Source organism: Ensifer adhaerens (genome assembly GCF_000697965.2).
In the GTDB taxonomy this organism is placed as follows: Bacteria; Pseudomonadota; Alphaproteobacteria; order Rhizobiales; family Rhizobiaceae; genus Ensifer; species Ensifer adhaerens.
Window position 1 is genome coordinate 56,308 of record NZ_CP015881.1, and the last position, 114,195, is coordinate 170,502.

The window sequence follows — 114,195 nt, forward strand, 5'->3', positions numbered from 1 at the left end:
TTTCGCTGAAGTTCCCTGGGGAACAGCGTCAGGGTTCAAAGCGAGTTTGCGAAACCCATTGGCGGTGACTGATGCCGAGCGGTTTCGTTCTTCGCGAGAAAAAGGCCTCGCAGCGGATCAGTGATCCGCTGCGAGGCCCGCTTGCCTGGATATCTTCGCGATCAGTCGGAAAGCGCTGTCGCCGCCTTCTCAATCAGTTCGGCGACGGCGGCCGGCTGGGACAGAAAGACCGCATGACTTACCTTGACCTCGACCGTATCGCTGCCGGCACGCTTGGCCATCGTCCGCATCAGGTCCGGATGAATGGCCCGGTCTTCGGTCGCAATCAGCGCCCAGCTCTTCTTGCCCTTCCAGGCCGGTGCCGTGATCTTCGTCTCGAAGGCAGATTTTGCCGGGAAGACCTGGGAATGAGCCATGAAACGGGCTTCTACCTCGGGAACGTCGGCGGCGAAGTCCGCGGCGAAGACTTCCGGATCGAGATAGAGATATCCGTCGTCCGTTGCCGCGATGCCCTTGGTTGCAGCCGGCTTCCTGGCTGCCAGGTCAAGCAGAGTTTCGCCAGCATCCGGCTGAAAGGCTGCGACATAGACGAGGCCGGCGACGTTTTCGGAAGTCCCGGCTTCGGTGACGATCATGCCGCCATAGCTGTGGCCAACGAGGACCGATGGGCCGTCCTGAAGGTCGAGGATGCGTTTGGTTGCCGCGACATCGTCGCCAAGCGAGGTCATCGGCGGTTGGACGACCGTGACGGTGAAGCCTTTGGTGGTCAAAAGGTCGAAGACCTTGCGCCAGCTCGAGCCGTCGGCGAGTGCGCCGTGCACGATGACGACATTCTTGACGGGTTCGGCCAGGGCATGCCCAAGCGGGGCCGCCGCCAAAGCCAGGAGTGTGGCAGCCAGGATTCTCATCTTTCGCATTCTTAGGTCCTTTCCTTGAGAGCGGAGTGATTGTTCCCCGACAAGCGGCGTCTTCTTCGGGTGACGCTTCTGGATTTTGGAAGGCGCACGCATGCTCTGGCCGCGGGGTCCGCGGCGCATGATGGTGCGTCTTCGATAGTTCGGACGGCGATTGCCGAACTATGGTAAGAGGAGAGCCGCTTGTCCGGCAGCGGTTCGCCGGCCTGCCGTCAGCGCCATTGCGGATGCCGCGAGCGCGTTGCGGTCGAGCCGGAAGTGGCGGTAGAGATCGCCGATCGTGCCGGTCTGGCCGAAATGTTCCACGCCGTGCGCGATGGTGCGGTGGCCGGCGACGGCACCGAGCCACGAGAGCGCTGCCGGATGGCCATCGAGCACGGTGACGATCGCGCAGTGGCCGGGCAGCGGATCGAGCAGCCGCTCGATATGGCTTTTCGCACGGGGGTTGCCACGGGCCCGTTCGCGCTGGGCGGCCGTCCAACCGGCATTGAGACGGTCAGCCGAGGTGACGGCGAGCACGCCAATGTCGCGGCGGACCTCGCCTATAAGTCCGGCAGCGGCAATCGCCTCGTCGGCCACCGCACCCTGGTAGGCAATGACGACATCGCAGTTTGGCCCTGGCTTGCGCAGCCAATAGGCGCCGTCGATTGAACCCTGGCCAAAATCATCGTCGACGCGCTTCAGCGGCTGTTCGAGCGGCTTGGTGGTGAGCCTCAGATAGACGGAGCCGCCGGTCTCGTCGCGCAGCCAGGTGCGCTCGTCCGGATCGTTGTCGCCATCGCGCTGCATGTAGTCGAAGGCCCATTCCATGATGACGGCGAGTTCGTCTGCAAAGGCTGGTTCGAACGCTGCCAGTCCGTCCTGGCTGATCCCAATCAGCGGCGTGCCGATCGACTGGTGCGCGCCCCCTTCGGGCGCCAGCGTCACGCCCGAGGGCGTGCCGACGATCATGAAGCGGGCGTCCTGGTAGCAGGCATAGTTGAGCGCATCGAGGCCGCGGCAGACGAAGGGGTCATAGACAGTGCCGATCGGGATCAGCCTTTTCCCGAAGAGCGAATGGCTGAGGCCGGCGGCGCCGAGCAATAGGAACAGATTCATCTCGGCGATGCCGAGTTCCACATGCTGGCCCTCCGGAGTGAACTCCCACTTTGCCGTCGATGGAATGCGGTGCTCGATGAAGGCGTCGGCGAGCGGCTGGCGGGCAAAGAGCTTGCGCCGGTTGACCCAAGCGCCAAGACTGGTGGTGCCGGTGACATCGGGCGACGTCGTGAGGATGCGTTCGGCCAGGTCCGACTTGCCCTTGGCGAGATCGTCGAGGATCTTGCCGAAGGCCATCTGCGTCGACACCTCGCGCTGGGTCTCAAACGCGATCGGCGGCACCTCGAGCCGGTGCTCGGCGTGGCGGCGTATGCCTTCGGCAAAGAAAGGGACCGCGGCGAGGAACGCCTGGAGCGCTTGACGATCCGCCACTCCGGCGAAAGGCTCCCATTCCTCGCCGCGCCCGACACCCATATGCGCCTGCCATTCGGCGAACTGGGTCGTCGTCATCAGGCCACCGTGATTGTCCTTGTGGCCGGCAATCGGCGTGCTCCAGCCCTTGATGGTATAGGCAAGGAAGCAGGTCGGCCGATCATGGTCGATCGCTGCGAAGGTTTCGGCCATCGTCTCGACGCAGTTGCCACCGAGGTTCTCCATCAGCGCTGAAAGCTCGGCATCGCTGCGCCGCTCGATGAGCGCCGAGACGTCACCCTGGTCGCCAAGATCGTCGGCAAGCCGCTTGCGCCAGACGGCACCGCCCATGAAAGTCAGCGCCGCATAGTCCTGATTGGAGCAACCGTCGATCCAGTCGCGCAGCTTCTCGCCGCCCGGTTCGGCAAAGGCCGCGCGCTGTAGCACGCCATATTTCACCCGCACCACGTCCCAGCCGAAGGCGTCGAAGATTTTCTCGACGCGCTCGAACAGGCCCTCGCGCACGATCCCGTCGAGCGACTGCCTGTTATAGTCGATGATCCACCAGCAGTTCCTGAGGTCGTTCTTCCAGCCCTCCTGCAGCGTCTCGTAGACGTTGCCTTCGTCAAGCTCGGCATCGCCGACGAGCGCGACCATGCGGCCGATCTTGCCCTCGCCCCATTGTTTGGCACGGACGAAATCCTGGACGATCGAGGCGAGCGCGGTGATGCCGACGCCGAGACCGACCGAGCCGGTCGAAAAATCGACATCGTCGACATCCTTGGTCCGGCTCGGATAGCTCTGCGCCCCGCCAAAGCCGCGGAAGTTCTCAAGTTTCTCGCGCGTCTGTCGGCCCATCAGATAGTGCATCGCGTGGAAGACCGGCGCCGCATGCGGCTTGACGGCAACACGATCCTCCGGCCTGAGCGCCGAGAAATAGAGCGCGGTCATGATCGAGACGACCGAGGCGCAACTGGCCTGATGCCCCCCAGTCTTGATGCCGTCGACCTTCGGCCGGATGTGGTTGGCGTGATGGATCATCCAGTGGGAGAGCCAGAGCAGGCGCTTTTCAATGGTCTTCAGATGGGTCGTGTCGGTCATCGCCAGGTTCCGATGGAGAAGGACGTAAGGTGACAGTCTAGGCCAAGGACTCAGCCGTCCTTGTAGTAGTAGCTGTAGCCGTTGAGCGCCGGTGCGCCGCCGAGGTGGGCGTAGAGAACGCGAGACCCCTCCGGGAAGAATCCCTTGCGGGTAAGGTCGATCATCCCCTGCATGGATTTGCCCTCATAGACAGGGTCGGTAATCATCGCTTCGGTGCGAGCCGCGAGCCGGATCGCCTCGTTGGTTTCCTCTGATGGTACGCCATAGGCGGGATAGGCGTAATCGGGATTGATCACGATCTCGTCTTCGCGGATCGCCCTGCCGAGGCGAACCAGTTCGGCCGTCGAGTCGACGATCTTTCGAACCTGGGAGCGGGTCTGCTCGAGCGTGCCCGATGCGTCGATGCCGATCACCCGATTGGCGCGGTCCTGTGCGGCAAAGCCGACGATCATGCCGCCCTGGGTGGAGCCGGTGACGACGCAGACGACGATGTAGTCGAAGGTGAAGCCGAGCTCCTTTTCCTGTGCCGCCACCTCTTCGGCAAAGCCGACGTAGCCGAGTGCGCCATACTTGTGCACCGAGGCGCCGGCCGGGATCGGGTAGGGCTTGCCGCCGGCATCCTTAACCGACTGGATCGCATCTTCCCAGCTCTTCCGAATACCGATGTCGAAACCGTCGTCGACGAGTCGACTGTCCGCCCCCATCAGCCGTGTCATCAGGATGTTGCCGACGCGGTCATAGACCGCATCATAGTGCGGCACCCATTTTTCCTGGATGACGACGCATTTCATGCCGATCTTGGCAGCAGTGGCGGCGACCATGCGGGTGTGGTTCGACTGCACGCCGCCGATCGAGACCAGCGTATCGGCGCCCGAAGCGATTGCGTCGGGCACGATATACTCAAGCTTCCGGAGCTTGTTGCCGCCCGTGGCGAGGCCGGAATTGCAGTCGTCGCGTTTGGCGTAAATCGCGACCTTTCCGCCGAGCGCCGCCGTCAGTCGCGGCAGATGCTCGATCGGCGTCGGGCCGAAGGTGAGGGGGTAGCGTTCGAACTTCTCAAGCAGTGACATGATCCAGGCCTCCGTGTGAAAATTGTAGGAGAAGGATAGGCGAATTCTCGTGAAAGGTGCTCTCTAAATTGCTGTCAAAATTTCGCTGGATAGAATACAATTCCGATCAAGTTTTGATTTTCTTCAATAAACGGGATAGATAATGAAAGATTCTTCCGATGATGATTTTGACCGGATCGATCTCAAGATCCTGCGTGCCCTGCAATCCGAAGGACGGCTGACCAACGCCGACCTTGCCGAGCGGGTAAACGTCAGTCCGGCGACCTGTCATCGGCGAACACAGAGGTTGTTCGAAGAGGGTCATATCACCGGTGTGAGGGCGGAGGTCGCGCCGGCAGCGGTCGGTCTCGGAGCGTTGGTGATGGTCGGCGTTGTGCTCGATCGTTCGACGCCCGAGAGCTTTGCGGCCTTCGAGGGCGCGGTGCTGGAGATGAAGGAAGTGCTCGACTGCAATCTCGTTGCTGGCGACTTCGACTATCTTTTGAAAATCCGGGTCCGAGACATGGCGGACTTCAACAAACTGCACGGTCAGAAGCTGATTGCGCTACCGGGGGTACGCCAGACGCGCACCTTCTTTGTGATGAAGGAAGTCAAGGAGAACGCCCGGCTGCCGTTCTGACGGTCGTCGAACGATTGGCCTTTCGCATCGAAGGGCACGCGAGACCCGGTACGTCTTCAGCGTGCCGGATGCGGCCCGATAGGTGCAACCCGGTCAGACCTGGACGAAGTGATCGTCTGCGACCTGCTGAAAGCGCCGCGTTTCCGGAACGTAGTTGGGCGCGCGCAAGGGGCTCTTCAGCTCGTCGCTCGCGACATTGCGGCGCGCATGGCGACGGGTCGGATCGGCGATTGGGACGGCGGCCATCAGCTTCTTCGTATAGGGATGCTGCGGATTCTCGAAAACCTGCGCACGCGAGCCGATTTCGACGATCTCGCCGAGATGCATCACGGCGACCCGGTGGCTGACGCGCTCGACGACGGCCATGTCGTGCGAGATGAAAAGATAGGCAAGGCCGAGGCTCGCCTGCAGGTCGAGCAAGAGGTTGATGACCTGTGCCTTGATCGAGACGTCGAGTGCCGAAACAGACTCGTCGGCGACGATCAGCTTCGGGTCGAGCGCCAAGGCGCGTGCGATGCAGACGCGCTGGCGCTGGCCGCCGGAGAACTCGTGCGGGTAGCGGGCGGCCATGTCGGCCTGCAGTCCGACGCGTTCGAGCAGGTCGGCGACCTTCTCACGCGCCTGCCGTGCCGTGCCGAGCTTGTGTTCGAGATAGGGTTCGGCGATCGCGGCGCCCACCGTCATGCGCGGATTGAGGCTCGCGAAAGGATCCTGAAAGATCATCTGCATGGTGCGGCGCATTTCGCGCAGCTGCCTGCGATCCATTTTGAGGACGTCCTGGCCGTCGAGCGCCACGGAGCCGCTTTCCGGCTCGATCAGCCGCATGATGGCCCGGCCGGTCGTCGACTTGCCGCAGCCGGATTCGCCGACGAGCGACAGCGTCTCGCCCGGCTGCAGACTGAAGGAGACGTTCTCGATGGCGTGGACGCGGCCTTTGAGCTTGCCGAGCAAGCCGGCGTGGATGTCGAAGCGCTTGACGAGGTTCTTGACCTCGAGGATCGGCTTGCGGCCGGCCTGGACCGTATCGGTGGCTTCCGCCGTCGCCGAAGGCAGCCCGGTCGCGGCGTCGATGACGGGAAAACGCATCGGCTGGCTTTCGCCCTTCATCGAGCCGAGCATCGGCACGGCCGAGAGCAGTGCGCGGGTATAGGGGTGTTTCGCCCGAAGGAAGATGTCCTCGGTGTTGCCGGTCTCGACCGCGTCACCGCGGAACATCACCACCGTGCGGTCGGCGATTTCGGCGACCACGCCCATGTCGTGGGTAATGAAGAGCACCGAGGTGCCTTCCTCCTCCTGCAACACCTTGATCAGGTCGAGGATCTGGCCCTGGATGGTGACGTCGAGCGCCGTCGTCGGCTCGTCGGCGATCAGGAGCTTCGGCCGGCTCGCGAGCGCCATGGCGATCATCACGCGCTGGCGCATGCCGCCGGAGAAGCGGTGCGGGTATTCGTCGAAGCGCGAGGCGGCGGAGGGAATGCGGACCTTTTCGAGCAATCGGATGGTTTCCGCCCGGGCGTCGGCCTTCGACATTGGCCTGTGGCAGAGAAGGGCCTCGGAGATCTGGTCACCGATGGTGAACAGCGGATTGAGGCTGGTCATCGGCTCCTGGAAGATCATCGCGACATCGTTGCCGCGCACGCGGCGCATCTCAGATTCCGGCAAGTCGAGGATGTTGCGCCCGCCCATCATCACCCGCCCTTCGACGCGGCTCGTCTCCTTCTGCAGGAGCCGCATGATCGAGAGCGAAGTGACGCTCTTGCCCGAGCCGGATTCGCCGACGATCGCCACGGTTTCGCCGGGCGCGACGGTAAACGATATGTCCCGGACGACAGGCTTCCAGGCGCCGTCGACCAGGAAAGAGGTCGTCAGGTTCTCGACGGAGAGAACGGGCGCCGTCGAACGGTCCGGCTGGGCTTTGGTCTCGGTCATCTCGTTTCCTCCGTCAGATGCTGCGCGTATCTTAGTTGGTCGTCGGGTCAGTCGGGCCAGCGCAGCAGGCCGGCGAAGCGGCGTGCGTTGCGTTCGGCGAGCGACGTGGCGATGATCTCGTTCGAGGCTCTCGCCTTGTCGAGCTCCTCGGCGAGGCGGCTGGCGACGATCTTCTCCTGGCCCGGATGCAGGTTACAGGGGTCGAGGTAGAAGTAATTGTGCTCGGCCTCGTGGTCTCGCACGATGATCGGCGGCGCGCCGCGGGCCAGCGCATCGGCGAGATCCCAGGCGGTGATATGGGCTTCCTGCGGGTCGATGTTGACGCGCAGCCGGTCGAGCGGGTTGTTGGTCGGGTCGGCCTCGATCACCGGCTTGATGCCGGGACGGCCGTCGAGCGTCTCGCGCCAGAGGTTCAGGTAACCGGTTTCGCGCTCGCGGATGCCGGCATGGTCGCGGGTTTCCCAGGCTTGAAGTGCCGCCATCACGCCGAGCATGCTTTCCTTGCCCACCTTCATGCCGCGGCCGATGCCGAGGTTCTGCAGGAAGGTGTTGCGCACCATTTCCTTTTTGCCGGCGACGATGCCGGAGGTCGGGCCGCCCAGAAACTTGTGGCCGGAATAGAGCACGATGTCGGCGCCCTCATCGAGGAAGATGCGCAGGTCGTATTCGGAAGCGGCGTCGACGATGACCGGCACACCCTTCGAATGGCAGACCTCGGCAAATTCCCTGAGGCCGACGAGACCGTATTGCACCACGTGATGCGAGACGACGTAGACGGCGCAAGCGGTGCGCTCGTTGATCGCGCCTTCGATATGGTAGCGATAGGCCGACGTCGCCTGGCCGACGATCACCGGCTTGGCGCCGGCAAGCCGGATCGCCTGGTCGACGGGCGCGCCGTAGCTGACCACATGGCCCATCTGCAGAATGACTTCATTCTTGAGGCCGGTCGTATCCGGCAGGCGCTCGATGGCGGCAAGGTCGCTTCCGGTCATGGTGCCGGCAATGGCGAGGCTGATGCCGGCGGAGCAGGACGCCGTGATGAAGCCGGCCTCGGCACCCGTCAGCCGAGCAATCACCGGGCTCACCTTGCGCTGCAGGTCGTTGATCTCGACGAACTGCGGCAGTATGCCTGTCATGGCCGCGATCGCTTCCGGGACCACGATCGATGCGCCGAGGCTGGTCATCGTGCCGGAGACGTTGATAACGGGACGAAGTCCGAGAGCTTCGCGAATGTCACGGTCAGGCATAGTGGTCTCCATATGATTTTCTGGCGGTCGAAGCGGGTAGACTATTCCGTCTTCGCGGAATATCTACCATAGTAATGAAGTATGAGTGAGGCTTTGCGCTATCTGACGCGGCCGCCATCGGCGGCGCGGCGGCAGCGGAAGCCGAGATTTTACCGGCAGCACGCCCTTCGAGCGGTGCAGGAGTGAAGCAGTGGACAAGACGATGACCGGCGTCGAGCCGACCGACGATATGGAAACGACCGGCAAGCCGCGCCGCTCGCGCGTGAGCGGCATGGATCGCGCCTTGCAGGTGCTCGATTTCCTTTATGAGACGGGTTCCCCGAGTGGCGTCTACGCGATTGCCAAGGCTGTCGGCGCGCCGCTGTCGACCGCTTATGTCATCGTCGACGACATGGTCGAAAAGAACCTGCTTAGCCGCGATGCCGATGGGCTCGTCTGGCTCGGCGACCGGCTCTATCACTATGGCCTTGCCTATGCCCGCTCGCTCGATTTCCTCGGCGTCGCCACCCGCGAGATGCACGACCTCGGCCGTGAAGTTGCCGAGACGATCCAGCTTTGCGGCCGCGACGGCGACTACATGCAGGTGCTCGCCATGGCCGATGGTCCCGGCCATTTCCAGGTGACCTCGCGCGTCGGTACCCGCGTGCCGCTCAACTGGACGGCGTCGGGCCGTCTTCTGGTGGGGCATCTGCCCGCCGACGAACGGCTGGAGCTGTTCCGCCGCTGCGCACGAACCTCGCCGACCGGCCGCGCCGATATCGATCCGGCCGCGCTCTCCGCCCAGGCTGAAAGCGCGCTTTCCGCAAGGCTGTCGATCCAGGCGGGCGAATCCGACTATGCCGTCGCCTGCGTCGCAGCCCCGATCCTCGACGATAAGGGCAATTGCGCTGCCACGATCTCGATCGTCCTGCCCGAGCAGAAAATCCTCGACGACCGGGCGTTCTACGCCGATCACGTCAGGGTTTCCGCCGAGCGGATCGAAAAAATGATGGGCTGGCGCAGCCACTGATCCGACCTCCCGTCGTCACTCGTGCAGAGCGACGATCGCCTCGATCTCGACGGTGATGTTGCCGGGTAACGACCCGAAACCCACCGCCGAGCGCGCATGGCTGCCGGCCGCTCCAAAAACGTCCATCATCAGGTCCGAGCAGCCGTTGATGACGCGCGGATGTTCGGCAAAATCCGGAACGGCATTGACCATGCCCAGGATCTTGACGATGCGCTTGACCTTTCCGAGGTCTCCGAGCGCATCATGCATGACCGCAAGCAGGTTGATGCCGGTTAACCGTGCGTGGTCATAGGCGCTGTCGATGTCGACATCGCCGCCGACCTTGCCGGCGTAGAGATGACCGTCGGGCTCGCGTGGGCCCTGGCCGGAGAGATACAGGATGTTGCCTTCGCGCACATGCGTCACGAAATTGGCGATCGGCGGTGGCGCAGGCGGCAGGTTGATGCCGAGGGCCTGAAGGCGTTCGTAGGGTGAGACAGCGACGGGGCTGTCGTTTTTCGGGTCCATACTGTTCACGCGTTGTCCTGTCATTTCTGTATTCTGTCGCCCTGGCTTAGCGGTAGCTGAAGCCGTGGCTGTGGTCCGGGCACTCGATATGCTGCGGCTGGTAACGATTGGCGGCAACCACGTGGGTGCCCATGACCGCGTAGCGCGGCTCGAAGAGGCGGTTGAGGTGCGCTTCGGCGCCGAGTGAATCGAAGACCCGAAGCTCGCTATCGACGAGGTCGAAGAGGGTGAATTCGGCGCGGGCGCCGACGGTAAGCAGATTGTCCATCGGCAGGCGGATGACCGAGGCGGGCGCTTGGGTCACGGCCTCGACCACCTTTTCGAAAGGCATGCCGACGCTCAAGAGCTTCGACATGGTGGTGCCCAGGTCCCAGACGGACTGGTTCATGCTGCGCAGGTGCACGTCGGTGGAGATCGAGAAGGGGAGCAGACCGCGGGCGATCGCCACTTCCGCCACGCGGAAGGAGAACGAGGCGCCGCCGTGGCCGATGTCGAGGCGGATGCCTTCGCCGGCGCAGCGTTCGGCAAGCTCAAACAGGTCCTCGTCCTCGATGATGCTGGAACCGGCCTTGCCGTTGAAGCAATGGGTGACGATGTCGCCGGGCCCGAGGATTTCCAGAACCTCGTCATAGAGCGCCGGCGGCTCGCCGACATGCACCATGACAGGGATCTTCAGGATTTTGGCGATCTTCTTGCCGAGCTTCACCGGCGTCACGCCCCAGGAACCGGTGATGACGTGGCTGGCGCGCACCTTCAGGCCGACGATGTGCTCGCGGTTTTCCTGGTAGCAGGCGATGATACGGTCGATGTCGATCGAGCGGATGTCGGAGAGTTCGCTGACGCGGTTGCAGGCGACAAGCCCGATCGAGCCGAGATTGAGGAACGCCTTGATGCGCTCGCGCGACGGCTCGATGATGTATTCGCGAAAGCCGTGGAAATTGGCTTCACCGGCCGAACCCGCGTCGACGATCGTGGTGACGCCGCGCTCCATGCCGCAAAGCTGCGGGCGCACAGAAATGTCGGTGCCGCCGTGCCAGACGTGGGCGTGCAGGTCGATCCAGCCGGGCGAGATCCAGGCGCCCTTGCCCTCTATGCGACGCACGTCGCCTGATGCCTCCAGGTTCGGGCCGAGGGCTGCGATGCGGCCTTCGTCGTCGACGAGGATGTCGGTGGTTTCAGCCGGCGCGGCCATGCCGAAGGCGACGGGCTTCACCTGCCGGATCAGCACCGGACCGGCGTTCGATGTTGCGGTCGTCATGACTTACAGGTCCTTTCTGAGGCGGGGATCGAGCATATCGCGCAGGCCGTCACCGACCATCTGCAGCGACAAGACCGAAAGCACGATGGCGATGCCGGGGAAGAGCGTTACCCAGTCGGCCTGGCCGATATATTGACGCCCCGAGGCGATCATCGTGCCCCAGGTCGGGATTTCCGGGCTGACGCCGACGCCGAGGAAGGAAAGCCCGGCTTCGGCAAGCATCGCATGGGCGAAGAGGAAGGTGCCCTGCACGAGGACGGGCGAAAGCAGATTGCGCAGCACGTGACGCGTCATGATGTGTGGCGTCGAGATCCCGAGCGCGCGGGCCGCCTCGACATAAGGAAGCTCGCGGATGACCAGTGTCGAGGCGCGCACCACGCGGGCGAGCCGCGGCGCATAGACGATGCTGAGCGCGATGATGACGGTCGTCAGCGAGGGGCCCAAGGCCGCGACCAGCGCGATCGCAAGCAGGATGTCCGGGAAGGCCATCATCGCGTCGATGACGCGGGCGATCGGCGTGTCGAGCTTCGGAAAGAAGCCGGCGAGCAGACCGAGCACGACGCCGATCACGGTTGCAAGCGTGACGACCGCCGCACCGACAAGCAGCGACAATCGGCCGGCATAGATGGTGCGGGAGAAGACATCGCGGCCGAACTCGTCGGTGCCGAAGAACCATTGCAGGCTCGGCGGCTGCAGCCGGTTGACGATCGACAGCTTGCCGGGCGCATAGGGTGCGATCAGCGGCGCGAAGACGGCAAGCAGCACGAAGACGGTGAGCACGATCAGGCCGAAGGCAACGGTTTTGCGCTTCAACAGCCGGCGGACGAACTTGCGGCCTTCGCTCTCGGTGGGGGCAGATACGGTGATAGACATCAGTAGCGCACCCTTGGATCAACGAGGAGATAGAGCATGTCGATCACGAAATTGATCAGCACGTAGAGCGCGGCAATGACGAGCAGCGCGCCCTGGATGACGGGATAGTCGCGGCGAAGCACGGCGGAGACGACGAGATTGCCGACGCCGGGCAGGCCAAAGACGGTTTCCGTGACAACCGCACCCGAGATCAGCACGGCGGCGGTGAGGCCAATGATCGTCAGGATCGGGATCAGCGCGTTTTTCAGTGCGTGCTTCATCACCACCTTGCGTTCGCCGAGGCCTTTGGCGCGGGCGGTGCGGATGAAATCGTCGCCGAGCACGTCGAGCATCGATGCACGGGTAAAGCGCAGGATCAGCGCCGAGGAGACGACGCCGAGCGCGATCGCCGGCAAGGTCAGGTGATACATGCGCTCGGTGAAGGAGGATCCGGGGCCGCCATAGCCGGAGACCGGGAACCAGCCGAAACGCACGGCAAAGACCTGGATCAGGATCAGGCCAAGCCAGAAACTCGGTATGCTGGCGGCGAGCATGGCAAGCGTTGTTGCCGCCTGGTCGACGAAGGAGCCGCGCCTGTAGGCGGCATAGATGCCGATCGGCAGCGCGATGGCGCAGGCGATGACGATTGAGAACAGGGTCAGGAAGAAGGTCGGCTCGGCACGCTCCGCCAGTGCTGACGTGACCGGCTGGTTGAGGAAGATCGACTGGCCGAGATCGCCCTGCAGCAGTTGTCCGATATAGTAAACATATTGCAGGCCGAGCGACTGGTCGAGGCCAAGCCGGCTGCGCAGCGCCGTAATGTCTTCCTGGGTTGCTTCCGGACCGAGCATGACGGCGGCGGGATCGCCGGGCGTCACGCGGACGATGACGAAGACGATCGTGACGACAATCGCCATGACGACGATCATGCCCATCAGCCGTTGGAAGATGTAGCGTAACATGGTGGCCTCGAACCTTTCCTGTGCGCTCCGCCGCAAGGGTGGAGTGACGCGCCCCTTCGAGCGGGCGCCAGGCGCATGGCCCGGCTGCCCGCCGAAGTCCCTTGGGAGGGGGAGCTTACTTCTTGATCGAAGCGTTCCAGAAGTACGGCCACGGGGCCGGCGAGACGCCGTCGAGCGACTTCGACTTCGCCGAAAGCGCGTTGAAGTCGCCGATCTTGATGAATGGCACTTCCTCGAAGATCACCTTCTGCACGTCTGCCCACAGCGCCACGCGCTTGGCCGAGTCGGATTCGGCGTTGAAGGCATCGACCGCCTTGGCGCGCGCCGGCGTATCCCAGTTGCCGGGCGCCTTGGTCGACATCATGCCGATGAGGGCCGGTTCCGGCAGGAAGGGGCTGTGGGTGATGTAGATGTCCCAGAGCGTCGGGTCGGCACGGCGCTGGGTCAGCGTCGCCCAGTCGACCACCTGCAGATCGACGGTAAAGCCGGCGAGCTTCAGATACTCGGCCGCGACCTGCGCCATCTTGTAATGGAACTCATACTGGCGGCTCGTCAGGATGCGCAGCGGCTCACCCTTGTAGCCGGCGGCCTTCAGGAGTTCGCCAGCCTTTTCCGCATCGGCGATGTTGTAGGCGCCTTCGGTGCCGGCATCGGTCCGCCAGGTAAACTGCGACGGGTAGAGAGCGGCGTCGAGCGCATAGAAGTCTGTGGTGCCGAAGGCTGCCGCCATCATGTCTTCCATGCTGAGCGAAGCGCGGATCGCCTTGCGCAGGTCGAGGTTCTTGGTCATGCCGTTGCCGGAGTTCAAGACGAAGACAGGCCAGCCGAAGGGCTGCAGCATGACGGGTTCGGAAGCGCTCGAACCCTTGACGCGTTCGAAGGATTCGACCGGCAGAGAATCGACATAGTCATACTGGCCGGAAACGGCCGCTTCGACGCGGGTGTTCGGGTCCGGAACCGGCACGAAGCGGATTTCGTCGGCATATTGGTGGCGGACGCCGCCATAGCCGTTGGCTTCGCCTTCCGGCGATTTGTAGGCATCGTAGCGGGTGAGCTGGATGTACTGGTCCGCCTTGCGTTCCTTCAGCTGGTAGGGGCCGGTGCCGACGAAATCAGTCATCGGCTCGGCCTGCTTTTCGGAAGGAAGCACGATCGCCGCGGAGTTGTTGAAGGCGAGCAGCGAAACGAGCGGCGCGTAAGGGGTGGTGAGCGAGATCTTCACCGTCAGCGGGTCGATCGCTTCGATGCCGGAAATCGTCGTTGCCGTCTGCTTGCCGCGCGAGGCGACCTTGGTCCAGCGCTCGAGCGAGGCGACGACGTCCTTCGAGTCGAGATCGGTGCCGTCGTGGAACTTGACGCCCGAGCGCAGCTTGATCGTGTAGGTCTTGCCGTCGGCGCTGATCTCCGGAAGTGCTGCCGCCAGAAGCGGGGTCGGCTTCCAGTCCTTGTCGAAGGTGTAGAGCGTCTCGAAGATGTGTTGCGAGACTATGCCGACGAGGTCGGCCGTCGATGCCATCGGGTCGAGGGTCGGCGGCTCACCGACCGTCGCGACGTTGATCACGCCGCCCTTTTCCTGCGCAAAGGCGAGAGTTGCCGATGCCACCAATGCGGTTCCAATAAGCAATGCGAGTTTAGTCGATTTCATATTTGCTCCTCCTCATATTCCATAGTTATGCTATGTCGTTCTTTATTTTGGAATATAAAAAGGCACGAAGCCGGAAATGTCAACCGGCTGTCGTCGTCTTGTCACAACCGCCGGCAGCGGCGGGCCGGAACCCTTGTCCTGGAGGGTGCATAAGTGGGCGGGAGCTATCGCGAAGGCGCGGGATTTGTTAGCCCGGAGTCCGGATTGAAAAGGGAGAAGAGAATGAAGGTCATCGGCCTGATCGGCGGCATGAGCTGGGAGAGCTCGGCGGAGTATTACCGCATCATCAACGAGACGGTTCGCGCGCGCCTCGGCGGCGTGCACTCGGCGAAATCGCTGATGTGGTCGATGGACTTCGGCGAGATCGAGCGCCTGCAGCATCACGGCGACTGGCCGGCCCTGACGGGAGAGATGATCGCCGCAGCGCGACGTCTCGAGGCAGGCGGCGCCGATTTCCTGATGATCTGCACCAACACCATGCACAAGATGGCGGCGGACGTTTCGGCAGCCGTCTCCATTCCGCTGCTGCATATCGCCGACCCGACGGCGGAGAAGATCAAGGCGGCGGGCCTTCGCAAAGTCGGCCTGCTCGGAACGGCCTTCACCATGGAACAGGACTTCTACAAAGGTCGCTTGGCGGAAAAATTCGGTCTCGATGTGCTGGTGCCGGAGGCGGAAGACCGGGCGAAGGTGCACGAGATCATCTACCGCGAACTCGTTGCCGGTATCGTCAAAGACAGCTCGCGCGACGCCTATCGCGCCATCATCGCGCGGCTTGTCGATGCGGGCGCGGAAGCGATCATCATGGGCTGCACCGAGATCATGCTTTTGATTTCACAGGCTGATAGCCCGGTCCCGGTGTTCGATACGACCGAGATCCACGCGCTTGCTGCGGTCGACCTCGCGCTCGGGGACGCCTGACCACGGCCGACTGGCCGTCGGCCGTGGTTGCAAGGGCTAGTGCAAGGTGAATTCCCGGGGTTCGCCCGGAAACAGGCTGAGAAGTGCTATGCCCTGCTGCAAAAGCAGTTCGGCGGCTGGCAAGTCGCCGACCACCAGGTCGTCCGCACAGCCGATGATGATGTTGGCGAGGCTGATCGAGTTCTCGGCGAACCGGTCGTCGCCGATCTCGTAGGCCTTCTCGGCCGTTGCCTCGAGCGCTTCCGCTACCAGCGCCATCATGTTCGAGCGTTCATCCAGCGTCATGGCATCCAGTGTCTTGGCGTCGGGAGTTTTGGCAGTTGTCTGCATGATTACCTTCCCTATTGTTCAAGCCGAAATGGCCGCGCCGGCCGAAGCCGGGGGAAAAGTCTACGACTGGGGTGAGTCCAGGAGGGGAGCCGGCGTCGAACGCGGCTTCTCCAATAAGATCGTGCGTTGCGGCGCGATATGCAAGGAATGGCTACTATGCGGCCAGCGCATGGGTCCGCGGAGGGCGGCCGCCGGGGTAGCACGTCAAGGGAGCCCGTTGACCGCCGGATGCGTTAGGCCGTGATATGGGGTGGCCTTGCCGGCCATGCCAGGCTTTCGTCGATCGCCAGGCGATCGGCGGCGCATTCCTGGGCAAGAAAGTCGATGAAGGTGCGAACGGAGGGCAGTAGCCCGCGCCGCGAAGGAAAGACGGCGTGCACGACGCCGGACGCCGGGCGCCATTGCGGCAGCACGGGCACCAGCGTGCCGGCTGCCAGGTCCTTCCAGATCATCATCGTCGGCAGTTGCACGATGCCGGCGCCGTCGAGCGCCGCTTCGCGTAGCGCCGCCATATCGTCGGTCAGGAAACGTGGCTCGTGGCGGATGACGGCCCGTTCTCCATCGGCGCTTTCCAGCCGCCATTCATAGGTGTGCGTGGCCGAAGTCCAGGCAAGACTCGGCAATCCCGTCAGTTGCGCGGGCTCGGCGATCGGCGCCTTCAGAAATCCGGGCCTGGCGACGAGATATTGCGAACTGTCGTCGAGCTTGCGCATCACCAGCTCGCTTTTTTCGAGCGGCGGGAACCGGACACGGATCGAAACGTCGAAACCTTCGGCGATCACATCCACGCGCCGGTTGGTGCTTTCCAGCTGCAGGCCGATCCGCGGATGGGCGGTCATGAACCGGGCAAAGAGCCGGCCGAACTGGAACGAGATCAATGCGGTCGGGCAGCTCACCCGGATGATGCCCTGCGGCTCTCCCTGATGCTGCGCGATGAAGGCATCGGCCGCTTCCGCCTCGATTAACACCGCGACGCAGCGCTGGTAATATTCGCGGCCGACATCGGTAACGAAGAACCGGCGCGGCGAACGCTGGATCAGCCGAACCCCGATCCGGTCTTCCAGCATCGCAATGCGCCGGCTCAGCCGGGATTTCTGCGTACCGGTTGCCCGTGCCGCAGCCGCAAAGCCGCCATGATCCACGACTTGGACAAAATAATAGAGGTCGTTCAGGTCCTGCATCGTTCTATTCATAGGACGCTGCGTCGAAATTCACAATCTTTTGGCGGCAACGGTCCTGCAGTAGCTTACGTTCAATCACAGCAGATCGGCAACGAAGGCCGCTGGCGGTGATGAAAACAAAACGAAGGAAAGGACTTCCGATGACCAAGCCCTACGTACGCCTCAACAAGGATGATGTTGCCGTCCTGCTCGTCGACCATCAGACCGGCCTGTTGTCGCTGGTGCGCGACTTCGACCCGGACAAGTTCAAGAACAATGTCCTGGCGCTCGGTGATCTCGCCAAGTACTTCAAGCTGCCGACGGTTCTCACAACCAGCTTCGAGGATGGCCCGAACGGCCCGCTGGTTCCGGAGCTGAAGGAACAGTTTCCCGATGCGCCCTTCATTCCCCGTCCGGGCCAGATCAACGCCTGGGACAATGAGGACTTCGTCAAGGCGGTGAAGGCCACCGGCAAGAAGCAGCTGCTGATCGCCGGCGTCGTGACCGAGGTCTGCGTGGCGTTTCCGGCGCTTTCGGCGATCGAGGAAGGCTTCGAGGTCTTCGTGGTGACGGATGCTTCCGGCACCTTCAACGAGGTGACCCGCGATTCCGCCTGGTCGCGCATGACCGCCGCCGGCGTTCAGCTGATGACCTGGTTCGGCGTTGCCTGTGAGCTGCATCGCGACTGGCGCAACGACATCGAGGGTCTCGGCACGCTATTTTCGAACCACATCCCGGACTACCGCAACCTCATCACCAGCTACAACACCATGGCGGCGCGCAAGTAAGACACGCCAGACGATGAACGACGAAAGCCCCGGCCTGGGATGGCCGGGGCTTTTCGTGTTGTCTGTTGCCGTGGCCTTTATGCGCGGCTGGCGGCCTGCTGGGCGTCGTCTTGCACGTCCAGACGGGCCGCGGGCTTGAGCCGGCCGGTCAAGAGCAGGCTGACGGCGAGGAAGGGCACGAGCACGCCAAGACCGAAGCGCATGCCGCTGTATTCGGCGATCAGGCCGATCAGCGGCGGCCCGAGCAGGAAGCCGAGCAGCGCGATGAAGGACAGAATGGCGACACTCGCGGCCGCCGGCCGGTCCTTCTGGTCGGCAGCGGCGGTGACGGCGAAGGGAAAGCCGACGGATACGCCGAAGCCCATGGCAGAAAAGCCGAGAAGCGCTGCCCAGGCGGCGGGGCTTACCACCACGAGAATGAGCCCGCTAATGCTGGCGATACCGCAGGCACGTGCCACCGCAACCGGGCCGTAGCTCGCCTTCAGCCGGTCGCCGGCAAAGCGCCCGGCAGCCACCATGAAGGCGAAGATCGAGTAGCCGAAACCGGCGCTGGCGCTGGAAAGCCCGAAGATGTCGCGCAGGAAGACCGCCGACCAGTCGGCGACGGCGCCTTCGGTCATGGTGATGCCAAAGACGAAGAAGCAGACGCCAAGCAATGCCCAGCCCGGCAGCTTGCGTCTGGAGGGCGCCGCTTCGGCAGCCGCGGCCTCGCCGGTCTTCAGGAGCGGCAGCTTCCGGGCGAAGTAGACGCTGATCGGCAACATGCCTGCCGCCGTCAGCGGCACCGCCCATTCCGGTGCCACGTGCAGCGCCGCGAAGCCGACGCCAACCAGGCTGCCGGTCATGATGCCGAGGCTCCAGAAGCCGTGGCAGGTGCTCATGATCAGCTGCCCGGAGTGCTTCTCGATCGCGTCGGCCTCGACATTGAGGCCGAGTTCGAGCGTCGTCAACGCTGCGCCGACGATGGCGAGCGCCACGAAGAGCACCTCGATGTTCGGGGCCCATGTCGGTAGCCAGACGAGCGCCAGAAAGACGACGAAGCCGTAGAGGATGGTCGCACGGCCGCCGATCCAGGCGACAAAACGGCCGGCAAACGGCAGGGTCAGCAGAATGCCGACGGGCATGCCGAGCAGCGCGATCGCCAGTTCCGCCGGGCCGAGGCCGAGCCTTTGCTGCACGTCGGGAATACGCGGCAGCCAGGCGCCGAAGGCGATCGGTTGCAGGAAGAAGATCAGCATGATGAGCCGTTGGTTGGTCATGCGCATTGTTCCCCGGATAGCGTGTCGCGCGATGCACCCTCGGCAGCGGGCGGGAGCCGTCGAGCCGATGCGGTATGTGAAGGAATTCTGATATTCTGAAAATTGTTTTCAGAGCTTGTCGCGCAGGGTGGGTCCCGTCAAGGCGAGAAGAGGCCGTCAAGTCGGAAAGCGCTGCCTTTCCGAGCGAATGGCTGTTGGTGTTGCGAATGTGTCGCCACCAATCCTGACATTGGTCTGGTTGCGGTGAAAAAAATGTACACGCCGGAAGCGGCGGGCCCCGACCCGCTGTGCCGTTGCGCGTGTTTTTGCCCTATCGCAGCAATTTCAGCGATCCCGTCAGCGATCTGACCCACTTCAGGTCGCCGGCAAGACCGACGCCGTCAATCGTCTCCTGCGCGAGATCCCGTTCCGGAAATTGCGTCTCGTAGTCCGCATAGCTGTGCAGCGAACGCGCGAAGGCTGGAAACGGCACGACGACACGATCGTCTTCTTTCGGCAGTGCCTTCAGGAGCAGTGCACGGATCGTTGCGCCATCGGCCTGGAGGATCGGCACGGGCCGGTTGGAGCTGATGTCGATGGTGTTCTGCCTGCTGTCCGTCAGCCGCTGGTTACCGAGACCGGGCATCGCCGAGCCGATGCCGATGCAGATCGCTGCGATCGTGTTGGCGAGATGACCGGGTGTCAGTTCGGGATTGACGATGATGGCGAGGCGGGTGTCCTGAAGCACGTGGTCTGTTTCCTCTCTGTTTCTCAAAGGCTGCTGTCGGCCGGGAGAATAGACCGTGTGGCGAGGCAGTATCTTTCTGATGTTGCGAGAAATTGCCAAGATGGGGTAGATTCATCCCGATAGAGCCGAAAATAAGATAGAAGATGCCCGCCACCCTGACACCCGCCGATGTAAAGATCCTGACCGCGCTGCAAAGTGACGGGCGCCTGAGCAACCAGGCGCTTTCGGAGGAGGTTGGCATGTCGACCTCGCCCTGCTGGCGGCGGGTACGGCAACTGGAGGACGACGGTGTCATCCAGGGCTACATGGCGGTACTCAATCGCCGGGAAATCGGCCTTGGGGTGCTCGCCTTCATCCGGGTAAAGATCGACAGCCATACGGAGGCGGAGGCGGACGCCTTCGCCGAGGAGGTGATGAAACTCGACAGCGTCGTTGCCTGCTACAGCATTGCCGGCGATGCGGATTTTCTCCTCCAGGTCGTCTCTGCCGATCTCGATTCCTATTCGGATTTTGCCATGAAGGTCGTGCGGCGCCTGCCGTGCATCAAGGAGATGCAGACGACCTTCGTGCTGAAGGAGATCAAGGCCTATGGCGGGCTGCCCCTGCGCGCCTCGGCCGGCCAGCGCTGACCCAAACGACGGTCAGGAGGCGGAGGCCATCAGCGGGTCTTCCCGGACCACCTGGACAAGGAAATCGAGAACGGTGCGCACGCGTAGCGGCACGTTTCTGCGCGAGGGATAGACGACGCTGATCGGCAGGCGCGCCGGCGGGAATGCCGGCATGACGTTGACCAAGCGGCCAGCCTCGATGTCCGGGCAGGCCAGGATATGGGAGAGGATCGCAAGGCCGTTGCCGGCGAGCACCGCGCGATGCACGGCCACGGCACTGTTGGCGACGAGCCGGGGCGCGATGCGCACGAAAACGTCGCCGGAGCCGTCGGAAAACGTCCACTGGCGGCCGTCGCCGGCGCGGCTGTAGCAGATGCATTCATGCTTCCCGACGTCGTCGGGAATCTTTGGCGCGGGGCGCCGGTTCAGATAGTCGGGTGCCGCCACCAGAAACGCGGTCGTCCAGCCGATCCGCCGGCAGATCAGGCCGCCCTCCGACACCGGACCCAAGCGAACCTCCAGATCGATGCCCTCCCCAACCAGTTCCGATGGTTCCTCGCGAAACAACATCTCTACGGAAAGCCCCGGATGACGGGCGAGCAGGGCGGCCAGGCGATCGCTCAGATAGAGCCCGAGCGGCGCGGGCACGGTGAGCCGCACGCGGCCCGCCACGAGGCCGGTCTCGCCGCAGGAAGCCTCGTTCAGAGCATCGACCGCCTCGACAACTTTGAGCGCCATCGGGATCATGTGTTCCCCCTCGGCGGTCAGCGCCAGCGCATTCGTCGTCCGGTGCAGAAGACGCATGCTCAGGTGCTCCTCGAGTGCCGAGACCTGGCGTGATACCGCCGGCTGGGTCAGGCCGAGATCGTTGGCAGCCGCGGAAAACGAGCCGGTCTCCGCCACCCGCAGGAAGGCTCTGAGCGCAGAAACGATGTCCATCCGGCTTCCCCCAAACGTTTCGACATAAGCCTTATGCGCCGAGTTTACCCCCGGCGCGCTTTACTGTCCATCGATTAAGGATATCTTGTATCCATAAGGATAACAGATGTCCTTAATTAGGAGCAAAGCCATGACCCAGCGCCTCAACTACGCCCAGCAGTCACCCGAGTTCTTCAAGAAAATCTCCGACTTCAGCCTCAGCCTGAAGGACAGCGTCATCGAGCAGACAATCCGCGATCTCGTCAATCTGCGGGCTTCGCAGATCAACGGCTGCGCGTTCTGCGTCGACATGCATGTGAAGGAGGCGAAGATCCACGGCGAGAGCGAATTGCGCCTCTACCACGTGGCAATCTGGCGGGAATCGAACCTGTTTGCGCCGCGCGAACGCGCAGCACTTGCCTGGACCGAGGTGCTGACGAAATTGCCCGAGGGCGGCGTTCCGGACGAACTCTATGAGCGCGTGCGCGGCCAGCTTTCGGAAAAGGAGATCTCCGATCTGACCTTTTCCATCATGGCCATCAACGCCTGGAACCGCGTCAGCGTCGCGTTCAAGTCCGTGCCCGGTTCGGCCGACAAGCTCTATGGGCTCGACAAGGCCGGGCTCAACTGAGCCCGCAGCAACCGTCATGCACGGCGGCGCGATGGGCGCCGCCGATGGAGGATCCCATGAAAATCGTCATCATCGGCGGAACCGGCCTCATCGGTTCGAAGACGGTCGAACGCCTGCGCAAGCGCGGACACGAGGTGATTGCCGCCTCCCCGAACACCGGCGTCAATACGATCACGGAAGAGGGGCTCGCCGAAGCGCTCAGCGGCTGCGACGTCGTCGTCGACCTCGCCAACTCCCCCTCGTTCGAGGACAGGGCGGTGCTCGAATTCTTCGAGACGTCGGGCCGCAATCTGCTTGCCGCCGAAAAGGCTGCCGGCGTCAAACACCATATCGCGCTTTCCGTGGTCGGAACCGAGCGGCTGCAGGAAAGCGGCTACTTCCGCGGCAAGCTTGCGCAGGAAAAGCTGATCGAGGCCGGTGGCATCCCCTACACGATCGTGCACTCGACCCAGTTCATGGAGTTCCTGAGCGGGATCGCGCAATCGGGAACCGTCGGCGACCTCGTGCGCCTGTCGCCGGCTTATGTGCAGCCGATCGCGTCAGACGATGTTGCCGATGCCATGACCGACGTGGCGCTTGCCGATCCCGTCAACGGCACGATCGAGATTGCGGGTCCGGAGCGCTCGCGCCTCAGCGATCTCGTCGCCCGCTATCTCAAGGCGATGGGCGACAATCGCAAGGTCGAGCTGGACCGGGAGGCGCGCTATTTCGGCGCTCTGCTCGAGGATGGCTCGCTTGTTTCCGACAACAATCCCCGCCTCGGCCGCATCACCTTCGAAGAGTGGTTCGCAACGGCACCCCGCAAGTAACCGAACCGGAGGCGCGCGCGTCGCGCATCTCCCTCATCTGAAAGGATTTTCGACATGATCAAGTCTCTCCTCACCACCCTCGCCGTTACCGCAACCCTGTTCGGGACCGCCGTCGCCGGTGACGCTGCCAAGGTGACGCTCGTCTATGAGCATGAATTGCCGAACGTTCCGGGCAAGAGCATTAAGGGCGTTCTGGTGGAATACGGGCCTGGCGGCTCGTCCGATGCGCACACCCATGCGAGCACGGCCTTCATCTATGCGACGGTGCTCGAAGGCTCGATCCTCAGCCAGGTCAATGATGGTCCAGTCAAGGAATACAAGGCCGGCGAGAGCTTCTCCGAGAGGCCGGGCGACCGTCACGGCGTCAGCGCCAACGGCAGCAAGACCGCGCCCGCCAAGCTGCTGGCGGTCTTCGTCGTCGACACCGCCGAAAAGGAACTGACCTTTCCGATGACGAAGTGACGCCATGCCAAGGGCCGACTGCCGATCGCGCAGCCGGCCCTTCTTTCGGCCCAACCGTTGGGGCCAGCCAAGTTTGCCGAGCATCTGCCGGCGCAGGCCTATCTCTACGCTTCGCCTGCTGAAACCGCGGCCGGCGCCGCTCATCCGGCGCGTTCTAGAACCCAGGCAAAGCTTCGCTTCGAGAGATCGGCGGGAATTTCCTTCGAGAGGATTTCCATCAGGTCGGACAGGCGCACGCTTCGCAGCTTGTCGCGCCAGGCTTCGTCCGCCTCCCACATGATGCGCGCCACCGCACAGGGGGTCTCGTCGCAGTAACCGGGCGCCCGGCAGGGATTGTTAGCCCGGATATTGGTGCAGACGAAGGTGCGTGACCTGCCTTCGACCGCCTCGACGATATCGAGGAAAGTCAGTTCCGCCGGCGCTTTCGCCAGCCGGTAGCCTCCCGAAGGACCGAGGGTCGTGTGGACGAGGCCCGCCTGTGACAGGCTCTGCAGCGCCTTCGACAGATACTCCTTCGGAAGTCCGTGGAATTCGGCCAGCGCCTTGGTCGATAGGTAGCGGCCCTCGGGCAGGCCGGCGAGAATGGCGCAACAGTGCAACGCCCATTCGACTTGGCTCTTAAGGATCATACGCTCTAACGATCTTTTTCGTCCGGCAGATGCCGTCCGCATCTATTAAGGACAGAAAATATCCCTATTTTTTCCCTGTGTAAACAGCGCCGTCATGTGCAACAGGAGGGATCATGGTCGTTGTCGTCGGTTTTCTGCTTGTTCTCAGCATCCTGCTGCCGCTTGCCTTCATCTGGCGGCTATGGCGGCTGAATGAACCGACGCGGCTTGGCTGGCTGCTGGCGCTTGCAGAGACCGTCGTGCTGCTCACCCTGATCGGGCTTCTCAACCGCTGGGACATCGCCGGCTTCTGGACCCGGGCGGCGCTGGCCGCGCTCGCGGTCGCGGCGTCTTTGGTTTCGTTGCCCCGACATTGGCGCCGGCCCTGGCTGTCGCTGGATCGCGGAGCATTGGCGCGCAGCCTGGTGCCGACCGTAGCCTCTCTTTTCGTCTTCGGTGCAGCACTCGCCTATGTCGCCTGGGGCATCGGCGCGCAGCACGATCCGCGCGGGCTATCGTTTCCGCTGGTCGGTGGTCGCTTCGTCGTCGCGCAGGGCGGCGGCATCGGCGTGCTCAATCATCACAGCGATCACCCGGCGCAACGGCATGCCCTCGACATCACGGCGATCGGCGAGACCGGCTTCCGGGCGTTCGGACTGTTGCCTAGGGATCCCGCCGACTACGCCATCTTCGGCAAGACCGTCGTCAGCCCGTGCGAGGGAGAGATCGTCGCGGCAGTAGATGGGCTGCCCGACCTGCCCCCGCCCGAGGCGGATCGGGGCAACCCGGCTGGAAACCACGTGATCGTTGCCTGCGACGGCATGCGGGTGGAACTGGCGCATCTGCGCAAGGGGAGCGTGACCGCCTTGATCGGGGCGCGGGTTCTCGCCGGCGATCCGATCGGCGCTGTCGGCAACTCTGGCAACAGCACGGAGCCGCATCTGCACATTCATGCCGTCGATGCCGGATCCGGAAAGGCTGTTCAACTGTCCTTCGACGGGCGTGTTCCTTCACGCAACGTGCAATTCGTCAGATGAAAGCCGATGCGAGGTTGAGCGGGCGGTGCTTTACACGTTCGATCTGAACGGCCAAAGATAGGCCGGGGAGGAGCTCGTTCATGGACATCAGCACCATGGCTGCCTTTGCGGCCGTCACCTTCATCGCGGTGGTCACGCCCGGCCCGGACGTGATCCTGGCGATGGCCAATGGCTCTTGTTTCGGCATGAAAAAGGCGGTCGCCGGGATGATCGGCGTGCTCCTTTCCGACTTCTTCCTGATCGCCGCCGTGGCAGCGGGCCTCGGCGCCATCCTTGCCGCGTCGGAGTTCTGGTTCTCGGTCGTCAAATATTCGGGTGCCGGCTATCTCGCCTGGCTCGGCTACAAGATGCTTCGGCCCGGTAGAGCCGAGAAAGCGGAAACGCAAGGCGCCGAAAACGGCGATCTCGTTCGCACGGAATCCGCGCTCGCGATCTGCCGCCACAGCATGATCGTGGCCATCACCAACCCCAAGGCCTACCTGTTCTTCTCCGCATTGCTGCCGCAGTTCATCAACCCGGCCGCGCCGCAACTGCCGCAGTTCTTGGCGCTTACCGCCGTGTTCACCGTCGTCGAGTTTGCCGTCATGTTCGGTTACGCTCTTGTCGGCTTCAAGACGACGCAGTTTGCCGCCTCGTCGATGCGGCGCTGGATGGAACGAGGCTGCGGCGGCGCCTTGCTTGTCTCGGCTGCCTCGCTCGCGCTGGTAAAGCGCGTCAACGGCTAGGCGGCGGGTCGCGATAACGGGGTGCCCGGCCGATCGTTCGTTTTCGGGATGCGAAAGGTTCAGGAGCCGGTGGGCCGCCGTGTCGCAGCACTGCTTCTGGCAGGGCTTAATGATAGAAGCGTCGCCGCCGTTCCGGCGGGTGCGATCGAGCCCGCTGCAAACTGCGGCACGCCCGACGGATCATCCGACCAAACGCTGTTTCTGCCGGCGGCCTTCGCGGCATAAAGCGCGGCGTCGGCGGCGGAAATGATCGCGTGCACATCCTTGTGCCGGTCGGCAAAGGCAATGCCGATGCTGACCGTTGCCGACAGCACGCCCTTGGTCGTGCTCAGCCGGCGCGCTTCGAGCGCGGTGCGAATGCTGTCGGCAATGGCGATCGCGTCGGCGCGATCCGCCTGCGGGAGGCAGGCGGCGAATTCTTCCCCGCCCATGCGCGCGATCAGGGCGTCACGCGGCACGGCCTTCGAGAGGATCCCGGCAAATTCCACGAGCACCTGGTCGCCCACCGCATGGCCGTAGCGATCGTTGATCACCTTGAAGTGGTCTATGTCGAGATAGAGCAGTGCTCCCTTGGCCGGTTGCGTGGCGAGATGGGTCTCCAGCTGCGCAAGGAACGAACGGCGGTTCGGCACACCCGTCAGCGCGTCGGTCTCCGAGGCGAGCTTGTAGCGTTGCTGGGTTCGCTCCTTGACCATGGCGAAGAAGGCGAAGCCACCGGCGAGGCTGTGAAAAAACAGCTCGAAGGTCAGCAACTGGTACCAGAGCGGCTGCGAAGTTCCCGCGGCCGTGTTGCCGGCGAGCGGCCAGATCAGGATCAGCGGGATGCGGGCGAGATAGAGCAGGCCATGGGTGGCGAACACGAAGGCGACGATGTAGGAGCTCGGGAGCTTGCGGAAATTCTCCGAGCGGAAGATCTCGTGCGCGATCAGCGCCGAATAGGCGAAGATCAGGATCGAGTAGAGCACGATCCGGCTTGTGACGCTCTCGCGAACATAGTCTGAAGAATAGGTGACGACGATCCACAGGAGCGGCCCGACGAGCGCGGAGGCGATCTTGAGCGGCTGATTGTCAAAGGCGCGCAAGCCCAGCCAGATCATCGCGAGCCCCAGCACCGCGAGCGCGTTGCCGAGCGAGATGGTGATGAAGTTGTAGCCGTCGCCGCGCAGCGTCAACAGGACGAAGCCGACTGCGCCGATGGCGAAGGCCAAGGACCACAGAAGCAGTTCGAGGCTTTTGCGCTCCTGCCGCCAGGCAAAACCGAAGAAAGCGGCGAAGATCACCAGCGTTACGAACGAACTGAGCATGATCGTCGGGGTATGCAGGATGTCCACCATCGTCTCCTGATGTTCGCGCGAAACCATGCCCGACAAGCGTAAAGCTTTCGCAAATGACGGCATTTGGTGGCGTGCGCGGCTCCGGGCAATCTGTGCCAAAACGGCGGTCGCGTAGGCAGGAAACGGGTTGAATTCGGCGGCGTCCTGCACGATTTTTGAGGGAGGCGTACAAGTGGAGGCGAGGCCGATGGGTCAGGCGATGCATCGTTATTTCATCTTTGAGACCGCGGCCGGTTTCTGCGGCATCGCCTGGAACGATGTCGGCATCACGCGCTTTCAACTGCCGACCGGCACGCTAGAGGCGACCGAGCGGCTGTTGCTGCGGCGGCTGCCTTCCAGCGAGGCGTCGGAGCCGACGCCGGTAATCCGGGCGGCGGTGGAAGCCGTGCGGCACTACTTCGAGGGCAGGGAGGTCGATTTCTCCGGCTTCGCGGTGGATCTGCAAGGCCAGGATGAATTTTTCCTGCGCATCTATGCGGCCGCGCGGGCGCTGCGCTGGGGCCAGACCACGACCTATGGCGGGCTTGCCAAGGAACTGGGCGTCGGGCCGGAAGCAGCACGCGATGTTGGCCAGGCCATGGCGAAGAACCCGGTATCGCTGATCATCCCCTGCCACCGGGTGCTGGCCGCCGGCGGCAAGATCGGCGGGTTTTCAGCGCCGGGCGGTTCGACCACCAAGACGCGCATGCTCGAACTGGAAGGCGTCCATTTGGAGGAGCAACAGGCCAAGCCCGCACAGCAGTCTTTCGGCTTCTGAGGTGAGGCTGCTCCAGCGCGTGGCGCCTAAAGCCTGTCGCGTCACAAAGGATTCACACGCCAGACTGTAAGCTCTTGTTTTTATGCGTCTCGTTGCCGCAAAACCGATGCACAGTTTTGCGCGACATGCATTAGCCTTTGGAGCGCTGCTCGGCCTCGCGTGCGTAAACCGCGAGGAAGGCCTTCCCCATCAGCGAATTCTCGTTCTCGATGCTCTTTCGCAGGACCGCGGCCCGAATTGCCTGAATGGCCCGGTCGTCGGGTGCGGCTGCGCTGGCGAATTCCACGAGTTGCACCGCGAGGCGAAAATTCCCAGCCTCCGATAGGTGCGTGGCCCGCTCCGCAAGCTTTTCGGCGCCGCCGGCAAGAGCGGCCAGTTCCGATGCGAGATCGGCAGTCCTCGGCGGCTTGAGATGGGCCGCGTCACCATCGAACCAGCCGGCATAGAAGTGATAGATGCCGCGGACGAGGAATTCCGGGTCGTCGTACTTCGCTGCCAGATAGGGCTTGCCCAGATATGCCTCGGGCACCTTCACCGCATGCAGAACCGCGTCGAGGCTGGCGCCCCTGTTGAGGAGCGCGAGCGTTTCACGCACGAGATGCTCGAGCGCCTCTGCCCCGTGGCGCAGCATCTCGGCCGCGCGCTCTTCGCCAAAGACGACCGGACCGTGACCGGGAATGAGGACCGCCGGAGCGAGCGCCTCCATCCGCCGAAGTGCCGTCGCCCAATCGGCTGCATAACGCTGCACCTTGCGCGGATTGCCGGCGTTCGGAAACACCCAGATGACGAAATCGCCGCTCGCAAGGACACGTCGTTCCGGTAGCCAGACGAACGTGGCATCGTCGGTTTCGCCTCTGCCGTGAAAAAGTTCGATCCGCTCGCCACCGACGGACAGTGACAGGGTATCGTCATAGACCGCGTCCGGTCGCCGCTGACCGATTGGGTAGATGTAGCCCGGTTTGTTGAACTGCTGGCTCTGCGCGATGCTGTTGTAGCCATGCGAAGCCTCGTAGCGCTCCATCCGCCGCTTCACGTTGCGGTGGGCGACGATCCGCGGGCGCGCTAGCCCACGCGCATCCGCTTCCTGGTCGATGACCGTGATCCCGCTGGTATGGTCGATATGGCCATGCGTGAAGATGACGGTGTGTATGGGGCTGTCGTCCCAGGAGCGTATGACGTCGAGGGTCTGCTTTGCCGTTTCCGGCTTCGCGGTGTCGATCAGGACCAGACCTTCGCTGGTACGGATGGCCGTCACGCTGCCGCAGAAGTAGGTCGTGTGGACGGTGATGATGTTGTCGGCGACATGGGTGATGGCGCCGTGCGAGACCGCGGCGGTCCATTCTTCCATCTGAGCCGTGCCGTCCCACAGACGCTCGAACAACGGGTCGTGTCTCATGGTCTTTCTGTCCTCGAAGCAATCGCCGACAGCTTTAGCATTGCCGGCCGTGGTTGGAAGCCGGCACGTGTGGTCTTGTGGACATGCCTCAGGTTTTGGGCTGCATCATCTGAGACGCTCGCTCATTGAAGAAGCTTGAACAGCTTTCCCAAAGTGCCGCTGTCCTGTGCCGGTTGCTCGGCTTCTGCAGCGGGTTGCTGATCCGGCTGCGGCGTCTCCGGCGCGGGCTGTTCCACCGCCGTGTCGGGCGGAACTTGCCCATCGACGGGCGGTGCCGCCTCGGGCTCGGTGCCGCCACCGCCGATGATCTGCTCGATGGAGAGCTCGCTGCCTTCGTCCTTCGGCTGCTTGCCGATCGCACCGCTGAGGATGTCGCGAAGCTTTCCTCCCTTGCCGTCCCCGGACAGAAGCTCATCGAGCCCCAGCTTGCCGGTCGGCAATCCGAGCTTCTTCAAGGTCGAAAGCGCGGCATCGGGGTTTTTCAAAAGGCCCGAAAGGTCGGGATAGATGCGCGGAGCGGCAAACGACCCTTCGATGACGACTGGCACGCCGATGCCTTCGGTGGCGATGTCGGCACCCTGGCCCTGCAAGGATGCGACCACGCGGGGATCGAGGCGGAAGTTCAACTGGTCCTCCGGCAGGTTTGCCTCGCCTTTGCCGCTCATCCGCACGAGGGGGCCGACGAGCTTGATGTCGTCGGTGCGCGCAACGCCGTTCTCGATGGCAAAGGATGCCCCGAGTTCGGTAAAGCCGGTCGCCTTGTTGTCGTTCTGCTTGAAGCCGGAGGACATCAGGCCGACGAGATTGTTGTAGACGTCGGCAACGTCGATCCCGCGAATGGCGCCGTCGGAGAAACGGACCTCAGCCGTGCCCTTGAGCGATCGCTTGAGCGTGCCGGTCGTGCCGCCGGCGCCTGCAATGTCGAACGTCGTCTGCAGCGCGCCTTCGAGATGCTTGAAGTTCGCAAGGTCGGTGAGCAGTGGTGCGGCCGAGGCGCCCGATATCGAGGCCTTCACGGCGATAGACGGCTCCGTGCCGGATCCGTCGGCGGTCAGGCTCGCGGCCACCTGGCCGCCATAGAAGGGGCTATCCGGAATGTCGAGGTTCGCAATGCCCTCGGAGATCTTCAGGGAGGTTGCGACCGGCCCGGCGACGACGCGGCCGTAGGCGAGTTTTTCGGCATCGACCTTGATGGAGGCATCGATAGAGCGAAGTGCGGACAGATCCAGCGGAGCATCCGTTGCAGGGCCACCACTCGCTTTGCTTTTGGCCTTCGCCTGCGGCGCGGCCGAAGGCGCGCCGGCCAACCGCGCGAGGTCTAGTTCCTTGAAATGGAGCGCGCTCGAAATTTTGAGCGGTGTCCCGAGTTCGACCGCGCCATTACCGCTTCCTTCGACCCCGTTGACCGAGAGCGTGGCCTTCTGGAATGCGACGCCCGCAGCGCTTGCCTTCACGTCGCCATTGAAGGCGAATTGCGTGATGCCGCCCGCGTCGGCCTGACCGATCCAGGCAAGAAGCGATCGCAGGTCTGCGGCCGCGAAGTTCACCTTGCCGGCGTAGCTGCCCGCAAGCGCCGCCTTGCCATCCAGCGCAAGCGTCGCTTCCTTCGTGCGCAGGTCGAGCTTCAGCGGGATGTCGCCCGCACGGGCATTGGCGTCCATGAGCAGGTCGCGGACCGGTAGGGTAAGATCGATCTCGGCCGGTTTGCCCCGCCACACGAGGCTGCCCGCAAGACGCATTGGCTTGGCCAGGCCCTCGATCTTGAGGGCGAGTTTCTTTGCCTTCACCTCGGCCATGGCCGGATCGGCGATGCCGGGAATGACGATGGTCGCGTCACGCAGGCTTGCGCCGCCGGTCACGTTGATCGTCTTGCGCACAGAGTTCGCGCTTAGTCCGCGAAACGCGAAGGCCGTGTCCATCGTCACGGTTCCCGACAGCGGTACCGATTGGCCGGCCAGAGCCGCGAGTTTGGAAACGTCGAGCCCGTTGCTGACGACGCGGCCCTGGAAAATCGGCTCGGCGGCGCCGACGTCGGCGGCGAGATCGGCGGCAACACTGCCGGCGTCGATGCCGAGATGCTCGAGCCGCCCGGTCAACTGCCCGTCCTTGAGGGTCGCCGTCAGCGCGACGTCGGATGCGGAAATGTCACCAACTGCAAGGGCGCCGACATTGACGCTGATATCGGCGTCAAAACCGGCCAGCGCCTGCAGGCCTGCAGCTGCCTTGGCCTTGTCCGTCCGGCCTGCCGGTTCCTCGGGCTGCGAGGAGGATGCGGCCGTCTCGCCGTCATCGAGAAATGCGCTCAGATCCAGCCGCTCGGCGTTGAGGTCGGCGAGGAACCGCGGGCGGCTGCCCGGCACGAACAGCGCGTCGAGCCCGAGCGCTTCGTCGCCGATCGTAAGCTTGCCGCCGCGGATCTGGTATCCGCCATTGGCATTCAGCGCCACCTGGCCGCTGGCGGTCAGTTCGGTGAGCCCGGCCGCAAGCTGGGGCTCGGCCTCCAGGGAAAGGCTGAGTTCGGCAGGCTTGTGCTCGAGCAGCGGACGCAAAGGCGAAACGGCAAGCGTGACATCGTAGCGCCGGCCATCGACGCCGGCGCCGGCCGAGAGCGACAATTCGCCATCGATATCCGGAACGGCGAGCGTAAGATTGAGATCGCTGACGACGTCGACCGAACCGCCGGCGCCCTCCTGCCGCAGCGTTCCCTCGCTGATCGAGATCTTGTCGATGGCGCTTTTCTCGAGGAAGGCGACGAGGGCGGCGAGCGGATCGCGCGTTTCGCCCGTGCTCGCCTGTCCCGCCTCAGCCCCCCCGTCTTGCGCAACCGCTGCGGCCTCTGCCTTCGGCCGCAGCGCCACGACAGGGCGTACAAGCCTTACTTCCCTCACGTGCAGGCGGTCGGAGCATAGCGAGGAGAGCGTCACGGAGCCCGCGACTTCGCCGATCTCGGCGGTCATGCCGTCGGCATCGAGCGAGACGTTTTCGGCCACCACCGCCAGATGCGGGACGACGGAAAGTCTGACCGGGCCGTTGAGCGCGATCGCGCTGCCGGTCGCGTTCGAGAGTTGCCGTCCCAGTTCGGCGCGCATCCAGTCGCTCGAAACGAAGCTGGGCAGGATCATGACTGAAACGACAGCGAGGACGCCGAGCGCCAGCAGGCAAAGAAAGAAACGCCGCATGTTTCCCCTCGTTGCGAAAGCGATTGATTCGGTATCGTTTTCCAGCGCGCGCCGTTTTGCAACTCCTGGGGCGATCTGCCTTCTCGTCGTACGGTTGCGCTATCGCGCGCCGACACCCTTTCCGGCGACGGCTGCATCGCTTATCTCGACGGCTGTACTCTCGGCCACGGCTGCCGGAGCGGCAACCGCGCGCGGACGATGCACGAGCGTGACCAGCACGAACGACAGGATCATCAGCAGATACCAGGCGCCGAGCTTTTGCACGGAGACCAGCGTCCAGCCGGCATGCTGCGAGGGATAGATCCAGGCCCGCGACCAAGTGCCGATGTTTTCGGCGAACCAGATGAAGAGGGCGACCAGCAGGAAGCCCACGAGCAGCGGCATGCGGTGGCGAAAGCGGAAGACGCGATAATGCACCGTGGTGCGAAGGAAGAGGATCGCGGTCAATCCGAACAGCGCGTAGCGAAGGTCGATGATGTAGTGGTGGCTGAAGAAGTTGACATAGATGGCAAGGGCCAAAAGCAGGGTCGCGATGAGCGGCGGATAGTTGCTGTAGCGCGTGTCGAGAATGCGGGTCACGCGCGCCAGATAGGAGCCGACGGCGGCATACATGAAACCCGAAAACAAAGGCACGCCGCCGATGCGGAAGAAGCTTGGCTCCGGATAGATCCACGAGCCGACGGAGGTCTTGAAGATTTCCATCAGCGTGCCGACGACGTGGAAGATCAGGATGACCTTGGCCTCGGCGATGGTCTCGAGCTTGAAGACGAGCAGTGAGATCTGGATGGCGATGGCGCTCAGGAACAGGAAGTCGTAGCGGGCGAGACCACTACCTTCGGGCCAGTAGAATTTCGTTGCCAGCATCAGGGCCAGCATCGCGCCGCCGAAGAGGCAGGCGAAGGCCTGCTTGATGCCGAACACCAGAAATTCGGTCAGGCCGCCAAGGAAGCCGCTTGCCGGAAGCCGGTCGAGCACGCCATGCGCCGCAGCGTCGATGCGCGCCTCAAGGCTCGTAAACCGCCTCTCCTCGGGTTGTCCAACCATCCGCATCGCCTCCTTTTGCCGTCGCTGCTGCGATGGCCTGACAATGCGGTTGAATTGTGGATGGCCGGAAACCGGGCCGTGTGGAGGTGGCTGCCGCGCATCCGCCACCGCCGGCGGCAGCAGGATTGCGGCATGCCGTCGTCTGCGCTCGTGGCGGGTGATCAGCGCGGGAAGGCGTAGCGGTCGACGATCGCCCAGATTTCCCGGTTGACCTCCTGCAGCTGCTCGATCACCTCGTTGATCCGCGCGATCTCCGCCTCGTTGATCTGCTCGATCTTGCCGTACTTGATCGTGTCCTTGCTGTCGAAGATCGCCATCAGTTGCGTGCTCGCCTGGTCGCCGGTTTCGTCGAAGGAATAGATGCAGTGGCTGTATTTGTTGCGGAGTTTTGCCTGCCGGCCAAGCTGTTGGGTAATCGAAAGAATTTCTTGCCGCTGCGCGGCAGGCGTCTTTCCCATCTTGGTCAGCCGCTCGACGAGTTCGATGCGGGCCCGCGTCGTGTTCAGCGTCAGGAAGATGACGATCGCGGTTTCCTTGTCGACCCGGGCGAGGCCGGCGATGAGGTAGATGAGCAAACTCTCCGTATTCGTCCACGTGTAGTTGAGTTGTCCGATTAAGAGGAGGATTTCGTGAAATCTTGCCATGGGCCTTCCAGTGCTCGCCGGTTGCCAAATGCCACACCACTGCTCGTCAGAATACTGCATTCCCGCGTCCAGTAAATTCGTTCTGACGATGGTCGCGCAGGCCCGGAAATGCGGCGCTCGGGCCCTCACCGGCGCCTGGCCAGCCGTCGGTTGACGGCCATATTTTGCCTAGCCCACGGGTGAAGGTTTCTGCGTCTGGTCGCTAGCCCGCGAAGGTTAGCCCGAACTGACAACTTACAATGCGTGTCGGTTTTAGACAGAGTCTCCTCTGCAACCGGCGAGCAGGACGCACTCAGGCCCCCTTTGGGCAAGCACTGCATCGAATGGAATACCCAGTTGGGAACCTGTTCCGGTCCTCTCGACCAAGTAAGGGGAGAGGCAAGAAAAAGCGATCAAAGTATCGACAGATGGGCGACTAGGCGCCCGGAGGAAAACACCGTTACTGAGTTCAACAAGTCCAACACGTAGCCCGCGCATGGCCCAAATCCGCGTAAGAGAAGAATGCGGCTCGGCTGTCGCGGCCTCAACTCGAGGTAATCGTCATGAGTAAGGACAAGAATATCCTGTGGCCATGGGATGACAGCCAGTCTCAAGATCAAGACCAGGGACAAGGACAGGGCCAGGGTCAGGGACAATTGCAGGCGGAGCTGCAAGGCCAGCTTCAGGGACAGGGACAAGGCCAGGGCCAGGGGCAAGACCAGGGACAGGGCCAGGACCAAGGTCAGGGCCAGGATCAGGGACAATCGCAGTACAGCGAGTCCTACAACGGCAATCTCAACGGCAACGGCAACCTCAATGGTAACGGCAACGCCAATGCCAACGGGAACGGCAACCTGAACGGCAACGGCAATGCCAACCTGAACGGCAATGGCAACGCCAACCTGAACGGCAATGGCAACGCCAACCTCAATGCCAACCTCAACGAAAACAGCACCCATGTCGACGTCGACAGCAAGACGACCGTCGACGTGGACGTCGATCTCGATCTGAGCGGCTACAAGCCGTCCGACGACGACTTTGCCGATATCGACAACTCCTCGATCCACGGCATGGCGAATACGAGCTTCAAGGACATCCTGAACGGCTCGATGAACGGCAACAGCAACGTTGCCAACGTGTTCAGCCAGAACGCCATCATGTCGGATGACGACAGCGCCTCTGACATCAACAACAGCGGCACGCTTAACCAGAACGGCAACGCCAATGCCGGCGACGCCCGCTCGGGCGACGGCATTCAGGCCGGCGCAGACGGTGGTGAAGGCGGAAGCAAGGCCTATGCCAATGGCGGCGACGGCGGCGATGGCGGCCATAGCGTTGGTGGCTTCGCGGGCGCTGGCGACGGCGATGGCGGCGACGCAGACAACAATGCCGATGCGACCGGCGGTGCCGGCCTTGGCGGCATTGCAGCCAGTGTTGGCGTTGGCGGCGGCAGCTCCAGCGGTGACGCGAACGGCGGTACGGCGACAGCCGGTGCCGGTGGTGCCGGTGGTGCCGGTCTCGGCGTCGGCCTCGGTCTCGGTGTCGGCCTTGGTGTCGGCGCGGCAGCCGGCGGCGACGGCGGCAGCAATGGTGCCGGCAACGGTGGCACAAGTGGCGACGTCACGAGCGGCCCGGCAGGGTCTTCGGATGCAGGTGACGGCGGCGATGCCGGCGGCTTCATCCTTCCAATCCTGAACCTCGGTGGCGACGGTGGCGACAGCAACGGTGGCAACAGCGTAGCGGTTGGCGATACCGGCAGTGCTGACGGTGGTGATGCCGGCGATGCCGGCGACGGCGGCGGCGCTTTGGGTGCTGGTCTTGGCGCGGGTGCTGGCTTCGGCGCCGGTGCAGGCGTCGGCGGTGCCGGCGGCGGTGGTGGCGATGCCTATGCCGGTGGCGGCTCTACGGGTGACTCGACCGGTGGTGACGGTACCGGTGGTGCAGCGACCGGTGGTCACGGCCTCGGCGGCCTCGCGCTCACGGGTTCGTGGGCAGCCGGCGGCGACGGTGGCGATGCCTACGGTGGCCATGCAATCGGTGGTGCCGGCGGTGCCGGCGGCGCGGGTGGCTTCGCGACGAACGGTGATGGCGGTGCAGGTGGCAGCGCCGGCATGTGGGGCTCGTACAATGGTGACGACAGCTTCGTCGAAGGGCTCTCCTCGGCTTCGGCAGACGCAGTTATCGACACCAACGCCTTCAACCAGCAGATCGTGCTCGGCGCGAACCTGCAGGGCAACACGATCGACATGACGGTCGTCGGTGGTGATTACACGACCACTGCCGTCGGCGACGACGACAACACCTGATCGGTGAGGGGGCGTCGATCCGCGTCTCGCGGAATCGACCCGAGAATGACTGCGCGGGAAGCTCTCGCGCAGTCAGGCACGACCCGCCAAGCCGGCGGGGACTGCCGACGACAAGAGGAGGGCCTGACCTTGTATTCCGCAAAGATCACCGAGGCCATTGCCCATTTCATCGGTCTCTTCGAACTCTCTACCGAAGAGGCGCGTCTGCGTGAAATCCATGAGAAGTTCGACCCGGATCGCGACGTCCACAAGGATCCGAAGGAGCTCGTTTCTGCGCCGGTCAAGGTGCACGCACCTTACGATCTCGACGACTTCAACCCCGACGTCCCGTACAAGCCGGTCGGACCGGACATCTTCATGCCGATACCGGACGGCTATGCTGGGGTGTCCTTCCCCGAATACCCGATTTTTGGCGGCTCCCTTGGCCGCGCCAGCTCGGAAGCCTTCCTGCAGGGCGCATCGCCGAGATCGGCCTCGCAGGTGGTCGAGCCGCACATCAACCCGCCGGGCTCGGTGGTGGTCTACAGCAACCAGACCGCCGAGCTTTCGGACAATGATTTCGTCAGTGTCGGCGGGCATGGCCTGAAGTCCGGCCTGCAGATCGACAACAGCGCGACGATGGCCGAGCTCATCGACGCGACGCAGAGTATTTCGCTGCTCGGCGAGACGGATGTCGCCGGCTCCAGTGACGCGATCGCCAGCCTCGTTGTCGGCACGGCCGAGAGGCTTGAGGCATTCTCCACCGGCGGCGAAGCGGAGGCCGGGGGGCTGAGCGTCACCCATTTTTCAGCCAGGGCCAGCACGCTCGAAGGCATCTATGTGAACGGCGTGATCGTTGAGGAAGCGCCGGTTCTCAAGGATCACCTGCCGGACCCGGACGAGGCTTCCGATGCGCCGGACGAGCCCGAACTGTCGAACGACGGGGTCGAAGTCGAGGGCGGCATCGCCTATGGCGAGGGTGCCGTCGCGGTCGACACTTCGGTCGAGCTGGAAGCGGGCAGCAACACGCTGGTCAACTCCGTCGTCATCACCAGCGACTGGCTGCAGGCCGAAGTGCTGGCGGTGGCCGGCGACCACGTCGAACTCAACGCGATCGTTCAGGTCAACACCCACTATGACAGCGACCTCGTCAGTTCCGCGCTGAGCGGCAACAATATTGAGCAGCATGCTACCCAGGCGTTCAACATCGCCATGTTCAAACATGTCGAGCCGGCGCAGACGACGCATGCCGACACCGCCGACTTCCCCAAGGTCTGGGCCATCACCGAGGTCAAGGGCGACCTGATGATGGTCAACTGGCTCCAGCAGTTCACTTTCATGTCGGACCAGGACACGGCGATCCTCGCGGCTTCGGGCTCGAAGCTTTCGATCGTCGGTGGCGACAACACGGCGGCCAACCAGATATCGCTGCTGGAGCTCGGATACCGCTTTGACCTGATCTTCGTCGGCGGCAGCGTCTTCGACGCCAACATCATCCAGCAGACGAACATCCTGCTCGACAACGATCTGATCGGTGCGGTCGGCGGCTTTCACACCAGCGGCGGCGGTTCGGTCTCGACCGGCGGAAACCTGCTTTGGAACTATGCCGGAATCGTCGAAGCTGGCAGTGCAGGCCCGGTCAATCCGATGTCGGACGGTTACCTGTCCGCGCTGCAGGATCTGTCGGAAGGCAAGAAGCCGTCGGGCGACGACTTTCTGCATGATCCCGCCTTTGCCGGGCTGAATGGCCTGAGGGTGCTCTACATTTCCGGCGACCTCATCAGCCTCAACTACATCCAGCAGACCAACATTCTCGGCGACAGCGATCAGGTGACGCTGGCGATGAACGCGCTCGAGGCGCGCCCGGACGCGGACTGGACCATTTCCACGGGCTCGAATGCTCTGCTGAACTATGCCGGGATCGTCGATGTCGATACGGGCAAGACGATCTATGCCGGCGGCGGCGCCTATTCGGACGAGGTGCTCATCCAGGCGGAGCTGGTCAAGAACGATCCCTATCTCGGTAGTCAGAACCCGGATGCGCTGGTCAGCGAAGCGGTCGTCTTTCTCGGCGACGACATGCTCACTCCGGATTTCGGCCACCAGCCGCAGGATCAGATCTCGCCGAGCCATGGGCACGGCATCGATACGGCCAGTGCCGACCCCATGCACAGCATGGTCGCCTGATGGGAGTGCGGGAGGATAGTCATGACCGACCGCACGAATCCGTCTCGGCCAGTGTCTGCCGAAACCGGCGCCGATGCCGCTTCGCGTGCGGAGGAAAACGGAACACGGCCGGAAGCATCCGGCGCCGACGCCGCGCGACGGCAGTTTCTGCGCAAGCTCAATCATCAGGAACACGTTCTGGACCGTGCTGTTAGGGAGATCGACGGGGTGGCGGACCAAATAAGAAGAGTGGCGGCAAACGGCGCCGGCGAGGATGGCAACTGGACCCCTTCACCCGTTTCGCCTCTTCCCGGATCGGGCGTTGCCGCAAGGCCGGTACAGATCACCGGTCCGACACCCGGCCTCGCACCGGCGCGCGCTGCTGCACCGGCCGCACCGATCGGGGCAGCGCAGGCGTCACGCGCACAGATGGGAACGCCACGGGCGGATGCCGCTGAGACGGTCAACGTCACGTCGCGGCCGTGGCCTCCAAAGACCGAGCCCGTGGCCAGACCCGAGCCGGCTCTGCGCGGCGAGGCGACGGTCGAGCGCCGCCCGTTGCAGGAGGAACCAAAGCCGGCACCCTGCATCGAAAAGCCGGTCGGAAAACCGGTTGCCTGGCCGACCGCGGAGATGAAGGAGAGATATTCGCCTTCGGGCATGGTGGTGATCGAAGCCGACCGTGGGCCGATCAAGGCCGAGCCGCGGTCGCCCGACAAAGGTGGCGGATCGTCCGACAAGGGCGGCGGCGGAGGCGGTGGAGGGGGCGCGTTCCACAAGCGCCTTGGCCCGGTCGATTTTTCGGCGAGCCTCAGCGCTGGTCTCAAGGCGATCCGGCAGAACCTGATGATCGTCATGCTGTTTACGATCGTCACCAACATCCTCGTGCTTTCGATCCCTGTTTATCTGTTCCAGATTTCGGACCGGGTGCTGACCAGCCGCTCGGTCGACACGCTGGTGATGCTGACGGCGATCATCGTCGGCGCGGTGCTGCTGCAGTCGGTTTTCGACGCCATTCGCCGCATGATCCTGATGCGCACCGCCGTGGAGGTGGCCGCGCAACTCGGCGCGCCGATCCTGAGCGCGGCAGCGAGAGCCGCCCTGCATAGCAACGGGCGCGAGTACCAGACGCTTGGCGACCTGCAGCAGCTTCGCTCCTTCCTCGTCTCCGGCACGCTGCTTTCGTTTCTCGATGCGCCGATCGCGCCGCTCTTTCTGGTGGCGGTCTTCCTCATCCATCCGCATCTCGGGATAATCGTCGTCACCTCAGCCGTTCTCCTCCTCATCGTTACGCTGTTGAACCAGAAAGCGACGGCTGCAGCGTTCGGCGAAGCGACCAATTTCCAGACCAAGGCCAACCTTCACCTCGATTCGATGTCGCGCAACTCCCAGATCATCAACGCACTGGCGATGATCCCGGAGGCCGTGCACATCTGGGGCAAGGACATGGCCGGTTCGCTCAAGGCCCAGGTGATGGCGCAGGACCGCAACATCGCCTTTGCTTCGCTGTCCAAGGCGGTGCGCCTCCTGACGCAGGTGACGATGCTTGGTTGGGGTGCCCATCTCGCCCTCAATGGCTCGCTCACCGGTGGCATGGTGATTGCGGCCTCCATCATCGCGGGCCGCGCCCTTGGGCCTATCGAGGGCGCGATCGAGGGATGGAGCCAGGTCATCCAGTCGCGTGCTGCCTACGGGCGCATTTCCGCGCTGCTGAAGACGTCACCGCTCAATTTCGAACGGTTGAAGCTGCCGCGGCCCGAAGGGCGCCTCGATGTCGAGCGCCTGCTTTTCGTTCCGCAGGGCACCAAGCGCGTGGTGCTCAACGGAATTACCTTTGCGCTGGAGCCCGGCGATTCGCTTGCCGTGATCGGCAGTTCCGGTGCCGGCAAGACGACGCTCGGCAAGATGCTGGTTGGATCCATCCTGCCGACGTCGGGCAACGTCCGGCTGGATCTCATGGACCTGAGGAACTGGGACCAGCGGCAGTTCGGCGAAAGCATCGGCTACCTGCCGCAGGATGTGCAGCTGTTTCCCGGCACGATCAAGGCCAACATCGCCCGCATGCGCGAGGATGCCACCGACGCCGACATCTACGCCGCTGCCAAGCTTGCCGACGTTCACGACATGATCGCCATGCTGCCGCACGGATACGAGACCGTGGTGGCCGCCGACGGCTCGCCTCTATCGGGCGGCCAGAAGCAGCGCGTCGCCCTTGCCCGCGCCTTCTTCGGCAACCCGCGCATGGTTGTGCTCGACGAGCCCAACTCCAATCTCGATACCGCCGGCGAGGCGGCGCTGACGCGGGCGCTGACGCACGCCAAGCGCGAGAAGATCACGGTTGTCACCATCACTCAGCGACCGGCGCTTTTGAACAGCGTCGACAAGGTTCTGCTGCTCGTCAACGGCACGGTGGCGCTCTTCGGCATGCGCCAGGACGTTCTCAAGGCACTCGCTTCGCGTGGGGTGAATACCGAAGGCAACCCGCTCGAACAAAACCAGCTTCCGTAGGCGATCATGAGCGACATGGCCAAAGTGCAGGATCTGACCTGGTACGCAGAGGTTCCGCGTTCAATCTGGCAGCATACGATGATCGGCCTGGTGCTGATCGTCGTGACCTTCGGCGGCTTTGGCCTTTGGGCCTTCACCGCGCCTTTGGCGGCAGCCATCATCGCCCAGGGCAGCTTTGTCGCAACCGGGCAGAACAAGGTGGTCCAGCACTTCGAAGGCGGGATCATCAAGGATATTCTGGTGAGCGAGGGCGACCGCGTAACCGTGGATCAGCCGTTGGTGCGGCTGGACGAAACGGCCGCACAAGCGAACGAGAGGCAGTATTTTCTGCGCTGGGCGCGGCTGGAGGCGATCGTCGCCCGGCTGACCGCGCAGGCGCACGGTTTGAAGCAGATCGTGCTGCCCGCGGTTCTCACGGAGCATGTCAAGAAAGATCCTGAGATTGTCCCGATCGTGCAGAGCCAGGAGCTCAATTTCCAGACCTGGAGGAGCAAGCTCGACAGCGATATCGGACTGTTGAAGCGGAATATCGAGAGCCTGGAGTTCCGCTCGCAAGGTTTTCAGGAGCAGCTGAAATCGGTGCGCGAGCAAAGAGTCCTGCTCGAGGAGGAATACATCGGCAAGAAGACGCTTTTGGCCAAGGACCTGATCCGCAAGACGGAGATCAAGACCATCCAGCGCGCGATCGCCGATGCAGAGGGCCAGATTGGCCGTCTGATGTCCGAAGTCTCGGAGACCGGCTCCCAGATCCTCAAGCAGCAGCAGCAGGTCAACCAGACCGAACAGAGCTACCAAGAGGCTGCGCTCGACGAATTGCAGAAGGCCGAGGGTGAACTGGACACAGTGCGTGAACAATTGCGCGGCGCCACCAATGTGCTCCGCCGCGCGACGATCAACGCGCCGGTGACCGGCACGGTCATCAGGATGCATTTTCATACGTCCGGCGGCGTCATCGAGAGCGGCAAGCCGATCATGGAAATCCTGCCGGCCGATGTACCGCTCATCATCGAGGCGCAGGTGCTGCGCACCGACGTCGACAATATCCGGGTCGGCGAGAAGGCGACGGTGCGGCTGACCGCGCTGAACCAGCGCACGACGCCGGTCCTCAATGGGCAGGTCTTCTACGTGTCGGCGGACGCCCTGCCGGTGCAGACGCATGAGGGCACGCGCGAAGTCTACCTGGCGCGCGTCAGCCTTCCGGCAAGCGAGCTTGCAAGAGTTCACAATTTCGTCGTGACCCCCGGCATGCCGGCGGAAATTCTGATCCAGACGGCGGAGCGGACCTTCTTCGACTATCTCACCAAGCCGATCCGCGACAGCATGGCGCGCGCCTTCATGGAAAACTGACGGTTTCGCGCGGCAGCAGCGCCTACGCCGTCGGAATACGGGCGGCGTGAAACCCGTTTCCGCCTGCCCGCGTGTCGCCTGAAAGCACTCGCGTTTCGCCGGCATCACCGGCCGTTCGATCGCATTTACGGCGGCTCTGGACCGATGCGCCGGTATTGCGCTGCGCGCATAGCGCATAGCTGGCTTGCACAAAATCCGCCTACGATTTGGGCAGAAACCCTGTATATTCACCTCATCGAAGCAATGCATCTCCTCCCGCAGAGCTTCGATGCGGTGAACGATCTCCTCCTCCCATGGATCGTTCACGAGATCAGCGCCACTCCTCCTCCCAGGCTGCTGATCGATTTTTAGAGAGCCTGCCGCTCCTCCCGCGGCGGGCTCTTTTGTTTTTCGGCAGACGCTGCCGGCAATTGCGTCCTTCAAGTGTCGAATTCGTCGACGCCACGCCCCCGTGATCAACAATGCATGCCCGCGCACGGAACCAAAGTACCCGGTTAGCGGTTACCCCTGTGGAGGTGCGTGATGTCTATCCGGCACGTGAAATCCGATCCGCAGTCGAAACCACAGCGCTGGGCGTTTCACCATGGCGCAGGGCGCCTGCGGGCAGGAGACGCGACCCGCGACGGGTCCACGACGCAGGAACGGTTGTCGCCCGTGGTCGACGCGGGCGACGGCGGCCTGGTGGCGCCGGATCTTTCGGGATCTCTCGCCCCTCATCGCAACCGGCAGCCGCCGCCGCACGACTACAGCCGTCCGGCGGTCGGTCGCGATGCGCTGGCTTCCATCCGCGACATGCGCGACGAAGACTGCAGCGGCGGGCCGATCTGGGTCGCCTTGCTCGGCGACAATACGAGCGAGGGCATGCGGCAGTTTATGGGGCTCGTGCTCGCCTTCATCTTCCTGTCGGCCGTTTTCTTCTGGTTTCTTGCCTAGGACGTATGAGGCAACTAAGCCGCCGTGGCCGTGACATTTTCCCGGTTGACGGTCGATCGCTGAAGCCTAGATAACCGGCGGTACTCCTTCCCCAATGCCAGCGAGAGCGCCATGCACTACAGAACCTTCGGCCGTACGGGCCTGCGCATTTCCGAAATCGGTTACGGTGCCTGGGGCATCGGCAAGAGCCATTGGCAGGGCGCGCGCGACGACGAGTCCGCCCGCGCCCTCAACCGCGCGGTCGACCTCGGCCTCAATTTCATCGACACCGCACTCGGCTACGGCCAGGGCCACAGCGAGAAGCTGATCGGCGCCTTGCTGCGCGAGCGGTCGGAGACGATCCATGTCGCCACCAAGATCCCACCGAAGAACATGCAATGGCCGGCGCACGCCGGCACCCCGGCCGAGCAGACCTTCCCGGCCGACCACGTGATCGCCTGCACCGAGACGAGCCTGCGCAATCTCGGCGTCGAGACGATCGACGTGCAGCAGTTCCATGTGTGGTCGGACGAGTGGGTAGGCCGCGGCGACTGGCTGAAGGCTGTCGAGCGGCTGAAGCGCGACGGCAAGATCCGCTTCTTCGGCGTTTCGATCAACGACTACGAGCCGGACAATGCGCTCCGGCTGATCGAGACCGGCGTCGTCGACAGCGTGCAGGTGATCTACAACATCTTCGAGCAGGCGCCGGAAGAAAAACTGCTGCCCGCGTGCCTGAAGCACAATGTCGGCGTCATCGTCCGCGTGGCGCTCGACGAAGGTGGTCTGACCGGCCAGATTCGCGCCGATACCGTCTTTCCCGAGGGTGACTTCCGGGAAACCTACTTCCGGGGCGAGCGCAAGCGCGAGGTCGAGGAACGAACGCAGAAGATCGTCGAGGATCTGGAAATCAAGCCCGACGCACTGGCCGAGACGGCGCTGCGCTTCGTTCTCAGCCACCCGGCCGTATCGACGGTCATTCCCGGCATGCGTTCGGTGCGCAACGTCGAGCGCAACTGCGCCATCGGCGACGGTGCCGGCCTGCCGGATGCACAGCGGGCGAAACTGACCGCCCACCGCTGGCGGCGCAACTTCTATCGGGATTGAAGCCGCCGTTTCGCCGCCTGTCATCGACGCTCCCAGGGATCTGTCGGCTGCGTGGCCGCGTCTTCAGTGCCTCGCCCGTCCGGATATGCTATCCATAGGGGTGCTGGAGCCTGGGGGCGCCGATGGAACAAAAGCTCTCCGTCATCATGGCCGCGGACGTGGTCGGCTATAGTCGGCTGATGGAGCTCGACGAGAAGGGCACGCTTGCGACCCTCATGGCTCACCGGCAGGAGCTGTGGGACGTCGCGGTCGCCGCGCATCACGGGCGCATCGTCAAGCTCATCGGTGATGGCATGCTGATGGAGTTTCGTGCCGTGGAAGACGCAGTTCTCTGCGCGGTCGAGATCCAGCGGGGAATGCAGACGAGGAACGCCGGTACGCAGCGGGATCGCCGGATCGAATTTCGCATCGGGATCAATCTCGGCGATATCCTGTTTGACGACGGTGACGTTTACGGTGACGGCGTCAACGTGGCGGCTCGCATCGAGAGCCTCGCCAGGCCGGGGTGGCATACCCGTCTCCGCCTCGGTTCACGACACGCTGGGCGGTCGCCTGGACATCCGCTTCGAAGACACGGGCGCACAGCCGTTGAAGAACATCGGCCGCCCCGTCCACATCTACAATATCGTCATCGACGACGGCGGATCGGAGGGGGCGGCGCTGATGGCGCCACCGACACAGGAGGTACGGGAAAATCCCCCCGTCAAGTCGAGCCGGACGCTTCTCTATGTGTCGCGCTTTGCGAATTTGAGCGGCAATCCCGATGAGGATTATTTCGCGGCCGGCATCACGCAGGACGTCGTCGCGGCATTGTCGCGGTTCTCCGGTTTGAACGTGATCGTTCGGTTGCCGCGTCCCGAGCCGCAACCTCAGGCACGCACAACCTACTACACGCTCGAAGGCAGCGTCAGGCGCGCTGCCGACCGGGTCAGGGTCAATGCCAGTCTGACCAATGCCACTGGCGAACACATCTGGGCGGAGAAATACGATTTCGACCTTGTCGACATGTTCGATGTCCAGGACGAGTTGTCCCGTTCCATTCCGGCTGCCTTGAATGTCAAAATCGAAGAGGCCGAACGATACCGGATTCTCGCCGAGCCGCTCAAAGGATCAAGCGCCTACGATTTCTATCTGCGTGGCCGGCACATTGAAAAAAGCCTGAAACCGGATGAGGTCAGGCGGGCAAAGGAGATGTTCCTGGCCGCGGTCGACGCTGATCCAGCCTACGCCCGCGGATATCTCGGGCTGGCCTGGCTGGATATACGCAAACTGAAATGGAACGAGCGTGCCGACATGGAAGCGACGCTTGCCAGTGCCTTCGCATCGGCAAGCAAGGCTTTGGAGCTCAGTCCCTGTGACGCCGATGTTCACTGGGCGCTCGGCGTCGTCCATTTGTGGAGGGGAGAGGCAGAACGCGCCATCGGTTGTTACGAGCGTGGGCGCGAACTGGCGCCGAACAATTGCGATCTTCTTGCGGAATATTGCGATGCCCTGGGGTATCTCGGTCTGTTGGAGGACGCGATCAGGATCGGGGAACTGGCCTTGCGGCTGAACCCCAGTCGTCCGGACTGGTATTTCTGGAACATCGCGGCTGCCAGGTATCTCTCCGGCCAGTACACCGAAGCGTTGGCTCTGCTGGAGAAGATGGCCGATCTTGGTTCGGCCTACCGTTTGCTGGCGGCGACCTACGCGCAACTCGGGCACCTTGAGGATGCACGTCGCGCCGCGGCGGAACTCCTGAAACTCAATCCGGAATTCTCGATCGAGCGATACGGTTCCCGTGCACCCTACCGGGATAAGGCCTTGCTTGCGCGTTACGTTGAAGGATTGCGGCTGGCCGGACTGCCGGAGTGAGTTCGGAACGGCGTGAGGGAGCCGCATCGGCCGGCCGGGTTTACTTGGAGGAAAAGCAATGTCGGAAACAGTCAATGTCCGCTACATGGTCGACGACGTCGAGGCGGCGATCGCCTGGTACACGACCCACCTCGGCTTTTCGCTTCTGTCGAGCTATGCACCGGCTTTCGCGGATGTGCAGCGCGGTGCGCTGCGGCTGCTGCTGAGCGGACCGACGAGTTCGGCCGGCCGGCCGATGCCGGACAGCGAGAAGCCGGGGCCGGGCGGCTGGAACCGCATCCATCTCCTCGTCGATGACCTCAACGCCGAAGTGGAGCGGCTGCGCCGTGCCGGCGTCATGTTCCGCAATGACATCGTCACCGGTCCCGGAGGGGCGCAGATCCTTTTGATCGATCCCTCCGGAAATGTTGTCGAACTGTTTCAGCCTGCGCGACGATAGCGACCCGCGCGCCCGCGGGTCGTCGATGCGCTCGCACCGCTGGGGATGCGAGCGCCAGGTCGGCTCTCAGCCGGCGCTGGTGTCGACCACTTCGAAATCGTGGGTGATCGTCGCGGTCTTGGCGAGCATGGCCGAGGCCGAGCAGTATTTCTCGATCGAGAGCGAAACGGCGCGCTCGACCTTGTTGACCGCAAGTCCGCGTCCCTTGACGATGAAGTGCATGTGGATGCGGGTAAAGACGCGCGGTTCCGTATCGGCGCGGTCGGCGTCGAGTTCGACGACGCAGTCTTCCACCGGCTCGCGGCCCTTCTCCAGAATGTGCACGACGTCATAGGCCGAGCAGCCACCGGTGCCGATCAGCACCAGTTCCATCGGGCTCGGTCCCGGGGTGCGCCCCTCTTCGCCGAAGGCGGTTCCCAATACGACTTTGTGGCCGCTACCAGACTCTCCGACGAAGGTCCGGTCTTCCACCCATTTGACGCGTGCTTTCATGTGTCTCGTCCTGTTGTAGCCATGGCATGATCACGGACCCAGACGGAGCCGATGATCCCCCGTTCACATAGCGTCTTGGAGGGTTTTCGCAAATGGCCCGCGTCCGCTAAAATCGCAGCCAGCGCCATCGGTGCGGGAACGGACGGCGCGGAAACCAGGCAAAGGGTGTTTTGATGAACGAGACGACGGGAAATGCGCCTGACCGTTCCGGCGCGGTGATCCATCCGCCGATCGCCTGGGTGATGTCGGTGGGCGGTGGCCTCGTGCTCGACCGGCTCTACCCGTTGCCTTTCGTGCCCGCGATGGTGCCGGACGCCCTCGTCGGCGGCATCATTTTTCTCGCCGGTCTCGCGCTTTTGATCTGGGCGGCGGTGAGCTTCAGGCGTGCGGGAACCGAAATCCAGATCCATCGCCCGACATCGGCGATTGTCGAAGCCGGTCCCTACCGCTTCACCCGCAACCCGATCTATACTGGCATGTTTCTCGGCCTGATCGGCTTTTCCATCGTCTTCGACAGCCTGTGGCTGCTGATCCTGCTGGTGCCTTTCTACCTTATCATCCGCTATGGCGTCGTGGCGCGCGAGGAGGCCTATCTCGAGCGCAAGTTCGGCGACGTCTATCGGGTCTACAAGGCGCGCGTCAGGCGCTGGCTCTGATTGCACAAATCGGCATGCTCCGCGGCGATGAAACGGGTCCGGACGTCGCGTCGCAGCACTCGCGATTTCGGGTGGATGAGTCGGCAGGCCCTCGATTGATCATAGCCGAGGCGGCTGCGCGTGTGCCTAGGGGGTATTGCCGGGATGGACTTGAACGAGCGTCCATCCCGCTGGAACACGAAAGGTGGTCTTTCGTGCAGAAGGTCGGGCCTTATCTCGGCGCTACGATCCCGTGATAGTAGTCGCCGTCACCAGCTTCATAATCGGCGGCGTAGCCGCCACCGCCACCGCCGCCGCCGCCGGTCTGGGAGCATCCGGCGAGGGCGAGAACCATTGCCAACAGGATTGTAGCGCGCATTTATTCTACCTTTCAGTTGAATGATCACGACAGAGGCTGCCGAGTTGCTGCCATACCTAACACGCCCGGTGGAGTATGATCGAGCGCGTGTGGCGATGTGTGCCTATGGCAATGCGCCGCGCCTCAAGCGCGCGATCGCCTGTCGACGGCGATCGTTAGCGCCAGGCCACAAGCCCTTCTTCATACGGCCGTATCTCCTGTGCCCACCTCTTTCAGGTAGGTTGCTGTGAAGGGCCATAGACTATATGGCCCTTGACCTCACTTCCGGAACAAGGAGGACACATGACTTCGATCGAACCCGCCTACGGAACCGCGACGCTCCTGCTGATCGCGGCGGCAGCCGTTGGCCTGCTTCTTTTTCTTATCCTCCGGTTGCGCCTGCATGCCTTCGTCGCTCTGGTTTTGGTCAGCCTCTTGACGGCGCTGGTGACCGGCATCTCCTTCGCGGACGTGGTCCCGACCCTCCTGCAGGGCTTTGGCTCGACGCTTGCCTCGGTGGCGCTGCTCGTCGGTTTTGGCGCGATGATCGGGCGGATGCTGGAGGTCTCCGGTGGCGCGCAGGTGCTCGCGGATCGGCTGATCGGCCAGTTCGGACCTGAGCGCGCGCCTCTCGCGCTCGGCGTCGCCTCGCTGCTGTTCGGCTTTCCGATCTTCTTCGACGCCGGCCTCGTGGTCATGCTGCCGATCATTTTCAGCGTCGCAAGCCGCTTCGGCGGCTCGGTTCTGCTTTATGCGCTGCCTTCGGCAGGCGCCTTTGCGGTCATGCACGCATTCCTCCCGCCCCATCCAGGCCCGGTGGCCGCCAGCGAATTGCTGGGGGCGGATATCGGCCTGCTCGTGCTCGTCGGCCTCGTCGTGGCGCTGCCCACATGGTATCTCGGCGGCTATCTCTTCGGCCTATGGGCAGGCAAACGCTTCGAACTGCCGGTGCCAACCCTTCTCGGGTCGCCGAACGAGGCGGCGCACGACGAAGTGCCCCCGTCTTTCGGCACGGTGATGCTGGTGCTGCTGCTGCCGCTCGTGCTGATCTTCCTCAATACCGGCCTATCGACGCTGGCCGCCGCCAAGATGATCGACGGCGGCGCATTGTGGGTCAGCATCCTGCGCATGGCCGGGCAGACGCCCGTCGCCCTGCTGATCACTGTGCTCGTCGGCATGTGGGTCCTCAGCGGCGAGCGTACGCTCAAGGACATGGAAAAGCTGATGGACGGGGCGCTAGGCCCGATCTGCGGCATCATTCTCGTTACCGGAGCCGGCGGCATGTTCGGCGGCGTGCTGCGAGCAAGCGGCATCGGCCAGGCGCTCGCCGGCAGCCTCGAGGCGATCGGCATGCCGCTGATCGTCGCCGCCTTCCTCATCTCCACGGCCCTGCGTGTGGCGCAGGGGTCGGCGACCGTGGCACTGACGACGACGGCGGGCCTTCTCGCTCCAACGGTCGCGGCAACGACGGGGCTTAGCCCCTTCGACCTGTGCTTCCTCGTGATCGCCATCGCTTGCGGCGCGACGGTGCTGAGCCATGTGAACGATTCCGGCTTCTGGCTCGTCGGCCGCTTCCTTCAGATGGATGAGCGGACGACGCTCAAGACCTGGACGGTAATGGAAACCCTGCTCGGGGTGATTGGTTTCGCCTTCGCGCTTGTGGGATGGTGGCTGCTATGAGTGAGGACCTTCAGCATATCGTGGTGATGGGCGTATCCGGCAGCGGGAAGACCACTGTCGGCGAGGCGCTGGCCGCAAGGCTCGGCTGGCGTTTTGTCGAGGGCGACAGCTTTCACCCGCCGGAGAACGTCGCCAAGATGTCCGCGGGCATTCCGCTCGACGACAATGACCGTGAACCCTGGCTGCGGGCGCTGGCCGCAGAAATTGCCAAGGACGAGGCGGCTGGCAGCCCTTCGGTGGTCGGGTGCTCGGCCCTGAAACGGTCCTATCGCGACATCCTGCGCACGGGCGCGCCGCGCGTCTGCTTCGTGCATGTGCACGGCGACCGCACCGTGCTGGCCGACCGGCTCTCGCATCGGGCGGGACACTTCTTCCCTGCTTCCCTGCTCGACACTCAGCTTGCGACCCTCGAGCCGCTCGGTCCGGACGAGGATGGCGTCGTCGTCGACGTGGCTCTTCCAACAGCTGAGCAGGTCGATCTTGCCATCCAGGGGCTGGGCAACTAGCCCAGCCGCGCTTGCGCTTCTCACTTCGGCGGACAGTCGCTGTACGGCGGGGACGGGGCGTGCAATCGCGCATTGAAGGCGAAGCGATCCCTGAACGTCCGCGCATCCCGCAGCCTGAGCTCCAATGCGTGAGCGCTGGCGGAGGGGAGTGGGGGTCGAACCCACCCGGGACAGGCTCGCTGCCCCAACCGGATTTGAAGTCCGGCCGTCCCACCGGAGACGATTCCCTTCCTCAGCGCTGAAACAGGTCGCTGCGATGGGGATTTATGCGACGCAGATCTCCCCTGCGCAAGGTCAGGCCGAGCCGGTCGTAGAAATCGAGGACCTCGATGGCGACCTTGCGGCCGTTGTGGACCCGGTCGCGAAAGCTGGGCGCGGTGAACCAGCCGTCTTCCGCCTGTGCCGCCACATCGAGCACGATGGCCGCCATCTCCTCAACGACCGCGCGGGCGAAAAAATGGTCGTGCGCGATCTCGTGGGTCTGCCCGAGCCTCTGGGCGAGCTTCAGCACGCGCCGTATGTCGCGCTCGTCGGCATTGAGAAGGGCCGCGAAATCGCGCACGCGCGGTGGCCGGAAGCGGCTATCGTCGACGAGGTGCGGATGGATCCGCTGCCACAGGTCCTCGTCCGCCGGCGACAGCCGAACCTCGTGGCCCGGCAGGCGCAGGAAGGCGCCGTCAAGCACGATTCGACCTGCCGCGGCTTCGTCTCGGAGGAACGCGAGGAAGCTTGTCGTCGGCAGGCGCGGTTTGAGCAGGAGCCGCAACCGTTCGCGGCCGATGCCGGCAAGCTCCGGGTTTTCTGCGTGGAAGGCTGTGAGTGTGTCAGTCAGGTTCGCCCGCAATCCGTCCGCTGCTGCGGACGAGAGCGCGTGGTCGCCGATGGCCCTCGCCCCGGCGGCAATCAGCAGCCCGGAAAGCGTGTCCTCGCCCAGGCCACGGTCGCGCAGGAAGGCCGCAAGCTCGATCGGTGCCAGGTCGGACAGGTCGGAAAGGGCCGCCGCCGGGTCCTCGTTGCCAGAAGCGGTAAGGAAGGCCAGTCGCTCCGGCGTGCCACGCTTTCGCGCCGGCGGGCGCAGATCGAGAAAACGGCCACCGCCGATGGTCCGGATGGCCGAGGTGTCGCGCAGGATGAAGTGGTCGCCGATGGTCGCGGCGATGGGGCGGTCGAGGACCAGTTGCACGAGGCCTTGTGTCCCGGGATCGAGCGGGCCGGCAAGAGGCACGATCCGCGCACCGACCTCTGTCGCATGGGTGTGCAAGCGTGCGGGAAACCAGGTGCCGATCGGCTTGGCCTCCGAGGCAAGCACGCGGACCTCCGCGTCGATCCGGTCCGTCGGTGCATGCAGTGCCGGGGCGAGGACCACGTCGCCGCGCCGGATCGCGTCCTTCGTCACCCGTTCGCCGGCGATGTTCAGCGCGCAGCGTTGGCCGGCAAGCCCCTCCGCTGCTTTCCGGTTCTGCGCATGGATCCCGCGTATACGGGCGGTCAGGCCGGACGGGCTGACCGTGACGCTATCGTCGAGCTTCGCACGGCCGCCGAGCACCATGCCGGTCACGACCGTGCCGGCGCCCGCAAGCGTGAAACTGCGATCGACGGCAAAGCGCAGCAGGCCGGCATCGTTGCGTGCGGCGGTTTCCGCTTCGGCGGCGGCGAGCCCCGCGCGCAGGACCTCGATGCCTTCGCCGGTAAGGGCGGAGACGGCAAGGATGGGCGCCTTTTCCAGACCGGTGCCGGCGAGGGCGGTCTGGATCTCCGCGGTTACCTCCGCGCGCCGCTCAGGCCCGGCCAGATCGGCCTTGGTGAGCGCAACGAAACCTCTGGTGATGCCGAGCAAGTCGAGGATCGCGAGATGCTCGCGCGTCTGCGGCATGATGCCGTCGTCGGCTGCGACCACCAGCAGCGCGAAATCGATGCCGCCAGCGCCGGCAAGCATCGTATGGATCAGCCGCTCGTGACCCGGCACGTCAACGAAGCCGGTGACCGTCCCGCCGCCGAGGTCGGTATAGGCAAAACCGAGGTCGATGGTGATGCCGCGGGCTTTTTCCTCGGCAAGGCGGTCGGCGTCCGTGCCGGTCAGGGCCTTCACCAACGCCGTCTTGCCGTGGTCGATATGCCCTGCCGTCCCGACGATCATAGTGCTGCCAGGGCCGCGATGAGCATCTCGTCGCTTTCCAGGCAACGCAGATCGAGGACCAGCGCGCCATCACGGATATGGCCGACGACCGGGATGGGCAGGGCGCGAAGCCGTGCGGAAAGCCGTTCCGGCGCGTCGCCGCCGCTGCCTGTCAGCCGCAGGCCGGCGCTCGGGATCGTATCGACCGGCAAGGCGCCGGAGCCGACCTGGCTCTGGCACGTGCAAGCTGCTGCCGAATAGCCGTGCGGCTTGAGCAGCGCATCGATTGCCGGAGCGAGACGGGCCGCCTGTGCGCCGATGTCGACCTCCGGCCGGGAAAGAAAGCGCAGCGTCGGCAGCCGCTCCTTCAGCCGATCGGGATCGCGATAGAGCTTCAGTGTCGCTTCGAGCGCGGCGATGCGGATCTTGTCGAGACGAACGGCGCGTTTGAGCGGATTGCGGTTGATGGCGGCGATGAGATCGCGCCGACCGACCACGAAGCCCGCCTGGGGGCCGCCGAGCAGCTTGTCGCCCGAAAACGTGACGAGATCCGCGCCTTCGGCGACGGCTTCCGCCACCGTCGGCTCGCGTCGCAATCCGAAGATGGAGAGATCGATGAGTGAGCCCGAGCCGAGGTCGTTCAAGAGCGGGACACCGGCCCTGCGGGCAATCTCGGCCAGTCTTGGCGCCGGCACCTCGGCGGTAAACCCTTCGATCCGGTAGTTGGAGGTATGGACCTTGAGGATGACGCCGGTCTCAGGCCCGATCGCGCCCTCATAGTCACGCGGATGGGTGCGGTTGGTGGTGCCGACCTCCACCAGCCTGGCGCCGGCGCGGGCCATGATGTCGGGCATGCGGAAGGCGCCGCCAATTTCGATCAGTTCGCCGCGCGAGACGATCGCCTCGCGTCCGTCGGCCAGGGTATTGAGCGCAATCAGCACGGCGGCGGCATTGTTGTTGACGATTGTGGCGTCCTCGGCGCCGGTCAGTTCGCAGAGCAGGCCACGCAGATGATCGTCGCGCTGACCACGACCGCCGCCGTCAAGGTCGAACTCCAGCGCCAGCGGGTTGGCCATCGCGGCGCTTGCGGCGCTGACGGCTTCTTCGGCCAGAATGGCGCGGCCGAGATTGGTGTGCAGCACGGTGCCCGTGAGATTGATGAGCGGGCGAAGGGCGGAGCGGGCGGCAGCCGCCAGCTCCTCGGCGATGCGGCGCGGCAGATCGGCCGCAAGCGTTGCCCCATCGTCGCCCGCACGGATTTTTTCCCGCGCGATCTCAAGCCCGGCGCGGACGGCGGTGACGACGGCGAGACGGCCATGTTCTTCCGTCAGCGCCAGTCCCTCTGGCGAGGTCAGCACCTGGTCGACCGAGGGGAGCACGCGAAAATCCTGCATCAATACCCCGCGAGATAGGGGTTGAAGCCACCTCGGCGAAACTCGGTCTCCTTCATCAGGATATCGAGGCCAAGGCTGCCGACGTCGTCGGCGATCGGCTCCAGGCTCGGATTTTTCACCTGGTAGAAGATCTTGACCCAGGCATGGCATTCCCGACAGGTCTCAGCCTTTACCGTCGCCTCCGAGGTCTCGACCGAACGATAGCTGATGCCCTTGGTCGAACCGCAACAGAGGCACTTCACCCGCACCTCGTTCCATTGCGTGGCGCAGCAGGCGCAGGCGGCATAGCGCACGTTCTCGACGCCCTGTGTACCCACGACCGACGACGTCGCCGGCCGGCCGCCGCAGGCGGGACAGACGCCGAGGCTGACAGGGACGAGGGCTTCCGCATCGAGCGTCGCGGCGAGCCGCGCCATGTGCAGCTGCACCGCGGCCGCGACGAAGAGATGGGGAGCGGCGCTGTCTTCCGGAACCCGATCCGATAGGATGTTGGCGAGCAACCAGTGCCGGTCGCCGTCCTCTGCTGCGCGTACCGCATCGAGCGCCAGGCGGGCGGGGTCGGGCATGGCGAGATCGGCAGCGCCTTCGAGAAGCGCGTCGAGGGTTGCGGAAAGGCCGGGGTCATCGACAAGCGCCATTCGGTCGAAAGGCGGCATGGCGGCGCGGGCGGCCTCGGCGAGGCGCGCCGATGTGGGCGCCGCGACGGGCGGAAGGGTTACCGCCAAGCGAGCCTGGAGTTTGGAGAGCGCCGCGAGGAAGGTGAGATAAGGCGCAAGCGCGTTGCTTTCGGCGAGAAACGCGAAGCGGCGTGCGCGTGTCTGGAACAGTTTGACCGGCTCGGGCAGGAAGGCCAGCGGCGGATTCGGCACGCCGCCGATGAGGGAGGGATCGGGTTGTATGTCTTCTGCCATCGCATCTCCGGCAATCCGGCCGCAAGGCCCGATCATGCAGCATTACAAGGTGCTACGGCAACCTTTGCGCGCCTGATAGGACGCGCGGCGCTGTAGGAGACGTTCATTTTGACGGGTCGGAGCCCTGGCGTCCAGCCAGTTCGCGCAGCCATTTGCGATGATGCCGAAAGGCCCAGCCGCCGGTGACGGTGCCGCGGGTCATGGCCCTTATCGTGCCGCGCGTCCAGATTGCCGCATAGACATGGACGATGAAGATCAGGATCGTGAAAAGCGCCGCCAGCGCATGCACCGCGACCGCGATGCGGCGAACGGGGATGGAAACGAGGTCCGGGAAGTACTGCTCCCAGATCATGATGCCGGTCGTCACGAGCACGACGATCAGACCGGACATGCCCCAGAAGACCATCTTCTGGCCGGCATTGTATTTTCCGAGTTCGGGCAGGCTCTCTTCGTTGCCTTGGAGTAGATCACCGAACTTGCGGCTCCATTCCACATCCTCGCGCCGCGGCAGATTGAGCTTCCACATCTGCGCAAACAGGAGGAGGAAGCTTGCGACGAGGATAAGTCCGACGATCGGATGCAGCCATCGCGTGGTCTGGCCGCCGCCGAAGAGGCCGGTCAAGAAAAACAGCGACGGGTGGAAGAAGGAAAGTCCGGAGATCAGAAGCACGATCATGCAGGCGGCGGTGACCCAATGGTTGAGACGGGTATAACCACGATAGCGATTGACGGTGACCGGATGCTTCGTCTCGATCCTGTCGCCGGGGGCCGAATAGATACGTTTGTCAGCCATCACGCCTCCCTGCCGCCTTGCGGGCGGTTGCGATCCTCGACGAGTTCCTCCGCCTCGCCTTCCTCATGGGCGGTCACCTCGTTCGGCCGGGCGAAGATGCCGTGCAGCACGGCGCCGGCGGCGGCAAGTCCGGCAACGGCGAGGCCGACGGTCTTAGCCGGACCCTTCCAACCGCGCACCACCGGCGAAATCTGCGGATCCTCCGGCAGCCCGGAATAGAGCGACGGTTGATCGGCATGGTGCAGCACATACATCACATGCGTTCCGCCGACGCCTTGCGGGTCATAGAGGCCGGCATGATCGTAGCCGCGCGACTTCAGGTCCTCGACGCGCTCGTTGGCAAGCGTGACCATGTCTTCCTTCGTGCCGAAGGTGATCGCCTTGGTCGGGCAGGCCTTGGCGCAGGCCGGTCCTTGTCCAACCGCCACGCGGTCCGAGCAAAGCGTGCATTTCTTCGACACATGCGCGGTCTTCGAGATACGCGGAATGTTGAAGGGACAGCCGGCGATGCAATAGCCGCAGCCGATGCAGTTGTCGGAGATGAAATCGACGATGCCGTTGGAATATTGCACGATGGCGCCCGGTGCCGGGCAGGCCTTGAGACAGCCGGGATCGGCGCAGTGCATGCAGCCGTCCTTGCGGATCAACCACTCGAACTCGTTGGTAACCGGGTTCTCGTATTCAGCAAACCGCATCAGCGTGAACATATCAGCCGTCAGGTCATGCGGGTTCTCGTAGACGCCGACATTTTCCTCCAGGTCCGGATGGGTGTCGTTCCATTCGATGCAGGCGGACTGGCAGGCCTTGCAGCCGATGCATTTCGACACGTCGATCAGCTTGGCGACCGGGGTCAGTTGTCGTTCGGGTGTCGGCACGTTGCTTGTTGCCGAAGCCTTGACGACGTCGCTCGGCAACAGGTTCGACGCCAGCGGTTGCAGCGGCGGGTTGGCGGCGGCCGTTACCGGTTCCGGTGCGCGTTCGCTCATGCCGAAGCTCCTTCTTCCGCCGCCGGTTCGATGTTGACCAGGAAGGCCTTGAACTCCGGCGTGTCGATATTGGCGTCGCCGACGAAGGGGGTCAGGCTGTTCGGGCCGAAGCCCTTGCGGGCCGCACCCATGAAGCCCCAGTGCAAGGGAATGCCGACCACATGGACCGGCTTGCCGTTGCAGATCAGCGGACGAATTCGCTTCGTCACCACTGCCTTCGCCCAGACCTCGCCACGTGCGCTCCACACGCGCACCCGCCCGCCCTTGGTGATGCCGCGTTCAGCCGCCAGCTCCTCGCTGATCTCCACGAAGAATTCCGGCTGCAGCACGGCGTTGACACGGCTGTGCTTGGTCCAGAAGTGGAAATGCTCGGTGAGGCGGTAGGATGTGGCAACGAAGGGGAAGTCGGTGCTCGTGCCCAGCTGTTGCAGGTCGCCTGGAAAGATGCGCGCTACGGGATTGCCGCGAAGTTTGGCGTTGAACGGATTTTCGACCGGGCTTTCGAACGGCTCCATATGTGTTGGGAACGGCCCGTCCCGCATCAGCTTGCGGGCAAAGAGGCGGGCGGTGCCCTCCGGCGTCATGATGAACGGCATCACCGCCTCGGGCTTTGCCGTCACCGCTATGTCGGGCACGTCGAAGCCGGCCCAACGCTCGCCGTTCCATTCGATCAGTTTACGCGCCGGATCCCAGGGTTTGCCCTGGAGATCGCAGGACGCGCGATTGTAGAGGATGCGGCGATTGGCCGGCCAGGCGAAGGTCCATTTGAGGAAGGTGCCGACATCGCCCGGATCGCTGTTGTCGCGCCGGGCCATCATGTTGCCTTCTTCCGTCCAGGACCCGGCATAGATCCAGCAGCCCGACATGGTGGAACCGTCGTCACGCATCACGCCGAAGTTCGGCAGGAGCTTGCCCGCCTCGACCAGCACCTTCGTCGGATCGGTCGGGTCATAGAGCGTCTGCAGCGCGCGTCCGTTCATCTCCTGGGCAAGCTCGGCCGGTTCCGGCTCGTAAGGGTCCTTGTAATCCCAGGCAAGGTTCAGGATAGGCTCGGGACAGACCCCGCCTTCCTTGCGGTAGAGTTCACGCACCCGCAGGAAGATGTTGGCCATGATCCAGGTGTCGTGCTTGGCGTCACCAGGCGGTGTCGCCCCCGGCCAGTGCCATTGCAGCCAGCGGCCCGAATTGACAGTGGCGCCCTCGTCCTCGGCAAAGCAGGTCGCCGGGAGTTGCAAGACCTCCGTCATGATCTTGGCGGAGTCCACCTGGTTGTAGATACCGTGGTTTTCCCAGAAATGCGCCGTCTCGGTCTGCAGCGGGTCGATTGTCACGAGCAGTTTCAGCTTCGACAGACCCTCGGTCAGCTTCGCCCGATTGGGGAAGGACAGAAGCGGGTTGAAGCCCTGGCAGAAGTAGAGGTTCACTTCGCCGCGGCTCATCATGTCGAACATCCTGAGGATGTCGTAGTAGGGGACATCGAGCTTCGGCAACCAGTCGAAGCCCCAGTCGTTTTCCTTCGTGGCAGCGCTGCCCCACATGGCCTTCAGGAAACTGACCATGAATTTGGGGGTGTTCTGCCAATAGCTTGTCTGGCCGGGAACGAGCGGCTTGTTGCCGCGCGTCGACATGTAGGTGGTGTAGTCCGTCTCCTTTTCCGTCGCGAGGTTCATGTAACCCGGCAGGGAGTTGGAAAGCAGGCCGATGTCGGTCAATCCTTGGATGTTGGAGTGACCGCGTAGCGCGTTGACGCCACCGCCCGGCAGGCCGACATTGCCGAGGATGAGCTGCAGCATCGCCATGCCGCGGATGTTCTGGGCGCCTTTCGAATGCTGCGTCCAGCCGAGCGCGTAGAGCGAGGTCATCACCTTGTCGCGCGCCGACGTCGCGCCGATCATCTCGCAGATCTTCAGATAGCGATCCTTGGGCGTGCCGCAGATATTTTCCACGAATTCCGGTGTGTAGACCGCGACATGCTCTTTCAGGAGGTTCCAGACACAGCGCGGGTCCGTGAGAGTCGGATCGGTTTTGACCGTTCCGTCCTCGTTGAGTTGGTAGTCCCAGGCGGTACGATCGTAGTCGCGCTTCTCCTCGTCATAGCCGGTGAAGAGACCATCGGCCCAGCCGAACTCCGAGTTCACCAGATAGGTGGCGTTGGTATAGTTCTTGACGTAGTCCCACTGCACCTTGTCGTTCTCGATGCAGTAGCGGATCGCGCCCATCAGGAAGGCGATGTCGGAGCCGGGGCGGATCGGCGCATAGACATCGGCGACCGAGGCCGTGCGGTTGAAGCGCGGATCGACCACGATCAGCCGGGCGCCGCGATGATGCTTGGCTTCCGTCACCCATTTGAAGCCGCAGGGATGAGCTTCGGCCGCGTTGCCACCCATGACGATGACGAGGTCGGTGTTCTTGATGTCGGTCCAGGCGTTCGTCATGGCGCCGCGGCCAAATGTTGGAGCCAAACTGGCTACCGTGGGGCCGTGTCAGACGCGTGCCTGGTTGTCGAAGCCGACGACTCCCATAGACCGGACGGTCTTGTAGGTCAGCCATCCCGTCTCGTTGGTGCCGCCCGACGCCGCAAGGAAGCCCATCGTCGTCCAGCGGTTGACGGTCACGCCGGCCGCGTTCTTCTCGATGAAGTTCTTGTCGCGGTCGTCCTTGATCGCTCGGGCGATCTTGTCGAAGGCATCTTCCCAGGAGATGTCCTGCCAGGTGTCGGCGCCCGGAGCGCGGTGACGCGGCTTCGTGGCGCGGGTCTCGGACTTCACGAAGTCCTTGAGCGCCGCGCCCTTGGGACAGAGCGTCCCGCGGTTGGTCGGATGATCGGCATCGCCCTCGATATGGATGAGCTCCGCCTTCTCGCCGGCGGAAAGATCACCCTTCGAATACATCAGGATGCCGCAGGCGACCGAACAGTAAGTGCAGACGTTGCGGGTCTCGGTGGTGCTTGCGAGTTTGAAGGCACGCACATGGGCGGCTGTTGCGGCCTCGGCTGCTCCGAAGCCCATGGCGCCGATCGTGGTGGCCGCGGCTCCTGCGCCAGCGAGCTTCAGGAAACTGCGGCGGGAAAGATCGATGTTCATTGGAGGTCATCCTCTTCCATGCGTATCGGTCTTACCGGGATGGTCGAACCTCAAGGCCCTGGTGTCAAGAAGGAATTGAATGGCATTTGCCCCGAAAAGTCATGGTCTTGCCCGGGATCATCGGTCATGATCGCGAGCTGCGACAGGGCCGCCTTTGACGCAACCGTATGAAGGGAGTTCCAACCGTGAGCAGTATTTCCGCTTCTGCCGAACCGCGCCTGACCTCGCTTGCCCATGGCGGCGGCTGCGGCTGCAAGATCGCCCCGGGCGTGCTTCAGGACATTTTGCGCGGACGGGTACAACTGCCGGTCCCGCCGGAACTTCTGGTCGGCATTGAGACCTCGGACGATGCAGCGGTCTATCGCCTAAACGATCACCAGGCGGTGGTCGCCACCACGGACTTCTTCATGCCTGTTGTCGACGACCCCCACGATTTCGGCCGGATCGCCGCGACGAATGCCATCAGCGACATCTACGCCATGGGCGGAACGCCGATCTTCGCACTGGCGCTGGTCGGCATGCCGGTCAACGTGCTCTCGACGGAAACCATTGGCGCCATCCTCGACGGCGGGGCGGCGGCCTGTCGGGCGGCCGGCATTCCGATCGCCGGCGGCCACACGATCGATTCCGTCGAGCCGATCTACGGTCTCGTCGCGATCGGCCTCGTCGATCCGGCCCATCTCAAGCGCAACAGCGGAGCCGAGCCGGGTGACGTGCTGATCCTCGGCAAGCCGCTCGGCGTCGGCATCTTTTCCGCGGCGTTGAAAAAGGGCGCGCTCGATGAAGCCGGCTATATCAGGATGATCGAAAGCACCACGCGCCTCAACACGGCCGGACCCGATCTCGCGCGGCTTTCCGGCGTGCATGCCATGACGGACGTGACGGGTTTTGGCCTTGCCGGCCACGCGCTCGAAATGGCGCGCGGGTCGAACTGCCAGGTCCGGGTCGACTGGTCCGCCGTTCCCCTTCTGGAAGGTGCTTTCGATCTGGCTGCCGCCGGTTTTGTCACCGGCGCCTCCGGGCGGAACTGGGCAAGCTATGGGCAGGACGTGGCCTTTGCCCGCGAGATGGGCGCGATCGACAAGGCGCTGCTTTGCGATCCACAAACGAGCGGCGGCTTGCTCGTCGCCTGTGACCGGTCGTCCGCGCAGGCGGTGCTCGACCTGTTCGACAAGCACGGTTTCGGCGCGGCGGTGATCGGGGAAACTGTGGCCGGGCCGGCGGGATTGGTGATCGCGTAGCCTTTGGCGCTTACCCGGCCCTGCCGAGCTTGGCTGCGTCTCTCTAAGCCAAATCTCGCGTCGACCAGAGTGGTCGCAACGTCTTTCGTCGGGACGGGTTGGTCCCGGCGATGATCGGTGTATTGCGGCCGGGCTGTGTCGGCCGCAACAAGATGGATGCGGAGGCACGATCTCGCCACGCCGTGACGGTTGGGGTGCGCTTCTGACCCCGGCTATTGCTCGGCAGACCGGAGCGCGCCGGCATCGTACACGACCTTGCCGCCAAGCAGGGTCAATACCGATCGGATGGTATCGATCTCGTCGACCGGCATCGTCATGTAGGGCTTGTCGAGCACTGCGAGATCGGCGAGCTTGCCGGCGGAAAGCGTGCCGCGATCCTCCTCGGCAAAGGCGATCCATGCTGCGTTTCGCGTGTAAAGCCGCAGCGCCTCTTTGCGCGTGAGCAACTGGTCGCTCGCCTTCTGCACCGTGCCTCCAAGCGAACGCCCCGTCAGGTGGTACTCTATCGCCTGCCAGACGCCGGCGACGCCGATGCGTGTGGAGTCGGTGCCGCCGGCGACAAGCAGCCCCTTGTCGATGGCAAGGCGCGTCGGTGGTGAAACGGCTGCGACAGCCGTGCCATTGGCGCCTGCGATGGCCGCTCCCTCGAAATAGGGACCCATCTGGACGGTGTAGGCGAGACCCATCTTTTGCATCCGGTCGAGGGTCCGTTCCGATCCGGTGTTGAGGTGGGCGATCGACCACCGGAGGTCGTTGAGCGGGTGCGTCTTGTGCACCTCTTCGAAAACGTCGAGGATGGCGCTCGCGGCGTCATCGGTATAGGCGTGGATCTCGACGGGGATACGCCGTTCCGCAGCGAACTGCGCGACTTTCAAGAGTTCGTCGCGCGCTTCCTTTGGCGGAGCGAAACCCGGCCCCATCTGCACGCCGTCGTTCATCGCAAAGACCAGGGATTCGCCAAGACCCAGGAAGCTCAGCGTGCCGTCGTCGTGGACGGCGGGACGGAACGACATGATTTCGCGGAACCATTCGGCTTCTTTGCCGGGATGGGCCGCCGGAATTCGGTAGCCGGCCCTCAGTGTCAGGCCGCCTTCGTCCCTGAGCGCGAAGAACGGTTCATAGCCGACGGCCGGCCCTGCGGAAGGGTCGATGAAGCCGGTGACGCCGACCGCGTTCAGATGCGAAAAGAAGACCTTCAGGTTCGCCTTGCGCTCGTTCTTGCCGATTGCACTGAGTTGTCCGAAGAGCACGTTGAACGAGCCGATGTTGCCGAAGAGCCTGCCCGTTGCGCGGCTTTCTTCGTTGCGCTCGATCGTGATGCCGGGCGGCAGCTTCGGCGCAGCACTGTCGAGAGCAAGCAGCTCGATCCCCTTGGTGTTCACGAGCGCGTAGTCGTAGAGATATTGCACATAGGCCGGCGTCTGCGGGAGGGTCTTGTCGAGGTCGGCGACGTCAGGCGCTCGGCGCTCGGCGAACTGGTCCGGATGCCAGGAGCCGACGACCGCGACCCACTGGTCCCTGGCACGATCCCGCGCCGCAGTCTTCAAGGCTTCAAGCGCGCTCGCAAGGCTCGTTTCGTCATGCCAGTAGGTCTCGAACGGATAAGTCTGGCCGCCGCGGATCGCGTGGATATGCGTATCGACAAGGCCGGGAATGACCGTGCGGCCGCCAAGGTCCAGGACCTCCGTATCAGGTCGCACCAGGTTCTCGATGTCCTCGTCGCTGCCGACCGCCACGATGCGGCCATCGGAAATGGCAAGCGCTTCCGCCGCCGGTCGAGCCTCGTCCATGGTGACGATCGTCCCGTTTCTGAGCACGAGGTCGGCACTATCGTTTGCCAAGGACGATTGCGTGAAAACGGCAAGCTGCGCCGCGGCGAGGCAGAAGGTCGAAAACCGGCGGATCAAGGCACTCTCCTCAACAGGATCGGTGAAACCAAACTGGCGGAGGGCGCGGGTGGTTCGCGTTGCTTTCTCCGGCAGGTGCGGCGTCGGATGGTGGCCGAGCCGTCTTCGCCACGCCTGAGATAGCGGGCCTAAAAAAGATACGGACGCTACAAACCGGCGGTAGGCGCCGAAATCGAGCCACAGCGTCTTAAAAATAGGACAAGGATTTCGACGATTGCCGATCCAGACTGCGATCGCAGGTGGAGCCGGCGAGGCGAAGGCCGGCGATCACTTGCTTCCGATGGCGCGCTGAAAGTCCACGCCGAATTGGACGATAGTCCACCAAAAGAGCACACTTGGACCTCATCTCCACCGGAACGGCAAGCTACCAATCTCTCGGCAGGATGAGGAACCCGCCAGATCAGAACCAAGGGAGCGAGAAATGATCCACGCCGATGACGGCTCACTGTCCCAGGAACAGCGAATGATGCGCGACAGCTGCCGCGCCTTCGTCGACGACGCGGTGACGCCTTTCATTCGATCGAACTGGCAGCGCGAATGGGACATGAGCCCGGGTGAGCGGCTGCCGCGCTCGATCCTGGAGGGCGCCGAAACGATCGGCGTCCGCACGCTCGGCGTGCCGGAAGCCTATGGCGGCGTCGACCTGGAGCGCGAGACAGAGGTTAGAACCTTCGCGCTGATCTCCGAAGAAATCGCTCGTGGCGACTCCGGCCTTGCCGACAAGCTGGTGCAGAACTGGAAGGTTTCGATCCTCCTGCGCGAATTCGCGCCAAGGCACCTGCAGGACAAGTGGTTTCCGCGCCTTCTGGCGGACCCGCAGTTCCTGCTGGCCCATTGCCTTACCGAGCCGCGCGGCGCTTCGGACCGCTGGCTACCCTACAATGTGCCCGAGGCGGCGATGCACACGAAGGCCGTGCTCAAGGACGGGCACTGGGTGATCAACGGCCGCAAGCAGTTCATCTCGAACGGCTTCGATGCGAGCCTCTACGTCGTCTATGCCAATACGGACTCCTCCGTCGGCATGCTGCAGGGAACCTCGAGTTTCCTCGTGCCGCGCGACACGCCGGGCCTGACGGTGACGAAATGCAACGAGACCATGGGCTGCCGTTTCATGAACAACGGCGAGCTGGTGTTCGAAGACTGCCGGGTGCCGGCGGATCACCTTCTCGTCCAGAACACAGCCCTTGGCAGCGCCGGGCAGTATTTCCGCGCCGGCAAGATCATCCAGGCGGCCAAGAACCTCGGCGTCGGCGTCGCCTGCTTCGAGCGCACGGCCGACTATGTCCAGAACTATGTGCAGGGCGGGCGTATTCTCATCAAGCACCAGGCGGTGGCGCTCAGGCTCGCCGACATGGCGACCCGGATCGAGGCGGTGCGCGCGCTGATCGAGCGGGCGTCGAGGGCCGTCGACGAGCGGCATCCGGACATGGATATTCTTTGCAACATGGCCAAGGTCTACGCGTCGGAGGAGATCATGAAGGTCGCGACCCACGCGCTGGAACTGCATGGCGGCAACGGCGCAATGCTGGAGTTCGGCATCGAGAAGCTGTTCCGCGACGCCGCCATCTTCCTGCACATGGACGCGACCGTCGATGTCAGCCGGATGAAGATCATCAAGACCATGTTCCCGGCAACCGCCGGCAAATACGCAGGCCCTGAAAACTAGGACCTGTCGGAGGAGTTGGCGGGCAAGGGAGGACGAAGGATGAAGATATTGGTCGCGGTGAAGCGCGTTGTCGATCCGAACGTGAAGGTGCGGCTACGGGCGGATGGCAGCGGTCTCGACCTTGCCGCCGCCAAGATGACGATGAACCCGTTCGACGAGATCGCTGTCGAAGAGGCGGTCCGTCTCAGGGAGGCGGGCATCGCCTCCGAGGTGGTCGTCGTTTCCGTCGGTCCCGAAAAGGCGACGGAGACATTACGCACTGCACTGGCGATGGGGGCCGATCGCGGCCTCCTCGTCCGGACGGAGGCGACGACCGAACCGCTGGCGGTCGCCAAAGCGCTGAGCGCCGTCGCCGGCGAAGAACAGCCGGCCCTGATCCTTCTTGGGAAGCAGGCCGTCGACGATGATTGCAATCAGACCGGACAGATGCTGGCCGCAAAACTCGGTTGGCCGCAGGCGACCTTTGCCTCGCAGCTCACCGTCAATGGCGATCGCGCCACTGTCATTCGCGAGGTCGACGGCGGATCGCAGACGCTCGCGCTCGCCCTGCCGGCAATCGTCACGGCGGATCTGCGCCTGAACGAGCCGCGCTACCCGTCGCTGCCGAACATCATGAAGGCCAAGAAGAAGCCGCTGGAGGAAAGGCAACCTTCGGACTACGGCCTGGTCATCGAGGAGCGCCTGGAAGTCGTCCGCCTCGAAGAGCCGCCGACAAGGGCCGCCGGCATCAAGGTGAAATCGGTGGCGGAGCTTGTCGAACGGTTGAAAACGGAAGCGGGAGTGCTGGCATGAGCGTGCTTGTCTTGGCCGAACACGGCAATGCGCAACTGGATGAGGCAACGGCAAGGGCGGTCAGCGCCGCGCTTTGCCTCGGCAACGACGTTCACGTGCTCGTCGCGGGCAAGGGGTGTCACGACGCAGCCCTGGCTGCCGCCGGTCTCGACGGCATCTACAGGGTCCTGGTCGCGGATGGGGAAAGCCTTGCCAACCAACTTGCCGAGCCGCTCGCCGACCTGATCGTCGCCTTGTCGGGAAACTACGATGCCATCGTCGCGGCATCCACCTCGACCGGCAAGAACGTGATGCCGCGCGTCGCGGCACTGCTCGACGTCATGCAGATCTCGGACGTGATTGCGATCGATGGTCCTGACCTGTTTCGCCGTCCGATCTACGCCGGCAACATCGTTCAGACGGTGCGCTCGAAAGACCCGAAGCGCGTTCTGACGATCCGGGCGGCGGCATTCCGGCCCGTGGGTCAGGGGAAGGCGAAGCCAATCGAGGTAGTCGACGTTGCGCCGGGCTCCTGCCGTTCGACATTCGTCGCCAATGCTCTAGCGGCTTCGGAGCGGCCCGAACTGACCTCGGCGCGCATCGTCGTGTCCGGCGGGCGCGGTATGGGCTCGGCAGACAATTTCGAGACGGTGCTCGCGCCGCTCGCCGACACGCTGGGGGCGGCATTGGGTGCGAGCCGCGCGGCCGTTGACGCCGGCTATGTCTCGAACGACCTTCAGGTCGGCCAGACCGGCAAGATCGTCGCTCCCGACCTCTACATCGCCTGCGGCATTTCCGGCGCGATTCAGCATCTGGCGGGCATGAAGGATTCGAAGGTGATCGTCGCGATCAACAAAGACGCGGAGGCACCGATCTTCCAGGTTGCCGATTATGGTCTCGTCGCCGATCTCTTCGAGGCGGTTCCCGAGTTGAAAGGGACGCTCGCAAGCGCGACTTGAGCAGGTGGCATCGGCACTGAGGCAAACAGGGGGGACGAGATGGCAAGGACAGATGGGCAGCCGGGCGGCGATCCGGATCAGGACGTGGACGACACCCTGTCGGCGCCCTTTCGTTCCTACGCGCTCGAACGGGCCGATGCGCCTCGCTTCCACATTCGTCTGGTCGAAAAGACACAAAGGCTCTATCCGGCGCACAAGCACGACTACTTCCAGATCGTCTATTTCATGACCGAAGCGCCGACGGCGCGCGTCGGCCTCAGATCCTACAAGCCGCAGCCGGGCTCGGTTTATTTCATCGCGCCGATGACCCCGCATCAGATGCGCTTCAGCAGCGCGTCGCGGTCCGTCGTGATCTACTTCGACCTCGATTTCCTCCGGCCGGGCATCACGCGCTCTTATCCGATACAGGAACTGGTGCGCATTGCCCCCGAACTCACGCCCTTTGCCTGGCAGGGGCACATCGACTTTAACCTGGACGAAGCCCAGGCGGCGCGCGTCGAGGAGGCCTGCCGGGTGATGATCCTTGAGCATGCCGAGGATCGGATCTGCACGGGGGAGATCATTCGCGCCGAGCTGACGCTGATGCTCGGCAGGATCTGCCGGGCCTATGAGGATCGTTTCGACGAGTTGTCACCGGTTCTGCCGGCGATCGGCCGGGACAGCGGACATATGCGCCGGATCTCAGATTTCATCGCGGAGAATTACCTGCGCTCGCCGACCCTCGATCAGGCGGCCGCCTACGCCAGGCTTTCCCGCAGCCGCCTCTGCGCGCTGTTGCGGCAGCATACGGGCACCAGCTTCAACGCGCTCATCCGCGAGATGCGCATCGATGACGCGCGCGAACGCCTGGTGCTGACCGACGAGCCGATCGGGCAGATCGCCTATGCGGTCGGCTACACCGACGAGAAGTATTTCCTGCGAGCGTTTCGAAAGTCGGTCGGAATGACGCCGACGGCCTATCGGGTGAAACGGTTGAGCGACCTCGCCGTACCCGCGACGACGCGGCGCGGTCTCGGTGCGCGGGCCCCGGGCCTGATGCCAAGGAGCAGGAGCTAGCGGATCACACGGAACCAGCCGGACGACGGGATTGTCCGACGGACAGAGAAAAGCCTGACCGGGATGCGGTCCGGCATGTGCGGTTGATTGCAACATGGGAGGAGTAGCAATGCTTAAGAATGTCGAGGATCAGGCGCGGGCGCCGCTCCGGATGTCCGGCCTGTTCGTGGGTGGGGAATTCCTGGACGACGGCGGCGCCACCACGTTCAGCGTCGAGGAGCCGGCAACCGGGGCGACGATCGCGCATGTGACCAATGCATCGGAGGCCGACGTCGACCAGGCAGTCAGAAGCGCCCGCGGCGCCTTCCAGTCCTGGCGCGACCGTTCCCCGCGCGAGCGCGGCCAGATCCTGCGCGAAGTCGCCGCCCATATTCGCAAGCATGTGGACGAACTTGCCGAGATCGAGGCGCGCGAAGTGGGCAAGCCACGTCGCGATGCGCTCCGCTTCGACGTGTCGTTCTGCCATGCCTGCTTCGACTATTTCGGCGGTCTCGCCGACACGATCCACGGCGAGATCCTCGATCAGGGACCGATCGAGGCGCGCATCAACTACGAGCCCTATGGCGTAGTGGCCGCGATTCTGCCTTTCAACTGGCCGCCGATCCACTTTTCCAAGAAGTGCGCGCCGGCGCTCGCCGCCGGCAACACCGTCGTCATCAAGCCCGGCGAGCAGGCGCCGTTGACGGTGTTGCGCCTCGTCGAACTCGCCAATGAGATCCTGCCGCCGGGCGTTCTCAACGCGGTCGCCGGCATGGTCTCCGGCCCGGCACTTGCCGCCCATCCGCTGGTCGAGCGCATCACCTTCACGGGATCGACGATGACGGGCCGGCGCGTGCTGCAGTCGGCCGCGCAGAACCTCACCTATGCCACGATGGAGCTTGGCGGAAAGAACGCGCTGATCGTGCTTCCCGATGCCGATCTCGACGTCGCGATCAACGTTGCGCTCGAAGGCATGTTCTACAATCAGGGAGAGGCCTGCACATCGACATCGCGCATCCTCGTGCACGATAGCCTCCATGACCGGTTCCTGGAGCGGTTCGCGCGGGCGACCGAGAAGCTGGTCGTCGGCGACGGACTTGATCCGGCGACCGATATCGGCGCGATGGTCGATGCGAAGCACCGCGACAAGGTTCTGTCCTATCTCGACATCGCGCTGAAGGAAGGAGCCCGCCTCGTCACCCAGGGCAGGTTGCCGACCGACGAGAGATTGAAGGACGGCTACTGGGTCGCGCCGACGGTTCTTGCAGATGTTACGCCTGACATGACCCCGGCGCGCGAAGAGATGTTCGGTCCGATCGCCAGCATCATGCGGTTTTCGACCGAGGAAGAGGCGATCCGCATCGCCAATGACAGTGAATACGGCCTGACGGCGGCGATCTGCACGACCGACGAGGCCCATGCCGGCAAGATCGCAGCCAAGCTCGAAGCGGGCATGATCTTCGTCAACAACTACATGCGCCGCGCCTTCCTCGGCTCGCCCTTCGGCGGCCAGAAGGGAAGCGGTTTCGGCCGGGAAAATACGGCGGAAACGCTGCGCGAGTTCATGCGCTCAAAGAACGTCCGGTTTCCGTCGGGCCGGGGGAGCATCCCGACCTGGCCACCGAAGGAGTGAGTTCTTCCTGATCCAGATCTATTGAACCGAACCTCCAGCACGGTGACGACGCCCCGTCTTCGGCTCGTCGCCGTGCGAACTTCTAGCGGTCCTCGGCGAGGGCGGCCGTCGCGTTTCGCGCGGCTCGCCTCAGTAGGGCCGCCAATTGATAGGCGCATGCAGATGGTTGAACGCGAGAGCATGGAGTTCGACGTTGTGATCGTGGGTGCGGGGCCGGCGGGTCTTGCGGCGGCGATCCGGCTGAAGCAGGTCAATCCGGAGCTTTCGGTCGTCGTGCTCGAAAAGGGCGCTGAAGTCGGTGCGCATATCCTGTCGGGCGCCGTCGTCGATCCCATCGGCATCGACCGCTTGCTGCCGGACTGGCGCGCCGACGCCGACCATCCGTTCAAGACCGAGGTGACGGACGATCATTTCCTGTTCTTGGGACCCGCCGGCTCGATCCGCCTGCCGAACTTCCTGATGCCGCCGCTGATGAACAATCACGGCAACTACATCGTATCGCTTGGGCTCGTCTGTCGCTGGCTGGCGACCAAGGCGGAGGAACTCGGCGTCGAGATCTATCCGGGTTTTGCCGCCACCGAAGTGCTCTACAACGACGAGGGTGCGGTCATCGGGGTTGCCACCGGCGACATGGGCATCGAGCGGAACGGCGAACCGGGCCCGAACTTCGCCCGCGGCATGGCGCTCTTGGGCAAATACACGCTGATCGGCGAGGGCGTGCGCGGTTCGCTCGCCAAGCAGCTGATCGCCAAGTTCGATCTCTCGAAAGACCGCGACGTCCAGAAGTTCGGCATCGGCCTGAAGGAGCTCTGGCAGGTCAAGCCCGAGAACCATCGTCCGGGCCTGGTGCAGCACTCCTTCGGCTGGCCGCTCGGCATGAAGACCGGTGGCGGCTCCTTCCTCTACCATCTCGAAGACAACATGGTCGCCGTCGGCTTCGTCGTGCACCTCAATTACAAGAACCCCTATCTCTTCCCCTTCGAGGAGTTCCAGCGCTTCAAGACGCATCCGGCGATCCGCGGCACGTTCGAGGGCGGCAAGCGGCTTTCCTATGGGGCCCGTGCGATCACCGAGGGCGGTTACCAGTCGGTACCGAAGCTGTCCTTCCCCGGTGGTGCGCTGATCGGCTGTTCGGCCGGTCTCGTCAACGTGCCGCGCATCAAGGGCAGCCACAATGCGGTGCTTTCAGGCATTCTCGCGGCCGAGAAGCTGGCGGCAGCGATTGCTAGTGGCCGCGCCAATGACGAGCCGATCGAGATCGAACGCGGCTGGCGCGACAGCGCCATCGGCCAGGACCTGAAGCGGGTGAGAAACGTCAAGCCGCTGTGGTCGAAGTTCGGCACGGCGATCGGCGTTGGGCTCGGCGGTCTCGACATGTGGACCAACCAGCTGTTCGGCTTCTCCTTCTTCGGCACGCTGAAGCACGGAAAGACCGATGCGCAGTCGCTCGAACCCGCAGCGCAGCACAAGAAGATCGACTATCCAAAGCCGGACGGGGTTCTGACCTTCGACCGGCTGTCCTCGGTGTTCCTGTCGAACACCAACCATGAGGAAGACCAGCCGGTCCATCTCCAGGTGAAGGACATGGATCTGCAGAAGCGCTCCGAGCACGACGTCTATGCCGGTCCGTCGACGCGCTACTGTCCGGCCGGGGTCTACGAATGGGTGGAGAAGGACGGGAAGGACGTCTTCGTCATCAACGCGCAGAACTGCGTGCACTGCAAGACCTGCGACATCAAGGACCCGAACCAGAACATCAACTGGGTGCCGCCCCAAGGCGGCGAAGGCCCGGTCTATCCGAACATGTGAGTTCGGGAGGCGGGCCGCGCGGACCGAATTCATTATTGCCAAGCGAGAGACGCATCCATGCAAGACCCGACTGTCATAACCAACCCCGTTCTCAGCCAATGGATCGACGAGGTTCGGGCCCTGTGCGAACCGGATCAGGTCCATGTCTGCGACGGCAGCGATGCGGAATACAGGCGTCTGTGCAGCACCCTTGTCGCCGCGGGCACCTTTATCCGGTTGAACGAAGCGAAGCGCCCAAGCTCGTTCCTCTGCCGCTCCGATCCCCGCGATGTCGCCCGCCTCGAACATCGCACTTTCGTCTGCACCTCCAGCCGGGAGGACGCAGGGCCCACCAACAATTGGGCAGATCCTGCCAGCATGCGCGTGGAGCTTTCGCGATTGTTCAAGGGATCGATGCGCGGGCGCACCATGTATGTGATCCCGTTCTCCATGGGGGAACCCGGCTCGGACCTTGCGATGATCGGGGTTCAGATCACCGATTCCGCCTATGTCGCGGTCAGCATGAAGTTGATGGCGCATATCGGCCTGCCGGTCCTGCGCGCACTTGGCACGCGCGAATTCGTGCGCTGCCTGCACTCGGTCGGAGCCCCGCTCGCGCCCGGCGACCGCGATGTGCCGTGGCCCTGCAACGCGGAGCACAAATATATTGTGAGCTTCCAGGACGACGGCTCGATCGCATCCTTCGGTTCCGGCTACGGCGGCAATGCGCTTCTCGGCAAGAAGTGCCTGGCACTGCGCACGGCCTCGCTGAAGGGCCGACAGGAGGGGTGGCTTGCCGAGCACATGCTGATCATGGGCGTGGAGGATCCCACTGGGAAAACGACCTATGTCGCGGCCGCCTTTCCGTCCGCCTGTGGCAAGACCAATTTCGCCATGCTTCTGCCGCCCGAGGGTTTTGCGGGATGGAAGGTCAAGACGGTCGGCGACGACATCGCCTGGATTCGGCCGGATGCGGACGGCAGGCTGCGGGCCATCAATCCGGAAACGGGCTTCTTCGGGGTTGCCCCGGGCACCAACGAGAAGACCAATCCCAACATGATGGCGGCGATCGCGCGCGAGACCATCTTCACCAATTGCGCGCTGACGCCCGACGGCGACGTCTGGTGGGAGGGCATGACGGAGGAGGCGCCGCCGGCGTTGGTGGACTGGCGCGGTCTCGACTGGACGCCTCAGGCCGGTCGCCCGGCCGCGCATCCGAACGCCCGTTTCACCGTTTCGCGCGACCGCTGCCCGAGCATGGACCCATCGGCCGCGCACCCCGCCGGCGTGCCGATCTCGGCCTTCATCTTCGGCGGGCGGCTTTCCCACACTTTTCCGCTTGTCTTTGAGGCAAGGGACTGGCGCGAGGGCATCTACTGGGCGGCAACGCTGGGGTCGGAAGCGACGGCGGCCGCGGAAAATCAGGCCGCGACCCGGCGCGATCCCTTCGCGATGCTGCCCTTCTGCGGCTACAACATGGCCGACTATTTTGCCCACTGGCTTTCGATGGGAGACCGGCTTGTGAATGCGCCGGCAATCTTCCGCGTCAACTGGTTCCGGCGTGACGAGGACGGTGCATTTCTCTGGCCGGGCTTCCGGCAAAATATGCGCGTGCTCAAATGGATCGTGCAGAGGACGGAGAGGACTGGCGGCGGAAAAGCCACGTCGATCGGCCTTGTGCCGGGCTATGACGACATCGACTGGCATGGCCTCGACTACGACCGCCAAACCTTCGACGCGCTGATGAGGTTCGATCCGGCCAAACTCGCCAAGGAACTGCAAAGCCACGACGTCTTGCTGCAGTCCTTCGGCCAACGATTGCCGTCAGCGCTTTCCGCCATTCGTCGCGCCTTGCTCGACGGGGTTGACCAGACGCCGGATCAAGCCTGAGGTCCCGGGCACGCCGCCCCGTCATCCAGCCAGGCGGTGGTCACGGCCACCGTCTGGCTCAGCATTGCCGGGCGTTCAGCCGTCGCGATCACCCGTGCGTTTCGCGCGCGAAGAATGTCGAAGACGCCGGTCGCAAGCCGCGTGCCGATCCCCTGTCCCGACAGGGTCTGCAGCACTTCCGTGTGCGTGAGAACGACCCGGCCGTCCTCCAGCCGATAGTAGGCAACGGCGATCTCGTCGCCGATCGGCAGCTCGAATCGAGACGCCTGAGTGTTATCGATGACCTTTTCGACCATTTCGTCCCTACCTTCCTGCAACCGTTATCCGCGCCGTCGCTGTGCCCTGGACTATAGGAGGGACGAGACATCCGCGCGACCACTCTGTCGCGCGGATGCGGAGTTCTGTGGTCTCAGAGCGCCCGGCCGCCATCCACCTGGATGATGTGGCCGGTCGAAAAGCCGAGCAACGTCGCGCTCGCCAGGATGGCGGCGGCGATGTCGTCGACTTCGCCGATGCGGCCGAGCGGGGTCGAGGACGCGACCTTGTCGTTGAAGTCCGAGCCTCGCCCGGGGACGAATTGCGTGTCGACGACACCAGGAGAAACCGCAAGGACCCGGATTTCCGGGGCAAGGACGCGGGCGAGCGCCTTGGTCATCACGTCGATGCCGGCCTTGGCGGCGCAATAGGCGATATTCGAGCCAATACCGGTGAAGGCGGCGATCGACGAGATGGAGACGACGAGCCCGTCGCCGGATTTTTTCAAAAGTGGCGCGAAGGCGCGGATCGCCGCGAACTGGCTTCGCCAGTTCACCTTGAAGATGTCGTCGATCAGTTCATCCGTCAGCGCGTCGAGATCCCGGTGGGCGATAGGCTTGGTGAAGCCCGCGGCATTGACCAGCACATCGAGCTTGCCGAACTTCTGTTCGATGGTGCGGGCAAGGTCGCCAAGAGCGCGGGAATCCGTGATGTCGACGGCATATCGGGCATGACGTTCAGCGTTCGCAAGGGAGGAAATCACCGCATCCGCGCTTGCGGCCCCCTGTTCACGCGGCGTGTGGGTGATCAGCACGGTCGCTCCCGCATCTGCAAACAGGCGCCCTGTTGCGGCGCCGATTGCGCCGTTTCCGCCGATGACGAGAACTGTCTTTCCAACCAAGGACCGCGGATACGCCATAAGTTCCTCCCTCTTGACGTGATGTCTTTCAAGCCGACGGAAACGTCCGCCCGGCAATTTGACGGTTGATCGATGCGACCTTAGGGCAATCGATTGCACGAAACAATAGGCAATCGATTGCATGAAGGTTCGCGGAAAACGCTCGCGCAGAGGCGTTCGCAGGGGAAAGCGGTGCGAAGGGACCGAAACCGCCGATTCGTCGCGAGCTGCCGGCTGGGGATTGTCAGCGCTTCTGCGCTGCCACCGGTCCCGTGCTTTCGCGTTCCAGGAGCTCCACCGGCAGCACGGTCTCGAGCGGAATGTCGTCGTCCGCGCCGGCATTCATCAGGCGCAGCAGGATCGATGCGGCGGTGATGCCCGCATCATACTGCTGGATGCGGACGGTGGTGAGCCTTGGACGCGCGAGTTGCAGGAACGGCATGTCGTTGAAGCCGCTGACGGAAATGTCCGATGGACAGTCGAGGCCGTTCTCCCGCAAGACGTCGATGCAGCCGAGCGCCAGGCGGTCATTTGCGCAGAGCACGGCGGTAAAGTCGTTTCCGGAGGCGAGCAGCTCGCGCGTGCAGCGGGCGCCTTCGTCCTCATCGAAGCGCATGGCGGTGACGATGAGCTGCGGGTCGATGTCGATCGACATTCTCTTGGCGGCGTTGCGGAAGGCGGCCAGGCGTAGCTGCCCGGTCGAGAGATCCTGCGGCCCGGCCAGATGCGCGATCCGCCGGTGGCCGAGTTTCGTCAGGTGGCGCAGCATTTCGCAGATGCCCATGTCCTCGTCATTGATGACATAGGGGATGTTCGAATTCTCCACGCGCCGGTTCAGCGTCACCACCGACAGGCCGTCCTGGGCGGCCTTGGCGATCGAGGGGTCGCTTCTAAGCACCGCTGCATGGATAAGTCCGTCGACACCCCGATCGCGCAACACTTCGAGAAGGCGAACCTCGCGCTCGCGCTCGCTGTCGGTGTTGACGATGATCGACGCATAGCCGAGCGGTTCCAGAACGCTTTCGATCCCGCGCAGGATCGGTGGGAAAATCGGGTTGGTGATATCCGGAATGACGACGCCGACCGTCATCGTCCGGTTGGTGCGAAGCCCGAAGGCGATGCGGTTGGGGCGATAATCCAGGCGTTCCGCCGCGGCCTGGATCTTCGCCACGACCTCTGGCGTGATGCTCTTGCGCTCGGTCGGGTCAAGGGCGCGCGATACGGTCGACACATGAACGCCGGTCGCGCGCGCAATGTCCTTCAGCGTGGTTCGTTTCTTCTGCATGTGTCACCTCTCGCCTCCATTTAAAATCTTGCCGGAGGTTTTGCAATCGTTCGCATGGATGCTTGACAAAGCGCAAACGGTGCGCATAATCGCCCATGTGCAATCGTTTGCATATTCAGTTTGCGGCAGGGCAGTTGAGGAGCTGGCCTGCCGTCGATCGAACAGTGCGCAAGTTTCGTCCGGCGTGGCCGGGCGATTTGTTTTTCGCTTCAATGCAAACGATTGCGCGCAAATGTCTGGGAGGAGACAAAATGGGACTCAATCGGCTGATCGCGGCAGCAACCGTCAGTGTGCTTTCGGCAAGCACCGTTGCGAGCGCTGCGGAAACAATACGGATCGGCGCATCGCTGCCGATCACCGGTGGCCTTTCGGTCAGCGGCGAGAAGCATAAGCGGGGCTACGAACTCTGCAACAAGCTCATCAATGAAGCGGGCGGCATTCTCGGCAAGCAGGTGGAGCTGATCGTCAGCGACAATCGCTCCGACCCTGCGACGGCCATCAATCAGTACGAACGCTTCATCAACGTCGACAAGGTCGATGCCGTCTACGGTACGTTCTCGAGCCGCTTGACCTTTCCGGTCGGCAACGTTCTGTCCAAGTACAACATGGTTCACCCGGTTCCCTCGGGCGGTGCGCTCCGGATCTATGCCCAGGGCTACAAAAACCTCTTCTATTTCCAGGTCAATGCTGCCGAATACACAGGCAAGGACGTGATCGGCCTCCTGAAGGAGATCAAGGATCCGGCGGATGCGCCGAAGACAGTCGCCGTCGTCCATGCCGACGACTTCTTCGCCAATGCGATCGCCACCGGCCTTCTCGGCCAGAAGGTGATCGATCCCGCCAACGACAAGGAAATCGCCGACCTCGCGCCCGGTTACTTCAAGGAAGCTGGCATCGAGGTGGTGATGGAGGAGAAGTGGCCCGAGGAAGGCTTCAACGACTGGCTGAACCTTGCCAATTCGATCAAGCGCTCCGGCGCTGAAATGATCGTCGGCCTGACGGCTTCTGCGGAAGAGGCGGTCCAGCTCATGCGGGCGCTCAAGACCGTCGGCGCATCGGCAAAGCTCGTCTATCTCAGCCAGGGTGCCCAGACGGAGTTCATCGAGGGTGTGGGGAACGACGCGGCCGATGGCGTCGTCATCCACACCACCTGGCACAAGGATGTTCCGTTCAAGAGCACGCTTGCCGGAAAGCCCTTCGACAACGCCGATTTTGTGAAGGCGTTCGAAGCCGAATATGGTGTCGAGCCGGATGAAGACAGCGCCATCCCTTTCGCCGTCTGCCAGGGTATCGAGCAGGCCATGGTTGGCGCCGGCAGCACGGATAACGCCAAGATGGGCGAATGGCTGCACGCCCGCACCAAGGAACAGCCTGTCCAGACAGTGCTCGGCGATTTCAGCTGGGACGATCTCGGCCTGCCCGTCGAAAAGTCGCACATCATGACCCAGTGGCAGGATGGCAAGCTGACCTTCGTCTACCCGACCGGCCAGTTCGAGGGCATCGTGCCCTTCCGCTATCCCAAGTCCGGTTTCTGACCCTTTGCGAGGCAGAGGAGGGTGTTTCGCTCGCGAGGCGCCCTCCCGATTGGCAGGCATCTACTACCCAATTTCTAGTACAAGGAGATCGCGCGGATGCTCGAGGTTAAGAACCTGTGCAAGCACTACGGCGGAATTCGCGCCGTGGACGGCGCAAGCTTCAAGGTCGAGAAAGGCTCGATCACGGCACTCATCGGGCCGAACGGCGCCGGCAAGACCACGGCCTTCAATTGCATCAGCCGCACCGTCGTCCCGACCTCGGGCGAGGTCTGGCTGGATGGCGAGCGGATCGACAATCTGCGTCCGCACAAGATCACGGCAAAGGGCCTGAGCCGGACCTTCCAGATCTCGCGCAACCTCGCTGACATGACGGTGCTGGAAAACGTGATCGTACAGGCGCGCTGCCGCGGCTTTGCCGACCTGTTCCGGCCGGCGGTCTCGGCGGAAGAGCGCGACAAGGCAATGTCGATCCTCGATTTCCTCGGGATCACCCGCATTGCCTACGAGGATGGGCACAACCTGTCCTACGGCCAGAAGAAGCTGATGGATCTGGCAGCGCTGCTGATGGCCGATCCGAAAATCATCCTGCTCGACGAGCCCGCCGGCGGCGTCAACCCGACGCTGCTCGAAGAGATCGTCGGCCACATCCGGGCGCTCAACGCCAAGGGCCTGACGGTGCTGATCGTCGAACACAACATGGACCTGATCATGCGGCTCTCGCACCGCGTCGTGGTCATGGCGCACGGGCGGGTAATCTGCGACGGCACGCCCGATGTGGTGCGTCGCGATCCGCATGTGCTCGAAGCCTATCTGGGCGGCGTACTGGAAGAGGAAGCGGCCTGATGAGCGATCTCCTGCAAGTCACCAATATCACCGCCGGCTATGGCGACGGCCCGGCCATTCTCGATGGCGCGCGGCTGACGGTCGAGCCAGGCAAGGTCCACTGCATCATCGGCCCGAACGGCGCCGGCAAATCGACGCTGCTGAAAGCGATCTGCGGCATGCTGACGATCCGCAAGGGCGACGTCATCTTCAAGGGCGAGCGGCTGAACGGCCTGCGCCCCGACCAGATCCTGCGCAAGGGCATCTGTTTCGTACCGCAGGAACGGGCGCTGTTTCCGAAGATGACGGTGCGCGAAAACCTGCGCATGGGCGGATATGTGCTCAACGACGCAAAGCTTCGTGACCGCCGCATCGACGAAATCCTCGAGCGCTTTCCGGTGCTGCGCGAGCGCGCCGACCAGCATGCCGGCACCATGTCGGGCGGCCAGCAGCAGACGCTTGCGATGGCGCGCACGCTGATCGTCAAGCCCGACATCGTCATGCTCGACGAGCCCTCCCTCGGGCTGGCGCCGAAGATCGTGCAGGAGATGTTCGACATCATGAAGATGATGTCTCAGGAGGGCGTCACCGTCCTGCTCGTCGAGCAGAACGCGATGATGGGCCTCAAGAATTCCGACTGGGGCGTTGTGCTCGATCTCGGCCGCACCCTCTTCGAGGGGCCGGCCGAGGCGGTTCTGGCGGACCCGCGCATCCAGGAACTTTACCTCGGCGGCCGCAAGGTCGCGTAGCGGAGGACGTGATGACAGACATTCTTCAGATACTGATACTCGGCCTCGCGCTCGGCGGCGTAATCGCGCTGATGGGGTCCGGACTTTCGCTGGTCTTCGGCGTCATGCGCATCGTCAACCTGGCCCATCCGTCGCTGATCATCTGCGGCGCCTATGTCAGCTATTGGGCCTTCAAGCTCTGGGGCCTCGACCCGATCGCCACGCTGCCGATCGCGGCACTGATCATGGCGGCGATCGGCGTGCTGCTCTATCGCCTGATGTTCGAGAGCCAGGCCAAAAGCGCCCGCTACTCGGAAATGACGGTACTTCTTACCTTCGCGCTGGCGATGATCGTTGAAGGCTTCCTCGGCGCCGCCTTCACCAACACCCAGCGCGTGACCTCGCCGGAATATGCGACGGACGCCTTCTTCATCGGCAGCCTGTTCATCCCGAAAGGGCAACTCTATGCCGGCTGTGTGTCACTCGCGATCATCGGCGCGCTGACGCTGTTCCTCAACTACTCGCGGCTCGGCTACGCCATCCGCGCCACCACGCAGAACCGCGAGGCCGCCGAACTGCTCGGCGTCAACGTCAACCTCATCAGCATGATCGCCTTTGCAATAGGCATCGGGCTTGCAGGTGCTGCCGGTTCGCTGGTGAGCTTCGTCTTCAGCTTCTTCCCCGCCAAGCAGTGGGAATGGATTGCAATGCTGATGTCGGTCGTCGTCCTTGGCGGCATGGGCAGCGTGCTCGGCACCGTCGTCGCCGCTCTTCTCCTGTCGGTCATCGCCGCATTCGTCGGCACCTGGGTGGGCGCCACCTGGTCGACCATGACCTTCTTCCTCGCACTCTTCGTCATCCTGCTGATCCGTCCCCAGGGCCTGTTCGGCGAAAAACCGGAGTTGGCATAATGGCCGTAAACCTACAACAAGCCGACGCGAGCTCGGTGCTCGAGGCCCGTCGCATTCACAACCAGAAGCTTGCGCGCCAGCATGACCAGACCCGCGCCACATGGTTCCCTCTCACCGTTCTCGGTGTGCTGCTCGCCCTGCCGCTCCTGCAACTAACCGGCAACTACAACTACCTGCTGCACCTTGTCCTGTTCACGGCTTCTTATGCGGTCATGGCCAGCGGCTGGAACATCATCGGCGGGTTCGCCGGCTATATCTCGCTCGGCCACGCGGTGTTCTTCGCGATCGGCGGCTATTTTTCAGGCGTGCTCCTGGCGCGATACGGCATCTCGTCGCTCTTGACGGCACCGCTCGCCGGGTTGGCGGCCGCGGCCTGCGGCTATCTAGTCGGCCTCATCACGCTGAAGGTTCGTGGCCCGAGCTTCATCATCTCGTCGATCGCGCTCCTGATGATCGCCCGTATTCTGTTCGACCACTGGGAGTTCATCGGCGGCGCCAACGGCCTGTCGCTGCCGGTAACCGATCTGCCCGTTCAGACGGCGAAGCTGCCCTACTACTACGCCTTCGTGCTGATGGCTGCCTTCACCGTGTGGGCGACCTATCGCATCAAGCATTCCAAGTTCGGGCTTGGCCTGCGCGCGCTCTCCAAGGACGAGGTCAAAGCGGAAAGCGCCGGGATCAACACCCGCTTCTACAAGGTGCTGGCCTTCGCATTGTCCGCCTTCTTTGTCGGCATGGCCGGTGCAGTCTGGGGTGAGTATCTCACCTATCTCCGGCCGAACATCTTCCTGATCATCCTCGTTTCGGCAAACCTGGTGCTGATGTGCATTCTCGGCGGCAAGGGCACGATTGCGGGGCCGGTCGTGGGCGCGATCCTGATCGTCGCCTTCAACGAAATCTTCGTGGCGACCCTCGGCGCCTCCGAGATCAACATTCTCGCGACCGGTTTCGTCATGGTTCTCGGGCTGATGTTCTTCCCGAACGGCGTGATCGGAACGCTCGCCCGCAAGGGCAAGCTGCCCCGCGTCCTCAACTGGGATTGAGAGGCGACGATGCAGGACTTCATCCTCTACAACGCCCCTCAATCGACGTGCAGCCAACGGGTGCGATACGTTCTCAACGCCAAGGGCCTCGCCTTTAAGGAGCACAAGCTCGATCTCTTCACCGGTGACCAGCTCAAGCCCGAATATCTGGCGATCAACCCGAACGGCGTCGTGCCCTCGCTCGTCCACCAGGGCCGCGCGGTCACCGATTCCGCCGTCATCATGGAGTATCTGGAAGACATTCTCCCTGGTGGGCTTCGGCCAAGGGACGCCTTCGGCGCGGCGACGATGCGGGCAATGATGCGCTTCATCGACGAAGTGCCGACACCGGCGATCCGCGTGCCTTCCTACAACCTCGCCTTCCTGCCGCACTATCAGGCGATGACGGCGGAGGAGTTCCAGGCGGTCTGCGATGCAAAGCCGCTTCGCCGCGAGTTCCTGATGAAGATGGGGCGAAGCGGCTTTCCCGAGCCGGAAATGGAAGAAGCGCTCGGCCGCCTTGAGCGCGGCGTTCAGCGCATGGCGGCGTGGCTTTCCGACAATGGCGGGCCGTGGGTCATGGGCGATCAGCTGACGTTGGCGGATATCGCGATCATGCCGGTGATCGTCCGGATGGACGATATCGGACTGTCCTCGATGTGGGCGGAGATGCCGGCGATCCAGAGATGGCTCGATGCCATCCGCGCAACCGGCGCCTTCGCTGAAACCTATTACTACGGGTCGCTGCTGACCGAAAAATATCCGCACCTGAAGACGGCCAAGCCCGAACTTCGGCTCGCCGGGTCCGGCCTGTGACGCGGAAAGGAGAACAGGGATGAACAGCCATATCAGCCCCGAGGCAAAACTGATTTCCAAGGAGGCCGACGTCACGCCGACGGTGCTTGCCGCCATGTCGCGCGGCGACGATCCGCGGCTCAAGCAGATCATGGACACGATGGTCAGGCATTTGCACGCCTTCCTGCTGGAAGCGCGCCCGACCGAGGCGGAATTCGAGTACGCCCTGCGCTGGATCACGGCGGTCGGCCAGGCGACCAACGAGGCGCACAACGAGACCGTGCTTGCCGCCGACGTGCTCGGCGCTTCGACGCTGATCGACCTGATCAACAATGACGGCATGCAGGGCGAGACGCTGTCAGCGCTCTTGGGGCCGTTCTATCGCGGGGGTGCGCCGAAATGCTTAAACGGCGACTGCATCGCCCGTTCGGATACGCCGGGATCGCAGCTCTACTTCACCGGGCGAGTGACCGATCCAGCCGGCCGACCCGTCGAAGGGGCGACCCTCGATGTCTGGCAGGCGTCCCCGGTCGGGCTTTACGAGAACCAGGACGAGACCCAGGACGACTTCAACCTGCGCGGCCGTTTCACCACGGATGGCGACGGTCATTTTCACTTCGTGTCGGTGAAGCCGGCAGGCTATCCGGTTCCGACCGACGGGCCGGTTGGCGACCTGCTGCGAGCGCAGAAGCGGACACCGATGCGTCCGGCCCACATCCACTTCATCGTCTCGGCGCCGGGCTACAAGACGCTCGTCACCCAGATCTTCTCCGACAGTCACGAGGCCCTGGTCAACGACGTGGTCTTCGGCGCGAAGCAGCAGATCGTCGGGAAATTCTTCCGCCACGATAGCCCGGACCCGGAGTTTCCGGGCGCCGCGGCGCCCTTCTACAGCTGCAACTATCACTTCAAGCTGGTGGAGGGTCAATCGGTCCTGCCGCTGCCTCCGATCTCCGGAAAGAAGGTGGCGCACCATGGCTGAGAGATCAAACAGGTCGCGCCCTGGCGCGGGAGGCTTGTGATGCAGCAGAACGTCATCATCACCTGCGCGGTCACGGGCAATCTTACGACGCGGGAAAACCATCCCGGACTTCCCGTCACGCCCGAAGAGATCGCCAATGCCTGCCTGGAGGCGGCCGATGCCGGCGCGGCGATCGCCCACATCCACGTGCGCGATCCGGTTACGGCAAAGCCCTCCATGGAGCTAAAGTACTACCGCGAGGTCGTCGAGCTCATCCGGGCCAAGAACACGGCGCTGATCCTCAACGTCACGACCGGGCCCGGTGGCCGCTACCACCCGAGCGACGAGAACCCGGCGGTCGCCGGACCACGCACGACGCTGATGCGGCCGGAAAAGCGGGTCGAGCACATCGTCGCGCTGAAGCCTGATATCGCCACGCTCGACCTCAACACCATGACCTTCGGCTCCGAGGTCGTCATCAACACGCCGGCCAACGTCAAGATCATGGCCGACATTATCAACGAGGCGGGCTCCAAGCCGGAGCTTGAGGTCTTCGACACCGGCCACATCCAGCTCGCGCAGGACCTCCTGAAAGCCGGCGTGCTGAAGTCGCCGGCGATGTTCACGATCGTCACCGGCGTCAAATACGGCTTTCCCTCGACCACCGACGTGATGGCGACCGCGGCGCGCATGCTGCCCGGCGACGCCGTCTGGACCGGCTTCGGCGTCGGTCGAATGTCGTTCCCGATGGCCGTTCAGGCCTATCTGCTCGGCGGTCACGTTCGGGTTGGCCTGGAGGACAACTCCTACATCGCCAAGGGCGTGCTCGCCAAAGGCAATGGCGAACTGGTCGAGCGGGCAAGAGACCTGATCGAGAAGCTCGGCGGCCGGATCGCCGAGCCCTCCCAGGCCCGCGAAATTCTCGGACTGCGTGCATAGGCATCGATTTCTGCAAGGAGGCATAGAATGAACATTCAGGTGGACGCGAAGATCGCCCGAGCGCTGAGGGTGACGGAAAAATCCCCCGATCTCGACAATCTCAAGATCGACGTCGTCGATGTCGCGGTGCCGCGGCCGGGTCCCGGGCAGGTGCTGGTCGAGATCGTCGCGGCGGGGGTCAATCCCAGCGACGTGAAGGCATCCCTCGGGCACATGCCGCACGCCATCTGGCCGCGCACGCCGGGCCGCGACTTCGGCGGCATCGTGCGCGAAGGACCGTCGTCGATGATCGGCATGGAAATCTGGGGCGGGGGCGGCGAACTCGGCATCACCCAGGACGGCAGCCACGCCAAATGGATGGTGCTCGACCAGAAAGCGGTGCGCGCCAAGCCTGCGAATTTCACCATGCAGGAAGCGGGCTCGATCGGCGTGCCGTTCATCACCGCCTTTGAGGGCCTGCGCGAAGCCGGCGGCGTGCAGCCGACGGATGTCGTGCTCGTCTGCGGCGGCAACGGCAAGGTCGGGCAGGCGGTCATCCAGCTCGCGACCATGGCCGGCGCCAAGGTCTTTGCGGTCGAGTACAATGAGCAGCCGCTTCTGGCGCACACCAACGCGCCGGTCGAAATGCTCAACAGCGCCAAGGATGACGTTGCGGCGATCGTGCGCGAAAAGACCGGCGGCCACGGGGCCGACATCGTCTTCAACACGGTCGGCAGTCCCTATTTCGAGATCGCCAACAACGCGATGGCGAAGCAGGCGCGCCAGGTCTTCATTTCCACCTTCGACCGCGCCGTGCCGTTCGATATCTTCAACTTCTTCCGCGGGCGTCACAAATATATCGGCATCGACACGCTGGCGCTGTCGTCGGTCGAGGGTGCCCGAATCTTCGACAAGCTCAAGCCGAAGTTCGAGGAAGGCAAGTTGAAGCCGTTCCCGATCAATCCGGCGACCGTCTATGGCTTTGCCGACGCCGCCAAGGCCTACGCCTCGGTGCTGCGCGGCACGCCCGAGCGCGTGCTGCTGGTGCCCTGAGGAGGAGCGGACGATGCAGGTGACGCGCTACGGCGATGCCAGATCCTATGAGGCGCCGGAGCACTACGGCATGCACTGCCTGCGGCTCCAGGGAAAGGAGGCGACGGCAACCGATACGATCTGGATCGGCCTGTCGCACCTCCTGCCCGGTGGTCATACGTCGCTGAAGGACGCCACGGTCGAGAAGATCTACATCGTCGTTGCCGGAGAGGTGACGGTCGAAACCGGCAGCGAGTGCGTCACGCTCGGCTTTCTCGACAGTTGCCGGCTTGCGCCCGGCGAGGCGCGTGCGCTCGCCAACCGCACCAATGCGCCGGCGTCCATCCTGCTCGCCATGCCGACCTGAGCGCCGCCGCAGAACGGAGAATATTTGATGGTTTCATCGGGTCTTTACCAGCTGGGCGCGCGCGCGCCGCGCGTTCCCGCCAATGGACGATTTTACGTCGCGCCCGGCGCCGTGGTGATCGGCGACGTGTGGCTCGAAGAGGATGTCAGTATCTGGTTCAACGCCGTCTTGCGCGGCGACAACGAGCCGATCATCCTTCGGCGCGGCTGCAACGTCCAGGACGGATGCGTCGTTCACACCGATCCCGGATACCCCGTGGAGATAAGCGAGGATGTTACCGTCGGACACAACGCCACAATTCACGGATGCCGGATCGGCAAGGGAAGCCTCGTCGGCATGGGGGCGGCGATCCTCAACGGCGCGCAGATCGGTGAGCGATGCCTGATCGGCGCCGGCGCATTGGTGCGGGAAAACATGGTCATCCCGGACGGCTCTCTGGTCCTCGGGGTGCCCGCCCAGGTCGTGCGCGTTCTTGACGGAAAGACGGCCGAAGCTTTGTCGATCGGGGCGCAACGCTATCGCGCGAAAGCCCGGAGCTATCCCGGGGATCTCCAGCCGGTCTCCGTCGAACACGTATCGTCGGGGGCGGACCCAAGCAATTACATCATGCGGGAGAACATGCATGACGCAGAATGAGAACCGATTGGTCAGTGTCGTCGAGCATTGGCTCCCGCGCATGGAGGTCGCCGGGATCCCGTCGGCAACCGCACGTGCCGTCATCGAGCGAGCCGGCGTCTGGCAGAAGTGGCTTGCTGCCTGGAGCGAGGAGGGCGAGCGTCACGCAGAGCTCGGCGCTGCGGCTCTGGTCGCCGGCCGCAACGTGACCGCCGGCGAAGCCTATGCCCGCGCCAGTCTTTTTTATCATTTCGGACAATTCATGGCCTTCGAGGATCTGGAGGCAAAGGCGAGGGCCGCCACGCGAAAGGTGGAACTCTACCGTCTCGCGGCACCCTTGCTTGATCCGCCTGGCGAGATGGTCGCTGTGCCCTTTGAGGACGGCGAGCTTCGGGCCGTTCTTCGCGTGCCGAACGGAGACGGCACACACCCGCTGGCGCTGATCATCCCGGGCTCGGATTCGACCAAGGAGGAATTCCCGGCCTTCGAGCGGCATTTTCATGCCCGCGGCGTTGCGACCCTTTCGCTCGACGGTCCCGGCCAGGGTGAGGGCCGTTCGATGGGTACGCTGCGCCCGGACATCGGTTCGGCGGTTGAGGCGGCCATCCGGTCGGTAGAGGCGCACCCGCGCCTTTCGGGCAAGGTCGCGCTCGTTGGCATGGCCTTCGGCGGCTTTCTTGCCCTGCGCGCCGCCGCGTCCGTGCCAACGCTCGCCGGCGTCGTCTCCATCAACGGCTTCTTCGATCTCGGTGGGTTCTGGGACGCGCTGCCGCAGGTCTATCGCGACAACATGCGCTTCTCGCTCGGGGGCGCGGATGTTCGCGAACGTGCCGACCGTTTCACGCTGGCGCGCTGCCCGCCGCCGACCGCCCCGGCGCTCATCCTCCACGGCGGACGCGACAAGATCTTTCCACCCTCCGAAGCGGTAAAATGCGCAGATATCTGTGCGCGTGGAGCCGAACTGCACATCTTCGAGGATGGCAACCACGTCTGCAACAACATCCCCTGGCTCTACCGCCCGCTTGTCGCCGACTGGGTGGCGGAGCGCACGCGCGTGTGACCGTCGAAGACGGACGCTTCGCCGTTCACGGCATGGCCGTGGAAGGGCTGCGTCACGCGTCCGGCAAGGTGAAGACGGCGCAGGGTGCTGCGATGCCGCGCAAGGGATGCTCGCCGAGCGGCAGCAGCGGCGTCGACGCGGCCTCAGCCACGGCACCGGAGATCAGCACGGAGCAGCCGAGCGGCCGGCACAGGCCCTCCAGGCGGCTGACGAGATTGACCGCCGGGCCGATGGCTGTGAAGTCGAGCCTATCGGCGGCACCTATATTGCCCCAGAGAATGTCGCCGAGGTGCAGGGCGACGCCGAAGGAGAGCGGCGGTAGCCCCTCGGCCTGCCGGGCCTGGTCGAGATGCGCCATGCCGGCGCGCGCGGCGGTGACCGCGCGCAAGGCCGCGTCGCAGGCTTCGCTCGGCGAGCCGCTCACCGGAAAGATCGCCAGAACGCCGTCGCCGATGAATTTCAGCACCTCGCCGCCAAAGGCATGGATCGCGCCGGCGAGGCGATCGAACCAGGCGTCGAGGGCCGCGATCACCACGGCGGGTTCCGATGTTTCGGACAGCGCCGTGAAGTTGCGCAAATCGGCATAGAGCAGGGCCGCGCGAATGGTTTCACCGGTGCCGCGGGTGAGCGCTCCGGCGCGGACACGGGCGGCGCTGCGGCGGCCGAGATAGGCGTCGAGCAGAGCGGTGAGCGCGGCCCGCTCGGCAAGAACCGCCAGGGGCGCGACGGCAAAGCGCGCGACATCACCAAGCCGCGCCGTCTCTTCCGGGCCGAACGGGCGCGTCCCGGCCCAGCCGAGCGGCGCGCGTTCGTTCCCCGAACCGGTCGATTGTTGCAGCAGTGGCCCGAGCCCGGCCAGCCACTCCTCTCCCGCCCGGTCGGAGACGGCGCCGGCAAAGCCCAGGCTCTCGATCACCACGCCGGTCTCGGCTCGCCAAAGCCAGGTGCGGCGGGCGATGATCGGATGCGGCACGGCGAGCGTAAGCGCGCCGCCCGAGAGCGGCAGACCGTCGGCGACGAGCCGGCGGCCAATGTCGGACAGGAATCGGTCCGGCTCCTGCGAGGCGCTTGCCTCGTCCACGAGCCAGGCAAGGGGGGCGGACAAATCCATGCCGAAGAGGATAGGGTCGAGCGCCCTATGGACAAGCCCTTTCCCGCCGCCGCGCTGCGCGCAAGTCAGGGGCGGACGGTGGCGCCGTCCGTCACGGCGGTCTATGATTGCGGCAGCCTGCAGAAGGACTCTCAAGCCGCAGGCAGGCCAATCAGCAAAGGGAAGACCGATGCCAGAAGCCCTCGTCGTCCGCCGCGAAGCGCATATTCCGGCGCCACCCGCCGCAGTGTTCGCTCTTTTGACCGACCCGGAAAAGATCCTGCGCTGGATGGGAACGGAGGCCGACACCAAGGCGGAGCCCGGCGGTCTCTATCTCGTCAACGTAACCGGGGCCCGTTTTGCCCGCGGGTCTTTCCGCGAGGTCGTGCCGGTGCATCGGCTCGCCTATAGCTTCGGCTGGGAAGGCAGCGACATTGTCCCGCCCGGCTCGAGCCTGATCGAGATCGACCTGATCGAGCAGCCGCCCGGAACATTGCTGCGCCTTACGCAAACGGGTCTGCCCAGCGCCGAACAATGCGCCGGCCATGCGGAAGGCTGGGCACATTATCTGGAGCGGCTGGGCCAGGTTGCGTCGGGCCGCGATCCAGGCCCCGATCCCTGGCTCGGCCGCGACGGCGCGGCTTGATGCAGACGTCCCTTGCCTGCCACGACTGGGCCTGAAGGCTTGACGACGGCGTTGGAATGCCATGTTGCTTGGGATTGGCGCGAACCTGCTTTCACATCTTATTGATGCCAAATCAGGACGTTAGGCGGTACATGTCATTGCGGTGCGCTGGCTGAACGCGCCGGGACATGTATGAGTTTACTCGGGATGGGAGCGAATGGACGACAACAACATCATCAAATTTGAACGACCAAAGCCGAAAAAGGAGGCGAAGCCGGCCAGCCCTGTGCCGCGGAAGGCGTTGATTTGGCTGGCACTGATAGCCGCCTTGGTTGCGGTGTGGTCGTACTATCAGTTTATCGCGCCGCCGAGCTTGCCAGGCTAACAACGCTACAGACCGGCGGTTGGCGAGCGGCACGCGCTCCTCGCTTGGTCTGTCTGCAGACACGAGCGCACAATTCGCGAGCTCGCCACCGCCTTCGCTCACTTCCACATGGAGCGCATGCGGGCGCCGACGTCGATGCGGATCTGCTTGGCGCTTCGCTCGCTGGCGCTTGCCGAGATCTTCGGCCAGCTCGTCGTCTCGAAAAACTGAAGCAATGTCGCCGGGATGAAGCGGGTTCGCGAGGCGTAGACATGCCGGTCGCCCTGGGCGTTCTGGCCGTGGGTGAAGAAGCGCTGCGGCGTCACCAGGGAGAGATGATCGCGTGCCCGTGTCATGCCGACATAGAGCAGCCGCCGCTCCTCTTCGAGTTCGGCAGTTGTACCCACGCCGAGATCGGACGGAATGCAGCCGTCGACGACGTTGAGCATGAAGACCGAGCGCCATTCCTGGCCCTTCGCCGAATGGATGGTCGACAGGATCAGATAGTCCTCGTCGAGCAGCGGCACGCCCGCCTGGTCGCTCGTGGCATCGGGCGGGTCAAGGGTCAGCTCGGTCAGGAAACGTTCGCGGTTCTGGTAGCCGCCGGCAATCTGCTCGAGCTGCAGCAGGTCGGCCTTGCGCGTGTCGGCGTCTTCATGGATCCGGTCAAGATGGGGCTCATACCAGGCGCGCGCAGCGCCAATCTCCTGCGGCCATCCAGGCTCGGCCCGTCGCAGACCGGACACCAGGTCGACGAAGCCGGTCCAGTTCTCGCCGGTCTTGGCGGGAGGCGGGATCTCAGCAAGAGCCGCGAGTGGTTCCGGATCGGCGGCGATCGCATCGAGGATCTTTCCAGCGGTCTGTGGGCCAATACCGGGCAGCATCTGCAGCAACCGGAAACCTGCGACGCGATCACGCGGGTTCTGCGCGAAGCGCAGGACTGCGAGCAGGTCCTTCACATGGGCGCTGTCGAGAAACTTCAGGCCACCGAATTTCACGAACGGAATGTTGCGGCGGGTGAGTTCGACTTCGAGCGTTCCGCTGTGATTGGACGAGCGAAAAAGCACCGCCTGCTGCTTCAAGGCGATACCGATCTCGCGGCCAGCGAGAACCTGCTCCACGATGTAGGCGGCCTGATCCGCTTCGTCCTTGACGGCGACGAGCAACGGGCGCTGCTCCGATTGCCTGTCCGTCCAGAGGTTCTTGGTAAATCGCTCCCGCGCCAGGCCGATCACGCCGTTCGCAGCGGCGAGGATCGGCTGCGTCGAGCGGTAGTTCCGGTCGAGGGTGATGACGTCGGCAGGCTCGGGCGAAAAGGCGTTCGGGAAATCGAGAATATTGCGAACCGTCGCAGCCCTGAAAGAATAGATCGACTGGGCGTCGTCGCCAACGACCGTCAATCCGTGGCCGCCCGGTCTGAGCGACATCAGGATCGACGCCTGCAGCCTGTTGGTGTCCTGATACTCGTCGACAAGAACATGATCGAAGCGTCCGCCGATATCTTCGGCAAGCTCCGGATCGGAAACCATCTGCGCCCAGTAGAGCAGGAGATCGTCATAATCGAGCACGTTCTGCGCCTGTTTGGCATCGACGTAAGCCGCAAACAGCGCCTTGAGCTGTTCGTCCCAGCCGGTGACCCAGGGATAGGCCGACTTCAATACGTCGCCAATCGAGCTTTCAGAGTTCACGACGCGCGAATAGATCGAAAGGCACGTTCCCTTTGTCGGGAAGCGGCTTTCCGTCTTCGAGAAGCCGAGCTCGTGGCGCACGAGGTTCATCAAATCGGCGCTGTCCTCCCGGTCGTGGATCGTAAAATCCGGGCCGAGACCGATTTGTTCGGCGTAGATGCGCAGGATCCGGGCGCCGATGCCATGGAAGGTGCCGGCCCAGGAGAGCGCGTCCGTCATGACTGCAGCGTTGTCGCCAAGGACCTGGCGGCAGATGCGCGCGACCCGGCGGGTCATCTCGGCTGCTGCGCGTCGAGAAAAGGTCATCAGCAGAATGCGGCGCGGATCGGCACCGTTGACGATGAGATGCGCGACGCGGTGGGCGAGCGTATTCGTCTTGCCGGAGCCGGCACCGGCGATGATGAGAAGCGGGCCGCCGACCTGTCCTTCCGGCAAGCCGATACCGTGCTCGACCGCCTCACGCTGGCGGTCATTGAGTTTTTCGAGATAGGCGGCGCTCATGCGTTCCCGTTCGTTTTCGTCGCACTCAGTCACTGCCCGCATCGATTTGCATCCAAGAGTCGGGCAGGAACAAAGAAAGAACTAGCAATTTAGCATCCAGATGAAAACCCTGACGTCGCCGAGTTTTCGCTCCTGCAACGTCGGAATGTCACTCTTCCAAGGTTTTGATGACCTGCGAGATCGCCGATAGGCTTGATTGCTGCAGGTAAGGCCAATCGGCCGTGGATCGAGATCTGTCGCGGGTGATCGCCGGCTTATCGATCGGCCTATACCTATGGCTGTGCGCCGCACGAAGAACGCGCGACGGCTTGTGGCCTTATATAGTAGATTAGAAATATGCTCCGCTCCTGCGTCCACTCGAAAGAGGAAGAGCACATGGACGAACGGAGCGTTGAAAATACCTGCGAGGCCACCGGCTCGACCGCCGAATTGCAGGAGATTGCGCGCAAGCTGGCGTCGCTCGCCCAAGAGATCAGGTCAATTGCAGCGACCCCGCTCGGCGAGACGGTCGTACTCGACGAAAGCGGCGATGGATCGGAAACGGCAGTCGACTGATGTCGGCCGCGGGGCAGCGGCTTTACTTGTTCGGTACAGGCATTCATTCCTCAATTGGGAGATGGCCGTGATCTGCCTGCGCGCTTAGAACCAGCCTACGGTGGCGACCTTGGGATATTCGGGACGTCGATACGAGGCGACGCCTTCGAATATCCCTTGGCGCGTCAGCAGACGCTGGTGTCTGTTCAGGGGCAGCATTGAGCTCGTCACGCCACGACCGTCATCGTCATTTCGATGTAGGCGGCAAGGCACAGGGCTGAAGCCAAGATGCCCGGCGTTGAAGGCACGGCTTGCATTATTTTCGCGAAGAACATACCGCCGGCGATGAGCAATCCGCCGAAAAGCAGACCGTGTTCTGCAACAGCGAGGCCGATGGCGCAGAGGTTCACGGCACTCGCAACCATGGTGAGGGGCGCTGCGGCCAGCGCAGCGTTCGATTGAGCCAGGAAGATGAGCCTGAAACGCGGCCAGCTGAGGCCGATGGCGAGAACGATGAACACCAGGGAGATGCCCATCAGCATGCTCCTGCGAGAGTGCACTCGATCGATCCGGCCTGCTTGTCTCGGGCCGAAAACACGTCGCCGACAGCGATGAGGACCGGGTTGTCGTAGCCGATCTCCGCTATGCCCAAGGGCATTGTCGCGAGCGCGCCGCGCCAGCTGCGTTCCGTCGGACGGCTGACATCGCTCATGATCACGGCCGGTGTTTCAGGTGAACGGCCTTCGCCGATAAGCTTTTCGGCAATCAGCCTCGCCGTTCGGCCACCCATGTAAAAGACCGCCGTGCTGCGCGGATCGGCAATGCCTCCCCAGTCGACATCATCGGGCAGGCCGCCGTGGCGGGAATGACCGGTCACCAGCCGAAGCGACTGGGCATAGTCGCGATGGGTCAGCGACAGACCGAGACGGGAGGCCATGGCGCTTGCGGCAGTGATGCCGGGGATAACGTCGACGGGAATGTTCTCGCGGTCGAGATGGGCGATTTCCTCGCCGGCCCGGCCGAAAACCATGGGGTCGCCGGATTTCAGCCGCACCACGCGTTTCCCAGCCTTGGCGAGCTTGACCATCATGGCGTTGATGTCTTCCTGCCGGCAGCTTTCGCGGCCGCCGCGCTTTCCGACGAGCATGCGCTTTGCCTCCCGCCGGGCGAGTTCGAGCACGTCTGAAGAAACAAGGTCGTCGAAAAGGATGACATCGGCCGCTTGCAGCGCGCGCACGGCCTTCAGCGTCAGGAGTTCGGCATCGCCCGGTCCCGCGCCGACCAAAGTCACGTGACCGATGGCGGGGGCTCCCGCGAGCCTTTCGGCATCAGCAAAAAGCACCCCGCCTACGCCCTCCTCCGGCGTATCCATGGTCGAAAAGACGCGATCGGCAAAACGTTCCCAGAAGAGGCGGCGCCGGGGACCGGGTTCGATCCGGCGGTTCACCGCTCCACGAAGAGACTGGGCCAGCGCTGCCCAGGCCTTCAGGCTTTTCGGCAGCAGCGTCTCGATCTTGCGGCGGATCGTCTGGGCGAGGATCGGGGCGGCGCCATCGGTCGAGATTGCAACGATGACGGGCGAGCGGTTGACGATCGAGCCGAACTGGAACTCGCAGAAGTCCGGCTGGTCGATGACGTTGACCGGAACGCCCGCCGCGCGGGCGGCGGCGAAGAATGCCCGCGCCTCCGCCTGGTCCTCGCAATCGCCGACGGCGAGCGCGGCACCGTCAAGATCGGCGGGCGCCCAGTGCCGGCGGTTTAGCGTGACGCTGGCGGTGGGGTGTTGCGGGGTACGGCCGGCAAATGCCGCGAGCGCCTCGTCGTTCCCTTCAGCGTAAAGGTCGACGCGGGCGCCGCAGGCGGCCAGAAGCTCGACCTTCCACATCGCTCCGTCCGTTGCACCGGCCACCACGACGCGCCGGCCCTCCAGCGCCCAGAAGACGGGCAGCTTGGCGAGCGCCTCCATGCGGGCCGGTCCGTCACTCTGCGGCTGCTGCAAGACATCCATCGATGATCCCCCTGATTTCGGCGCGGCATGAGCCGCAATTGGTTCCGGCATTGAGCGCCACGCCGACGGCCTCGACGCTGTGGCAACCGCCGCGTACGGCCGCGACGATCTGGTTGACGCCAACACCGAAGCAGGAGCAGACGGTGGCGCCGGGATCCGGCTTGTCCGCCCCCGGACGGCCCGCGACGAGCGCGAAGCGCTTGCGCAGATTGGCGTGGTCAGCGCCGAGTTGTGCGATCGCCCAGTTGCGCGCGACGGCGACCGGTTCGCGCGCTAGGAAGAAGGCCGCGAGAAGCTGCGGACCATCGAAGAAGGCGAGCCTGATGTCGCCGGTCTGTGCATCCGCATAGCCGAGCGGCTCTACGCCTTGCGGGATCGCAAGAACGCGGCGGCACCAGCCGGCCCAGTCGTCCACCGGCTCGGCAAAAGCCAGTTCCAATCGCCAGCCGCCAGCCGCCTTCGCCAGCGCCCAATAGGCAGCATCTGGATCGACCGGCTTTGCCAGCGAGACAGCGAAGGCGTAGTGCGTCGCCTTGAACTTTCGCGCGGCGACCGCAATGTTCTTCGATGCCGGCTGGCCGGAAAGACGATCGGTGATCGGCGGCACGAGGACATCGATGCGTGCCTTCGCCGCAAACTGGTCGTTCCAGTGCATCGGCGCGAAGATGCTGCCGCGCGCCTGGCGCTCGGTGATGAGCGCACGCACGAACGCCTTGCCCTCAGGGCTTTCAATCTCGATAAGGTCGGCGTTGCCGACGCCGATCTCCATCGCATCACGCGGGTGCAGTTCCGCAAACGGTTCGGCGATATGGGCCGAGAGGCGCGCGCTTTTGCCTGTGCGGGTCATCGTGTGCCACTGGTCGCGGATGCGGCCGGTGTTGAGCGTGAACGGGTAATCGGCATTGGTGCGGTCGGTCTCTGCCGGGCGAACGGCCACGAACCGGCCTCTGCCGTCAGCGTGATAGAAGTTGCCCGCCGCAAAGAAACGGCTTTCGGCGCGCTTCTGGCCTTGCCGTTGGGGCCACTGGAAGGGCGTCAGCCCGTCGTAGTCCTCAAGCGCAAGATCGGCATAGGCGCCAATGTCGAAATCGCGGCTGCCGGCATTTTCGAAGGCCGAGAGCGCGGCATGTTCGCGGAAGATCGCGGCGGGCGCTTCGTAGGCGAAAGCATCGGTATGGCCCAGGCGGCGACCGACCTCGGCCAGTTGCCACCAGTCCGCCCGGGCTTCTCCCGGTGCGGCGAGGAACGCCCGCTGGCGCGAGATGCGGCGTTCGGAATTGGTGACCGTGCCGCTCTTTTCCCCCCAACCGAGCGACGGCAGCAGCACATGCGCGTGGCGGGCGGTATCAGTTTCTTTCAGGATGTCGGAAACCACGACGAAGGGACAGGCCCTGATCGCGGCCTCGACGGCGTCGGCATCCGGCATCGAGACGACGGGGTTCGTTGCCATGATCCAGAGCGCCTTGACGCGACCGTCTGCCACCGCCCGGAAGAGATCGACGGCCTTGAGCCCCGGCTTTTCGGCAATCTTTGGCGAACGCCAGAAGCGCTGGACGCGATCGCGATCACCGGCATCTTCGATCGCCATGTGTGCGGCGAGCATGTTCGCAAGCCCGCCGACCTCGCGGCCGCCCATCGCATTCGGCTGCCCCGTCAGCGAGAACGGCCCCATGCCCGGCCGGCCGATGCGGCCGGTCGCAAGGTGACAGTTGAGGATCGCGTTGACCTTGTCGGTGCCCGAAGACGACTGGTTGACGCCTTGGCTGTAGCAGGTCACGACCTTCTCGGTTGTCGAAAACAGCCGGTAGAATTCGCGCAACTGCATCGCCGGAAGGCCGGTCCGCTCGAGCACGTCGTCGAACGAAACACCGCCTGCTGCGAGCAAGGTATCACCGAAGCCGGCCGTATGCGCCGCGACATAGTTCTGGTCGACGGCATTGCTGGAAACCAGATGTGAGAACAGCCCGACGAAGAGCGCCACATCGGCGTCGGGCCGGATCGCGAGATGCAGGTCTGCGATATCGGCCGTCATGGTGCGGCGCGGATCGATGAGAACGATTTTGAGGCCCGGCCGTTTCGCCTTGGCGGCGGCAAGGCGCTGGTAGAGGACGGGGTGGCACCAGGCAAGGTTCGATCCGGTAAGTACGACCAGATCGGCCAGCTCCAGATCCTCATAGGTCCCGGGTACCGTATCCGAACCGAAGGCACGGCGATGACCGGCAACCGACGAGGACATGCAGAGACGTGAATTGGTATCGATGTTGGCGGAACCGACAAAACCCTTCATCAGCTTGTTGGCGACGTAGTAGTCTTCGGTGAGCAGCTGGCCGGAGACGTAGAAGGCGACCGAATCCGGGCCGTGTTCGGCAATCGTTTCCGCAAAGCGTGCGGCGACGAGGTCGAGCGCTTCGTCCCAGCCAGCCTGGCATCCGTCGATCTCCGGATGCAGCAGCCGACCGTCGAGGTCGAGGGTCTCGGCGAGTGCGGACCCCTTGGAGCACAGCCTGCCGAAATTGGCGGGATGGTCGGCATCGCCGCGCACGGCGACGGCGCCGTTGTCATCGACCGTCGCGATGACCCCGCAGCCGACGCCGCAATAGGGACAGGTGGTCTTGACCTCCTTTTCCATGGTCATTCCGCCGCAATCAGCAGGCTTTCGAGCGCAATGAACAGCACGCCGCCGTCAATACGCACCGGAATGGTGCGCACCGCGCCTTCGTCGGCCCCGAGCGCCTTGCCGGTTTCGAGCGAGATCGCCCAATTGTGCAAGGGGCAGGTGACCGCCTTCGCGTGGACGATGCCTTGTGACAGCGGCCCGCCCTTGTGCGGGCAATGGTCCTCGATGGCGAAGACCTCGTTTTCGGCTGTGCGGAAGACGGCGATCTTGCCCTGAGGCGTCTTCACGCAGCGCGCGCCTCGCAGCGGAATGTCCGAGATGTCGCCGATCGGGTGCCAGGTCATGTTCATCATCTCACTCCGCAGCTTGGGGGAAGCCGACCGTCGCCATCGGCCGGAACTCGTGTTTGTCCTTGCCGGAGACGCGCTCCGACCAGGGGTCGACCTGGGCGAATTTCTGGCTGAAGACGAAGCGGTCGTAGTAGGCCTTGCGCTTGTCCGTATCCTCCATGATCTGGCGGCGGATCTCGTCCAGCCCGACTCGTTTCGCCCACTTGTAGATGCGCTCGAGATAGCGGGCCTGCTCGCGGTACATCTGCGTCAGCGCCACGATGTGTTCCAGCGCCTCGTCCTCGCTTTTCACCAGGCCAAGTACCTCGGTGCCCTTGATGTCGAGCCCGGCAGCACCGGCGAAATGGATCTCGAAGCCCGAGTCGACGCAGATGACGCCGATGTCCTTGCAGGTGGCCTCCGCGCAATTGCGCGGACAGCCGGAAACCGCCATCTTCAGCTTGGCGGGCGTCCAGGAACCCCACATGAACTTTTCGATCCGGATGCCAAGCCCGGTGGAATCCTGCGTGCCGAAGCGGCACCAGTCCGAGCCGACGCAGGTCTTCACCGTGCGCAGACCCTTGGCATAGGCCTGGCCCGAGATGAAACCGGCCTTGCCGAGATCGGCCCAGACGGCCGGTAGATCTTCCTTTTCGATCCCGAGCAGGTCGATGCGCTGGCCGCCGGTCACCTTCACCAGCGGAATTTCGAACTTGTCGACCACGTCGGCGATGGCCCGCAGCTCGCCGGAATTGGTGACCCCACCCCACATGCGCGGCACGACGGAATAGGTGCCGTCCTTCTGGATGTTGGCGTGAACGCGCTCGTTGATGAAGCGCGATTGGTAGTCGTCGGCATATTCGTCCGGGAAATCGCAGACGAGGTAGTAGTTGAGCGCCGGGCGGCACTTGGCGCAGCCGCAGGAGGTCTTCCATTCCAGCTCCTGCATGACCGCGGGAATGGTCTTCAGGCCCTTGGCCTTGATCAGCCGACGTACGTCGTCGTGGCCGAGATCGGTGCAGCCGCACATCGGCTGGACGGCGGCCGGTCTGTAGCTCTCGCCGAGCGTCAGCGTCATCAGCTGTTCGACAAGGCCGGTACAGGAGCCGCAGGAGGCCGATGCCTTGGTATGGGCGCGCACCTCGTCGAGCGACGTCAGGCCCTTGTCGGCAATCGTGGAAACGATCTTACCCTTGCAAACGCCGTTGCAGCCGCAGATTTCCGCATCATCCGGCAAGGCTGCAACGGCCGCCATAGGGTCCAGCGGAGCGCCTCCCTGGAAGGCCTGGCCGAAAATCAGGGTCTGGCGCATCTCGGAGACGTCGGTCTCCTTCTTCTTCAGATCGTTGAACCAGGCGCCGTCGGATGTTTCGCCATAGAGCACGGTGCCGATGATGCGGTTGCCCTTCAGCACCAGCCGCTTGTAGACGCCGGCCGTGGCGTCGCGCAGGACGATCTCCTCGCGGTCGTCGCCATCGGCAAAGTCGCCGAGCGAGAAAAGTTCGATGCCGGTGACCTTGAGCTTGGCCGGCGTGTCGGAATGGACAAAGGCGGCGGAGCGGTCGCCAGCCAGATGCGAGGCGGCGACACGGGCCATCTCGTAAAGCGGCGCGACGAGGCCATAGACCATGCCGCCCACTTCCGCACATTCGCCGAGCGCCCAGATGCGGCCATCCGAGGTCTGCATGCCCTGGTCGACGACGATGCCGCGGTTGATCGCAAGGCCGGCCTCCTTCGCAAGGCCGACACTCGGCCGAATGCCGACGGCCATGACGACGAGCGTCGCCGGAATGATGCGGCCGTCGTCGAGCTCGATGCCTTCGACCCTGCCGTTGCCGACGATCGCCTTGGTGTTGGCCTTGCAGATGATCTTGATGCCGCGGCCTTCCAGCTCCTTCTCAAGGAGATAGCCGGCGGCCGGGTCGAGCTGGCGGTCCATCAGCGTCGGCATCACGTGAAGAACGGTGACGTCCATGCCGCGACCGGCAAGGCCGGCGGCCGCTTCAAGGCCGAGCAGGCCGCCGCCGATGACGACGGCTTTTTCGCGCGACTGGGCGGCGAGCAGCATGGCCTGCACGTCATCGAGATCGCGATAGGTGATGACACCGGGCAGGTCCTTGCCGGGCACCGGCAGGATGAAGGGCACCGAACCGGTCGCGATCACCAGCTTGTCATAGCTTTCGGTCACGCCATGGTCGGAGGTCACGGTTTGGGCATCGCGGTCGATCGCGACGATGCGATGACCCTTGTAAAGCGTGATGCCGTGTTTGATGTACCAGCCGTCGCCGTGGATGATGATCTCTTCGTAATCCTTTTCGCCCGACAGCACCGGCGACAGCATGATGCGGTCGTAGTTGACGCGTGGTTCGGCGTTGAAAATGGTCACGTCGTAGTGCCCGGGCGCCTTTTCCAGCAGGTGCTCCAGCATGCGCCCCGGCGCCATGCCATTGCCGATGATGACGAGTTTCTCGGTCATGGTCTGTCCTTGTCTGTTTACGCGGCAGCAGCCGTCGGCAGGGTGAGCGCGCGGCGTTCCATCTGGCGGATCGAAAGATGCATCCACAGGAGCGATGCGACGACGACGGCAAAGAGAAGCAGGAAGCAGCTCGACCACAGGCCGGTCGCGTCCTTGAGCAGGCCGAAGGCGATCGGCAGCACGAAGCCCCCGAGCCCGCCGACCATGCCGACGATGCCGCCGACCGCCCCGACGTTTTCCGGGTAATAGGCCGGGATGTGCTTGTAGACGGCGGCCTTGCCAAGGCTCATGACGAAGCCGAGCACGAAGACCGTGACGATGAAGACGGCAGGCGTAATGCCGAAGCCGTGGCCCTCGCCGGCGGCCGGCAGCGACAGGATCAGTGTTGCCACCGCCGAGATGCCGAGCATCCAGTACATGACGCTACGCGCGCCCTTGCGGTCGGAAAGCACGCCGCCGAAGGCACGGAAGACGCTGCCGGGGATGGAGTAGGCGGCTGCGACCATGCCCGCCACGGCGATATCGAAGCCGTAGACGCCGACGAGATAACGCGGCAGCCAGAGCGAGAGGGCGACGAAACCGCCGAAGGCGAAGAAATAGTAGAGCGAGAAACGCCAGACCTGGGCGTTCTTCAGCGGTGCGAACTCCTGGAGCAGGCTGCGCTTTGGCAGCTGGCGCTCGCGGCGGCTGCGGAAGGCCGGATCGTCGCTTGTCGTGAACCAGAAGACGAGTGCCGTGACGACGAGTGCGGCCGCCCAGATCTCGGCAACCGTCTGCCAGCCCCAGGCAATGAGGACGAAGGGCGCCAGGAATTTCGTCACCGCCGCGCCGACATTGCCGGCGCCGAAGATGCCAAGCGCCGTGCCCTGCTTTTCCGGCGGAAAGAAGGGCGAGACATAGGCGACGCCGACCGCGAAAGAGCCGCCGGCAAGACCGATGCCGAGGCCGGCGAGCAGCATCTGCGGATAGGTGGTGGCGTAGGTGAGCAGAAAAGTCGCAAGGGCTGCGGCCAGCATCGTCAGCGTATAGACGAGGCGCCCGCCGTAGCGCCCGGTCCAGACGCCGAGCAGGATGCGCACCAGTGAACCGGTGAGGATGGGCGTGCCAACCAGCAGGCCGAACTGCGCTTCGGTGAGCGCGAGGTCCTGCTTGATGCGGATGCCGATGATGGCGAAGATCGTCCAGACGGCGAAACAGATCGTGAAGGCAAAAGTGGACATCCACAAAGCCGTGGCGGGTTCGCTGGCGGATAATGGCTGCTTGTTCTCAGACATGGCTTCTCCGAGGCCCGACAAGGTCGTGCCGCTCCATCTTGGGGGTGAAAAACAAAAAGCCGCTGGCCAGGTATGCCCGACACGGTTCGCTCCGTGTGCGCAGTCCTGATCAGCGGCTTTGCTGGTAGGGCGCCCGTCGTTGGACACCGATCTCTTGGCCCGAGGGCCTGAGAATATAAAAGCAATCAGCGTGCCAGTTTTGGCAAGCTATTGATCTAAAAGAAAAAGTGAAATCGTCGGCCTGGCGTCATCCCGGTGGGTGACATTCCTTGGTGCAGTGCGAAGCCATTTTTTGTGCAATGCGCATAAATTAGGCGTCGCGCATTCAGCCTGCAGACTGGGCAGCGATGTAGGCATCGAGGTCGTCGGGATCGAAGCGTCCGCCATCGAAGAAACCATCCGGCCCGAGCGTCAGCGCGCCCGATGAGCCGACTGGGGTTTCGACGGTCAAGGCGCCTTCCACCTTGGCGCTTGCCGACGGCATGGCGATACCAAGGTGCTTCAATGCGGCGCGGTAGATGTCCGGCCGGTAGGTTTCCGCGGCGATGCGCTGGCGCTCTGCCGCATGCTCGATCTGCCGCCAGCGCACCATCTGGGTGTAGAACCAGAGGGCATGGCTCTTCCAGGGGAAGGTCGCCGCCTTGGCATTCGGAACGAAGAAATCTCTGACCACCCGGACCTCACCGCCGCCGACCGGCAGCGTGCCTTTGAGGGCGGGAAGAAGCAGTTCGGCGTCGCGCCCCACATAGGCAGGCTTTGCCAGAAGGGTCGCGAGTGCCTCGTGGTTATCCGGGCGGGCGCACCAAATTGACGCCTGATGAAGCGCCACGAGCAGGGCGGCCATCGCCTCCGGGTTGGCCTCCCCCCACTTTGCGTTGACGCCAAGCACCTTCTCGGGGCTCGACCGCCAGATCGCCGCCTTGACGGTGGCGAGATGTGCGCCGCGGCGAAGCACGCCGAAGGTGTTCCAGGGCTCGCCGGCGCAATAGCCGTCGATCACGCCTTCGGCGAGCGCATCGCCCATGTCGGGTGGCGGCAGCACGACGATCTCGATATCACGGTCCGGATCGATGCCGCTCGCCGCCAGCCAGTAGCGCAGTTCGTAATTGTGCCCGGAATAGGGATGCACGACGGCAAAACGCAGCGGCGCGCCCGCCTGCGCATCGATCGCCTTGCGCAGGGCTGCACCGTTCGCGCGCGCATCGAGATCCGTGGTCGCGCCGTTTTCCGCCATCCTTTGCCAGAGCGCCGGAGACACCGTCACCGCATTGCCGCCGAGACCCAGCGACATCGGCACGATCATTTCAGGGGCAGGCACATTGAGGCCGAGATTGCCGGCGATCGGCATGGGCCCGAGAATATGCGCCACATCGACATGGCGAACCGCAAGTCGGTCGCGGATGCTCGCCCAGGAGCGCTCACGCAGCAGGGTCAGGTCGATCCCCTGTTCTTCGGCAAAGCCCATCTCGCGGGCGACAACGAGCAAGGCGCTGTCGAGGAGCGGCACGAAACCGGCGGTGATGGCGTGGCGCGTCGTCATTCCTTTCCTCCCGGATCGAGCAGGCTTGCCGCCGTGACGAGGCTTTGGGCGATGTCGACGATCTTGCGGTTCTGGTTCATCGCCGTGCGGCGCAGCAGCGCATAGGCCTCTTCCTCGGAGAGCCCGCGCGAGCGCATCAAGAGGCCCTTGGCGCGGTCGATCACCTTGCGGTTTTCCAACTCGCCGCGGGTTTCTTCCAGCTCGCGGTTGAGGCGGGAGAAGGCGTTGAAGCGGCTGATCGCCATCTTCAGGATGGGGCGCACCCGTTCCTGCTTCAGACCGTCGACGATATAGGCCGAGACCCCGGCCTCGACAGCCGCCTCGATGGAGGCCTCGTCGGACTTGTCGACGAACATCGCGATCGGGCGCTTCACCGCGCGCGAAAGCTGGAAGATGCTTTCCAGCATGTCGCGGTTTGGGTTTTCGAGATCAATCACGATGACGTCGGGATTGAGGTCCGCGATACGCCGCGCCAGGCCGTGCATATTGTCGATGACGGTGACATGGTCATAGCCCGCGTCGCGCAGCCCGTCCTCGATGATGGCGGCGCGGATGCGATTCTCGTCGATGACCAGGACGTTTAGTCTGCTGTGCTGCATGCCACGACCGCATTCTGACCAAGCTTGACCTGCCGTGTCGGCTCTTTTTGCAATGCAGCATGGCGGGTCCGAAAGCAAGGGCGATCTTTCGGATGGCGTTTACGCACAGGCGGGACTGCCGCAATCCTCGGCGCAGGTCGGCTTGCCGCGGCGCGAAGGCAGCGCCGCGGCAATGAGGAGATCAAGCTCTTCCACGGTCCGTGAAAGTGCCGACCGAAGGCATTTTAGGCTGCAATGAGTTCGTCGGCTGGGCCGAAGAACTCATAGTGGACCCGCTCGCTGGAAACGCCTTCCCTGGCAAGAGCCGGGACGAGCGCACGAAGGAACGGTTTGGGGCCACAGAGATAGAATTCGGCATTGGCGATCGGCGTGTGCTTGCGAAGCCATTCCGCGGTGATGAAGCCATCGAAGTCGTGCGACAGCCCCACGGCATCCCCGTTTGCAGGCGCACTATAGAAGCTGCTGATCGTGATCTTGCCGTGTGCGTCGGCGAGTTCGCGAACATGCCGATCCATGGCATGCGTGCCGCTGTTCAGCGCGCCGTGGACGAAGTGCGCCTCGAGGTTCGGATGTTCCTCGGCGATCGTCTCGAGAATGCTGACCATGGGGGTCAGGCCGACGCCACCCGACAGCAATACGACAGGTGCTTCCGGCGCTTCGGGGAGGAAGAAGTCGCCGGCCGGCGGGGTCGCGCTCAAGACCGTGCCGACGGTCGCCTGATCGTGGAGATATCGGGATCCGCCTTGCCCCTGCGCCTCGCGCTTTACCGAGATGCGGTAGAAGCTGTCGTTCGGCCCGCTGGAGATCGAGTAGTTGCGCTTCATCTCCAGGCCATTGTCCAGTTGGAAGCGAAACGTCAGATATTGGCCGGGTCTGTGGCGCGCAACGCGACCGCCGTCCTTGGGTTTCAGGATAAACGAGGTGACGACGTCGCTCTCGCGAACTTTTGAGACGATGACGAAATCTCTCCAGCCGTTCCAACCGCCCGAGCGCTCCATCAGTTCGCCGCGTATGGCGGTTTCGCGCTCCTTGAGAATATCGGCCAGGAACCAATAGGCCTCGCCCCATGCGTTGAGGAGCTCAGGGGTCGCAGCACTTCCGAGCACATCCTCGACGGCGGCGAGAAGAGCCTTGGCTACAAAGGGATAGTGCTCCGGAAGGATATGGTAGCCGATGTGCTTGTGGGCGATCCGTTCGACCACCGGGCCAAGCACGCCGAGATTATCGATGTTCTGCGCATAGGCGAGAATGGCGGCGGCAAGCGCGTTGACCTGTGAACCGCCTTCGCCCTGATTGGCGTGGTTGAACAGCGCGCGGATATGATCGTCACGGAAGAGGCGGGCATACATGCTCTTCGTGATTTCCGTTCCGTGGGCCGCGAGCGCCGGAGCGCTGGCTTTCACGATCTGGACAGTCTCGGGGGAGAGTGGTTTCGGCATGATTTTTTCCTTTCGGTGGGACGTATCAGTGGGGGCAGGTTGGTGATCCTGGAAATGCAGCCGGCAATTCACCGGGCCCGGTGATCGGGAACTGTGTCCCAATCTCTCGCGGCAGCGAATCCCGCGCTCAAAATCCTGTTAATGCGGACTTCGCCCTGGAAGCATTCGACGATCATCCTGATCTCAGCTCCGGCTACCGTTCGCGCGTTCATCGCAAATGACCCTTAAAGATGTATCTGAAATGCATCTATTCGCTTGCGATCAAAGATGCTAATTAAATGCATGTTTTTTGAACGGACTTTTTGACGCAGATCCCGCGATGAGGCTCACGAAATACACCGACTATGCGATGCGCCTGATGATCTATCTGGGCTCCCAGCCCACTGGGCTCAGCTCCATCCGGGAGATATCCGATACCTTCTCGGTCTCGCAGAACCATATGATGAAAGTGGTTCAAGACCTCGCGAATGCGGGGTTTCTGGAGGCTGTACGCGGCCGGAACGGCGGTATCAGGCTCGCAAGGGCTGCGAACGAAATCAATCTCGGCGCTCTCCTCCGGCACACGGAGGAGTTGTCGGATCTGATCGATTGCCGAGGTTGCCGCATCGCGCCGGCCTGCAGCCTGCCGTCCGTCCTTTCGGAAGCCACGGCCGCCTTCGTCGCGGTCTTCGACAAGTACACGCTTGCGGATCTCGTCGAAAAACGCTCGACGCTCGGCGTGCTCCTGGGTTTCAGGGCAGCGTTGCCGGGCGAAGATTGCACCGTGTGACGAAGGGATTGGTGACCCGCGCGTGATAGGTCGCCAGTCGCTCGAGGAATAATAACGCCCGGCACCCCAATGACTCGTCGCGACCTGCTACTTCACGTCCGATTTGAGGTTGCGCCGCTTTGCTGGGGCGAGCTTGGCCGTGGCTGGAGCCCGCCTGAGCATCAGATCGGTAGCAGCGCGTCCGGCTTGACGTCGCCGACCGAGGCGTAGGTGTGCGTCTCCCTGACGCCGGGCAGGGGCAAAATCACCCGTTCGAGAAAATCCTGGAACAGCGACATGTCGGCAATGCGCGCCTTCACCAGATAGTCGAAGCCGCCGATCACCATGTGGCATTCCAGAACTTCCGGCGCCTTTGCAACCGCGTCGGAGAAGCGCTCGAAGATATGCGGGGCGGTATGGTCGAGGCGCACCTGGATGAAGACGACGGTGCCCCGGCCGATCTTCTTCGGATCGAGGATCGCTCGCACGGCCTTCACGTAGCCCTCGCGGAAGAGGCGCTTCACGCGCTGGCTCGTGCCCGTTGGCGACAGGCCGACACGCTCTGCCAGCTCCAGTGTGGTCCGCCGGCCATCTTCCTGCAGCAATCTCAACAAGGTGCGATCGATGGTGTCGAGGCCTGCAATTTCGTTCTTCACACTATTTTGTCCATGAAAGAGTGATAATCGCTTAGATTCATTGAAATCAGTGTATTTTGACGCGGCCGTTCGCGCAATACGGTGCTTCTGTCGAAGCCGCCGGGTAAGGCTTCCGCAATGTGGAGAGACGGGCGTGCAAAGTGTTACGATGGGGGAGGGCGACCGCAGCCGGCGGCTGGCGATATGGGCAGGGGTGGCGGTCGTCGCAATCACCACCTTACAGTTTGTGGCCGCCCGGTTCAGTCTGCGCGAGCATCTGACCGCCGCCGACATCGTCACCTTGCGGTTCTCTGGCGCCGCCCTGGCCTTCCTGCCGGTGTTCCTCAGCGTCGGCTTGCCGAAGTTGATGCAGCTTGGCTGGCGCAAGGCAACCGTGCTGGCGCTGCTGACGGGGCTGCCCTATCCGCTCATCATCAACCAGGGACTTTCGCTGGCACCGGTCGCCCATGCGGCAGCACTCTCTCCCGCCGTAATCGTCTTCTTCTCGTTCCTGTTTTCCCGTCTCGTCTTCAAGGACAAGGCCTCCGGCACGCGCCTTGCTGGCGTTGCCACGGTCATTGCCGGCCTTTTTCTGTTCGTGCTCCAATCGGGCGTCGCCGACGCCGGGACATTGCGGGGTGATCTGTTGTTCGCCGTTTCGGGGTTGATGTTTGCCACCTTTGCGGTGCTGGTGCGGCTATGGTCCGTCGACGCCGTGACGGCGACGATCGCAGTGGTGTTCTTCTCCTGTCTGCCGTTGCCCTTGCTGCACATTCTGGCGCCCAGCGGGCTCGCTGCCGCCTCTTTCACCGAAATTGCCACGCAATTCGTCATCCAAGGCTTTCTCGCCGGAGCGCTCGCGAGCGTTCTCTACACCTATGTCATCCGTCAATTGGGTCCGCAGCCTGCGTCGCTGTTCATGCCGTGCGTCCCGGTGACGACGACCGCGGCGGGGGTCGTCGTTCTCGGCGAAGTTCCGACGCTGCTTCAGGTCGTTGCCATTGCCGTCATCACGTTCGGCATGGTCTTCCCGATCCTGAAAAGGGCGTAGGCCGGGCCGGCGACCGGCCTATTTCTGCGCCTGCTCGGCCGGCATCGGTTTGACCGGTGCGCCCGGGAAGATTTTCTGCAGGTTTCCCGCGATCACCTGGTCGCCTTCCGCAACGCCTGAGGTCAGGCCGATGAGATCACCGCTCGTCGGGCCAAGAGTGACCAGCCTTTGTTCGACCGTTTCACCCTTGCCGACGACATAGATGTATTTGCCGAGCTGGCTCGAGCCGAGCGCCGTTTCCGGCACCATCAGCACGTTCGGCTCGTCGCGGATCTTCAGCCGGACGCGGACATATTGGCCGGGCAGCAGGGAAAGATCAGTATTGTCGATCGTCACGCGCGCCACCACCGTTCCGGTATTTCCCTCGACCGTGTTGTTGATGAAGGTGAGGTCGCCGCGATAGCGCGGTTCCTTGTCGCCAGGCAAAAGCACTTCCGCCTGCACTTTCCCCTTCGCCCGGGCCTTCTGGATGTCGGCGAGTTCTGTTTCGCTCGGGTTGAAGGAAACATAGATCGGCGAAAGCTGCACGAGGTTGTTGAGCGGTGTCCCGGCGGTGTTGCTGACAAGCGTTCCCTCCGGCGCCTGGTCGCGGCCGAGCCGGCCGGCAAAGGGCGCGTGGATTTCGGTGTAGTCGAAATTGATCTCGGCGGTGCGCACCGCCGCCCGCGACATCTCCAGTGCCGCTTCGGCCTGGTGCACAGCACTCTGGCGCTGATCGAAGCTGTCCTTGTCGAGGTAACCCGTCGTGGCCAGTTCATTGCCGCGGTTGAGATTGGAGCGGAGATAGGCGAGCGACGCCTGGTCGCGCTCGACCTGGGCCTTTGCCTGATCGAGCGCTGCCCGATAATCGCGCGGGTCGATCCGATAGAGCAGATCACCTTCCTTCACATCCGAACCGTCGGGCACCGCCTGCGACTCGATATAGCCCGTGATCTTGGCGCGGAGCGTCACGTTGCGGATCGCTTCGGTGCGGGCCGAATAGTCGAGATAGATCGGAATGGTTTTCTTGACGACCGAGGCGACCGGCACGGGCATGGCCTGTTGCGGCGGCCCCACCGCCGCGCCGGCGTCGCCGCCCTTCAGCTCGAATCCGCCGTTCTTGTAATGATAGGCCGCAGCAAGGGCGGCGACCACGACCGCTGCGGCAAGGACCAGTCTCGAACCACGCATGTCAGGCTCCAATTCCTATTCCGCCGCCTCCGGCTCGTGACGCTGGCCGATCGGCCGCGAGGACGTGCCCTCGCGCCATTTTTCGATGACCGCGTAGAAGACCGGGACGAAAATGAGTGTGAGGATCGTCGCCGCCAGCATGCCGCCGAAGACGGTGGTGCCGATTGACTGGCGGCTGGCAGCACCTGCGCCCCTGGCATACATCAGCGGCAGCACGCCGAGGATGAAGGCGAAGGCCGTCATCAGGATCGGCCGCAGCCGGAGACGCGCCGCTTCCGCGGCGGCTGCGACGACGTCGAGCCCTTCCTCGCGTCGGCGTCTTGCGAACTCGACGATCAGGATGGCGTTCTTGGCGGCAAGTCCGACCAGCATCACGAAACCGATCTGCGAATAGACGTCGATCTGCATACCGCGCAGCCAGAGCGCCGAAAGCGCGCCCAAAAGCGCGAGCGGCACTGACAGCAGCACCATGAAAGGCATCGACCAGCTTTCATACTGGGCGGCCAGGATCAGGAAGCAGAAGACGAGGGCGAGCGCAAAGACGAGCGCGGCGATCGAGCCTGCCCGGATCTCCTGATAAGTAATGCCGGTCCACTCGAATGTGTAGTCCCTGGGCAGCGTCGTTTTTGCCACCCGCTCCATCGCCGCCACCGCCTGGCTCGAGCTGAAGCCGGGTGCTGCCGCACCGTTGATCAGCGCCGAGGGGTAATTGTTGTAGTGGGTGATGGTCTCCGGGCCGACCGTCGGCTTGAAGGTTCCTAGCGTATTGAGCGGCACCATTTCCCCCTCAGTGTTGCGCACGTAGAGACGAGAGAGATCGGTGGCCGAGGCGCGTGCGCCTTGATCGGCCTGCAGCGTCACGCGGAAGGTGCGGCCGAAGATGTTGAAGTCGTTGACATAGAGCGAGCCGAAATAGATCTGCAGTGTGCTGAAGATATCCGGCAGGCTCAGGCCCAGCAGCTTCGCCTTGTCGCGGTCGAGGTCATAGTCGAACTGTGGGCTCGAGGTGCTGAAGGTGGTGAACAGCTGGTAGGGATTGATTTCCGGCTGCTTGCGCGCCTCAGCGATCAGCGCCTGCGTCGCGTCGTTCAGCGCCTCGGCGCTGCGGCCGGCAAGGTCCTCCACCTGGAACTCGAAGCCACCGGTAGCACCCAGCCCCTGGATCGACGGCGGGTCGAAGGCGAGCACCAGCGCGTCCGGGATCTGCAGCAGTTGCGGCATCACCTCTTCACGCAGCGCCGAGGCGCCTTGTTCGGGCGGCCGCTCGTCCCATGGCTTCAATACGGCGAATTGCACGGCCGAGTTTGACTGGGCGGCGAAGGACAGGAAGTTGAAGCCGACGACCGAACCGACGAAATCGACGCCGGCGGTGCCGCGCAGGATCTCTTCGGATCGCCGCGCGACCGCCTCGGTGCGTTCGAGCGAGGCACCATCGGGCAACTGGATGACGACGAAGAAATAGCCCTGGTCCTCGACCGGCAGGAAGGTCGAGGGGATGCGCTGCCATAGCGCATAGGTCGAGGCGATCGCGGCGAGGAAGACGGCAAACAGCGCCCAGCGCCAGCGCACGAGCCCGGCGACGCTGCGCGCATAACCGTGCGACAGGGCGTGAAAACCGCTGTTGAACCAGCGGAAGAGGGCAAAACGCGGCTCGCCGCGATAGCGCAGGAACGCGGCGCTCAGCGCCGGACTGAGGGTCAGCGAGTTGAAGGCGGAAAAAGCGACGGAGATTGCGACCGTCAGCGCAAACTGGTTGTAGAGGCTGCCGGCGACGCCCGGAATGAAGGCGACGGGGATGAAGACGGCCAGCAGCACCGCGGTCGTCGCGATGATCGGGCCGGTCACCTCCTGCATCGCCTTTTTGGTGGCCTCGAGCGGCGGCAGCCCGGCCTCCAGCTGGCGTTCGACGTTCTCGACGACGACGATCGCGTCGTCGACCACAAGCCCGATGGCAAGCACCATGCCGAGCAGGCTCAGCATGTTGAGCGAGAAGCCGAAGAGATACATGACGACCAGCGTCGCGATCAACGAAACCGGAATGGCGATCGTAGGGATGATCGTCGTGCGCAGGTTTTGCAGGAAGATGAAGACGACGAAGACGACGAGGGCGAGCGCCTCGAGCAGCGTGAACACGACATCCTTCATCGCCGCCGAGACGAAACGCGTGGTGTCGTAGAACATGTGGTAGGCGATGCCCGCGGGGAAGCGCTGCGACAGCTCGTCCATCTTCGCCTGCACGCGGGCCTGCAGGTCGAGCGCGTTGGAGCCCGGTGCCTGGAAGACGGCAAGCACGACGCTTTCCTTGCCGTTGAAGGTGACCGACGAGGAATAGAGCAGCGCGCCGAGCTCGATGCGCGCCACATCGCGCAGCCGCGTCGTTGCCCCCGTCGTCTGGTCGGCGCGCAGCACGATGTCGCCGAACTGGGACGGGTCGCTCAAGCGTCCGAGCGCGTTGATCTGCATCTCGAAGGGCGTGCCGGCCGGTGCCGGCGATTGCCCGATCTTGCCGCCGGCGACCTGGATGTTCTGCTCGGCAATGACGTTCTGGACGTCGACGGCGGTAATGCCGAGATTGGCCATGCGATCCGGATCGAGCCAGACGCGCATCGAATAGCGGCGCTCGCCGAAAAGCTGGACGTCGCCAACGCCCGGCAGGCGTTTGAGTGGATCGAGGATCTGCAGGTAGGCGTAGTTGCTGACCGCGGCGAAATCGACCGAATTGTCAGGCGAATCCAGGCTGACGAGCACGGTGAAGTTCGGGATCTGCTTGGCGATGGTCACGCCGGTCTGGTTGACGAGGGCCGGAAGCGAGGAGGCGGCCTGCGAGACGCGGTTCTGCACGTCGAGCGCGGCGACGTCGATCGGATAGCCGACCTCGAAGGAAATGATGATGCGCGACGAGCCGTCGTTCGAGCTGGTCGAGGTCATGTAGAGCATGCCGGGCACGCCGTTGATCTGCTGTTCGAGCGGCGTCGTCACCGTGTCGGCGACCACCTGGGCGCTGGCGCCCGGATAGTTGGCGGCAACGACGATCTGCGGCGGCGTGACGTCGGGAAACTGCGAAATCGGCAGCAGGAAATAGCAGATGCCGCCGGCGAGCGTCATGATGATGGCGATCGCCGATGCGAAGATCGGCCGGTGGATGAAGAAGTCAATCATGGGGCCGATCCTTTGGGAGCGCCACCATCGCAGCAGGCGGCGTGGCGGAAACTCGGCACCGGCACGCCCGCCGCGCGGACCTTGCGGTCAGCGACGGTCTCCCCAGCCTTCAGCCCATCCAGCATGCGCATCATAAGGCTCCAGCACGAGATCATGAAGGGCCGATCCGGTCCTAATCACGACGACCAAATCACGAGCGTTATCGAATCTAAAAAGTCTCTGCGGTGTGCGCTCTGGCTAAAAGACGCCTGGCGACCGCGCTCACCGACACTGCGCATGAAATTTTTCTGCTGTTACCGCCGCCGTTTCCGGAAGAGCTCTTTGCCGCAAGCGGATGCTCCTTGATTTGCCACGGTGGCGAAAATGTTACTGGTCGGTAACATCGTCGCATGTTATCGACCAATGACAGGGCGTCAAGGGGCAAGATTTTCCGCGCCGTTCACGCCGGACCACTGCGATGACAACGGATTTCTGCAAACCATCCCGTCGTTCGCCGCGCGATCGCATCGTCGAGGCTGCGCGTGATCTCTTTCGCCGCCGCGGCATTCGCGGAACCGGCGTCGATGCGATTGCCGATGCTGCCGAGAGCAACAAGATGACGCTCTACCGCCACTTCAGTTCGAAGGACGAGCTGATCGTCGAATGCCTGCGCCATGCGGGAATGGAGATGGATGGCTTCTGGCGCGAACTGGAAGACCAGCACCCGGGCGACGGTATCGGTCAGCTCAGGGCCTGGGTCCGGCGTATCGCCGAGCACCTCGGCGAGGACAAGTGCCAATGCGAAATGATGAGCGCCGCCGTGCAGCTGACCGATGAGGATCACCCTGGCCGCGAGGTGATCCGCCTCTTCAAGGATGCGCAGCGCGACCGGGTCGTCGAGCTGTGCCGCCGGGCCGGCATCGCCGACGCAGAGCTGCTCGGCGACACGCTGCTGCTGCTGATCGATGGCGCGCGCGCCGCGCAGCAGAGCAGCGGCGCCGAAGGGCCAAGTGCTCGTTTCGCCGAGATCGCCGATGCGGCGATCCTGTCTTTTGCCGGCAACAGCACCGCCTCCAAGTAGCGGCCGTTGCCTACCGCTGGGCTGGCCAGTCCGGGTGATGGCTGTCGATCACGAACACATGGGTGTGGCGGTGGCCGCTGCCGACGCGCGTCGCACCGGCAAGATGGGGGTGATCGCCCGCCAGCGCATGATGGGTGTGTTCGATTTCGTCCGGGTCGGGCGCGGGCCAGAGCCGGGCGGCCGCGGCGACAGCGCCGATGGCGATGAGGCCAAGCGCGATGAAGGTCGTGCCGAGCCCGGCGGTAGCGCCGAGCCAGCCGGCCAGCGGATAGGTGATCAGCCAGCAGGCATGCGAAAGGGCGAACTGCGCTGCAAAGAGCGCCGGCCGGTCTTCGGGCTGGGCGGAGCGGCGCAGCAACCGGCCGGACGGCGTCTGGGTCAGCGAGTAGCCGATACCGATGGCGAGCCACAGCGGCAGCAGCGAAGCGAAATTTGGAACGAGGGGCCCGATGAACAGGCCGGCGACGAGGATCGTCGCCCCGGAAAACATCGCGAAACGGTCAGGCGTCCTGTCGAGCAGGCGCGGCAGCATCAGCGCGGCAATCATCGAGCCGCAGCCAAAGGCGGCAAGCGCGATCGCCGTGTCGGTCTGGGTAAGGTCGAAGCCGGCCTGAACCAGCACCACCGTGTTGACGATGACCATCGAACCCGCCGCCGAGACCGCGAGATTGAGCGCGAGCAGGCCGCGCAGCCGTGGCGTCGAGAGATAAATGCGCAGACCCCGTGTCGTGCGGTCGTAGATACCGCGCCGTTCCGCAGCCTTCGGGCTTGGCAGCGCGACGGACACGACGAAGGCGGCCGAGGCGAGGAAGCCGATCACCGTGCCGGCAAACAGGTCATGGAAACTGACGACGGTAAGCAGTGCCGCAGCGAGCATCGGGCTTGCGACGCTTTCGAGATCATAGGCAAGCCGCGAGAGCGACAGGGCGCGGGTGTATTCCTTTTCATCCGGCAGCACGTCGGGAATGGTCGCCTGGAAGGTGGGGGTAAAGGCGGCCGAGGCCGACTGCAGCACGAAGATCAGCACATAGACCTGCCAGATCTCGGTCACGAACGGCAGGAACAGCGCGACGGCGGCGCGCACCAGATCGAGGCTGACGAGCATGGCACGGCGTGGAAGCCGTTCGGCGAAGGCGGCGGCGATCGGCGCCACGCCGACATAGGCGATCATCTTGATCGCGAGCGCCGTCCCGAGCACCGCGCCCGCTTCGGCGCCGGCCAGATCATAGGCGAGAAGGCCAAGCGCGACGGTTGCGAGGCCGGTTCCGATCAGCGCGATCACCTGCGCCAGGAACAGGTGGCGATAGGTGCGGTTTGCGAGGATCTGCAGCATGATGATTGGGCCTCGCTCGGTGGCGGTTTGTGGCAGCGGATTTGCTGCTCAGAGGTATTTCGTGATCGCCTTGAACTCGTCGATGGAGTGGCGCTGCTCGTGCGGAAGCGCCCCGATCGTGTCTTCAAGGCAATGGTCCAGGTGATCCTGGATCAGGGTTCGCTTCGCCTGGCTGATCGCCTTCTCCACTGCGTGGAGCTGCTGGGCGATGTCGAGGCAGGAGCGGCCGCCTTCGATCATGGTGATGACGCTCTTCAGGTGCCCCTCCGCGCGTTTCAGCCGCTTGACGATCTCGGGATGGGTGTCGTGTCTGTGCTCGCTCATATCAATATCCTATCCCCCTGGATAGGATATTTCAAGGGAGTGATTTTCGATGGTTGCTGCGGTGTCCGAAGGCGGGCGTTGTGGCGCCATGTATCTGGTCTATCCGGATCCAGATGCGGCGGGACCGGGTGCCCAGCGCCTGGGCGAAATCATCAGGCACGAGGCACGCGCCTGGCGCAATAGTCGTCCGTCTGCGCGTCTTTCCGGAATGTGCCCGCCGTTGCTTTAGGCCAGCCTCTTCGAGAGGCCGCGGCGGCCGCGCTCCATCACCACCCCGTGGTTCCAGCGAAAGACGGGTCTGAGGATAAAGGAAAGACGGACCATCCAGGGCTTCGTGACTGTCACGATCCAGTCATAGCGAACGCGGCAAGCGCTGCCTTCGCCTTGCAGGGTCCAGCGGCCGATGCCGTCGAGTTCGCCCAAGGCCCGGCCTTCGATGAAGAGAGGCGGCTCGACTTTGGTGGTCTCCATGTCGAAGACCAGTTCGTAGGGGAGTGCCGTCGACCAGCGCATGCGCCTGACGGCGCCGACACCATGTTCGTCCCCCTCGTTTAGCAGCGTAACCTGCTTCACCGATGGCCACCACTCGGGCCAGCGTTCCGGCGTGCTGAGTTCACGCCACACGTCTTCAAGCTGGGAGGCGATCGTCCATTCGGTGACGAGATGAAAGTTGGTCGACGACATCGCCGATCCCTCAACAGGCGGAACGCCTGAAGTATAACACGGCATGCGGACCTTGCGGCCCGCATGCGTCGTTTCACGCCGTCAGGCAGCGCGTGCAGCGGCGCCAAGCGGTTCCAGGTCGTCGAGCACCTTGTCGCCGTTGTAGACGGTCTCGTCGAGAATGCCTTCGCGCTTGGCGACGATCGTCGGCACGAGCGCCTGACCGGCGACGTTAACCGCCGTGCGGCCCATGTCGAGGATCGGGTCGATGGCGAGCAGCAGGCCGACCCCTTCGAGCGGCAGGCCGAGCGTCGAAAGCGTCAGCGTCAGCATGACAGTCGCGCCGGTGAGGCCGGCGGTTGCGGCAGAGCCGAGCACCGAGACGAAGACGATCAGCACATATTCCTGGATGCCGAGCGGCAGGCCGAAGAACTGCGCGATGAAGATCGCCGAGATGGCCGGGTAGATCGCGGCGCAGCCGTCCATCTTGGTGGTGGCGCCGAGCGGCACGGCGAAGGCGGCATATTCGCGCGGCACGCCGAGGCTCTTTTCGGTCACTGTTTCGGTAACGGGCAGGGTGCCGACGGAGGAGCGTGAAACGAAGGCGAGCTGGATCGCCGGCCAGGCGCCGGCAAAGAAGCGCGAGGGCCTCAGGCCGTGGCCGACGAGCAGCGCCGGGTAGACGACAAAGAGCACGATCGCAAGGCCGATATAGACGGCAGCGGTGTACCAGCCGAGCTGCGCCAGCGTTTCCCAGCCGTACTGGGCAACGGCGCGACCGAGCAGGCCGATCGTGCCGATCGGCGTCAGCCGGATAACCCACCAGAGGACCTTGCGCACAATCGCGAGAAGCGACTGGTTGAAGGCGAGGAACGGCTTGGCAGCATCGCCCACCTTCAGCGCCGCGGCGCCGACGGCGATCGAAACGACGAGGATCTGCAGCACGTTGAAATTGAGCGAGGTGGTGGCACCCGTGTCGGTGACCTTGGTGCTGGCTTCAAGGCCGAGCATGTTGGCGGGCACGAGGCCCTTCAGGAAATCGAGCCACGAGCCGGAATAGGAGGGGGCCTTGGCAGCTTCCTGCGAAACGGCCGAACCGATGCCCGGCTGAATGATCAGGCCGAGTGCGATGGCGATGACGACGGCGATGAGAGAGGTGATCGCGAACCAGAGCAGCGTCTGCCACACGAGCTTGGCGGCATTCTGCAGCGTCGCCAGGTTGGCGATCGAGGCGACGATGGCGGTAAAGACGAGCGGCGGTACGAGCGCACGCAGAAGCTGGACGAAGATCGAGCCGATCGTCTGCAGGGTGACCGTCAGCCAGTTGGCATTGCCGCTGGCATCGACGCCCATATTGCGGGCGATGAGGCCGAGCAGCAGGCCGATGACCATGGCCGCCAGGACTTGGAACCCGAAGGAAGCATAGA

At 63.7% G+C, this 114,195-nt stretch carries 99 protein-coding genes, 1 tRNA gene and 1 pseudogene (1 of these 101 only partly in view); 49 read left to right on the plus strand and 52 right to left on the minus strand.

Features of this window, described 5'->3' with window-relative positions; all coding sequences use genetic code 11:
• Positions 1-161 precede the first annotated feature (161 nt).
• From FA04_RS20035 to FA04_RS20045, 3 genes are all read right to left on the minus strand, one after another.
• Positions 162-908, minus strand: a complete 747-nt coding sequence (locus tag FA04_RS20035; RefSeq protein WP_418235971.1) for an alpha/beta fold hydrolase — start codon at positions 906-908, stop codon at positions 162-164.
• A gap of 168 nt (positions 909-1,076) precedes the next feature.
• Complete coding sequence (locus FA04_RS20040; RefSeq protein WP_034787602.1) at positions 1,077-3,464, minus strand: 1-deoxy-D-xylulose-5-phosphate synthase N-terminal domain-containing protein; 2,388 nt, start codon at positions 3,462-3,464, stop codon at positions 1,077-1,079.
• Between the two features lie 50 nt (positions 3,465-3,514).
• Positions 3,515-4,534, minus strand: a complete 1,020-nt coding sequence (locus FA04_RS20045) for a 1-aminocyclopropane-1-carboxylate deaminase (RefSeq protein ID WP_034787590.1) — start codon at positions 4,532-4,534, stop codon at positions 3,515-3,517.
• Between the two features lie 142 nt (positions 4,535-4,676).
• Between FA04_RS20045 and FA04_RS20050 the strand changes: the two genes are divergently transcribed.
• Entirely contained in the window at positions 4,677-5,153 is a 477-nt protein-coding gene (locus FA04_RS20050; protein WP_034787587.1) for an Lrp/AsnC family transcriptional regulator, read from the plus strand.
• A 93-nt stretch (positions 5,154-5,246) separates the two neighbouring features.
• Here FA04_RS20050 and FA04_RS20055 read toward each other — a convergent pair whose 3' ends face one another.
• Both FA04_RS20055 and FA04_RS20060 read right to left on the minus strand, forming a co-directional pair.
• Positions 5,247-7,082 (minus strand): ABC transporter ATP-binding protein, encoded by a 1,836-nt coding sequence (locus FA04_RS20055; protein ID WP_034787584.1) that lies wholly within the window; start codon positions 7,080-7,082, stop codon positions 5,247-5,249.
• A gap of 47 nt (positions 7,083-7,129) precedes the next feature.
• Positions 7,130-8,329, minus strand: coding sequence for an aminotransferase class V-fold PLP-dependent enzyme (locus FA04_RS20060; RefSeq protein ID WP_034787581.1), 1,200 nt, complete (start codon positions 8,327-8,329; stop codon positions 7,130-7,132).
• A 202-nt stretch (positions 8,330-8,531) separates the two neighbouring features.
• Here FA04_RS20060 and FA04_RS20065 point away from each other — a divergent pair, with 202 nt between their 5' ends.
• Positions 8,532-9,338 (plus strand): IclR family transcriptional regulator, encoded by an 807-nt coding sequence (locus tag FA04_RS20065; RefSeq protein ID WP_034787939.1) that lies wholly within the window; start codon positions 8,532-8,534, stop codon positions 9,336-9,338.
• A 15-nt stretch (positions 9,339-9,353) separates the two neighbouring features.
• Here FA04_RS20065 and FA04_RS20070 read toward each other — a convergent pair whose 3' ends face one another.
• The 5 genes from FA04_RS20070 to FA04_RS20090 form a co-directional block, all read right to left on the minus strand.
• A complete protein-coding gene (locus FA04_RS20070) occupies positions 9,354-9,869 on the minus strand; it encodes a RidA family protein (RefSeq protein ID WP_051659103.1) in 516 nt (171 codons plus the stop codon).
• Positions 9,870-9,891: 22 nt separating this feature from the next.
• The gene (locus tag FA04_RS20075) at positions 9,892-11,103 is read right to left on the minus strand and encodes an amidohydrolase/deacetylase family metallohydrolase (protein ID WP_034787575.1); all 1,212 of its coding nucleotides are present in this window, start codon (positions 11,101-11,103) and stop codon (positions 9,892-9,894) included.
• Positions 11,104-11,106: 3 nt separating this feature from the next.
• A complete protein-coding gene (locus tag FA04_RS20080) occupies positions 11,107-11,976 on the minus strand; it encodes an ABC transporter permease (RefSeq protein WP_034787571.1) in 870 nt (289 codons plus the stop codon).
• On the minus strand, positions 11,976-12,917 hold the full coding sequence (locus tag FA04_RS20085; protein ID WP_034787569.1) for an ABC transporter permease: 942 nt from the start codon (positions 12,915-12,917) through the stop codon (positions 11,976-11,978). Before FA04_RS20085 ends, FA04_RS20080 begins: the two co-directional genes overlap by 1 nt.
• Before the next feature lie 115 nt (positions 12,918-13,032).
• The gene (locus tag FA04_RS20090; RefSeq protein ID WP_034787567.1) at positions 13,033-14,562 is read right to left on the minus strand and encodes an ABC transporter substrate-binding protein; all 1,530 of its coding nucleotides are present in this window, start codon (positions 14,560-14,562) and stop codon (positions 13,033-13,035) included.
• Positions 14,563-14,784: 222 nt separating this feature from the next.
• On the opposite strand from FA04_RS20090, the gene FA04_RS20095 reads away from it, so the two are divergent.
• Positions 14,785-15,483, plus strand: coding sequence for an aspartate/glutamate racemase family protein (locus FA04_RS20095; RefSeq protein ID WP_034787565.1), 699 nt, complete (start codon positions 14,785-14,787; stop codon positions 15,481-15,483).
• 36 nt (positions 15,484-15,519) lie between these two features.
• Here the strand turns inward: FA04_RS20095 and FA04_RS20100 are convergent, their stop codons facing one another.
• Both FA04_RS20100 and FA04_RS20105 read right to left on the minus strand, forming a co-directional pair.
• Entirely contained in the window at positions 15,520-15,813 is a 294-nt protein-coding gene (locus FA04_RS20100) for a hypothetical protein (RefSeq protein WP_034787562.1), read from the minus strand.
• 233 nt (positions 15,814-16,046) lie between these two features.
• Positions 16,047-16,994: a LysR substrate-binding domain-containing protein gene (locus FA04_RS20105; RefSeq protein WP_034787561.1), complete on the minus strand. Its 948-nt coding sequence runs from the start codon at positions 16,992-16,994 to the stop codon at positions 16,047-16,049.
• A gap of 140 nt (positions 16,995-17,134) precedes the next feature.
• Here FA04_RS20105 and ycaC point away from each other — a divergent pair, with 140 nt between their 5' ends.
• A complete protein-coding gene (ycaC, locus tag FA04_RS20110) occupies positions 17,135-17,761 on the plus strand; it encodes an isochorismate family cysteine hydrolase YcaC (protein ID WP_034787558.1) in 627 nt (208 codons plus the stop codon).
• 77 nt (positions 17,762-17,838) lie between these two features.
• On the opposite strand, the gene FA04_RS20115 is transcribed toward ycaC, so the two are convergent.
• Positions 17,839-19,020 (minus strand): MFS transporter, encoded by a 1,182-nt coding sequence (locus tag FA04_RS20115; protein ID WP_051659102.1) that lies wholly within the window; start codon positions 19,018-19,020, stop codon positions 17,839-17,841.
• Between the two features lie 310 nt (positions 19,021-19,330).
• Entirely contained in the window at positions 19,331-19,747 is a 417-nt protein-coding gene (locus FA04_RS20120; protein ID WP_034787556.1) for a DUF2000 domain-containing protein, read from the minus strand.
• Between the two features lie 143 nt (positions 19,748-19,890).
• Here FA04_RS20120 and FA04_RS20125 point away from each other — a divergent pair, with 143 nt between their 5' ends.
• On the plus strand, positions 19,891-20,376 hold the full coding sequence (locus tag FA04_RS20125) for an Lrp/AsnC family transcriptional regulator (RefSeq protein ID WP_034787553.1): 486 nt from the start codon (positions 19,891-19,893) through the stop codon (positions 20,374-20,376).
• Positions 20,377-20,388: 12 nt separating this feature from the next.
• Here the strand turns inward: FA04_RS20125 and FA04_RS20130 are convergent, their stop codons facing one another.
• Entirely contained in the window at positions 20,389-21,294 is a 906-nt protein-coding gene (locus FA04_RS20130) for a LysR family transcriptional regulator (protein ID WP_034787550.1), read from the minus strand.
• A gap of 130 nt (positions 21,295-21,424) precedes the next feature.
• Here FA04_RS20130 and FA04_RS20135 point away from each other — a divergent pair, with 130 nt between their 5' ends.
• From FA04_RS20135 to FA04_RS20145, 3 genes are read left to right on the plus strand one after another with little or no spacing between them, the layout of a single operon-like run.
• Complete coding sequence (locus tag FA04_RS20135; RefSeq protein ID WP_034787548.1) at positions 21,425-21,904, plus strand: carboxymuconolactone decarboxylase family protein; 480 nt, start codon at positions 21,425-21,427, stop codon at positions 21,902-21,904.
• Between the two features lie 56 nt (positions 21,905-21,960).
• On the plus strand, positions 21,961-22,713 hold the full coding sequence (locus tag FA04_RS20140; protein WP_034787545.1) for an SDR family oxidoreductase: 753 nt from the start codon (positions 21,961-21,963) through the stop codon (positions 22,711-22,713).
• Between the two features lie 54 nt (positions 22,714-22,767).
• Complete coding sequence (locus tag FA04_RS20145; protein WP_034787542.1) at positions 22,768-23,175, plus strand: cupin domain-containing protein; 408 nt, start codon at positions 22,768-22,770, stop codon at positions 23,173-23,175.
• Between the two features lie 140 nt (positions 23,176-23,315).
• Here the strand turns inward: FA04_RS20145 and FA04_RS20150 are convergent, their stop codons facing one another.
• Positions 23,316-23,804, minus strand: a complete 489-nt coding sequence (locus FA04_RS20150; protein ID WP_034787539.1) for an RrF2 family transcriptional regulator — start codon at positions 23,802-23,804, stop codon at positions 23,316-23,318.
• 113 nt (positions 23,805-23,917) lie between these two features.
• Here FA04_RS20150 and FA04_RS20155 point away from each other — a divergent pair, with 113 nt between their 5' ends.
• Positions 23,918-24,820 (plus strand): M23 family metallopeptidase, encoded by a 903-nt coding sequence (locus FA04_RS20155; protein ID WP_051659101.1) that lies wholly within the window; start codon positions 23,918-23,920, stop codon positions 24,818-24,820.
• Positions 24,821-24,900: 80 nt separating this feature from the next.
• Positions 24,901-25,545, plus strand: coding sequence for a LysE family translocator (locus FA04_RS20160; protein WP_034787536.1), 645 nt, complete (start codon positions 24,901-24,903; stop codon positions 25,543-25,545).
• A 59-nt stretch (positions 25,546-25,604) separates the two neighbouring features.
• On the opposite strand, the gene FA04_RS20165 is transcribed toward FA04_RS20160, so the two are convergent.
• Positions 25,605-26,879, minus strand: a complete 1,275-nt coding sequence (locus FA04_RS20165; RefSeq protein ID WP_167550710.1) for a GGDEF domain-containing protein — start codon at positions 26,877-26,879, stop codon at positions 25,605-25,607.
• A 187-nt stretch (positions 26,880-27,066) separates the two neighbouring features.
• Here FA04_RS20165 and FA04_RS20170 point away from each other — a divergent pair, with 187 nt between their 5' ends.
• Positions 27,067-27,636, plus strand: a complete 570-nt coding sequence (locus FA04_RS20170) for a methylated-DNA--[protein]-cysteine S-methyltransferase (RefSeq protein ID WP_034787529.1) — start codon at positions 27,067-27,069, stop codon at positions 27,634-27,636.
• A 130-nt stretch (positions 27,637-27,766) separates the two neighbouring features.
• Here FA04_RS20170 and FA04_RS20175 read toward each other — a convergent pair whose 3' ends face one another.
• The 4 genes from FA04_RS20175 to FA04_RS20190 form a co-directional block, all read right to left on the minus strand.
• The gene (locus tag FA04_RS20175) at positions 27,767-29,032 is read right to left on the minus strand and encodes an alkyl sulfatase dimerization domain-containing protein (RefSeq protein WP_082566288.1); all 1,266 of its coding nucleotides are present in this window, start codon (positions 29,030-29,032) and stop codon (positions 27,767-27,769) included.
• 122 nt (positions 29,033-29,154) lie between these two features.
• The gene (locus FA04_RS20180) at positions 29,155-32,211 is read right to left on the minus strand and encodes an AsmA family protein (protein ID WP_034787526.1); all 3,057 of its coding nucleotides are present in this window, start codon (positions 32,209-32,211) and stop codon (positions 29,155-29,157) included.
• Between the two features lie 99 nt (positions 32,212-32,310).
• Positions 32,311-33,255, minus strand: coding sequence for a DUF817 domain-containing protein (locus FA04_RS20185; protein ID WP_051659099.1), 945 nt, complete (start codon positions 33,253-33,255; stop codon positions 32,311-32,313).
• Between the two features lie 161 nt (positions 33,256-33,416).
• Positions 33,417-33,899 (minus strand): hypothetical protein, encoded by a 483-nt coding sequence (locus FA04_RS20190; RefSeq protein ID WP_051659098.1) that lies wholly within the window; start codon positions 33,897-33,899, stop codon positions 33,417-33,419.
• A 542-nt stretch (positions 33,900-34,441) separates the two neighbouring features.
• On the opposite strand from FA04_RS20190, the gene FA04_RS20195 reads away from it, so the two are divergent.
• From FA04_RS20195 to FA04_RS20230, 9 genes and pseudogenes are all read left to right on the plus strand, one after another.
• On the plus strand, positions 34,442-36,184 hold the full coding sequence (locus tag FA04_RS20195) for a hypothetical protein (RefSeq protein WP_034787523.1): 1,743 nt from the start codon (positions 34,442-34,444) through the stop codon (positions 36,182-36,184).
• A gap of 129 nt (positions 36,185-36,313) precedes the next feature.
• Complete coding sequence (locus FA04_RS20200; RefSeq protein WP_234798793.1) at positions 36,314-38,350, plus strand: type I secretion protein; 2,037 nt, start codon at positions 36,314-36,316, stop codon at positions 38,348-38,350.
• 408 nt (positions 38,351-38,758) lie between these two features.
• Entirely contained in the window at positions 38,759-40,837 is a 2,079-nt protein-coding gene (locus tag FA04_RS20205; protein WP_234798812.1) for a type I secretion system permease/ATPase, read from the plus strand.
• A 6-nt stretch (positions 40,838-40,843) separates the two neighbouring features.
• Entirely contained in the window at positions 40,844-42,184 is a 1,341-nt protein-coding gene (locus FA04_RS20210) for an HlyD family type I secretion periplasmic adaptor subunit (RefSeq protein ID WP_034787518.1), read from the plus strand.
• A gap of 522 nt (positions 42,185-42,706) precedes the next feature.
• On the plus strand, positions 42,707-43,117 hold the full coding sequence (locus tag FA04_RS20215) for a hypothetical protein (protein ID WP_090297111.1): 411 nt from the start codon (positions 42,707-42,709) through the stop codon (positions 43,115-43,117).
• 111 nt (positions 43,118-43,228) lie between these two features.
• Positions 43,229-44,200 (plus strand): aldo/keto reductase, encoded by a 972-nt coding sequence (locus tag FA04_RS20220; protein WP_034787512.1) that lies wholly within the window; start codon positions 43,229-43,231, stop codon positions 44,198-44,200.
• A 179-nt stretch (positions 44,201-44,379) separates the two neighbouring features.
• A pseudogene (locus tag FA04_RS35905) lies at positions 44,380-44,646 on the plus strand (nucleotidyl cyclase domain-containing protein); the annotation flags it as partial.
• A gap of 142 nt (positions 44,647-44,788) precedes the next feature.
• Complete coding sequence (locus FA04_RS20225) at positions 44,789-46,054, plus strand: CDC27 family protein (RefSeq protein ID WP_234798794.1); 1,266 nt, start codon at positions 44,789-44,791, stop codon at positions 46,052-46,054.
• A gap of 58 nt (positions 46,055-46,112) precedes the next feature.
• The gene (locus FA04_RS20230) at positions 46,113-46,493 is read left to right on the plus strand and encodes a VOC family protein (protein ID WP_034787509.1); all 381 of its coding nucleotides are present in this window, start codon (positions 46,113-46,115) and stop codon (positions 46,491-46,493) included.
• Positions 46,494-46,559: 66 nt separating this feature from the next.
• Here FA04_RS20230 and FA04_RS20235 read toward each other — a convergent pair whose 3' ends face one another.
• Positions 46,560-46,985: an OsmC family protein gene (locus FA04_RS20235; protein ID WP_034787506.1), complete on the minus strand. Its 426-nt coding sequence runs from the start codon at positions 46,983-46,985 to the stop codon at positions 46,560-46,562.
• A gap of 173 nt (positions 46,986-47,158) precedes the next feature.
• On the opposite strand from FA04_RS20235, the gene FA04_RS20240 reads away from it, so the two are divergent.
• Positions 47,159-47,641, plus strand: coding sequence for a methyltransferase family protein (locus tag FA04_RS20240; RefSeq protein WP_034787503.1), 483 nt, complete (start codon positions 47,159-47,161; stop codon positions 47,639-47,641).
• A gap of 211 nt (positions 47,642-47,852) precedes the next feature.
• Here FA04_RS20240 and FA04_RS35265 read toward each other — a convergent pair whose 3' ends face one another.
• Entirely contained in the window at positions 47,853-47,999 is a 147-nt protein-coding gene (locus tag FA04_RS35265) for a hypothetical protein (RefSeq protein WP_156400696.1), read from the minus strand.
• A gap of 282 nt (positions 48,000-48,281) precedes the next feature.
• On the opposite strand from FA04_RS35265, the gene FA04_RS20245 reads away from it, so the two are divergent.
• Together FA04_RS20245 and FA04_RS20250 are read left to right on the plus strand one after the other, a co-directional pair.
• On the plus strand, positions 48,282-49,658 hold the full coding sequence (locus FA04_RS20245; RefSeq protein WP_034787501.1) for a GntP family permease: 1,377 nt from the start codon (positions 48,282-48,284) through the stop codon (positions 49,656-49,658).
• Positions 49,655-50,164, plus strand: a complete 510-nt coding sequence (locus tag FA04_RS20250) for a gluconokinase (protein WP_034787499.1) — start codon at positions 49,655-49,657, stop codon at positions 50,162-50,164. The genes FA04_RS20245 and FA04_RS20250 overlap by 4 nt, the downstream gene beginning before the upstream one ends.
• A gap of 136 nt (positions 50,165-50,300) precedes the next feature.
• On the opposite strand, the gene FA04_RS35270 is transcribed toward FA04_RS20250, so the two are convergent.
• The 7 genes from FA04_RS35270 to fdnG all read right to left on the minus strand — a co-directional run bounded on the left by FA04_RS35270 (position 50,301) and on the right by fdnG (position 59,447).
• Positions 50,301-50,396 (minus strand) — tRNA-Sec (locus FA04_RS35270).
• Positions 50,397-52,301: a selenocysteine-specific translation elongation factor gene (selB, locus tag FA04_RS20255; protein WP_034787496.1), complete on the minus strand. Its 1,905-nt coding sequence runs from the start codon at positions 52,299-52,301 to the stop codon at positions 50,397-50,399.
• The gene (gene selA / locus FA04_RS20260) at positions 52,298-53,674 is read right to left on the minus strand and encodes an L-seryl-tRNA(Sec) selenium transferase (RefSeq protein ID WP_034787493.1); all 1,377 of its coding nucleotides are present in this window, start codon (positions 53,672-53,674) and stop codon (positions 52,298-52,300) included. The genes selB and selA overlap by 4 nt, the downstream gene beginning before the upstream one ends.
• Complete coding sequence (fdhE, locus tag FA04_RS20265; protein ID WP_034787490.1) at positions 53,674-54,585, minus strand: formate dehydrogenase accessory protein FdhE; 912 nt, start codon at positions 54,583-54,585, stop codon at positions 53,674-53,676. Before fdhE ends, selA begins: the two co-directional genes overlap by 1 nt.
• Before the next feature lie 103 nt (positions 54,586-54,688).
• Positions 54,689-55,378: a formate dehydrogenase subunit gamma gene (locus tag FA04_RS20270; RefSeq protein WP_034787487.1), complete on the minus strand. Its 690-nt coding sequence runs from the start codon at positions 55,376-55,378 to the stop codon at positions 54,689-54,691.
• On the minus strand, positions 55,378-56,364 hold the full coding sequence (fdxH, locus tag FA04_RS20275; RefSeq protein WP_034787485.1) for a formate dehydrogenase subunit beta: 987 nt from the start codon (positions 56,362-56,364) through the stop codon (positions 55,378-55,380). Before fdxH ends, FA04_RS20270 begins: the two co-directional genes overlap by 1 nt.
• Positions 56,361-59,447, minus strand: coding sequence for a formate dehydrogenase-N subunit alpha (gene fdnG / locus FA04_RS20280; protein WP_082936535.1), 3,087 nt, complete (start codon positions 59,445-59,447; stop codon positions 56,361-56,363). The genes fdxH and fdnG overlap by 4 nt, the downstream gene beginning before the upstream one ends.
• Before the next feature lie 185 nt (positions 59,448-59,632).
• On the opposite strand from fdnG, the gene selD reads away from it, so the two are divergent.
• Positions 59,633-60,688 (plus strand): selenide, water dikinase SelD, encoded by a 1,056-nt coding sequence (gene selD, locus FA04_RS20290; protein ID WP_268817409.1) that lies wholly within the window; start codon positions 59,633-59,635, stop codon positions 60,686-60,688.
• Between the two features lie 212 nt (positions 60,689-60,900).
• Here selD and FA04_RS20295 read toward each other — a convergent pair whose 3' ends face one another.
• A complete protein-coding gene (locus FA04_RS20295) occupies positions 60,901-62,595 on the minus strand; it encodes an amidohydrolase (RefSeq protein WP_200953451.1) in 1,695 nt (564 codons plus the stop codon).
• Between the two features lie 421 nt (positions 62,596-63,016).
• Here FA04_RS20295 and FA04_RS20300 point away from each other — a divergent pair, with 421 nt between their 5' ends.
• The 7 genes from FA04_RS20300 (at position 63,017) to FA04_RS20330 (ending at position 72,337) form a co-directional block, all read left to right on the plus strand.
• The gene (locus FA04_RS20300; RefSeq protein WP_034787477.1) at positions 63,017-64,261 is read left to right on the plus strand and encodes an acyl-CoA dehydrogenase family protein; all 1,245 of its coding nucleotides are present in this window, start codon (positions 63,017-63,019) and stop codon (positions 64,259-64,261) included.
• 39 nt (positions 64,262-64,300) lie between these two features.
• Entirely contained in the window at positions 64,301-65,053 is a 753-nt protein-coding gene (locus FA04_RS20305; protein WP_034787475.1) for an electron transfer flavoprotein subunit beta/FixA family protein, read from the plus strand.
• Entirely contained in the window at positions 65,050-65,991 is a 942-nt protein-coding gene (locus tag FA04_RS20310) for an electron transfer flavoprotein subunit alpha/FixB family protein (protein WP_034787472.1), read from the plus strand. The genes FA04_RS20305 and FA04_RS20310 overlap by 4 nt, the downstream gene beginning before the upstream one ends.
• 39 nt (positions 65,992-66,030) lie before the next feature.
• Complete coding sequence (locus tag FA04_RS20315) at positions 66,031-67,047, plus strand: AraC family transcriptional regulator (protein ID WP_034787459.1); 1,017 nt, start codon at positions 66,031-66,033, stop codon at positions 67,045-67,047.
• Between the two features lie 109 nt (positions 67,048-67,156).
• A complete protein-coding gene (locus FA04_RS20320; protein WP_051659097.1) occupies positions 67,157-68,659 on the plus strand; it encodes an aldehyde dehydrogenase family protein in 1,503 nt (500 codons plus the stop codon).
• Positions 68,660-68,815: 156 nt separating this feature from the next.
• Positions 68,816-70,468, plus strand: coding sequence for an electron transfer flavoprotein-ubiquinone oxidoreductase (locus FA04_RS20325; protein WP_064817023.1), 1,653 nt, complete (start codon positions 68,816-68,818; stop codon positions 70,466-70,468).
• A 57-nt stretch (positions 70,469-70,525) separates the two neighbouring features.
• Positions 70,526-72,337: a phosphoenolpyruvate carboxykinase (GTP) gene (locus tag FA04_RS20330; RefSeq protein WP_034789831.1), complete on the plus strand. Its 1,812-nt coding sequence runs from the start codon at positions 70,526-70,528 to the stop codon at positions 72,335-72,337.
• On the opposite strand, the gene FA04_RS20335 is transcribed toward FA04_RS20330, so the two are convergent.
• From FA04_RS20335 to FA04_RS20345, 3 genes are all read right to left on the minus strand, one after another.
• On the minus strand, positions 72,328-72,633 hold the full coding sequence (locus FA04_RS20335; RefSeq protein WP_063979488.1) for a GNAT family N-acetyltransferase: 306 nt from the start codon (positions 72,631-72,633) through the stop codon (positions 72,328-72,330). The two genes, FA04_RS20330 and FA04_RS20335, sit on opposite strands and share 10 nt — an antisense overlap.
• A gap of 113 nt (positions 72,634-72,746) precedes the next feature.
• Positions 72,747-73,511 (minus strand): SDR family NAD(P)-dependent oxidoreductase, encoded by a 765-nt coding sequence (locus tag FA04_RS20340; RefSeq protein ID WP_034789829.1) that lies wholly within the window; start codon positions 73,509-73,511, stop codon positions 72,747-72,749.
• Positions 73,512-73,734: 223 nt separating this feature from the next.
• Positions 73,735-74,775, minus strand: coding sequence for a LacI family DNA-binding transcriptional regulator (locus FA04_RS20345; protein ID WP_034789827.1), 1,041 nt, complete (start codon positions 74,773-74,775; stop codon positions 73,735-73,737).
• 251 nt (positions 74,776-75,026) lie between these two features.
• On the opposite strand from FA04_RS20345, the gene FA04_RS20350 reads away from it, so the two are divergent.
• The 12 genes from FA04_RS20350 (at position 75,027) to FA04_RS20405 (ending at position 85,541) form a co-directional block, all read left to right on the plus strand.
• Positions 75,027-76,310 (plus strand): amino acid ABC transporter substrate-binding protein, encoded by a 1,284-nt coding sequence (locus tag FA04_RS20350; protein ID WP_034789825.1) that lies wholly within the window; start codon positions 75,027-75,029, stop codon positions 76,308-76,310.
• Between the two features lie 96 nt (positions 76,311-76,406).
• Positions 76,407-77,153 carry an ABC transporter ATP-binding protein gene (locus FA04_RS20355; protein ID WP_034789824.1) on the plus strand — a complete coding sequence of 249 codons (747 nt, stop codon included), beginning with the start codon at positions 76,407-76,409 and terminating at the stop codon, positions 77,151-77,153.
• Positions 77,153-77,881, plus strand: a complete 729-nt coding sequence (locus tag FA04_RS20360) for an ABC transporter ATP-binding protein (protein WP_034789822.1) — start codon at positions 77,153-77,155, stop codon at positions 77,879-77,881. The genes FA04_RS20355 and FA04_RS20360 overlap by 1 nt, the downstream gene beginning before the upstream one ends.
• Positions 77,882-77,892: 11 nt before the next feature.
• On the plus strand, positions 77,893-78,771 hold the full coding sequence (locus FA04_RS20365) for a branched-chain amino acid ABC transporter permease (protein WP_034789820.1): 879 nt from the start codon (positions 77,893-77,895) through the stop codon (positions 78,769-78,771).
• Positions 78,771-79,814, plus strand: a complete 1,044-nt coding sequence (locus FA04_RS20370) for a branched-chain amino acid ABC transporter permease (protein ID WP_034789818.1) — start codon at positions 78,771-78,773, stop codon at positions 79,812-79,814. Before FA04_RS20365 ends, FA04_RS20370 begins: the two co-directional genes overlap by 1 nt.
• Positions 79,815-79,823: 9 nt before the next feature.
• Positions 79,824-80,609, plus strand: a complete 786-nt coding sequence (locus tag FA04_RS20375; protein WP_051659176.1) for a glutathione S-transferase family protein — start codon at positions 79,824-79,826, stop codon at positions 80,607-80,609.
• A gap of 19 nt (positions 80,610-80,628) precedes the next feature.
• Positions 80,629-81,570 carry a dioxygenase family protein gene (locus FA04_RS20380; RefSeq protein WP_034789816.1) on the plus strand — a complete coding sequence of 314 codons (942 nt, stop codon included), beginning with the start codon at positions 80,629-80,631 and terminating at the stop codon, positions 81,568-81,570.
• A 39-nt stretch (positions 81,571-81,609) separates the two neighbouring features.
• Complete coding sequence (locus FA04_RS20385; RefSeq protein ID WP_034789814.1) at positions 81,610-82,488, plus strand: beta-keto acid cleavage family enzyme; 879 nt, start codon at positions 81,610-81,612, stop codon at positions 82,486-82,488.
• A gap of 27 nt (positions 82,489-82,515) precedes the next feature.
• Positions 82,516-83,520 (plus strand): quinone oxidoreductase family protein, encoded by a 1,005-nt coding sequence (locus FA04_RS20390; protein WP_051659175.1) that lies wholly within the window; start codon positions 82,516-82,518, stop codon positions 83,518-83,520.
• Positions 83,521-83,533: 13 nt separating this feature from the next.
• Positions 83,534-83,866 (plus strand): cupin domain-containing protein, encoded by a 333-nt coding sequence (locus tag FA04_RS20395; RefSeq protein ID WP_034789812.1) that lies wholly within the window; start codon positions 83,534-83,536, stop codon positions 83,864-83,866.
• A gap of 27 nt (positions 83,867-83,893) precedes the next feature.
• The gene (locus FA04_RS20400; protein ID WP_063979487.1) at positions 83,894-84,502 is read left to right on the plus strand and encodes a gamma carbonic anhydrase family protein; all 609 of its coding nucleotides are present in this window, start codon (positions 83,894-83,896) and stop codon (positions 84,500-84,502) included.
• Positions 84,489-85,541, plus strand: a complete 1,053-nt coding sequence (locus tag FA04_RS20405; protein WP_034789810.1) for an alpha/beta hydrolase family protein — start codon at positions 84,489-84,491, stop codon at positions 85,539-85,541. Before FA04_RS20400 ends, FA04_RS20405 begins: the two co-directional genes overlap by 14 nt.
• 52 nt (positions 85,542-85,593) lie before the next feature.
• Here FA04_RS20405 and FA04_RS20410 read toward each other — a convergent pair whose 3' ends face one another.
• Positions 85,594-86,652 carry an adenylate/guanylate cyclase domain-containing protein gene (locus FA04_RS20410; protein WP_034789808.1) on the minus strand — a complete coding sequence of 353 codons (1,059 nt, stop codon included), beginning with the start codon at positions 86,650-86,652 and terminating at the stop codon, positions 85,594-85,596.
• Positions 86,653-86,821: 169 nt separating this feature from the next.
• On the opposite strand from FA04_RS20410, the gene FA04_RS20415 reads away from it, so the two are divergent.
• Both FA04_RS20415 and FA04_RS35680 read left to right on the plus strand, forming a co-directional pair.
• Positions 86,822-87,277, plus strand: a complete 456-nt coding sequence (locus tag FA04_RS20415; protein WP_034789805.1) for an SRPBCC family protein — start codon at positions 86,822-86,824, stop codon at positions 87,275-87,277.
• A gap of 196 nt (positions 87,278-87,473) precedes the next feature.
• Positions 87,474-87,641 (plus strand): hypothetical protein, encoded by a 168-nt coding sequence (locus tag FA04_RS35680; protein ID WP_089042981.1) that lies wholly within the window; start codon positions 87,474-87,476, stop codon positions 87,639-87,641.
• 98 nt (positions 87,642-87,739) lie between these two features.
• Here the strand turns inward: FA04_RS35680 and FA04_RS20420 are convergent, their stop codons facing one another.
• On the minus strand, positions 87,740-89,809 hold the full coding sequence (locus FA04_RS20420) for an ATP-dependent helicase (RefSeq protein ID WP_034789803.1): 2,070 nt from the start codon (positions 89,807-89,809) through the stop codon (positions 87,740-87,742).
• A gap of 375 nt (positions 89,810-90,184) precedes the next feature.
• Between FA04_RS20420 and FA04_RS20425 the strand changes: the two genes are divergently transcribed.
• Positions 90,185-90,364, plus strand: a complete 180-nt coding sequence (locus tag FA04_RS20425) for a hypothetical protein (RefSeq protein WP_034789801.1) — start codon at positions 90,185-90,187, stop codon at positions 90,362-90,364.
• Between the two features lie 206 nt (positions 90,365-90,570).
• Here the strand turns inward: FA04_RS20425 and FA04_RS20430 are convergent, their stop codons facing one another.
• From FA04_RS20430 to hmpA, 9 genes are all read right to left on the minus strand, one after another.
• Entirely contained in the window at positions 90,571-90,885 is a 315-nt protein-coding gene (locus FA04_RS20430; protein WP_034789799.1) for a hypothetical protein, read from the minus strand.
• Positions 90,879-92,351, minus strand: a complete 1,473-nt coding sequence (gene cysG, locus FA04_RS20435) for a siroheme synthase CysG (protein ID WP_034789798.1) — start codon at positions 92,349-92,351, stop codon at positions 90,879-90,881. Before cysG ends, FA04_RS20430 begins: the two co-directional genes overlap by 7 nt.
• Positions 92,323-94,980, minus strand: a complete 2,658-nt coding sequence (locus FA04_RS20440) for a nitrate reductase (RefSeq protein WP_034789796.1) — start codon at positions 94,978-94,980, stop codon at positions 92,323-92,325. Before FA04_RS20440 ends, cysG begins: the two co-directional genes overlap by 29 nt.
• Before the next feature lie 2 nt (positions 94,981-94,982).
• Entirely contained in the window at positions 94,983-95,318 is a 336-nt protein-coding gene (gene nirD / locus FA04_RS20445; RefSeq protein ID WP_371273748.1) for a nitrite reductase small subunit NirD, read from the minus strand.
• 4 nt (positions 95,319-95,322) lie between these two features.
• Positions 95,323-97,773: a nitrite reductase large subunit NirB gene (gene nirB / locus FA04_RS20450; RefSeq protein ID WP_034789794.1), complete on the minus strand. Its 2,451-nt coding sequence runs from the start codon at positions 97,771-97,773 to the stop codon at positions 95,323-95,325.
• Positions 97,774-97,790: 17 nt separating this feature from the next.
• Positions 97,791-99,047, minus strand: a complete 1,257-nt coding sequence (locus FA04_RS20455; protein ID WP_034789792.1) for an MFS transporter — start codon at positions 99,045-99,047, stop codon at positions 97,791-97,793.
• 325 nt (positions 99,048-99,372) lie between these two features.
• Positions 99,373-100,587 (minus strand): CmpA/NrtA family ABC transporter substrate-binding protein, encoded by a 1,215-nt coding sequence (locus tag FA04_RS20460; RefSeq protein ID WP_034789783.1) that lies wholly within the window; start codon positions 100,585-100,587, stop codon positions 99,373-99,375.
• Positions 100,584-101,186 (minus strand): ANTAR domain-containing response regulator, encoded by a 603-nt coding sequence (locus tag FA04_RS20465; protein WP_034789780.1) that lies wholly within the window; start codon positions 101,184-101,186, stop codon positions 100,584-100,586. Before FA04_RS20465 ends, FA04_RS20460 begins: the two co-directional genes overlap by 4 nt.
• A 224-nt stretch (positions 101,187-101,410) precedes the next feature.
• Entirely contained in the window at positions 101,411-102,625 is a 1,215-nt protein-coding gene (gene hmpA, locus FA04_RS20470) for an NO-inducible flavohemoprotein (RefSeq protein ID WP_034789777.1), read from the minus strand.
• Between the two features lie 319 nt (positions 102,626-102,944).
• On the opposite strand from hmpA, the gene FA04_RS20475 reads away from it, so the two are divergent.
• The gene (locus FA04_RS20475; protein WP_051659173.1) at positions 102,945-103,394 is read left to right on the plus strand and encodes an Rrf2 family transcriptional regulator; all 450 of its coding nucleotides are present in this window, start codon (positions 102,945-102,947) and stop codon (positions 103,392-103,394) included.
• A gap of 161 nt (positions 103,395-103,555) precedes the next feature.
• Here the strand turns inward: FA04_RS20475 and FA04_RS20480 are convergent, their stop codons facing one another.
• Positions 103,556-104,017: an Lrp/AsnC family transcriptional regulator gene (locus FA04_RS20480; RefSeq protein ID WP_089043044.1), complete on the minus strand. Its 462-nt coding sequence runs from the start codon at positions 104,015-104,017 to the stop codon at positions 103,556-103,558.
• Between the two features lie 145 nt (positions 104,018-104,162).
• On the opposite strand from FA04_RS20480, the gene FA04_RS20485 reads away from it, so the two are divergent.
• Entirely contained in the window at positions 104,163-105,059 is an 897-nt protein-coding gene (locus tag FA04_RS20485; RefSeq protein WP_234798795.1) for a DMT family transporter, read from the plus strand.
• An 18-nt stretch (positions 105,060-105,077) separates the two neighbouring features.
• Here FA04_RS20485 and FA04_RS20490 read toward each other — a convergent pair whose 3' ends face one another.
• Both FA04_RS20490 and FA04_RS20495 read right to left on the minus strand, forming a co-directional pair.
• Positions 105,078-106,229, minus strand: coding sequence for an efflux RND transporter periplasmic adaptor subunit (locus FA04_RS20490; protein WP_034789769.1), 1,152 nt, complete (start codon positions 106,227-106,229; stop codon positions 105,078-105,080).
• 15 nt (positions 106,230-106,244) lie between these two features.
• Positions 106,245-109,388 (minus strand): efflux RND transporter permease subunit, encoded by a 3,144-nt coding sequence (locus FA04_RS20495; protein WP_034789766.1) that lies wholly within the window; start codon positions 109,386-109,388, stop codon positions 106,245-106,247.
• Positions 109,389-109,845: 457 nt separating this feature from the next.
• Here FA04_RS20495 and FA04_RS20500 point away from each other — a divergent pair, with 457 nt between their 5' ends.
• Positions 109,846-110,448 carry a TetR/AcrR family transcriptional regulator gene (locus FA04_RS20500; protein WP_034789764.1) on the plus strand — a complete coding sequence of 201 codons (603 nt, stop codon included), beginning with the start codon at positions 109,846-109,848 and terminating at the stop codon, positions 110,446-110,448.
• 10 nt (positions 110,449-110,458) lie between these two features.
• Here the strand turns inward: FA04_RS20500 and FA04_RS20505 are convergent, their stop codons facing one another.
• The 4 genes from FA04_RS20505 to FA04_RS20520 all read right to left on the minus strand — a co-directional run.
• On the minus strand, positions 110,459-111,781 hold the full coding sequence (locus FA04_RS20505; RefSeq protein WP_034789762.1) for an MFS transporter: 1,323 nt from the start codon (positions 111,779-111,781) through the stop codon (positions 110,459-110,461).
• A 48-nt stretch (positions 111,782-111,829) separates the two neighbouring features.
• The gene (locus FA04_RS20510; protein WP_089042985.1) at positions 111,830-112,105 is read right to left on the minus strand and encodes a metal-sensing transcriptional repressor; all 276 of its coding nucleotides are present in this window, start codon (positions 112,103-112,105) and stop codon (positions 111,830-111,832) included.
• A 225-nt stretch (positions 112,106-112,330) separates the two neighbouring features.
• The gene (locus FA04_RS20515; RefSeq protein WP_034789739.1) at positions 112,331-112,789 is read right to left on the minus strand and encodes an SRPBCC family protein; all 459 of its coding nucleotides are present in this window, start codon (positions 112,787-112,789) and stop codon (positions 112,331-112,333) included.
• 81 nt (positions 112,790-112,870) lie between these two features.
• A protein-coding gene (locus tag FA04_RS20520) for a dicarboxylate/amino acid:cation symporter (RefSeq protein WP_034789738.1) crosses the window boundary here: on the minus strand, positions 112,871-114,195 show its 3' portion. 37 nt of this gene lie beyond the right edge of the window; the window shows 1,325 of its 1,362 coding nt (coding positions 38-1,362); the start codon falls outside the window, past its right edge; its stop codon occupies positions 112,871-112,873.

Coding starts and splice junctions, on each gene's coding strand:
- FA04_RS20385 (WP_034789814.1), top strand. CDS start 81,610: ATGCAGCAGAACGTCATCATCACCTGCGCGGTCACGGGCAATCTTACG.
- FA04_RS20135 (WP_034787548.1), top strand. CDS start 21,425: ATGACCCAGCGCCTCAACTACGCCCAGCAGTCACCCGAGTTCTTCAAG.
- FA04_RS20335 (WP_063979488.1), bottom strand. CDS start 72,633: ATGGTCGAAAAGGTCATCGATAACACTCAGGCGTCTCGATTCGAGCTG.
- FA04_RS20070 (WP_051659103.1), bottom strand. CDS start 9,869: ATGACAGGACAACGCGTGAACAGTATGGACCCGAAAAACGACAGCCCC.
- FA04_RS20195 (WP_034787523.1), top strand. CDS start 34,442: ATGAGTAAGGACAAGAATATCCTGTGGCCATGGGATGACAGCCAGTCT.
- FA04_RS20145 (WP_034787542.1), top strand. CDS start 22,768: ATGATCAAGTCTCTCCTCACCACCCTCGCCGTTACCGCAACCCTGTTC.
- FA04_RS20140 (WP_034787545.1), top strand. CDS start 21,961: ATGAAAATCGTCATCATCGGCGGAACCGGCCTCATCGGTTCGAAGACG.
- nirB (WP_034789794.1), bottom strand. CDS start 97,773: ATGACCGAGAAACTCGTCATCATCGGCAATGGCATGGCGCCGGGGCGC.
- FA04_RS20170 (WP_034787529.1), top strand. CDS start 27,067: ATGGGTCAGGCGATGCATCGTTATTTCATCTTTGAGACCGCGGCCGGT.
- FA04_RS20465 (WP_034789780.1), bottom strand. CDS start 101,186: ATGCAGCACAGCAGACTAAACGTCCTGGTCATCGACGAGAATCGCATC.
- FA04_RS20045 (WP_034787590.1), bottom strand. CDS start 4,534: ATGTCACTGCTTGAGAAGTTCGAACGCTACCCCCTCACCTTCGGCCCG.
- FA04_RS20230 (WP_034787509.1), top strand. CDS start 46,113: ATGTCGGAAACAGTCAATGTCCGCTACATGGTCGACGACGTCGAGGCG.
- FA04_RS20375 (WP_051659176.1), top strand. CDS start 79,824: ATGCAGGACTTCATCCTCTACAACGCCCCTCAATCGACGTGCAGCCAA.
- FA04_RS20400 (WP_063979487.1), top strand. CDS start 83,894: ATGGTTTCATCGGGTCTTTACCAGCTGGGCGCGCGCGCGCCGCGCGTT.
- FA04_RS20490 (WP_034789769.1), bottom strand. CDS start 106,229: ATGCGTGGTTCGAGACTGGTCCTTGCCGCAGCGGTCGTGGTCGCCGCC.
- FA04_RS20330 (WP_034789831.1), top strand. CDS start 70,526: ATGCAAGACCCGACTGTCATAACCAACCCCGTTCTCAGCCAATGGATC.
- FA04_RS20165 (WP_167550710.1), bottom strand. CDS start 26,879: ATGGTGGACATCCTGCATACCCCGACGATCATGCTCAGTTCGTTCGTA.
- FA04_RS20065 (WP_034787939.1), top strand. CDS start 8,532: ATGACCGGCGTCGAGCCGACCGACGATATGGAAACGACCGGCAAGCCG.
- FA04_RS20115 (WP_051659102.1), bottom strand. CDS start 19,020: ATGACCAACCAACGGCTCATCATGCTGATCTTCTTCCTGCAACCGATC.
- FA04_RS20365 (WP_034789820.1), top strand. CDS start 77,893: ATGACAGACATTCTTCAGATACTGATACTCGGCCTCGCGCTCGGCGGC.
- FA04_RS20505 (WP_034789762.1), bottom strand. CDS start 111,781: ATGCTGCAGATCCTCGCAAACCGCACCTATCGCCACCTGTTCCTGGCG.
- FA04_RS35265 (WP_156400696.1), bottom strand. CDS start 47,999: ATGCGCGCTACAATCCTGTTGGCAATGGTTCTCGCCCTCGCCGGATGC.
- FA04_RS20125 (WP_034787553.1), top strand. CDS start 19,891: ATGCCCGCCACCCTGACACCCGCCGATGTAAAGATCCTGACCGCGCTG.
- FA04_RS20305 (WP_034787475.1), top strand. CDS start 64,301: ATGAAGATATTGGTCGCGGTGAAGCGCGTTGTCGATCCGAACGTGAAG.
- FA04_RS20350 (WP_034789825.1), top strand. CDS start 75,027: ATGGGACTCAATCGGCTGATCGCGGCAGCAACCGTCAGTGTGCTTTCG.
- FA04_RS20415 (WP_034789805.1), top strand. CDS start 86,822: ATGCCAGAAGCCCTCGTCGTCCGCCGCGAAGCGCATATTCCGGCGCCA.
- FA04_RS20390 (WP_051659175.1), top strand. CDS start 82,516: ATGAACATTCAGGTGGACGCGAAGATCGCCCGAGCGCTGAGGGTGACG.
- FA04_RS20495 (WP_034789766.1), bottom strand. CDS start 109,388: ATGATTGACTTCTTCATCCACCGGCCGATCTTCGCATCGGCGATCGCC.
- FA04_RS20310 (WP_034787472.1), top strand. CDS start 65,050: ATGAGCGTGCTTGTCTTGGCCGAACACGGCAATGCGCAACTGGATGAG.
- FA04_RS20080 (WP_034787571.1), bottom strand. CDS start 11,976: ATGTCTATCACCGTATCTGCCCCCACCGAGAGCGAAGGCCGCAAGTTC.
- ycaC (WP_034787558.1), top strand. CDS start 17,135: ATGACCAAGCCCTACGTACGCCTCAACAAGGATGATGTTGCCGTCCTG.
- FA04_RS20405 (WP_034789810.1), top strand. CDS start 84,489: ATGACGCAGAATGAGAACCGATTGGTCAGTGTCGTCGAGCATTGGCTC.
- FA04_RS20300 (WP_034787477.1), top strand. CDS start 63,017: ATGATCCACGCCGATGACGGCTCACTGTCCCAGGAACAGCGAATGATG.
- FA04_RS20380 (WP_034789816.1), top strand. CDS start 80,629: ATGAACAGCCATATCAGCCCCGAGGCAAAACTGATTTCCAAGGAGGCC.
- FA04_RS20315 (WP_034787459.1), top strand. CDS start 66,031: ATGGCAAGGACAGATGGGCAGCCGGGCGGCGATCCGGATCAGGACGTG.
- FA04_RS20185 (WP_051659099.1), bottom strand. CDS start 33,255: ATGGTTGGACAACCCGAGGAGAGGCGGTTTACGAGCCTTGAGGCGCGC.
- FA04_RS35680 (WP_089042981.1), top strand. CDS start 87,474: ATGGACGACAACAACATCATCAAATTTGAACGACCAAAGCCGAAAAAG.
- FA04_RS20180 (WP_034787526.1), bottom strand. CDS start 32,211: ATGCGGCGTTTCTTTCTTTGCCTGCTGGCGCTCGGCGTCCTCGCTGTC.
- FA04_RS20245 (WP_034787501.1), top strand. CDS start 48,282: ATGACTTCGATCGAACCCGCCTACGGAACCGCGACGCTCCTGCTGATC.
- FA04_RS20105 (WP_034787561.1), bottom strand. CDS start 16,994: ATGCAGGACCTGAACGACCTCTATTATTTTGTCCAAGTCGTGGATCAT.
- FA04_RS20205 (WP_234798812.1), top strand. CDS start 38,759: ATGGGAACGCCACGGGCGGATGCCGCTGAGACGGTCAACGTCACGTCG.
- FA04_RS20455 (WP_034789792.1), bottom strand. CDS start 99,047: ATGTCTGAGAACAAGCAGCCATTATCCGCCAGCGAACCCGCCACGGCT.
- FA04_RS20430 (WP_034789799.1), bottom strand. CDS start 90,885: ATGCTGATGGGCATCTCCCTGGTGTTCATCGTTCTCGCCATCGGCCTC.
- FA04_RS20085 (WP_034787569.1), bottom strand. CDS start 12,917: ATGTTACGCTACATCTTCCAACGGCTGATGGGCATGATCGTCGTCATG.
- selA (WP_034787493.1), bottom strand. CDS start 53,674: ATGCAGGATTTTCGCGTGCTCCCCTCGGTCGACCAGGTGCTGACCTCG.
- hmpA (WP_034789777.1), bottom strand. CDS start 102,625: ATGCCGAAACCACTCTCCCCCGAGACTGTCCAGATCGTGAAAGCCAGC.
- FA04_RS20130 (WP_034787550.1), bottom strand. CDS start 21,294: ATGGACATCGTTTCTGCGCTCAGAGCCTTCCTGCGGGTGGCGGAGACC.
- FA04_RS20460 (WP_034789783.1), bottom strand. CDS start 100,587: ATGACGACGCGCCACGCCATCACCGCCGGTTTCGTGCCGCTCCTCGAC.
- FA04_RS20095 (WP_034787565.1), top strand. CDS start 14,785: ATGAAGGTCATCGGCCTGATCGGCGGCATGAGCTGGGAGAGCTCGGCG.
- FA04_RS20475 (WP_051659173.1), top strand. CDS start 102,945: ATGAGGCTCACGAAATACACCGACTATGCGATGCGCCTGATGATCTAT.
- FA04_RS20090 (WP_034787567.1), bottom strand. CDS start 14,562: ATGAAATCGACTAAACTCGCATTGCTTATTGGAACCGCATTGGTGGCA.
- FA04_RS20190 (WP_051659098.1), bottom strand. CDS start 33,899: ATGGCAAGATTTCACGAAATCCTCCTCTTAATCGGACAACTCAACTAC.
- FA04_RS20215 (WP_090297111.1), top strand. CDS start 42,707: ATGTCTATCCGGCACGTGAAATCCGATCCGCAGTCGAAACCACAGCGC.
- FA04_RS20395 (WP_034789812.1), top strand. CDS start 83,534: ATGCAGGTGACGCGCTACGGCGATGCCAGATCCTATGAGGCGCCGGAG.
- FA04_RS20515 (WP_034789739.1), bottom strand. CDS start 112,789: ATGTCGTCGACCAACTTTCATCTCGTCACCGAATGGACGATCGCCTCC.
- FA04_RS20345 (WP_034789827.1), bottom strand. CDS start 74,775: ATGCAGAAGAAACGAACCACGCTGAAGGACATTGCGCGCGCGACCGGC.
- FA04_RS20420 (WP_034789803.1), bottom strand. CDS start 89,809: ATGAGCGCCGCCTATCTCGAAAAACTCAATGACCGCCAGCGTGAGGCG.
- fdxH (WP_034787485.1), bottom strand. CDS start 56,364: ATGAGCGAACGCGCACCGGAACCGGTAACGGCCGCCGCCAACCCGCCG.
- FA04_RS20240 (WP_034787503.1), top strand. CDS start 47,159: ATGAACGAGACGACGGGAAATGCGCCTGACCGTTCCGGCGCGGTGATC.
- FA04_RS20355 (WP_034789824.1), top strand. CDS start 76,407: ATGCTCGAGGTTAAGAACCTGTGCAAGCACTACGGCGGAATTCGCGCC.
- nirD (WP_371273748.1), bottom strand. CDS start 95,318: ATGAACATGACCTGGCACCCGATCGGCGACATCTCGGACATTCCGCTG.
- FA04_RS20270 (WP_034787487.1), bottom strand. CDS start 55,378: ATGGCTGACAAACGTATCTATTCGGCCCCCGGCGACAGGATCGAGACG.
- FA04_RS20500 (WP_034789764.1), top strand. CDS start 109,846: ATGACAACGGATTTCTGCAAACCATCCCGTCGTTCGCCGCGCGATCGC.
- FA04_RS20320 (WP_051659097.1), top strand. CDS start 67,157: ATGCTTAAGAATGTCGAGGATCAGGCGCGGGCGCCGCTCCGGATGTCC.
- FA04_RS20510 (WP_089042985.1), bottom strand. CDS start 112,105: ATGAGCGAGCACAGACACGACACCCATCCCGAGATCGTCAAGCGGCTG.
- FA04_RS20425 (WP_034789801.1), top strand. CDS start 90,185: ATGGACGAACGGAGCGTTGAAAATACCTGCGAGGCCACCGGCTCGACC.
- FA04_RS20360 (WP_034789822.1), top strand. CDS start 77,153: ATGAGCGATCTCCTGCAAGTCACCAATATCACCGCCGGCTATGGCGAC.
- FA04_RS20210 (WP_034787518.1), top strand. CDS start 40,844: ATGAGCGACATGGCCAAAGTGCAGGATCTGACCTGGTACGCAGAGGTT.
- cysG (WP_034789798.1), bottom strand. CDS start 92,351: ATGGATGTCTTGCAGCAGCCGCAGAGTGACGGACCGGCCCGCATGGAG.
- FA04_RS20050 (WP_034787587.1), top strand. CDS start 4,677: ATGAAAGATTCTTCCGATGATGATTTTGACCGGATCGATCTCAAGATC.
- FA04_RS20060 (WP_034787581.1), bottom strand. CDS start 8,329: ATGCCTGACCGTGACATTCGCGAAGCTCTCGGACTTCGTCCCGTTATC.
- FA04_RS20250 (WP_034787499.1), top strand. CDS start 49,655: ATGAGTGAGGACCTTCAGCATATCGTGGTGATGGGCGTATCCGGCAGC.
- FA04_RS20340 (WP_034789829.1), bottom strand. CDS start 73,511: ATGGCGTATCCGCGGTCCTTGGTTGGAAAGACAGTTCTCGTCATCGGC.
- FA04_RS20040 (WP_034787602.1), bottom strand. CDS start 3,464: ATGACCGACACGACCCATCTGAAGACCATTGAAAAGCGCCTGCTCTGG.
- FA04_RS20325 (WP_064817023.1), top strand. CDS start 68,816: ATGCAGATGGTTGAACGCGAGAGCATGGAGTTCGACGTTGTGATCGTG.
- FA04_RS20440 (WP_034789796.1), bottom strand. CDS start 94,980: ATGGAAAAGGAGGTCAAGACCACCTGTCCCTATTGCGGCGTCGGCTGC.
- FA04_RS20055 (WP_034787584.1), bottom strand. CDS start 7,082: ATGACCGAGACCAAAGCCCAGCCGGACCGTTCGACGGCGCCCGTTCTC.
- FA04_RS20075 (WP_034787575.1), bottom strand. CDS start 11,103: ATGACGACCGCAACATCGAACGCCGGTCCGGTGCTGATCCGGCAGGTG.
- FA04_RS20235 (WP_034787506.1), bottom strand. CDS start 46,985: ATGAAAGCACGCGTCAAATGGGTGGAAGACCGGACCTTCGTCGGAGAG.
- FA04_RS20100 (WP_034787562.1), bottom strand. CDS start 15,813: ATGCAGACAACTGCCAAAACTCCCGACGCCAAGACACTGGATGCCATG.
- selB (WP_034787496.1), bottom strand. CDS start 52,301: ATGATCGTCGGGACGGCAGGGCATATCGACCACGGCAAGACGGCGTTG.
- FA04_RS20220 (WP_034787512.1), top strand. CDS start 43,229: ATGCACTACAGAACCTTCGGCCGTACGGGCCTGCGCATTTCCGAAATC.
- FA04_RS20155 (WP_051659101.1), top strand. CDS start 23,918: ATGGTCGTTGTCGTCGGTTTTCTGCTTGTTCTCAGCATCCTGCTGCCG.
- FA04_RS20035 (WP_418235971.1), bottom strand. CDS start 908: ATGAGAATCCTGGCTGCCACACTCCTGGCTTTGGCGGCGGCCCCGCTT.
- FA04_RS20150 (WP_034787539.1), bottom strand. CDS start 23,804: ATGATCCTTAAGAGCCAAGTCGAATGGGCGTTGCACTGTTGCGCCATT.
- FA04_RS20160 (WP_034787536.1), top strand. CDS start 24,901: ATGGACATCAGCACCATGGCTGCCTTTGCGGCCGTCACCTTCATCGCG.
- fdhE (WP_034787490.1), bottom strand. CDS start 54,585: ATGGCAGAAGACATACAACCCGATCCCTCCCTCATCGGCGGCGTGCCG.
- FA04_RS20370 (WP_034789818.1), top strand. CDS start 78,771: ATGGCCGTAAACCTACAACAAGCCGACGCGAGCTCGGTGCTCGAGGCC.
- FA04_RS20410 (WP_034789808.1), bottom strand. CDS start 86,652: ATGGATTTGTCCGCCCCCCTTGCCTGGCTCGTGGACGAGGCAAGCGCC.
- FA04_RS20175 (WP_082566288.1), bottom strand. CDS start 29,032: ATGAGACACGACCCGTTGTTCGAGCGTCTGTGGGACGGCACGGCTCAG.